The sequence below is a fragment of the Ruegeria sp. YTSC230 genome (assembly GCF_059609665.1).
Window position 1 is genome coordinate 1 of sequence record NZ_JBXWMC010000003.1, and the last position, 112,306, is coordinate 112,306.

112 protein-coding genes, 1 tRNA gene and 1 pseudogene (1 of these 114 cut by a window edge) are annotated in these 112,306 nt (G+C 58.4%); 65 read left to right on the top strand and 49 right to left on the bottom strand.

What is annotated here, in order from left to right:
• Together AC2FD9_RS07075 and AC2FD9_RS07080 are read left to right on the top strand one after the other, a co-directional pair.
• Positions 1-501 (top strand): annotated as a pseudogene (locus tag AC2FD9_RS07075) (glycine dehydrogenase (aminomethyl-transferring)); the annotation flags it as partial.
• A gap of 103 nt (positions 502-604) precedes the next feature.
• Complete coding sequence (locus tag AC2FD9_RS07080) at positions 605-1,600, top strand: helix-turn-helix domain-containing protein (RefSeq protein WP_282170256.1); 996 nt, start codon at positions 605-607, stop codon at positions 1,598-1,600.
• A gap of 235 nt (positions 1,601-1,835) precedes the next feature.
• On the opposite strand, the gene AC2FD9_RS07085 is transcribed toward AC2FD9_RS07080, so the two are convergent.
• A complete protein-coding gene (locus AC2FD9_RS07085; RefSeq protein WP_282121479.1) occupies positions 1,836-3,473 on the bottom strand; it encodes an adenylate/guanylate cyclase domain-containing protein in 1,638 nt (545 codons plus the stop codon).
• 120 nt (positions 3,474-3,593) lie between these two features.
• Positions 3,594-4,286, bottom strand: coding sequence for a Crp/Fnr family transcriptional regulator (locus tag AC2FD9_RS07090; protein ID WP_058274905.1), 693 nt, complete (start codon positions 4,284-4,286; stop codon positions 3,594-3,596).
• 181 nt (positions 4,287-4,467) lie between these two features.
• Between AC2FD9_RS07090 and hemA the strand changes: the two genes are divergently transcribed.
• Positions 4,468-5,691 (top strand): 5-aminolevulinate synthase, encoded by a 1,224-nt coding sequence (hemA, locus tag AC2FD9_RS07095; RefSeq protein WP_496836086.1) that lies wholly within the window; start codon positions 4,468-4,470, stop codon positions 5,689-5,691.
• Between the two features lie 58 nt (positions 5,692-5,749).
• Here hemA and AC2FD9_RS07100 read toward each other — a convergent pair whose 3' ends face one another.
• The 6 genes from AC2FD9_RS07100 to AC2FD9_RS07125 are packed head-to-tail and all read right to left on the bottom strand — an operon-like array spanning position 5,750 to position 11,168.
• A complete protein-coding gene (locus AC2FD9_RS07100; protein ID WP_496836087.1) occupies positions 5,750-6,082 on the bottom strand; it encodes a cytochrome C oxidase subunit IV family protein in 333 nt (110 codons plus the stop codon).
• Positions 6,043-6,591 carry a cytochrome c oxidase subunit 3 gene (locus AC2FD9_RS07105; protein ID WP_472722759.1) on the bottom strand — a complete coding sequence of 183 codons (549 nt, stop codon included), beginning with the start codon at positions 6,589-6,591 and terminating at the stop codon, positions 6,043-6,045. Before AC2FD9_RS07105 ends, AC2FD9_RS07100 begins: the two co-directional genes overlap by 40 nt.
• Complete coding sequence (locus AC2FD9_RS07110; protein WP_496836089.1) at positions 6,588-8,510, bottom strand: nitric oxide reductase activation protein NorD; 1,923 nt, start codon at positions 8,508-8,510, stop codon at positions 6,588-6,590. Before AC2FD9_RS07110 ends, AC2FD9_RS07105 begins: the two co-directional genes overlap by 4 nt.
• A gap of 9 nt (positions 8,511-8,519) precedes the next feature.
• Positions 8,520-9,329 (bottom strand): CbbQ/NirQ/NorQ/GpvN family protein, encoded by an 810-nt coding sequence (locus tag AC2FD9_RS07115; RefSeq protein WP_109313848.1) that lies wholly within the window; start codon positions 9,327-9,329, stop codon positions 8,520-8,522.
• Between the two features lie 5 nt (positions 9,330-9,334).
• Complete coding sequence (locus tag AC2FD9_RS07120; protein WP_058274912.1) at positions 9,335-10,702, bottom strand: cbb3-type cytochrome c oxidase subunit I; 1,368 nt, start codon at positions 10,700-10,702, stop codon at positions 9,335-9,337.
• Positions 10,703-10,718: 16 nt separating this feature from the next.
• Positions 10,719-11,168: a c-type cytochrome gene (locus tag AC2FD9_RS07125; protein WP_058275223.1), complete on the bottom strand. Its 450-nt coding sequence runs from the start codon at positions 11,166-11,168 to the stop codon at positions 10,719-10,721.
• A 306-nt stretch (positions 11,169-11,474) separates the two neighbouring features.
• Between AC2FD9_RS07125 and AC2FD9_RS07130 the strand changes: the two genes are divergently transcribed.
• Positions 11,475-12,524 carry a Hint domain-containing protein gene (locus AC2FD9_RS07130; RefSeq protein WP_282170250.1) on the top strand — a complete coding sequence of 350 codons (1,050 nt, stop codon included), beginning with the start codon at positions 11,475-11,477 and terminating at the stop codon, positions 12,522-12,524.
• Between the two features lie 27 nt (positions 12,525-12,551).
• Here AC2FD9_RS07130 and AC2FD9_RS07135 read toward each other — a convergent pair whose 3' ends face one another.
• Positions 12,552-13,730 (bottom strand): NnrS family protein, encoded by a 1,179-nt coding sequence (locus AC2FD9_RS07135; RefSeq protein WP_496836091.1) that lies wholly within the window; start codon positions 13,728-13,730, stop codon positions 12,552-12,554.
• Between the two features lie 234 nt (positions 13,731-13,964).
• On the opposite strand from AC2FD9_RS07135, the gene AC2FD9_RS07140 reads away from it, so the two are divergent.
• The 20 genes from AC2FD9_RS07140 (at position 13,965) to AC2FD9_RS07235 (ending at position 34,337) form a co-directional block, all read left to right on the top strand.
• A complete protein-coding gene (locus AC2FD9_RS07140) occupies positions 13,965-15,641 on the top strand; it encodes a cytochrome D1 domain-containing protein (RefSeq protein ID WP_058277288.1) in 1,677 nt (558 codons plus the stop codon).
• Between the two features lie 124 nt (positions 15,642-15,765).
• Entirely contained in the window at positions 15,766-17,553 is a 1,788-nt protein-coding gene (locus AC2FD9_RS07145; protein ID WP_496836092.1) for a NapC/NirT family cytochrome c, read from the top strand.
• A 55-nt stretch (positions 17,554-17,608) separates the two neighbouring features.
• Positions 17,609-18,010, top strand: a complete 402-nt coding sequence (locus AC2FD9_RS07150; protein ID WP_058274917.1) for a cupredoxin domain-containing protein — start codon at positions 17,609-17,611, stop codon at positions 18,008-18,010.
• 190 nt (positions 18,011-18,200) lie between these two features.
• Complete coding sequence (gene cobA / locus AC2FD9_RS07155; protein WP_496836094.1) at positions 18,201-18,962, top strand: uroporphyrinogen-III C-methyltransferase; 762 nt, start codon at positions 18,201-18,203, stop codon at positions 18,960-18,962.
• Complete coding sequence (locus AC2FD9_RS07160) at positions 18,955-19,305, top strand: c-type cytochrome (protein WP_496836095.1); 351 nt, start codon at positions 18,955-18,957, stop codon at positions 19,303-19,305. The genes cobA and AC2FD9_RS07160 overlap by 8 nt, the downstream gene beginning before the upstream one ends.
• The gene (locus tag AC2FD9_RS07165) at positions 19,302-20,447 is read left to right on the top strand and encodes a cytochrome D1 domain-containing protein (RefSeq protein WP_496836096.1); all 1,146 of its coding nucleotides are present in this window, start codon (positions 19,302-19,304) and stop codon (positions 20,445-20,447) included. The genes AC2FD9_RS07160 and AC2FD9_RS07165 overlap by 4 nt, the downstream gene beginning before the upstream one ends.
• Before the next feature lie 3 nt (positions 20,448-20,450).
• Complete coding sequence (ahbB, locus tag AC2FD9_RS07170; protein WP_496836098.1) at positions 20,451-21,440, top strand: siroheme decarboxylase subunit beta; 990 nt, start codon at positions 20,451-20,453, stop codon at positions 21,438-21,440.
• Positions 21,437-21,886, top strand: a complete 450-nt coding sequence (locus tag AC2FD9_RS07175) for an Lrp/AsnC family transcriptional regulator (protein ID WP_496705686.1) — start codon at positions 21,437-21,439, stop codon at positions 21,884-21,886. The genes ahbB (AC2FD9_RS07170) and AC2FD9_RS07175 overlap by 4 nt, the downstream gene beginning before the upstream one ends.
• On the top strand, positions 21,883-22,365 hold the full coding sequence (ahbB, locus tag AC2FD9_RS07180; RefSeq protein ID WP_496705684.1) for a siroheme decarboxylase subunit beta: 483 nt from the start codon (positions 21,883-21,885) through the stop codon (positions 22,363-22,365). Before AC2FD9_RS07175 ends, ahbB (AC2FD9_RS07180) begins: the two co-directional genes overlap by 4 nt.
• 3 nt (positions 22,366-22,368) lie before the next feature.
• The gene (gene nirJ / locus AC2FD9_RS07185; protein WP_496705682.1) at positions 22,369-23,583 is read left to right on the top strand and encodes a heme d1 biosynthesis radical SAM protein NirJ; all 1,215 of its coding nucleotides are present in this window, start codon (positions 22,369-22,371) and stop codon (positions 23,581-23,583) included.
• Positions 23,558-25,111, top strand: a complete 1,554-nt coding sequence (locus AC2FD9_RS07190) for a nitrite reductase (RefSeq protein WP_282121463.1) — start codon at positions 23,558-23,560, stop codon at positions 25,109-25,111. Before nirJ ends, AC2FD9_RS07190 begins: the two co-directional genes overlap by 26 nt.
• Positions 25,068-25,331 (top strand): hypothetical protein, encoded by a 264-nt coding sequence (locus tag AC2FD9_RS07195; RefSeq protein WP_058274926.1) that lies wholly within the window; start codon positions 25,068-25,070, stop codon positions 25,329-25,331. The genes AC2FD9_RS07190 and AC2FD9_RS07195 overlap by 44 nt, the downstream gene beginning before the upstream one ends.
• A gap of 89 nt (positions 25,332-25,420) precedes the next feature.
• Positions 25,421-25,885 (top strand): hypothetical protein, encoded by a 465-nt coding sequence (locus tag AC2FD9_RS07200; RefSeq protein ID WP_496836102.1) that lies wholly within the window; start codon positions 25,421-25,423, stop codon positions 25,883-25,885.
• A 44-nt stretch (positions 25,886-25,929) separates the two neighbouring features.
• The gene (locus tag AC2FD9_RS07205) at positions 25,930-28,053 is read left to right on the top strand and encodes a 4Fe-4S binding protein (RefSeq protein ID WP_496836464.1); all 2,124 of its coding nucleotides are present in this window, start codon (positions 25,930-25,932) and stop codon (positions 28,051-28,053) included.
• A 13-nt stretch (positions 28,054-28,066) separates the two neighbouring features.
• Positions 28,067-29,974: a TAT-dependent nitrous-oxide reductase gene (nosZ, locus tag AC2FD9_RS07210; RefSeq protein ID WP_496836103.1), complete on the top strand. Its 1,908-nt coding sequence runs from the start codon at positions 28,067-28,069 to the stop codon at positions 29,972-29,974.
• 3 nt (positions 29,975-29,977) lie between these two features.
• Positions 29,978-31,234 carry a nitrous oxide reductase family maturation protein NosD gene (locus AC2FD9_RS07215; RefSeq protein ID WP_496836104.1) on the top strand — a complete coding sequence of 419 codons (1,257 nt, stop codon included), beginning with the start codon at positions 29,978-29,980 and terminating at the stop codon, positions 31,232-31,234.
• Positions 31,224-32,117 carry an ABC transporter ATP-binding protein gene (locus AC2FD9_RS07220; RefSeq protein ID WP_496836106.1) on the top strand — a complete coding sequence of 298 codons (894 nt, stop codon included), beginning with the start codon at positions 31,224-31,226 and terminating at the stop codon, positions 32,115-32,117. The genes AC2FD9_RS07215 and AC2FD9_RS07220 overlap by 11 nt, the downstream gene beginning before the upstream one ends.
• Positions 32,114-32,935, top strand: coding sequence for an ABC transporter permease (locus tag AC2FD9_RS07225; RefSeq protein ID WP_282170237.1), 822 nt, complete (start codon positions 32,114-32,116; stop codon positions 32,933-32,935). Before AC2FD9_RS07220 ends, AC2FD9_RS07225 begins: the two co-directional genes overlap by 4 nt.
• Entirely contained in the window at positions 32,932-33,447 is a 516-nt protein-coding gene (locus AC2FD9_RS07230; protein ID WP_282170236.1) for a nitrous oxide reductase accessory protein NosL, read from the top strand. The genes AC2FD9_RS07225 and AC2FD9_RS07230 overlap by 4 nt, the downstream gene beginning before the upstream one ends.
• On the top strand, positions 33,444-34,337 hold the full coding sequence (locus AC2FD9_RS07235; protein ID WP_282170235.1) for an FAD:protein FMN transferase: 894 nt from the start codon (positions 33,444-33,446) through the stop codon (positions 34,335-34,337). Before AC2FD9_RS07230 ends, AC2FD9_RS07235 begins: the two co-directional genes overlap by 4 nt.
• An 82-nt stretch (positions 34,338-34,419) precedes the next feature.
• Here AC2FD9_RS07235 and AC2FD9_RS07240 read toward each other — a convergent pair.
• The 4 genes from AC2FD9_RS07240 to AC2FD9_RS07255 all read right to left on the bottom strand — a co-directional run bounded on the left by AC2FD9_RS07240 (position 34,420) and on the right by AC2FD9_RS07255 (position 37,068).
• A tRNA-Ser gene (locus AC2FD9_RS07240) sits at positions 34,420-34,509 on the bottom strand.
• 171 nt (positions 34,510-34,680) lie between these two features.
• Positions 34,681-35,712, bottom strand: coding sequence for a hypothetical protein (locus AC2FD9_RS07245; RefSeq protein WP_496836108.1), 1,032 nt, complete (start codon positions 35,710-35,712; stop codon positions 34,681-34,683).
• 177 nt (positions 35,713-35,889) lie between these two features.
• Positions 35,890-36,207, bottom strand: a complete 318-nt coding sequence (locus tag AC2FD9_RS07250) for a DUF3775 domain-containing protein (RefSeq protein WP_058275224.1) — start codon at positions 36,205-36,207, stop codon at positions 35,890-35,892.
• Positions 36,208-36,294: 87 nt separating this feature from the next.
• Positions 36,295-37,068: a DUF1365 domain-containing protein gene (locus AC2FD9_RS07255; RefSeq protein WP_496836109.1), complete on the bottom strand. Its 774-nt coding sequence runs from the start codon at positions 37,066-37,068 to the stop codon at positions 36,295-36,297.
• A gap of 148 nt (positions 37,069-37,216) precedes the next feature.
• Here AC2FD9_RS07255 and AC2FD9_RS07260 point away from each other — a divergent pair, with 148 nt between their 5' ends.
• The 3 genes from AC2FD9_RS07260 (at position 37,217) to AC2FD9_RS07270 (ending at position 38,997) form a co-directional block, all read left to right on the top strand.
• Entirely contained in the window at positions 37,217-37,873 is a 657-nt protein-coding gene (locus AC2FD9_RS07260; RefSeq protein ID WP_282119536.1) for a sigma-70 family RNA polymerase sigma factor, read from the top strand.
• Between the two features lie 10 nt (positions 37,874-37,883).
• A complete protein-coding gene (locus tag AC2FD9_RS07265) occupies positions 37,884-38,534 on the top strand; it encodes a ChrR family anti-sigma-E factor (RefSeq protein ID WP_496836110.1) in 651 nt (216 codons plus the stop codon).
• A 70-nt stretch (positions 38,535-38,604) separates the two neighbouring features.
• Positions 38,605-38,997, top strand: coding sequence for a hypothetical protein (locus tag AC2FD9_RS07270; protein WP_496836112.1), 393 nt, complete (start codon positions 38,605-38,607; stop codon positions 38,995-38,997).
• 3 nt (positions 38,998-39,000) lie between these two features.
• On the opposite strand, the gene AC2FD9_RS07275 is transcribed toward AC2FD9_RS07270, so the two are convergent.
• The 6 genes from AC2FD9_RS07275 to AC2FD9_RS07300 all read right to left on the bottom strand — a co-directional run bounded on the left by AC2FD9_RS07275 (position 39,001) and on the right by AC2FD9_RS07300 (position 46,311).
• Positions 39,001-40,230, bottom strand: a complete 1,230-nt coding sequence (locus tag AC2FD9_RS07275; protein ID WP_282119539.1) for a DNA recombination protein RmuC — start codon at positions 40,228-40,230, stop codon at positions 39,001-39,003.
• Positions 40,231-40,282: 52 nt separating this feature from the next.
• Positions 40,283-42,133, bottom strand: coding sequence for a DNA mismatch repair endonuclease MutL (gene mutL / locus AC2FD9_RS07280; protein ID WP_496836114.1), 1,851 nt, complete (start codon positions 42,131-42,133; stop codon positions 40,283-40,285).
• A gap of 282 nt (positions 42,134-42,415) precedes the next feature.
• Entirely contained in the window at positions 42,416-43,345 is a 930-nt protein-coding gene (locus AC2FD9_RS07285) for a metal ABC transporter permease (RefSeq protein WP_496836116.1), read from the bottom strand.
• Positions 43,342-44,547, bottom strand: a complete 1,206-nt coding sequence (locus AC2FD9_RS07290; protein ID WP_282152341.1) for a metal ABC transporter permease — start codon at positions 44,545-44,547, stop codon at positions 43,342-43,344. Before AC2FD9_RS07290 ends, AC2FD9_RS07285 begins: the two co-directional genes overlap by 4 nt.
• Positions 44,548-44,550: 3 nt before the next feature.
• Positions 44,551-45,354: a metal ABC transporter ATP-binding protein gene (locus tag AC2FD9_RS07295; RefSeq protein ID WP_058274943.1), complete on the bottom strand. Its 804-nt coding sequence runs from the start codon at positions 45,352-45,354 to the stop codon at positions 44,551-44,553.
• Positions 45,355-45,357: 3 nt separating this feature from the next.
• Positions 45,358-46,311: a metal ABC transporter solute-binding protein, Zn/Mn family gene (locus AC2FD9_RS07300; protein WP_472724640.1), complete on the bottom strand. Its 954-nt coding sequence runs from the start codon at positions 46,309-46,311 to the stop codon at positions 45,358-45,360.
• A 198-nt stretch (positions 46,312-46,509) separates the two neighbouring features.
• On the opposite strand from AC2FD9_RS07300, the gene deoC reads away from it, so the two are divergent.
• The 4 genes from deoC to AC2FD9_RS07320 all read left to right on the top strand — a co-directional run bounded on the left by deoC (position 46,510) and on the right by AC2FD9_RS07320 (position 51,512).
• The gene (deoC, locus tag AC2FD9_RS07305) at positions 46,510-47,508 is read left to right on the top strand and encodes a deoxyribose-phosphate aldolase (protein WP_496755334.1); all 999 of its coding nucleotides are present in this window, start codon (positions 46,510-46,512) and stop codon (positions 47,506-47,508) included.
• Between the two features lie 11 nt (positions 47,509-47,519).
• Complete coding sequence (locus AC2FD9_RS07310) at positions 47,520-49,853, top strand: aldehyde dehydrogenase family protein (RefSeq protein WP_496836117.1); 2,334 nt, start codon at positions 47,520-47,522, stop codon at positions 49,851-49,853.
• Between the two features lie 24 nt (positions 49,854-49,877).
• Positions 49,878-50,693 (top strand): SDR family oxidoreductase, encoded by an 816-nt coding sequence (locus AC2FD9_RS07315; protein ID WP_496836119.1) that lies wholly within the window; start codon positions 49,878-49,880, stop codon positions 50,691-50,693.
• Between the two features lie 87 nt (positions 50,694-50,780).
• Positions 50,781-51,512 (top strand): cyclic nucleotide-binding domain-containing protein, encoded by a 732-nt coding sequence (locus AC2FD9_RS07320; protein WP_496836121.1) that lies wholly within the window; start codon positions 50,781-50,783, stop codon positions 51,510-51,512.
• A gap of 6 nt (positions 51,513-51,518) precedes the next feature.
• On the opposite strand, the gene AC2FD9_RS07325 is transcribed toward AC2FD9_RS07320, so the two are convergent.
• From AC2FD9_RS07325 to AC2FD9_RS07355, 7 genes are all read right to left on the bottom strand, one after another.
• Positions 51,519-52,823: a M16 family metallopeptidase gene (locus tag AC2FD9_RS07325; RefSeq protein WP_282170222.1), complete on the bottom strand. Its 1,305-nt coding sequence runs from the start codon at positions 52,821-52,823 to the stop codon at positions 51,519-51,521.
• Positions 52,820-54,160 carry a M16 family metallopeptidase gene (locus AC2FD9_RS07330; RefSeq protein WP_282170221.1) on the bottom strand — a complete coding sequence of 447 codons (1,341 nt, stop codon included), beginning with the start codon at positions 54,158-54,160 and terminating at the stop codon, positions 52,820-52,822. The genes AC2FD9_RS07325 and AC2FD9_RS07330 overlap by 4 nt, the downstream gene beginning before the upstream one ends.
• An 81-nt stretch (positions 54,161-54,241) precedes the next feature.
• Positions 54,242-54,760 (bottom strand): DUF3035 domain-containing protein, encoded by a 519-nt coding sequence (locus tag AC2FD9_RS07335; RefSeq protein ID WP_109313574.1) that lies wholly within the window; start codon positions 54,758-54,760, stop codon positions 54,242-54,244.
• Positions 54,761-54,810: 50 nt separating this feature from the next.
• A complete protein-coding gene (lspA, locus tag AC2FD9_RS07340; RefSeq protein ID WP_282170220.1) occupies positions 54,811-55,281 on the bottom strand; it encodes a signal peptidase II in 471 nt (156 codons plus the stop codon).
• Positions 55,281-56,870, bottom strand: coding sequence for a bifunctional phosphoribosylaminoimidazolecarboxamide formyltransferase/IMP cyclohydrolase (gene purH / locus AC2FD9_RS07345; protein ID WP_496836125.1), 1,590 nt, complete (start codon positions 56,868-56,870; stop codon positions 55,281-55,283). Before purH ends, lspA begins: the two co-directional genes overlap by 1 nt.
• 22 nt (positions 56,871-56,892) lie before the next feature.
• Positions 56,893-58,632, bottom strand: coding sequence for a heparinase II/III family protein (locus tag AC2FD9_RS07350; protein WP_496836126.1), 1,740 nt, complete (start codon positions 58,630-58,632; stop codon positions 56,893-56,895).
• Positions 58,633-58,722: 90 nt separating this feature from the next.
• On the bottom strand, positions 58,723-59,979 hold the full coding sequence (locus AC2FD9_RS07355; RefSeq protein WP_496760675.1) for an RsmB/NOP family class I SAM-dependent RNA methyltransferase: 1,257 nt from the start codon (positions 59,977-59,979) through the stop codon (positions 58,723-58,725).
• A gap of 89 nt (positions 59,980-60,068) precedes the next feature.
• Between AC2FD9_RS07355 and AC2FD9_RS07360 the strand changes: the two genes are divergently transcribed.
• Positions 60,069-60,251: a DUF1674 domain-containing protein gene (locus AC2FD9_RS07360; RefSeq protein ID WP_058275228.1), complete on the top strand. Its 183-nt coding sequence runs from the start codon at positions 60,069-60,071 to the stop codon at positions 60,249-60,251.
• Between the two features lie 4 nt (positions 60,252-60,255).
• Here the strand turns inward: AC2FD9_RS07360 and AC2FD9_RS07365 are convergent, their stop codons facing one another.
• Complete coding sequence (locus tag AC2FD9_RS07365) at positions 60,256-61,110, bottom strand: LysR family transcriptional regulator (RefSeq protein ID WP_496705643.1); 855 nt, start codon at positions 61,108-61,110, stop codon at positions 60,256-60,258.
• Between the two features lie 99 nt (positions 61,111-61,209).
• Between AC2FD9_RS07365 and tmpA the strand changes: the two genes are divergently transcribed.
• The 4 genes from tmpA to AC2FD9_RS07385 all read left to right on the top strand — a co-directional run bounded on the left by tmpA (position 61,210) and on the right by AC2FD9_RS07385 (position 64,557).
• A complete protein-coding gene (gene tmpA / locus AC2FD9_RS07370; protein WP_496836128.1) occupies positions 61,210-62,346 on the top strand; it encodes a 2-trimethylaminoethylphosphonate dioxygenase in 1,137 nt (378 codons plus the stop codon).
• The gene (gene tmpB / locus AC2FD9_RS07375; protein ID WP_496836129.1) at positions 62,343-62,933 is read left to right on the top strand and encodes a (R)-1-hydroxy-2-trimethylaminoethylphosphonate oxygenase; all 591 of its coding nucleotides are present in this window, start codon (positions 62,343-62,345) and stop codon (positions 62,931-62,933) included. Before tmpA ends, tmpB begins: the two co-directional genes overlap by 4 nt.
• Positions 62,930-63,598 (top strand): ureidoglycolate lyase, encoded by a 669-nt coding sequence (locus AC2FD9_RS07380; protein WP_496836131.1) that lies wholly within the window; start codon positions 62,930-62,932, stop codon positions 63,596-63,598. Before tmpB ends, AC2FD9_RS07380 begins: the two co-directional genes overlap by 4 nt.
• Positions 63,599-63,696: 98 nt before the next feature.
• A complete protein-coding gene (locus AC2FD9_RS07385; protein ID WP_496836132.1) occupies positions 63,697-64,557 on the top strand; it encodes a hypothetical protein in 861 nt (286 codons plus the stop codon).
• A gap of 6 nt (positions 64,558-64,563) precedes the next feature.
• On the opposite strand, the gene dapB is transcribed toward AC2FD9_RS07385, so the two are convergent.
• A complete protein-coding gene (gene dapB, locus AC2FD9_RS07390) occupies positions 64,564-65,373 on the bottom strand; it encodes a 4-hydroxy-tetrahydrodipicolinate reductase (protein ID WP_496836134.1) in 810 nt (269 codons plus the stop codon).
• A 91-nt stretch (positions 65,374-65,464) separates the two neighbouring features.
• Between dapB and rbfA the strand changes: the two genes are divergently transcribed.
• From rbfA to AC2FD9_RS07425, 7 genes are all read left to right on the top strand, one after another.
• Positions 65,465-65,860: a 30S ribosome-binding factor RbfA gene (rbfA, locus tag AC2FD9_RS07395; RefSeq protein WP_058274960.1), complete on the top strand. Its 396-nt coding sequence runs from the start codon at positions 65,465-65,467 to the stop codon at positions 65,858-65,860.
• On the top strand, positions 65,857-66,594 hold the full coding sequence (locus AC2FD9_RS07400; protein WP_496836135.1) for a phosphodiester glycosidase family protein: 738 nt from the start codon (positions 65,857-65,859) through the stop codon (positions 66,592-66,594). Before rbfA ends, AC2FD9_RS07400 begins: the two co-directional genes overlap by 4 nt.
• A 60-nt stretch (positions 66,595-66,654) precedes the next feature.
• Positions 66,655-67,560, top strand: a complete 906-nt coding sequence (truB, locus tag AC2FD9_RS07405; RefSeq protein WP_496836136.1) for a tRNA pseudouridine(55) synthase TruB — start codon at positions 66,655-66,657, stop codon at positions 67,558-67,560.
• 21 nt (positions 67,561-67,581) lie between these two features.
• Positions 67,582-68,085: a DUF1643 domain-containing protein gene (locus tag AC2FD9_RS07410; protein WP_496836137.1), complete on the top strand. Its 504-nt coding sequence runs from the start codon at positions 67,582-67,584 to the stop codon at positions 68,083-68,085.
• Positions 68,086-68,180: 95 nt separating this feature from the next.
• On the top strand, positions 68,181-69,188 hold the full coding sequence (locus tag AC2FD9_RS07415) for a calcium-binding protein (protein WP_496836138.1): 1,008 nt from the start codon (positions 68,181-68,183) through the stop codon (positions 69,186-69,188).
• Positions 69,189-69,331: 143 nt separating this feature from the next.
• Positions 69,332-69,601 (top strand): 30S ribosomal protein S15, encoded by a 270-nt coding sequence (gene rpsO / locus AC2FD9_RS07420; protein WP_039543122.1) that lies wholly within the window; start codon positions 69,332-69,334, stop codon positions 69,599-69,601.
• Between the two features lie 224 nt (positions 69,602-69,825).
• Entirely contained in the window at positions 69,826-70,251 is a 426-nt protein-coding gene (locus AC2FD9_RS07425; RefSeq protein WP_282152321.1) for a VOC family protein, read from the top strand.
• Between the two features lie 45 nt (positions 70,252-70,296).
• Here AC2FD9_RS07425 and AC2FD9_RS07430 read toward each other — a convergent pair whose 3' ends face one another.
• A complete protein-coding gene (locus AC2FD9_RS07430) occupies positions 70,297-71,265 on the bottom strand; it encodes a LysR family transcriptional regulator (protein ID WP_496697204.1) in 969 nt (322 codons plus the stop codon).
• An 80-nt stretch (positions 71,266-71,345) separates the two neighbouring features.
• On the opposite strand from AC2FD9_RS07430, the gene AC2FD9_RS07435 reads away from it, so the two are divergent.
• From AC2FD9_RS07435 to AC2FD9_RS07450, 4 genes are read left to right on the top strand one after another with little or no spacing between them, the layout of a single operon-like run.
• Positions 71,346-72,875, top strand: coding sequence for a trimethylamine methyltransferase family protein (locus AC2FD9_RS07435; RefSeq protein WP_496836139.1), 1,530 nt, complete (start codon positions 71,346-71,348; stop codon positions 72,873-72,875).
• Complete coding sequence (locus AC2FD9_RS07440; RefSeq protein WP_496836140.1) at positions 72,875-75,241, top strand: GcvT family protein; 2,367 nt, start codon at positions 72,875-72,877, stop codon at positions 75,239-75,241. Before AC2FD9_RS07435 ends, AC2FD9_RS07440 begins: the two co-directional genes overlap by 1 nt.
• Positions 75,238-77,616, top strand: coding sequence for a GcvT family protein (locus tag AC2FD9_RS07445; protein ID WP_496836141.1), 2,379 nt, complete (start codon positions 75,238-75,240; stop codon positions 77,614-77,616). Before AC2FD9_RS07440 ends, AC2FD9_RS07445 begins: the two co-directional genes overlap by 4 nt.
• Positions 77,613-78,938: an aspartate aminotransferase family protein gene (locus AC2FD9_RS07450; protein WP_496836143.1), complete on the top strand. Its 1,326-nt coding sequence runs from the start codon at positions 77,613-77,615 to the stop codon at positions 78,936-78,938. Before AC2FD9_RS07445 ends, AC2FD9_RS07450 begins: the two co-directional genes overlap by 4 nt.
• A gap of 123 nt (positions 78,939-79,061) precedes the next feature.
• Here the strand turns inward: AC2FD9_RS07450 and AC2FD9_RS07455 are convergent, their stop codons facing one another.
• On the bottom strand, positions 79,062-80,663 hold the full coding sequence (locus tag AC2FD9_RS07455) for a BCCT family transporter (RefSeq protein ID WP_496705618.1): 1,602 nt from the start codon (positions 80,661-80,663) through the stop codon (positions 79,062-79,064).
• A gap of 255 nt (positions 80,664-80,918) precedes the next feature.
• Here AC2FD9_RS07455 and AC2FD9_RS07460 point away from each other — a divergent pair, with 255 nt between their 5' ends.
• The 3 genes from AC2FD9_RS07460 (at position 80,919) to AC2FD9_RS07470 (ending at position 85,395) form a co-directional block, all read left to right on the top strand.
• Positions 80,919-81,803 carry a hypothetical protein gene (locus tag AC2FD9_RS07460; RefSeq protein ID WP_496836145.1) on the top strand — a complete coding sequence of 295 codons (885 nt, stop codon included), beginning with the start codon at positions 80,919-80,921 and terminating at the stop codon, positions 81,801-81,803.
• A 193-nt stretch (positions 81,804-81,996) separates the two neighbouring features.
• On the top strand, positions 81,997-84,147 hold the full coding sequence (pnp, locus tag AC2FD9_RS07465; RefSeq protein WP_282119571.1) for a polyribonucleotide nucleotidyltransferase: 2,151 nt from the start codon (positions 81,997-81,999) through the stop codon (positions 84,145-84,147).
• A gap of 228 nt (positions 84,148-84,375) precedes the next feature.
• A complete protein-coding gene (locus tag AC2FD9_RS07470; protein WP_496755352.1) occupies positions 84,376-85,395 on the top strand; it encodes a Hint domain-containing protein in 1,020 nt (339 codons plus the stop codon).
• A gap of 70 nt (positions 85,396-85,465) precedes the next feature.
• Here AC2FD9_RS07470 and AC2FD9_RS07475 read toward each other — a convergent pair whose 3' ends face one another.
• Entirely contained in the window at positions 85,466-86,101 is a 636-nt protein-coding gene (locus AC2FD9_RS07475; protein ID WP_496836147.1) for a DUF1326 domain-containing protein, read from the bottom strand.
• Positions 86,102-86,337: 236 nt separating this feature from the next.
• On the opposite strand from AC2FD9_RS07475, the gene AC2FD9_RS07480 reads away from it, so the two are divergent.
• From AC2FD9_RS07480 to AC2FD9_RS07495, 4 genes are all read left to right on the top strand, one after another.
• Positions 86,338-86,610 (top strand): PepSY domain-containing protein, encoded by a 273-nt coding sequence (locus AC2FD9_RS07480; RefSeq protein WP_496836149.1) that lies wholly within the window; start codon positions 86,338-86,340, stop codon positions 86,608-86,610.
• Positions 86,611-86,633: 23 nt separating this feature from the next.
• A complete protein-coding gene (locus AC2FD9_RS07485; protein ID WP_496836150.1) occupies positions 86,634-87,155 on the top strand; it encodes a helix-turn-helix transcriptional regulator in 522 nt (173 codons plus the stop codon).
• Between the two features lie 150 nt (positions 87,156-87,305).
• A complete protein-coding gene (locus AC2FD9_RS07490) occupies positions 87,306-87,995 on the top strand; it encodes an outer membrane protein (protein WP_496836151.1) in 690 nt (229 codons plus the stop codon).
• 70 nt (positions 87,996-88,065) lie between these two features.
• Entirely contained in the window at positions 88,066-88,788 is a 723-nt protein-coding gene (locus AC2FD9_RS07495; protein WP_282152306.1) for a glycosyltransferase family 25 protein, read from the top strand.
• 56 nt (positions 88,789-88,844) lie between these two features.
• Here AC2FD9_RS07495 and AC2FD9_RS07500 read toward each other — a convergent pair whose 3' ends face one another.
• Positions 88,845-89,495, bottom strand: a complete 651-nt coding sequence (locus AC2FD9_RS07500; protein ID WP_058274981.1) for a peroxiredoxin — start codon at positions 89,493-89,495, stop codon at positions 88,845-88,847.
• A gap of 206 nt (positions 89,496-89,701) precedes the next feature.
• On the opposite strand from AC2FD9_RS07500, the gene AC2FD9_RS07505 reads away from it, so the two are divergent.
• Positions 89,702-91,141 (top strand): aldehyde dehydrogenase family protein, encoded by a 1,440-nt coding sequence (locus AC2FD9_RS07505; RefSeq protein ID WP_496836154.1) that lies wholly within the window; start codon positions 89,702-89,704, stop codon positions 91,139-91,141.
• Positions 91,142-91,199: 58 nt separating this feature from the next.
• On the opposite strand, the gene AC2FD9_RS07510 is transcribed toward AC2FD9_RS07505, so the two are convergent.
• From AC2FD9_RS07510 to AC2FD9_RS07520, 3 genes are all read right to left on the bottom strand, one after another.
• The gene (locus tag AC2FD9_RS07510) at positions 91,200-91,634 is read right to left on the bottom strand and encodes a glyoxalase superfamily protein (RefSeq protein ID WP_496755355.1); all 435 of its coding nucleotides are present in this window, start codon (positions 91,632-91,634) and stop codon (positions 91,200-91,202) included.
• A 178-nt stretch (positions 91,635-91,812) separates the two neighbouring features.
• Entirely contained in the window at positions 91,813-92,706 is an 894-nt protein-coding gene (locus AC2FD9_RS07515) for a cation diffusion facilitator family transporter (protein ID WP_058274984.1), read from the bottom strand.
• Between the two features lie 51 nt (positions 92,707-92,757).
• Entirely contained in the window at positions 92,758-93,609 is an 852-nt protein-coding gene (locus AC2FD9_RS07520) for a methylated-DNA--[protein]-cysteine S-methyltransferase (RefSeq protein WP_058275230.1), read from the bottom strand.
• A gap of 118 nt (positions 93,610-93,727) precedes the next feature.
• Between AC2FD9_RS07520 and nth the strand changes: the two genes are divergently transcribed.
• Complete coding sequence (nth, locus tag AC2FD9_RS07525; RefSeq protein WP_282170193.1) at positions 93,728-94,372, top strand: endonuclease III; 645 nt, start codon at positions 93,728-93,730, stop codon at positions 94,370-94,372.
• A complete protein-coding gene (locus AC2FD9_RS07530; RefSeq protein WP_496836157.1) occupies positions 94,369-95,358 on the top strand; it encodes an adenosine kinase in 990 nt (329 codons plus the stop codon). Before nth ends, AC2FD9_RS07530 begins: the two co-directional genes overlap by 4 nt.
• A gap of 8 nt (positions 95,359-95,366) precedes the next feature.
• Here AC2FD9_RS07530 and AC2FD9_RS07535 read toward each other — a convergent pair whose 3' ends face one another.
• From AC2FD9_RS07535 to sigZ, 4 genes are all read right to left on the bottom strand, one after another.
• A complete protein-coding gene (locus AC2FD9_RS07535) occupies positions 95,367-96,206 on the bottom strand; it encodes a DUF547 domain-containing protein (protein WP_496836159.1) in 840 nt (279 codons plus the stop codon).
• The gene (locus tag AC2FD9_RS07540) at positions 96,203-97,576 is read right to left on the bottom strand and encodes a radical SAM protein (protein WP_496836161.1); all 1,374 of its coding nucleotides are present in this window, start codon (positions 97,574-97,576) and stop codon (positions 96,203-96,205) included. The genes AC2FD9_RS07535 and AC2FD9_RS07540 overlap by 4 nt, the downstream gene beginning before the upstream one ends.
• A 72-nt stretch (positions 97,577-97,648) precedes the next feature.
• On the bottom strand, positions 97,649-98,359 hold the full coding sequence (locus AC2FD9_RS07545) for a glutathione S-transferase family protein (RefSeq protein ID WP_496836163.1): 711 nt from the start codon (positions 98,357-98,359) through the stop codon (positions 97,649-97,651).
• 64 nt (positions 98,360-98,423) lie between these two features.
• Positions 98,424-98,963: an RNA polymerase sigma factor SigZ gene (gene sigZ / locus AC2FD9_RS07550; RefSeq protein WP_496697236.1), complete on the bottom strand. Its 540-nt coding sequence runs from the start codon at positions 98,961-98,963 to the stop codon at positions 98,424-98,426.
• A 186-nt stretch (positions 98,964-99,149) separates the two neighbouring features.
• On the opposite strand from sigZ, the gene AC2FD9_RS07555 reads away from it, so the two are divergent.
• The gene (locus AC2FD9_RS07555; protein WP_109313614.1) at positions 99,150-99,794 is read left to right on the top strand and encodes an NYN domain-containing protein; all 645 of its coding nucleotides are present in this window, start codon (positions 99,150-99,152) and stop codon (positions 99,792-99,794) included.
• Here the strand turns inward: AC2FD9_RS07555 and AC2FD9_RS07560 are convergent.
• On the bottom strand, positions 99,791-100,285 hold the full coding sequence (locus AC2FD9_RS07560) for an RNA pyrophosphohydrolase (RefSeq protein WP_496836165.1): 495 nt from the start codon (positions 100,283-100,285) through the stop codon (positions 99,791-99,793). The genes AC2FD9_RS07555 and AC2FD9_RS07560 overlap by 4 nt on opposite strands.
• A 138-nt stretch (positions 100,286-100,423) precedes the next feature.
• On the opposite strand from AC2FD9_RS07560, the gene AC2FD9_RS07565 reads away from it, so the two are divergent.
• The 3 genes from AC2FD9_RS07565 to AC2FD9_RS07575 all read left to right on the top strand — a co-directional run bounded on the left by AC2FD9_RS07565 (position 100,424) and on the right by AC2FD9_RS07575 (position 103,174).
• Positions 100,424-102,451 (top strand): 2,4-dienoyl-CoA reductase FMN-binding domain-containing protein, encoded by a 2,028-nt coding sequence (locus AC2FD9_RS07565; protein ID WP_496836167.1) that lies wholly within the window; start codon positions 100,424-100,426, stop codon positions 102,449-102,451.
• A gap of 97 nt (positions 102,452-102,548) precedes the next feature.
• Positions 102,549-102,800, top strand: a complete 252-nt coding sequence (locus tag AC2FD9_RS07570; protein ID WP_496836169.1) for a hypothetical protein — start codon at positions 102,549-102,551, stop codon at positions 102,798-102,800.
• Positions 102,797-103,174 carry a hypothetical protein gene (locus AC2FD9_RS07575; RefSeq protein ID WP_496836171.1) on the top strand — a complete coding sequence of 126 codons (378 nt, stop codon included), beginning with the start codon at positions 102,797-102,799 and terminating at the stop codon, positions 103,172-103,174. Before AC2FD9_RS07570 ends, AC2FD9_RS07575 begins: the two co-directional genes overlap by 4 nt.
• A 26-nt stretch (positions 103,175-103,200) precedes the next feature.
• Here the strand turns inward: AC2FD9_RS07575 and AC2FD9_RS07580 are convergent, their stop codons facing one another.
• Positions 103,201-103,641: a DUF4399 domain-containing protein gene (locus AC2FD9_RS07580; RefSeq protein WP_496836173.1), complete on the bottom strand. Its 441-nt coding sequence runs from the start codon at positions 103,639-103,641 to the stop codon at positions 103,201-103,203.
• A 228-nt stretch (positions 103,642-103,869) separates the two neighbouring features.
• Between AC2FD9_RS07580 and AC2FD9_RS07585 the strand changes: the two genes are divergently transcribed.
• Entirely contained in the window at positions 103,870-104,775 is a 906-nt protein-coding gene (locus AC2FD9_RS07585; protein ID WP_058275233.1) for a LysR family transcriptional regulator, read from the top strand.
• 83 nt (positions 104,776-104,858) lie between these two features.
• Here AC2FD9_RS07585 and AC2FD9_RS07590 read toward each other — a convergent pair whose 3' ends face one another.
• The 5 genes from AC2FD9_RS07590 to AC2FD9_RS07610 all read right to left on the bottom strand — a co-directional run bounded on the left by AC2FD9_RS07590 (position 104,859) and on the right by AC2FD9_RS07610 (position 108,408).
• Positions 104,859-105,761, bottom strand: coding sequence for an OmpA family protein (locus tag AC2FD9_RS07590; RefSeq protein WP_282170181.1), 903 nt, complete (start codon positions 105,759-105,761; stop codon positions 104,859-104,861).
• On the bottom strand, positions 105,758-106,330 hold the full coding sequence (locus AC2FD9_RS07595) for a peroxidase-related enzyme (protein WP_496836175.1): 573 nt from the start codon (positions 106,328-106,330) through the stop codon (positions 105,758-105,760). Before AC2FD9_RS07595 ends, AC2FD9_RS07590 begins: the two co-directional genes overlap by 4 nt.
• A gap of 5 nt (positions 106,331-106,335) precedes the next feature.
• Positions 106,336-107,055 (bottom strand): GNAT family N-acetyltransferase, encoded by a 720-nt coding sequence (locus AC2FD9_RS07600; protein ID WP_496836176.1) that lies wholly within the window; start codon positions 107,053-107,055, stop codon positions 106,336-106,338.
• Positions 107,052-107,774: a competence/damage-inducible protein A gene (locus tag AC2FD9_RS07605; RefSeq protein WP_496836178.1), complete on the bottom strand. Its 723-nt coding sequence runs from the start codon at positions 107,772-107,774 to the stop codon at positions 107,052-107,054. The genes AC2FD9_RS07600 and AC2FD9_RS07605 overlap by 4 nt, the downstream gene beginning before the upstream one ends.
• A gap of 70 nt (positions 107,775-107,844) precedes the next feature.
• Entirely contained in the window at positions 107,845-108,408 is a 564-nt protein-coding gene (locus AC2FD9_RS07610) for a TetR/AcrR family transcriptional regulator (RefSeq protein WP_496836180.1), read from the bottom strand.
• A 99-nt stretch (positions 108,409-108,507) separates the two neighbouring features.
• On the opposite strand from AC2FD9_RS07610, the gene AC2FD9_RS07615 reads away from it, so the two are divergent.
• Together AC2FD9_RS07615 and sfsA are read left to right on the top strand one after the other, a co-directional pair.
• Positions 108,508-109,263, top strand: a complete 756-nt coding sequence (locus tag AC2FD9_RS07615) for an SDR family NAD(P)-dependent oxidoreductase (RefSeq protein WP_496836182.1) — start codon at positions 108,508-108,510, stop codon at positions 109,261-109,263.
• A 39-nt stretch (positions 109,264-109,302) separates the two neighbouring features.
• Positions 109,303-110,019, top strand: a complete 717-nt coding sequence (gene sfsA, locus AC2FD9_RS07620; RefSeq protein WP_496836184.1) for a DNA/RNA nuclease SfsA — start codon at positions 109,303-109,305, stop codon at positions 110,017-110,019.
• Positions 110,020-110,046: 27 nt separating this feature from the next.
• On the opposite strand, the gene AC2FD9_RS07625 is transcribed toward sfsA, so the two are convergent.
• On the bottom strand, positions 110,047-110,862 hold the full coding sequence (locus AC2FD9_RS07625; protein ID WP_496836185.1) for a class I SAM-dependent methyltransferase: 816 nt from the start codon (positions 110,860-110,862) through the stop codon (positions 110,047-110,049).
• A 200-nt stretch (positions 110,863-111,062) separates the two neighbouring features.
• Between AC2FD9_RS07625 and map the strand changes: the two genes are divergently transcribed.
• A complete protein-coding gene (gene map / locus AC2FD9_RS07630; protein ID WP_058274999.1) occupies positions 111,063-111,875 on the top strand; it encodes a type I methionyl aminopeptidase in 813 nt (270 codons plus the stop codon).
• Here map and AC2FD9_RS07635 read toward each other — a convergent pair.
• The gene (locus AC2FD9_RS07635; protein ID WP_058275000.1) at positions 111,863-112,042 is read right to left on the bottom strand and encodes a hypothetical protein; all 180 of its coding nucleotides are present in this window, start codon (positions 112,040-112,042) and stop codon (positions 111,863-111,865) included. The two genes, map and AC2FD9_RS07635, sit on opposite strands and share 13 nt — an antisense overlap.
• 23 nt (positions 112,043-112,065) lie before the next feature.
• On the bottom strand, positions 112,066-112,306 hold the end of the coding sequence (locus tag AC2FD9_RS07640; protein ID WP_496836188.1) for an HAD family hydrolase. Its footprint extends 395 nt past the window's final position; 241 of the gene's 636 nt are visible here — the last part of the coding sequence; its start codon lies off the right edge, out of view — the gene reads right to left on this strand; its stop codon occupies positions 112,066-112,068.

The window sequence follows — 112,306 nt, forward strand, 5'->3', positions numbered from 1 at the left end:
GATGCCTATCCGATCCTCTACACCTCGGACACGGGCCGTGTGGCGCATGAATGCATCCTGGATACCCGCCCGCTGGACGAGGCGGCCCAAGTCAGCGTCGACGACATCGCCAAGCGTCTGGTCGATAGCGGCTTCCACGCGCCGACCATGTCCTGGCCGGTCGCTGGCACCCTGATGGTGGAACCCACGGAATCTGAACCAAAGGACGAACTGGACCGCTTCTGCGACGCCATGCTGTCCATCCGGGCCGAGGCGCAGGACATCATCGACGGCAAGATCGACGCGGAGAACAACCCGCTGAAAAACGCCCCCCACACGGTGCGCGATCTGGTCGGCGACTGGGACCGGCCCTATAGCCGCGAACAGGCCTGCTTCCCCCCAGGCTCCATGGGCGTCGACAAATACTGGTCCCCCGTAAACCGCGTCGACAACGCATATGGCGACAGAAACCTAATCTGCACATGCCCCCCAATGGACGCATACGAAGAAGCCGCTGAGTAAGCGGGCTGAAACTCACGACCGACCCCCGAAATTATGGGGGTCGGCCATAAGAAATGGGCGGTGCCCCGAAGGGCAAAGCCAAAGACCATCAGGTGGAGGAACAATGAAACACTATGTCCTCAAAAATGCCCGTTCACGGCAAGCCTGCGTTGCCAGGCAAACACCCAACAGAAATCATCACGTCGATGTTGTCCTCTCTGGCGAGGACACCGAAGCATCTGCACAGATCGTCCTGGATTTCTTTGATGCCTTGAACAGGCTGGTCGAACATCATTCTTACATCATCAACATTCGCAGGTTGGCTAAAGATCCGGTCGAAGGGCCGCTGTACTGGTCTGGGCGAACGGCACTGTTTTGGGGGGATATCCACGAAAACTGGCGGTTGAATGACTCTGAGAAATCCTGGACCTCACAGGTTGTGAACCTGTCGTCGCGCACAATATTTGTCGGCAGCGCCGTTTTGCTGCTTGCTCAGATCGGGCGGGCAGAAAAAACAGTCGCCGCGGTGCACCCCAACTTCACGGCCGCAGCGCAGGAAATCGGACTGATCGAAGATGGATCGGGTATCCACATGGCCAATGATAACCGTTTGCACAGCGCATCGACCCGGTTAAGCGCATTACGGCTGTTGTCCAATTTCGTTTCGATCGATCACGGAGAGCACCTCGCAGACACTCTGCGCGGATACATCGGACTGTCCGAGCCTAAAAGGACCGCCAAAAGCCATCTTGCAATCCGGCTTTTCCAAAGGTCCGAGGCCGATCCACAAGTGCGACGAGCCATCGAAACGATGAGTGATAATCTTGAGGAGCCGTTGCGGATCTCGGATCTGGCGCAAATGCTGGGTACGTCTACCCGACAGTTGCAGCGTCGGTTCCTGAACAGAACCGGCACAAAGCTTTTGACAACGTACAGAGAGTTGCGTCTGGAACGGGCTGACACGTTACTTCGGACAACGGATCTGTCGCAGCGAGAGATTTCGGCGGCCACCGGGTTCTCTTCTGCCGTCGCTTTGGGGCGCGCCTTTCGCGCCCATTACAAGACATCCCCGGACGACATCCGAAATCAACGCTTTGCGGGACAGTTATCCGCCAGGTAGGACGAAAAGGACCGCGCCCCGGCAAACAGTCGGTTCGTCACTCTCACCTTAAGTCAAACACACTCGCTGACCCACGCGTCGGGTGAGTTGCCGTTCCCATTGGGCCGTCTTCAGAGTGCGCACTGAAGCCGTTTTGGTTGGCTCAGTCTTGTAGGTTGTAGGCGCGCTCATCGCTGGCACATGACCGCCGGACCCCGCCTTTTGAAGTTACGACGGGCTCAACTCCCTGCATTTGTCAGGGATAGGGGGCACAAACGTGAGGCGCCGCCCGGCTTTCGACCAGACGCGCCAATTCAAAGGCCGAAACGCGGGTTCCAATGCCTTTAAGATCGAACGGTCCCGCCGGGGTCATATCTATCCGGACCTGACGCGCAGTTGCATTTGAGACAAGCACCTGACCGTCCTTGGCGATTTCACACAGGCGTGCCGCCAGATTGGGCGCAGGCCCGATGGCCGAGTAATCCAGACGACCCTCAAAACCGATCCGACCCAAGGTCGCTGCGCCCGTTGCGATCCCAATGCCGAGGCCAAGACCATGCTGCGCTATACCCGCCCTGTATGGGACCATCGCCTTTCGAACATCCACTTGCATTTTCTGGGCCAGATCAACGGCTCTCTGCGCTGCATCATCCAGCGGCACCGGCGCGCCGAACAAAACCATCAAACCGTCGCCAAGAAACCGTTCCAATGTTCCCCCGCAGGCCTCAACAAGCGGCCCGCAAGTGCCGTGAAATGAGTTGAGCGCCGCGACAACCTGATCCGCATTGGCAACGGTGGCGAAGGCCGTGAACCCGCGCAGATCAGCAAAAAGAACCGTGATCTCGGCCTTACGGGTTCTCAAGACATCCGCCTCATCCGTCGCGCCGACAATCATCGCTGCCACCTGCGCCGGCAAGAAACGTTTCAGACGATTGGTGCGCTCGATCTCTTCTATCTGGTTGGCGACCCGAGTTTCCAGCGCTGCATTCAAATCAGCTAGTTGGGCTTTTTGCACTTCGACTTGCCCGTAAAGCGCACCCAGTTTTTCGCTGGTCTGGTTCACGTGGTTTGCCAGCTCGCCCAGTTCGTCCCGATTGGGAACCGTAATCCGGTTGTCGAACCCACCCCGGGACAGCTTGCTGAGCACCGCATGGATACGTTCGATCGGCCACAACAGGGACGACGAAATCGAATATCCCAACAAAAGGGCAATCCCAATCGCCGCGATCGCCGCAGCCGTGATGCTTAGGCGTGAAGTCAAATATGCTTGTTCTGTAGTCCGCGCCAGTTCGCGCACTTCCTGTTCGACATTCTGCGCCACGGTATACGCCTCGCGCTGCATGGCTTGGAGCGGCTCGAACATGTGGTCGATACCGTGTTGCGCTGCGGCTAACAGATTGCCTTCGCGGTTTAGACGGCGCAGTTCAGTGATTGCCGGTAAAATGTCCTGAAGGTCAGATCGAAGGTTCGCAATCGCCTGCGCATCCGGCATTCCGGGCTGCCCGAAACTGCGAAAACCAAGGGCAAGGTTACGCTCTAGTGCTGCCGAAACGTGAAGTATCGAACGCGTAGAAGCTCCCAGAAATCCGTTCTGACGAGGAAAGTCTTTCAGGTTTTGCGGAACGAACAAGGACAGTAGATGTGTGTTCAGGTTCGAGATCGTCGTGTGGGTGTCATTAAAAAACGCAATACGCTCCTGATCGCGCATCATCGTCTCGGACCGCAGATTGGCCTGATGCAAAGCATATAGACCAAACAACACCAAACAGACCAGCAGACCGGTTATTCCTAGAAAAGCCACCAGCAGCTTGGCCCGAACCGAAAGAGCGACCTTGGCGACGCTGAGCGCAACCAAGGGCGGCCTGTCAGGGCCACCGTTGCGGTCGTGTGTCATGCTGCACCCCCCGCCGAAATACGCGGCAGAACTGGCATCATTGTACACAAACATGCGAAAAAACGCTAGCAAATATGCCAAAATGTCTGCGCTAATAACCCTATCGAAGCGGAATGTGCGCTACTTCTCGGACGAGTCGCGTTCGGCATAGTCACGCAGGCTTTGGATATCCGCGATTTCGGCGTGATTGCGATTGATCTTCACACCCACCGGCTTGAGTCGCGAAAACGCCCGGCTCAGACTTTCGGGTTTCATGCCCAAGCGCCCGGCAATCAGCATTTTATCATAAGGCAGCTCAACCTCGCAGCCGCCGGACACCTTGTCGGACAGGTTCAGCAAAAACTCGGCCACTCTTTGCGCGCCGGTTTGGGCCTTGAGTTGCTCCAGCTGCGCGACCAGTGAATGCAAATGGGTAAAGGTCGAAGCCAGGATCGACACGCCAATCTCAGGGTCTTCGCGCATCAGGGACAAAAGAAGTGGGCTGGGAATATGCATGATTTCGCAGGCCGAAACTGCCTCGGCAGAGACTGGGTAAGGCACATTGCGCAGCGCGACCGCCTCACCAAAGCTTTCGCCACGGGTAAAGACGCTGACGACGGCCTCGGCCCCAGTCGGCGCCATGCGAAACAGCTTGACCCAACCCGCCAGAACAACGTGTACGGCCTTGGCTTCTTCCTCCTGCAGAAAGATCGTCTCACCCCGGTCGTAGCGCCGCCAGATCGCATGGCTGAGCAGTTTGTCGATATGGTGCTCTGGCAGGCTTTTCAGCAGTAACGACTGTCTGGCGATTGCCTTTTGTGTTTCATGGGCCAAGAAGTGCCCCCTTTTTCCCTGGCCAATCTCTCAGCCGGTACATTCGTTGCCTTATGGCTATGCCAAACCTGAATCCTCTGCACCAGCTTTTTCCTGCGCCACAACTTGACAATTGTCATGTCATCGCACCGCCACCATGCCTAACCTCAGGTCAAAGCCAGTATTCCCGGGAGTGTGTGAGATGGACTACCAGCGATTTTTCACCCAGAGCCTTGATGATTTGCGGGATGAAGGAAACTATCGCGTTTTCATAGATCTGCAACGGAACTGCGGGGCCTTCCCGAACGCGCGCCAGACTGATGGAGCGGTGCAGCGAGATGTGCGGATCTGGTGTTCCAACGACTATTTGGGCATGGGGCAGCATTCGGAGGTGATTGGTGCGATGCATGACGCACTGGATCGCTGCGGTGCAGGTGCGGGTGGCACGCGCAACATCTCGGGCACAACACATGACCACGTGCTGCTGGAAAATGAACTGGCCGATCTGCACGGGAAAGAGGCCGCGTTGCTGTTCACTTCGGGCTACGTCTCGAACTGGGCCGCGCTGGGAACTCTGGCGGCCAAAATCCCCGGCCTGATCGTTTTCTCTGATGCGTTGAATCACGCGTCGATGATCGAAGGCATCCGCCATTCGCGCGCGCAAAAGGTCATCTGGAAGCACAACGACCTTGAAGACCTCGAGGCGAAACTGGCCGCGACCGCCCCCAACGCGCCCAAGATGATCGCGTTTGAATCTGTCTATTCGATGGATGGCGACATCGCTCCGATCAAAGAAATCTGTGATCTGGCCGACAAATACGGCGCGATGACCTATCTGGATGAAGTTCACGCCGTTGGTCTTTACGGCCCCCGTGGCGGTGGCATTGCCGAGCGTGAGGGGCTGATGGACCGGCTGACCGTGATCGAAGGCACGCTGGGCAAAGCATTCGGCGTGGTTGGCGGTTACATCGCCGCTTCGGCTGCGCTGTGCGATTTCGTGCGCAGTTTTGCCAGCGGGTTCATCTTTACGACCGCCTTGCCCCCCGCGATTGCAGCTGGTGCTGCGGCCTCGATCCGGCATTTGAAACAGTCGAATGCCGAACGTGATCTTCAAAAAGCACGCGTGGGGCAGGTACGTGCCCGACTGGATGCCGAAGGGATTCCTCACCTTCCTAACCCCAGCCATATCATCCCCGTGATGGTAGGCGATCCGGTGAAATGCAAATTCATCTCGGATACGCTGTTGGAAGAGTTCGGTATCTATATCCAGCCGATCAACTACCCAACCGTGCCCAAAGGGGCCGAGCGTTTGCGGATCACCCCTTCGCCTGTGCATACGGACGAGGATATTGACCATCTGGTCGGCGCCCTGTCGGCCTTGTGGCACCGCTGCCAGATCGCGCGGATGCCGATGGCAGCTCAATAGCCATGGTGCCCAATCGCACCTGAGAACTTGCCGCTCTTGAAGGCGGCTTTTTCTTTGGTCACATGAGGTAGAGGGAAAAGATGACGAGCACAAAGCCGGTCAGCACCGCTGTGAACCCGCGCAGCCAGACCTGACTTTTTGCGAGGTCCAGATACAATGCAAGGATAACGCGGGCTTTGATCAGCGCGAGGATCAGGATACCGACACTCAGAAGTTCCGGCGGCACAGGCAACATGGTCAACAATGCGGAAACAACGCTTAGCACAAGCAATGTAAGCCAGGCGCGCGGGAGTGAGTTCGTGAGCCTCTGGCGGGCGCATTTGAAAAAAGATGAAGCCTGTGACACGGTGCCTATCCCAGAAGGTAAATCACGGGAAACAGCATGATCCATACCAGGTCGACCATGTGCCAGAACTGAGCGCCAGCCTCGATATTGCGTGCATCGTCGCGCCAGGCAACGAGCACCAGGATACCCACCCCTGCCAACACATGTGCTGCGTGAAACCCGGTCAGCAGGTAGTAGAACATGAAAAACGGGTGGGTCTCAAACGTAATCCCCTGCGCCGCTTTTCCCGTGTACTCAACACCTTTGATGATCAGGAACACTACTCCCAGCAGGGCAGCACCGATCAAGGCAAGACGCGCGGCACCACGGCGTGCCGCCTTGCGCCAGTTCAGCGCCTGCGCGGCGAGGTAACCTGACGTGACCAGCACTGCTGTATTGAAGGCCGCACCCGTGCGATAAAGATGCGACTGCGCCTCGGCAAAGCCCGCAGGGTCGGTCAGGCGAACGGCCATGAAGGCGATCAAGCCTGCCCCGAATACCAACAGCTCCGAGATGATGAGCACCCACATCAACAACTCACCTGGAAGCTCGTCGATCAGGGAGGTATCGCTCATGCGCCGACCAATTGGCGGTAGATCTGCGGCAGCGCCATGGTCAGGCGGTGCGGGTCGGGGATGACCGCAAACCCACCTTGTCCGAACATTCGCGGGAACCAGCTTTTGCCGGTTTTGTCGATGGTCACACCGAACACCGAATGCCCGGCGCGGCGCGCCTCGCGGACGGCCATGCAGGTATCTTCGATACCATGGCGCCCCTCGTAATGGTCCAGATCGTTAGGCTTGCCATCGGTGATGACCAACAGCAACCGCCGCTTTCGGCTTTGACCTGCTAGATCGGCCGAGCAATGGCGGATCGCGGCCCCAAGCCGCGTGTAATGGCCCGGCCGCAGCGACGCGATGCGCTGTTCGACAGTCGTACCCATCGGCTCATCAAAGCGCTTGCAGCGCTGGACGTAGACGCGTTGGCGTTTTAGCGAACTGAAGGCGTGGATGGCGAAATCGTCACCACAGGCGTTCAGGCCCCAGGCCAGCGCGGCCAGTGCCTCGCGCGCGATGTCGATCACGGCCCGTCCTGTGACGGCGCTTTCAGTGGAGCGGCTGACATCCAGCAGGATCGAGACGGCAAGGTCGCGCGCTTCGGGACGGGATTGCATCCAGATACGCTCGGTTCCTTCACCATTTGCGCAGCGATCAACCTGTGCCCGTACGGCGGCCTCGATATCCAGTTGGTCGCCATCCAGATGGCCGCGCGTCATGATACGACCGGGGCGCAACGCCTCGAACTGGCGCTTGACCGCGCGGATACGGCGGGCGGTGGCTGGGTCCTTGCCAAACTCCGCCGCGTCTTCGCGGATATCTGCATCCGAGAGCAGAACATTGACATGATCGGGCAGATACCGACCCGAACGCACATCCCATTCGGGATAGAGGATACGGCCCGACAAACGCTCTCGGTTCACATCCTCAGGGGCGAGGTCCAGATGCAGTTTCAGCTTGGTGGGCGGGGCTTTTGAGATTTGTCCAAGGCCAATCTCTTCTTGGTCGTCGGCAGCCTTTTTGGCGTTGTCGGGATCATCGTCATCGATACGGCGATTGATGTTAAGAAACTCAGCCCAGCTGAGGATGGCTTCGAACTTGTGCAGTATGAAACTGTCACTGCGGGATGCCTGATCCGATTTGCGGCGGCGGGCGCGATGGGTTTTCTCGCCAGATTCTTCGGGCGGGCCTTCAGTGTCTGGATTTTCGACCTCGTTGTGTTCGGAAAAGCCGACGGCGCGCAGTTCGGGCCACAAGGGTATCGGGCGCATCGGCTGATAGCCGCGTGGGGCGACCACGTCATCGTCCAGCTTCAGAAACTGTTCGGCTTTTTCCGACAACGGATGAAGTTCGCCCAGGTTATATCGGATCAGCTCTTCGACAGCCGCCTCGGCGGGTGGAAGGCTGGGAATGTCGCGTTGATGCAGCACCCCTCTGCAAAGCTCGGCGTAAAGTGGGCGCAAGCCGGGGGCGTCCTCCAGTGTCGCCTCGACCATGTGTCGAGCGGCGATCAGCGCAGTCAAGTCGGCGCGTAACGGATCATAGTCATCAATTCGGGTTCCGGCATGGGCGGCCGCAGCCGCCAGCCAGACGTACAGTGCGCCGTTGGCCGCGCGCACGGGAAACACCGCCAGACGATCTGGCAGGCGCAGAACCTCGCCATCAAATGAGGCGCGCGGCATCAATTCAGTCTCGGTAGCAAGCCGGCGACGCCAGCTCAAACGATGACGGGACACCTCGGGTGAGACCGGACGCAATTCAACGCCCGGACTACCTCCCAGCCCTCGGAAAAGGACTGCCAGCCGCCCCGCGACCTCAGAGAGGTCGACCGCGGCTCCTACGTGCACCTCAGGTGCATCAAGGCGGCTGGCGAGGGTGTGCCACAGTTTCCCGATCGTTTCTTCGGGTTCCCATGGCTCAAAGTCGATCTTGACCATCGGCCGGCCTCACCCAAAGACAGCCGTGACAAGATCGAGGAGCCCGCGTTTGATATCCTCGTCATCCGTCAGAGGTTCGATCATTGCGGCAAGGATGGCGCGGTCGGTGGACATGCCTTGTGCGATCAGCGTCGCGGCATAGACGACCAGACGGGTGGAAACGCCTTCCTCCAGATCCTGACCCTTGAGGCCCCGCAGCTTGCCTGCAAGGCGCACCAGTGGTTTGCAGCGCTCCAGCGGAAGACCGCTTTCCTGGGCGACAACTTCCGCCTCCATCTGGGGCGACGGGAAGTTGAACTCCAGCGAGATAAACCGCTGCCGGGTCGAAGGTTTCAGGGTTTTCAGGATATTCTGATAACCGGGGTTGTAAGACGCCACCAGCATGAAACCAGGCGCAGCCTCAAGCTCTTCACCTGTGCGGTCGATCGGCAGGATGCGCCGGTCGTCGGTCAACGGGTGCAGCACGACAGTCACGTCCTTGCGGGCCTCGACGACTTCATCGAGGTAACAGATTGCGCCTTCGCGCACCGCGCGGGTTAGCGGGCCATCGACCCAGACGGTTTCGCCACCTTTCAGTAGGTATCGCCCGATCAGGTCGGCCGCGGCCAGATCGTCGTGGCAAGCCACTGTGTAAAGCGGACGGCCAAGGCGCGCGGCCATATGAGCCACAAAGCGGGTTTTTCCGCAGCCTGTCGGACCTTTCAGCAGGACCGGCAAGTTGTTGGCATAGGCGGCGGTGAACACATCGCATTCATCGCTTTGGGGCAGGTAGAAGGGGGCGTCAGCCGCCCCCGTTCCCATTTGAATGGAGCCATCCATTTGCATCACTCCGCTGGGGTTTCAGCTGCGCCCGGCTCGATGATCTCTTTGCGAGGCACCCAGACCGAGTAGATGAACAACAGCGCACCAAGGACCACCACGACGCCAGAGCCAAAGCGCATCCAGTAGAAGATCGCGATCTGGTCTTGCACGTCCATGAAGTAGTCTCCGACCACGCGCTGCATGTGCGTCTGCACGGTTCCGCCGAAAGTCAGCACGAAGGTCATGAAGACCATGCCGCTGGTCATCAGCCAGAACGACCCCATGTTCATCACCTGATTGTACGGATCGCGGTTTTTGAGGATCGGCATGGCATAGCTGAAGATCGCCAGGTTTAGGCAGACATAGGCACCGTAAAAGGCCAGGTGACCGTGGGCTGCGGTGATCTGCGTACCGTGGGTATAGTAGTTCACCCCGTGCAGCGTGTGCAGGAAGCCCCATACCCCGGCGCCAAAGAAGGCCAGCGTGGCACAGCCAAGCGACCACAAAAGCGCGGCCTTGTTGGGATGGTCCCGACGGCCCTTCCAGACCATGACGAAAGCAAAGGCCATCATCGCGAAGAACGGGATCACTTCGAGGCTCGAGAAGATCGAACCGATCCACTGCCAGTACGCGGGTGTCCCGATCCAATAGTAGTGGTGCCCAGTTCCAAGGATGCCCGAGAACAACGCGGCCGCGACGATGACATAAAGCCATTTCTCGACCACCTCACGGTCAACACCGGTAAGCTTCAGCATCAGGTAGGCAAGGATCGAGGCCATGATCAGTTCCCACACACCTTCGACCCACAGGTGGACAACATACCACCAGTACTGCTTGTCCAAGGACAGGTTGCCAGGGTTGTAGAAGGCAAACAGGAACAGCAGCGCCAGCCCCCAAAGACCCAGCAGCAAGATGTTGGTGATCGCGGTCTTCTTGCCCTTCAGAACCGTCATCGACACGTTGTAAAGGAAGATCAGTGCGGCCACGACGATGCCGGCCTTGACCCATTTGGGTTGCTCAAGGAACTCGCGCCCCTCTTTGCCCAGCAGCCAGTTTCCTTCGAACAGGTTGAACGTATAGGTCAAAACCACGCCCAGTGTACCAACCACCAGAATGATCAGCTGCAGATATGCCAGCATGGGCGAATGAATCTCACGCTCGGCCTCTTCCGGGATCAGAAAATAGGCCGCGCCGAAGAAGCCCAGGATCAACCAGACGATCAGCGCATTTGTGTGCAGCATCCGCACAATGTTGAACGGCAAAAGCTCGCTCAGGAAATTGGGCGATACATAGATCCAGCCGGCGATCAGACCGCCGATCACCTGGATCGCGAACAAGCCCATCGCTACGGCAAAGTAGGCATAAGCAATTTTTTGGGATTCGTATTTCATTACTCTGTTCCCTTCCTCAGCCGGCCTCGTTGGGCGGCCAGTCCTGAGCGTCGATATTGTCCGTCCAGATCAAAAAGTTGGTCAGATCACGGATTTCTTCGTCGCTGAGGTTGAAATTGGGCATCTGCCGACGACCAGGAATGCCTGTGGGTTGTGCTTCCATCCATCCCTTGAGGGCATCAAAGGCCGATTCCGGATCATCCAGAACATCCCACCGGGTCATCACGTTGCCGACCTCTGGGGCAAAGTAAGCCCCTTCACCCAGAATCGTGTGACAATTGATACAGGCGTGTTTTTCCCAGACGTGTTTGCCCCGCACCACGCTGTCATCAAGATTCGCGGCATTCTCGGAATTCACGATGTACCAGTGGGAATGGGCCGACAAAGCCAGAAAGATAAGAATAAAGAACAGTGACCCGCCATAGAAAATATTGCGGGCCATGCTCTTGGTCATGACTTCTCGCATCGCGCTCTCCTTTGCGCAGATTAGCTTGTGAAGATCAGCATGCAGTTGGGGACCGTGCAGCGCCTTAACGAAAGTCAAGACTGGCAAACATCGCTGATGAAGCACTCAGAGCCCGCAACAAAAAGGCCAACCCGAGTGTGGCCTGCGGGAGACTATTGCACCTACAATTGGTCTAAATACCCCAAAAATGCCGTTTTAACGCCTTGAAAAACGTCGCCAGACTTAGCAACATTTTTTCGTGAGCACTCAGTAGCGACGCTTTTGCGCGGCCTCGCAGAAGCAAAGCACACCAAGGTCAGGGTAACGATGGCAATTGATATTTACGGTGCATTCCGTTCTGACTCGACGATGTCGACCAGTCAGGCGCAGCTTTACCAAGTCAATACTACATTCCAGATATCTCAATACAGCCAGATTACGATTTCCGACGGTGCCGATCCTACGATCATCGATGGGGATAACGTATCCAATGAAACTCCCAATGACCCAACCCAGACATATCTTGGGCGCGCGTTTGATTGGGATTACACCATCCGGGTCCGTGATGAAGATGGCAATACTTATGAAATCGGCGTCATGGATTGGGACATCAACAACAACGGGTCTATGAATACCAACTCCGCTGAGCAGGGTTACTTCCTTGGCTTTATTGGCGGCAGCGTCCCTCCTCTGAACACGACGCTCACTATTATCGAATTGACCGACAATGGCCCGGACATTCCGGTTGATACGGTTGTGCCGTGTTTCACAAAGGGTACGCTGATCGAGACGCCAGATGGCATGCGCCCTATCGAGGCGCTCGCGGTCGGGGATGAGGTGGTGACGATGGACAGGGGTCCGCAGCGTATTCGCTGGATCGGCGCACGCGCATTGACCGGCCAGGAGCTGTCAGAAAAGCCCAAACTTCGCCCGATCCGCATCGCGGCTGGAACATTGGGCAGCGGACTGCCGCAGCGCGACTTATTGGTATCGCCACAGCATCGGATGCTGGTGCGCTCGGCCATCGCGATCCGAATGTTCAACACCAGCGAAATTCTGGTGGCTGCTCGTGCGCTGGTTGGCGTTCCCGGCATAACGGTCGAGGAAAACGCAGAGTCGGTCGAGTATTTTCACATGCTGTTCGAACAGCATGAGATCGTCTTTGCCGAAGGCGCCCCATCAGAAAGCCTGTTCGCCGGAGCCGAAGCGCTCAGAACCGTGCCACTTGCAGCCCGGGCAGAAATGCTGGAGCTGTTTCCTGCCCTGACCACCGAGGATTTTGTGCCGCCATCCGCGCGTCCGATCCCGAGCAAAGGCAAACAGGTCCGACACATGGTGCAACGCCACATCAAAAACAGCCGTTCATTGATCGAATGATTTCGATCGTTTGAAACGATAAGGTACCTAGTCTTGCTTAGCGCGCGGTCCTGTCAATGCGGGCCACATCGCAACCAGATACAGCGCAAAAGCAGTGACCCACAGACCGTCCGACAACAGCATCGCAACCAGATAGCCTGAATCCAGCTCGGCCCCGATCCAACGCGACAGCGCCGCCGCCGCCATTAATCCATAGGCCACAACCATTGGTCCGGGTGCGACCAGCGCGCGACCACTATGTCCGAGCGCGGCGCGGCTCATGACCGCCAGTGTCATGCCACCTACGCAACCGATACCCAGGACATGCAGGGCGGCAACCTCATTGCCAAGACCCAGCACCGCCAAGCCCCACAGGATCAGACCCAGTGCCAGCATGCCCAACCCCAGATGCAGCGCCAGCAGGATCGGTTCACGCGCAGCCCAAATTGTCCGCCACCGAGCCATGCGCAGGATTTGCACAACGCCCAACGTTAGGGCAACAGCCCCGGCAATTTCCCAATCGCCTGATGCCAGAACGCTTAGCGGCAAGATAAGCGACAATCCCATACCGGCCTTGTTCAGCGCACCGACGGAAACGGGCCAGTCAGCCTCAGACGCCCCGGCGCGTTTCATGGCGTTGCGGGTAAAGGCCGGCGTGATCCGCCCGCCCAGAATGGCTATCATCGCGCAGAGCGTCAGCAAACCCATCCGCAACCCGGATTGTAACGTGTCATCCGTCAGCCCGATCCACTCAAAATGAGTCAGCAAGTCCGCGATCCAGATCAGGCTGAGTAACAGTAGGAAAATCATGTTCTGCGGTTTCGGCCGGCGGATCAACAGCGTCGCTATCTTGGCTGCAAGGATCGGAACAAACGCAAGGTCGATCACGGCAACCATAACCGGCGGTAGCATACCCGAAAACCACATTGCCATCCGGCCTGCCAGCCATACCCCTGCCGCAAGGGCGATGAACCGTGCGCGCGCGTCAGGTGCACCGGTCCAGTTTGGCACCGCCGTCAAGAAGAACCCGCCCAGCGCCGCAGTGGCATAGCCAAAGATCATCTCATGCGCATGCCACATAGGCGGCGTCATGCCGTAATCCGGCGCCATGTAAGGCACCGTCAGCCACAATCCCCAGACTAGTCCGACAAACAGGCCATACAGCCCGGCGGACAGAAAGAATACGCGGAACCCCTCACCAAAAATACGGGTGATGACTGCGGGCATGGCTGCTCTCCTAGGTCGTTTTTCCAAGCCCTAGCAGCCTGCTTAATCGCGGCACTTAACCAAAATCAAAACGGCGGAAAACATGTCTCTAAAACACAGATTTTCTGAGGTTTTTTTGGGTGAATTTTTGCATCTCTACCCCGGTTTACGCCCCATCCGTTGACTTTCGTCAAGGAGCCGAAGGCTGCGATGCGCCAACCTTAGCGCTGCCTCACCAGCAAATGGAGAGTGATCATGTCACTTGGAATCAGCTACAAAAAAACTGGCCGTGCCTTTGGGGTCGGTTTGGCGATGCTGCTGGGCAGCGTCGCTGCTCCGACACTCGCCGAAGAGCCAACCCTTGATAAGGACGCCTTTGAATCGTCAAAACAATTGTACTTTGAACGCTGCGCTGGCTGTCACGGCGTGTTGCGCAAAGGTGCGACGGGCAAAAGCCTTGAACCATTGGTGGAAACGAAAAACGCCGACGGCACCGTGACCGAATCCGGCACCCTCAAACTAGGACAGGAACGGCTCGAAAAAATTATCGCCTGGGGCACCGAAGGCGGGATGAACAACTTCTCGGACGTGATGTCCGAGGACGAGATCAGCAATATGGCGACCTACATCCAGATGGAGCCACCCAAGCCGCCGGAAATGTCGCTTGAGCAAATGATGGCGACCCGTAAGGTCTATGTCGAACCCGAAGATTACCCAAGCGAGCCGCTGCATGGCCGCAATTGGGAAAACTTCTTTGTGGTTATCGAACGTGACGTGGGCAAGGTGGCTGTGATCGACGGCGACACCAAAGAAGTGCTGGCGCATATTCCGACAGGCTATGCCGTGCACGTTCTGAAAGCGTCCGAGCACCATAAACTGGAAGAGCCGGAAAACCCTGGCCGCTTCTGGTACACCATGGGCCGCGACGGCAAGATGACCAAGATCGACCTGTGGCAGAACCCTGAGAATATGCTCGTGGCCGAGGTCACCATTGGCTATGACGCCCGCGACGTGGCCGTTTCTGGTGATGGTAAATACGTGATCGGTGGGGCTTATTGGCCGCCGCATTTCGCGATCGTCGATGCCGAAACAATGGAACCGAAGAAGGTTGTCTCGACCCGAGGCTACAACGTGGACGGGGACTATGTGGAAGAGGCGCGTGTTGCCGCGATCTACACCACTCCGAACGAGCCAACCTGGATCGTAGCTGTGAAAGAACTTGGCCAGCTGTGGCAGGTCGATTATTCCGATCTGGATAACCTGCGGATCGACAAGATCGACAGCGCCAAGTTCCTGCATGACGGGTTCTTTGATCCAACCGGCCGTTACTTCCAGATCGCCGCGAACGCGTCGAACAAGATGGTTGTGGTCGATACCGAAACCCACAAGTTGGAAGCCATGATCGACACGGCGCCGCTGCCGCACCCCGGCCCGGGCGCCAACTGGGAAGACCCGAATTGTGGCCCGGTTGCCGGTACGACCCACTTGGGCGAAGGCACTGTCACCGTGTGGGGCAACGACCCCGAAGGTCGTCCGGATGACGCCTGGAAAGTCTGCTACGAGGTGGAAACCGACGGACCCGGTCTGTTCATTCGGACACACCCGGAATCGGACTATATCTGGGCCGACCAGACCAAGCACCCTGAGCCTGAGGTTCAGCAATCGGTGCAGGTCATTGACAAGGCAACCGGTGAGATCGTGAAAACGATCCAGATCACAGAAGAGGAAGGCAACGTCGCAGTCCACTTCGAGTTCAACCAGGACGGTTCCGAGGTTTGGGTTTCCAAGTGGAACCGCTCGACCTCGAAGGAAGCGAACGGTGAGATCGTGATCTACGACGCCAAGACGCTGGAAGAGATTGGCCGCGTGAAGGGGCTGTTTGCACCGACCGGCAAATTCAACGTCTACAACCGGTCGAACCACGTAACCTGACGGATTCTCTACCAACTTCGGAAAGGGCGGGCCCCTCGCCCGCCCTTTCCTCGTTTGTTCACTTAGCCAAACTCACCGGCCTGCCATCCAAGGCCAGACAAGACAGCCAAAACGGAGCCCGGACATGACTTCCGAACCGGATAAGAAAAAACCGATCTGGCGCCGGTATTTCCTGTGGGGAATGCCTGTGGCTGGTATTGCCGCAGCCTTTGTCGGCGGCATCATCTTCTGGGGTGGTTTCAACACCGCCATGGAAGCCACCAACACCAAAGATTTCTGTATCTCTTGTCACGAGATGCGCGATTTTGTCTACGAAGAATACACCGGCACGATCCATGACGTGAACCGGTCCGGTGTCGGTGCGGTCTGTTCCGACTGTCACGTGCCCAAGGACTGGACCCACAAGATGATCCGCAAGATCAAGGCGTCCAAAGAGCTGTACGGCAAGGTGGTTGGCACCATCAACACGCGTGAGAAGTTCGAAGCCAAACGCGTGCATCTGGCGATGAATGAGTGGGAACGGATGAAGGCCACCGACTCACGTGAATGCCGCAACTGTCACGACTTTGAATCGATGATGCCTGAATTCCAGAAACCCCGCGCGCGTCAACAGCACCTGAACGCGATGACTGTGGGCCAGACCTGTATCGACTGTCACAAGGGGATTGCGCACTCGGACGCCCGCGACCGGGCCGACGAAGAGTATCTGGAAGAGCTTGAAGCGCCGAACCCCGACTTTATCCGTCAGATCCCGCCGGAATATATGGCGAGCCTTGAACGGATCGAAGCCAAGGAAGCCGCGGAAGCCGAGACCGAGAAAGCCGCCAAACAAGCGCAGCATGAAGCCGTGCAGGCTCAAATCGCTGCGGCGGTGGATGCGGCCGTGGCCGAAGAACGCGCCAAATCCAACGGTGAGGAAGCAGCAGCGCCCGCAAGCGGGGGTGGTGATGATGTCGGCGCGGATATCGACTGGAACGCGGTTGCCAGCGCCGATTTGAAACTGTTCTACCCCGGTCAGGCTTCGTTTGAATGGGTCCAGAACGGTAAATTCCACGGCGGCGCGCGTCCTCTGACCAAAGGTGGAGACCAGTGTACGACCTGCCACGCCAAAGAGCTGGACACGATCGGCAACAAGATTGTTGCAGGCGGCGAATTGGAACCGACACCGATCCCCGGCAAACGCGGCGTAATCGACGCAACCGTTCAGGCAGCACATGATGACGAAAACCTGTATGTCCGCCTGCAATGGCCGGATGCAGGCCACAACCCTGCACCCTTCGTGGATGGCGGCAAAATGGATCCCGACAACCAGATAAAGGTCGCCATGATGATCACCGGCACCGGAATCGAGTTGGGTGATCAGGTAGGCTGCTGGGCTTCGTGCCACGCCGACAACAGCTATATGCCCTTTGACCCCGGCGCGGATGCGATTGCCGCCAATGGCGACGTCGCAGGTCGCATGTCCGCGCAGGACACCGTGACCAAATACATCAGCGAAAGCCGCACGGATGTCGAAATCAAAGGCCGCCGTGGCAAAGCACTAGGCGGTTGGGACAAGCTGGAGGCCGAAGCACAGATCGAGCAGTACCTGGCAGACGGCACCTATCTAGACCTGATGCGCGTCTACGCCGATGGCAGCGCGACAAACGGCTATCTGCTGGAACAGCGCGTGGTCAATGACGGTGAAATCGCCGCCTCGGCGAACCTGTCCGGTGGCATGTGGACCGTGGTCTTTACCCGGCCGCTGAACTCGGGCGCGCCGGGTGACGTCCCGCTCGAGCCCGGCCAGACCTATACGGTTGGTTTTGCGATCCACGACGATTTCGCCGCCGCCCGGTTCCACCATGTCACGCTGGACACCAGCCTGGCATTGGACGACGACGCCGCCTTCATCAACGTGGTCAAACAATAACAGATCGGGGCCGGGCACTCCGGCCCCACCCCATTTTGGAAAGGAGACTTGGACGATGAAACCCCAACACCTTCTTCCTGCCCTGCTTTTTCTGTCCGCGCCAGTATGGGCTGAGGACACTGCCGAGCTGTGCGCCGAAGCCGAAGACCGTTATCTCACGCTTTTTGGCCAGCCAACCTCGGCGGTCGAGGATGCCGAGGTGGTGCTGATGTACAAGTACAACTTCTGCCCATCCGAACTGACCGTGAAGGCCGGCACCACAGTCCGTTGGGTCAATGTCGACAAGCGGACCAGCCACTCGGTCTTGCTGAAGGATGGCGGTAAGCCGGAAAGCGACCGGTTGTTCCCTGAAGAAACGGTCGAGATTACCTTCCTTACCCCGGGCCCGCAGGAATACCTGTGTGGCCCGCATTGGGAGACACAGAACATGATCGGAATGATCACAGTCGAACCCTGAGCCGAGGCAAAAATACAGGCAGAAAGAAAGGAGCGCGGGCGCAAATCCCGCGCTCCTTAACTTTAGTCAAGGAAACAGCGCAGTTAATGCGCAAACCTACCAGCATGACACGCCCGGTTGGCCCAGCGACGTCCTCAATTCGCCGAATGGACCCGGGTTTCGAAGACATTCAGACCAAGCGAGTTTGCACATGAGCGGTAAGGTTTTTCTGATTGGTGCCGGCCCCGGCGACCCCGAACTCATGACCCTGCGCGCACTGCGCATGCTGCAAGAGGCCGATGTGGTTGTGTATGACCGGCTGGTCTCGGCCGACATTCTGGACCTGCATGCCCCCGGCGCGCGGCTGATCCCGGTCGGCAAAGCGCCCAAGTGCCATACGGTGCCGCAGGATCGCATCAATGACATTCTGGTAAAAGAGGCCCGCGCTGGTCATACCGTAGCGCGTTTGAAGGGTGGCGACCCGATGATCTTTGGCCGCGGCTCTGAAGAGGCCGCGTATTTGATTGCGCACGGTATCGCCATTGAATACGCGCCAGGCATCACAGCGGCACAGGGGGCATCCAGTGCCACTGGCGTGCCGCTGACCCATCGCGGTCTGGCAACATCGGTTCAATATGTCACCGGTCACAGGCAGGCTGATAAGGTGCTGGACCTGGATTGGAAACGGCTGGCCGATCCTGACGCGACGCTAGTCATCTACATGGGTGTCGCAAATATCGGTCAGATCGCCATGGGCTTGATGACAGAAAACCTGCCGGGCTCGACGCCTGTTTTGGCCGTAGGCAAAGCGACAACGCCAGACGAGCGTCGACTTGTTTCAAGACTGGACAAATTGGCGGCGGATGTGCGCGAGGCGGATCTGAAGGCCCCGACGCTGTTTATCGTCGGGCAAGTGGTTACCCTTTATGCGGATCAAACCGTGACGAACCTGCTGGAGCAGGCCCATGGCTAGTGTTGTCCAATCGAATGGCGGGCTTCCGGCATGGGCCTCACGCGCTTTACTCACAACGGTCGTCCTCATCGCAACGTCGGCCCTTGCCGCCGATGTGCTTGATGGCAACGCGCTGAAACGGCTTGTGCATCAGGATTGCGGCTCTTGCCACGGGTTGTCTCTGAAAGGCGGTCTTGGGCCGGATCTGCGGCCCGAATCGTTGGAGCATTACGATGCAAGTGTTCTGACCGACGTCATCCTTGACGGTATCCCCGGCACTGCAATGCCCCCGTGGCGGCCCCTGATCAGCGAAGAAGAGGCCGAATGGATCGCCCATTACCTGCTGGAACAGGAGGAACAATGAAACACTTTTTCCTTGGCCTCGCGGCCATCCTGATGATGACAACGGCGCAAGCCGAACCCACCGCCACTGGCGACTTAGGCCTGGTGATCGAACGGGCCAAGGGCTCGGTCTTGCTGATTGATCAATCAGACCGTGTCGCGCTGGCGCGGATCGAAGGGCTTGGCGACCTGTCCCATGCCTCGCTAGTATACTCGCCTGATGAACGCTTTGCCTATGTTTTTGGCCGTGATGGGGGCCTGACCAAGGTCGATATCGTCACACGCCAGATCGTGAACAGAGTCGTGCAGGCCGGCAATGCTATTGGCGGCGCGATTTCGGATGACGGCCAATTGGTAGCCGTATCAAATTATGAACCCGGCGGTGTGCGGGTCTTTGATGCCGACACGCTTGAAATGGTTGCCGACATCCCCACCGATAGCAAAACCATCGGTCTGGTCGACGCACCAGGCCGCCGGTTCGTGTTCACCATGTGGGACACGGGCGAGACCTGGATTACCGATTTCTCGGCGGGCAAGCCAGAAATCACCAAGATCTTCGACATGGGCAAGAACCCCTATGACGCGCTTATCACAGCCAATGGTCGGACCTACATCACCGGGCTATTCGGCGAAGACGGGCTGACAGCGCTGGACCTCTGGGCCGACAACCCCGAACCGATCCGCGTGTTACCCGACTATGGTCGTGGTCAGGAAGAGATGCCCGTCTACAAGATGCCCCATCTGGAAGGCTGGGCACTAACCGGGCGCGAGTTTGTGCTGCCCGCCGTCGGCCATCACGAGGTGCTCTGGATCGACGCCGATACCCTGACGGAAACCGGGCGCACCCAAACCCATGGCCAGCCTGTCTTTGCCATGTCGCGACCGGACGGGCGAGAGGTCTGGGTGAACTTTGCCCACCCGCTGAACGACACGATCCAGGTGATCGACAGTGTCAGCAAAGAGATCATCCACGAGTTCAAACCGGGGCCTGCCGTGCTGCATATGGAGTTCACCCCGCGTGGGCATGAGGTCTGGATCAGCGTGCGCGATGCCAACAAGGTCATGGTTTACGACACGCACAACTTCGAAAAGCTGCGTGAGATAGAAGCGGACAGCCCATCTGGCATCTTCTTCACCGCCCGCGCGCACAAAACGGGGCTGTAGGCGATGGAACATATCACCGACCCGATCGATCGCCGCCTGCTGGATGAATTTCAACGCAATTTTCCGGTAACGGACCGCCCTTTCCAGGTTTTGGCTTTTACGTTGGGGCTGGACGAGATTGAAGTGTTGGATCGCCTAGCCCGAATGCGGGCGACCGGCCGGATTACGAGAGTCGGCGCGACCATTGCCCCTGGCGCGGTTTCTGCCAGCACTCTGGCCACCGTCGCTGCACCGGGTGAACGCCTGGAAGAAGTGGCCGCTATAATCGACGCCGAACCGGGTGTGAACCATAACTACCAGCGCGAGGACAAATGGAACCTCTGGTTCGTGGCAACCGGTCCAGACCGGGCGCATGTAAATGACACGCTGGCTCGGATCGTCCAGCGCACAGGGCTGCAGGTTCTCGACCTTCGGTTGGTTCGTCCGTTCAACGTGGATCTGGGGTTTCGCATGTCCGGCAAGACCCGAAACGTTCCAAGCCCGCGCAAGATAGATCGGTCGGTCTTGCAGAACGGCGATCGCGCGTTGCTTCAAGCCCTCAGTTCGGGTTTGCCGCTGGTCGCTGAACCCTATGCCGTAATGGCCCAGTCAATAGGTCGCGACGCTGCGGGTGTGATGGATCGGATCGAGGTACTGCACAGAGCCGGTATCATCTCGCGCCTGGGCGTGATCGTGCGCCACCGTGCGCTCGGATGGTCAGCCAATGCAATGGTTGTCTGGGACTTGCCATCCGAACAGATCGACGCCGCCGGTCCTGCCCTTGCAGCCCACCCCGGAGTGACCTTGTGCTATGAACGGTGTCCGGCCGAAGGGGTCTGGCCTTATCGCCTTTACTCAATGATCCACGCCCGCACCCGCAGCGAAGCGCTGGAGGTTCTGGCCAGTGCGCGCGCGCTGCCGGACCTGTTTGGCGCGCAGCACAAGGTTTTGTTCTCGACGCGCTGTTTCAAACAGACCGGCGCGCTGATCCAACCGAAAGAGGCCGCCGCATGAAACTGGATGGAACCGATCGCGCGATCCTGAACCGGATGCAGGACGATCTACCCTTGGTATCGCACCCTTATGCAGCCGTGGCAGAGGAGTTGGGCATTCCTGAAAGTGAAGTGCTTAACCGCCTGACCCGTATGAAAGACAGCCGAGTGATCACGCGCTTTGGTCCGTTCTTCGACGCCGCCGCCATGGGGGGCGCTTTTTGCCTGTGTGCAATGGCGGTGCCAACTGAAGAATTCGAAACCGTCCTGACCAAAGTCAATGCGCATGCAGAGGTTGCCCACAATTATGAACGTACGCACCGGCTGAACATGTGGTTCGTGCTGGCCACTGAAACTCCCGAGGGGATCGTGGGCACTGCTGATGCAATCGAACGGGAAACGGGGATCTGCGTTCTTCAATTCCCCAAACTACAGGAATTTTTCATCGGCTTTCGGGTGGCGGCATGATCGACGCAACAGATCGAGAGATTATCGAGGCGCTGCAAGGCGGGCTGCCCCTTGTGCCCGCGCCTTATGCGCAGGTGGCCGAGATACTTGGCATGGATGAAGATGCCCTTTTGTACCGCTTGGCCGAGTTGAAGTCGCGCGGTGTGATCCGTCGCATCGCTGCCGCGCCGAACCACTACAAATTGGGCATGACATCGAACGGGATGACCGTCTGGGATGTGGATGACGACCGGATCACCGAATTAGGTGCCCGGATCGGCGCGTTGCCCTTTGTCACCCATTGCTATGAACGCCCCCGCGCCCTGCCCGATTGGCCATACAATCTGTTCGCCATGGTACACGGCGCTGATCGTGACGAGGTCGAAGCAAAGCGCGCCGAAATTGCTGACATTCTAGGCGATGCCTGCCGGGCCAAGGACATCCTCTATTCCACGCGCATCCTGAAGAAAACCGGGTTGCGCCTGAAAACGAAAGGCTGAGACATGTTCCGCCTGACCGAATACATGCACCAACTCGTCAAACCGACACCAGTGCGTAAACGCCGGCCCGGCCCGGTGAAGCCGGTGGTGATCTGGAACCTGACGCGGCGCTGCAATTTGAAATGCCGCCATTGCTATACTGTTTCGGCGGATGTGGCCTTCCCGGGTGAGCTCAGCCATGAGCAAGCCATGGTAACCCTTGAGGATCTGGGCCAATTTCGCGTCCCGGCCCTGATCCTCTCGGGTGGAGAACCACTGGACCGGTTCGATTTCTTTGACATCGCCAAACGGGCCCGCGATCTGGTGCCGATGCTGGCATTGTCGACCAACGGCACGCGGATCTATGACGAAACCGCCGATATGATTGCCGATGTGGGGTTCAACTATGTGGGTATCTCGCTGGACGGTATCGGGGCCACAAATGACTGGTTCCGAGGGGTCGAAGGCGCCTTTGCCGACGCCCTGCGCGGCGTGCGTGAGTGTAAGAAACGCGGCATCAAGGTGGGACTTCGGTTTTGCCTGACTGAAGGTACTCAACACCATCTGCCCGATCTGCTGCAGCTGTGCGATGACGAGGGTGTCGACAAGTTCTACTTGTCCCATCTGGTCTATGCAGGTCGTGGAGACAAGAACCGAGGCGAAGATGCTGAACATCTGCGCACACGGAGCGGGCTGGACCTGCTGTTGGAGCGCGCATGGGAGGCTGCCTCGGGTGGTCGTCCTCTGGATATCGTGACCGGTAATAATGACGCTGACGCGGGGTATTTCCTGAACTGGGTCCGCGCGCGTTTCGATGCTGGAAAAACAGCTCATGTACGCGAGCATCTGGCGGCATGGGGTGGCAACTCCAGCGGCCTAGGCGTGGCCAATATCGACAATCTGGGCCGCGTACACCCCGACACTTACTGGTCGGACTACACTGTCGGCAATGTGAAGACCCGGTCGTTCTCAGAACTTTGGACCGGCGATGACCAAATGTTGGCCATGCTGCGCACACGTCCCCGCCCCTTGAAAGGGCGCTGCGGCGCCTGTCAGCTCAAGGATGTCTGTGGCGGCAACACCCGTATCCGGGCTTTGCAGGTGACCGGCGACCCGTGGGCGGAAGATCCAGCATGCTATCTGTCAAACCAAGAAATCGGCGTGGATGAGGCGGGCGATCGCCTGCAGGTCACGCCGTTCCGGGGGAAACGCCATGATCCGGCGCATCAGTTCTTCTAAGACACTCAAACTCGGCACTCTCTGCTCGCTGTTGTTGATCGGAACCGCGTGGGCTGACGCTCCTTCGGATTACGCTGAATTTTGTGCGTCCTGCCACGGCGAAAACCGCTTAGGCGGCGTGGGTCCGGCGCTTATCCCTGAAACGCTGAAGCGGATGCGCGGCCCCCGCGTTGCCGCGGTTATCGCCGAAGGGCGGACCGCGACCCAAATGCCTGCCTTCTCGCACGAGCTCGACGCTTTGCAGATTGAAGAACTGGCGGGTTGGTTGAAATCACCGCTGGAAAGCGATCCCGAGTGGGGTGAGGCCGACATAATGGCCAGCCGAATTCTGGACGAGAATTACGTCGCAGTTGAAGCACCCATCTGGGACAGCGACCCGATGAACATTACTCTGGCTGTTGAGACAGGGGACCATCATGTCAGCGTGCTGGACGGTGACACTTTCGAGGTTTTGGACCGGTTCGAGACACCCTTTGCCGTTCATGGCGGTCCAAAATTCAGCCCAGACGGGCGATATGTGTTCATCATGTCACGTGATGGCTGGGTCCAGAAGTATGACATCTGGGCCTTGGAACAGGTTGGCCGCGTGCGCGCTGGCCTGAACAGTCGCAACATCGCCATGTCGGGCGATGGCAAATGGGTGGCAGTGGCAAACTACCTGCCCAACAGCCTGACCTTGCTGTCGACCGAAGACCTGTCCGTGGTCAAGGTCATCGACATCAAAAGCAAGAAGGGCAAGCCCAGCCGCGTTTCGGCGGTCTATCAGGCCCCCCCACGCGAGAGCTTTGTTCTGGCCCTCAAGGATGTGCCCGAGATCTGGGAGGTCTTCTACGGGGCCAATCCTCCTCAATTTGGTATCGGTCATGATTTCCGCATCGAAGGACAATTCAAAAACCCTGACCCTTTCCCGGTGCGCAAGATCACCACGCCGGACTATCTGGATGATTTCTTTTTCGACCAGAGCTATGAATACGTCATGGGCGCATCCCGCGGCGGCGAGGGCGGTCAGGTGATTGATCTGGTCATCGGTCAGAAGGTCGCCGATCTGGATCTGCCGGGGATGCCGCACCTGGGCTCGGGGATCACGTGGAGGTATGGCGATACGACCGTGATGGCAACGCCGCACCTGACCGATGGCACCGTTTCCGTGATCGATATGGAGACCTGGAAAACTGTTAAGCAGATCAAAACCGAAGGGCCGGGGTTTTTCATGCGCAGCCATGAGAATTCTCCTTACGTCTGGGCCGATGTGTTCTTTGGACCCAACAAGGACGCTATGCATGTGATCGACAAGCAGAGTCTTGAAATCGTTAAGACTCTGCGCCCGGCCCCCGGTCAAACCGTGGCTCATGTGGAATTCACCAAAGATGGCAGCCACGCACTCGTGTCCATCTGGGAAGATGATGGCGCGGTTATTGTCTATGACGCGCAAACATTGGAAGAGGTCCGCCGCCTACCGATGCGCAAACCTTCAGGGAAATACAATGTCTGGAACAAAATCACCTTCTCGGAAGGCACCAGCCACTGAGGGCAATTGGCCGGTCTGGAAACTGGCCATCCTTTTGTATCCGGCCACGGCTTTGACCGTGGCCATCAACCTGTTTCTAGCGGGGCTGATCGCCAACAGCGCCGGGTTTGGCGTGATTACGCCTGTAGCCGCGATCCTGTGGTCAATTCCTCTGGGCGTACCCGCCGCGTGGTTGGCAGGGCGTTGGTTGCGCGGGCTGATGGATGAAGCGGACGAATAACGCGAAATTTCCTGCAGCCTAACCGAAGTCAAGTATCACCAAGCGAGAATCCCCTACGACTTAGGAACGATTTCCGAGTTGGATTCTCCATGCCCGCCCTTAGCCCTCTGCACAGCCTCCCTGTTCGCGCGTTACGTGCGACGTGTGCTTTGGCGGGTATCCTTATGCTGTTGTTGCAAACGATCGGTCCGGCGCTGGCGAGTCCCGGCCAAAGCATGTGGGTGGAAATCTGCTCGGAGGCAGGGGCGGTCTGGGTCCAGATAGACCTTGAGGAGGAAGACCTGGACCCAACCGCGCCCTGCCCCAAATGCGCCGATTGCGCCCTGTGTGCTGTCACCTCGGCTGCCCCGATGCCGAACTGGCCTTTCCTGGCACGGGACAACGCTATTCACACCGAACACTCTTCGCCCCGCGATCTGGTTCAGGTCTGCAGCTTGAAACGATTGTGGCCTGAAACCCGTGGCCCCCCGGCTGCGCATAAGAAATACCTCGAACGCGCCCAGCGCGCGTCCATAGCGTCAATCCAAGTATCCGGAGGTGCGCTGTGGCCGTAAGTCGCGCAATCCAATTCCTGCTGGCCCTTACCCTGTCCTGCCTGATGGCGATCAGTGCCCATGCTGACAGCCTCGCCAGCTTCCTGCCTGACATCACCCCTTCTGAGTTGGTCCCCGAAGCCGATGCCTTTGGTCCCGTGCGCGATGACGTGCCCGTTGCTCCGGTTCTAAAGGGCGGCGAGACCATCGCATGGGCTTTTCTGACCTCGGATTTCGTCGGCACCACCGGCTATTCCGGCAAGCCCATCCACGTGGTCGCCGCCATCGACGACGACGCAGTTCTGGCCGGAGTGAAACTAGTCAAACACTCGGAACCCATTGTTCTGATCGGCATCCCCAATTCGCGCATGGTCGAGTTGACCGAAGGTTATGCCGGGCTGGACCTAAAAGTCGAAGCTGAGACCGGTGGTGAGGGGCATGACCTCGATATCATTTCGGGCGCGACTGTGACGATCATGGTGATTGATGACAGCCTGGTTCGTGGCGGCATCAAGGTAGCCCGTGCGCTGGGTCTGGGTGGTCTGTCGCCGCTACAGGCCGATGGTCCCAAGCGCGAAATCGATATGGCTAAGAACTCAGTCTATGACTGGACCACTCTGTCCGGCGATGGCTCGGTCCGGCGCCTGACTTTGGATGTCGGTCAGGTCAATGCCGCCTTTGCAGCCACAGGCGATCAGCGCGCCATCAAACGCCCGGAACCGGGCGAGCCGAATGACACGTTCATCGACATGCATGTGGCGCTGGTCTCGGTCCCATCGGTCGGCAAGTCCCTGTTGGGCGAGGCCGAATATCAGAATCTGACCGAGTGGCTGGACGAAGGTGAACAGGCCATTCTGGTGCTGGGGCGTGGGGCTTACAGCTTCAAGGGTTCAGGCTATGTGCGCGGCGGAATTTTCGACCGGATTCAGCTTATTCAGGGCGACAATTCGGTGCGGTTCTTTGACAAGCAGCAAGAGCGTCTGGGCAAGGTTGCGGCCCCGGATGCGCCCAGCTTCACCGAACTGGATATCTTCAAGATCCCTGCCGAGGCCGAGTTTGACCCCGCCGAGCCGTTCCGCCTGCAATTGCTGGTGCAACGGGCCGTGGGCGCGGTTGAGAAGACGTTCCTGACCTTCGATCTGGGCTACAAGCTGCCCGAGCAATACCTGCTGCCCGTCACCGCCCCGGCGGTTGTTGACGATGCCACGGGCGAAGCCGCGGCCAAAGCCGCACTTTGGAAGCGCATCTGGAAGGACCGCACGGTCGAGATCGCCGTGCTTGGCGTCATGCTGCTGGTGCTGACCGCAACCTTCTTCTTCCAGTTTCACGCGACGATGAATGCACGGGTCTTCTACTGGTTTCGCATCGGGTATCTGACCATGACCCTGTTCTTTATCGGCTGGTACGCCAATGCGCAGCTGAGCGTGGTGAACCTGATGGCATTGGCAGGCAGTCTGCGGACCGGCTTCTCATGGGATGCGTTCCTGCTGGATCCACTGGTCTTCATCCAATGGTTTGCCGTCGCCGCCGCGTTGCTATTCTGGGGCCGTGGTGCCTACTGCGGCTGGCTGTGTCCATTCGGCGCACTGCAGGAGCTGACCAACAAGATCGCGCGGGCCTTACGCGTCCCGCAATGGACGCTGCCTTGGGGCCTGAACGAACGCCTCTGGCCCGCAAAATACATGATCTTCCTCGGATTGTTCGGCCTCAGCTTCGTCTCGATCCCGCTGGCCGAGAAATATGCCGAGGTAGAGCCGTTCAAAACCGCGATCATTCTGAAATTCATGCGCGACTGGCCATTCGTGGTCTTTGCGCTGACCTTGCTGGGGATCGGGCTGTTCATCGAACGGTTCTACTGCCGCTACCTCTGCCCGCTGGGCGGAGCGCTGGCGATCCCTGCCCGAATTCGCATGTTCGACTGGCTGCGCCGCTACAAGGATTGCGGCACTCCCTGTCAAACCTGCGCCAACGAATGCCCCGTTCAGGCCATCCACCCCACCGGTGAGATCAATCCGAACGAGTGCGTCACCTGCCTGCATTGTCAGGTGCTCTACCAGTCCGAGGACAAATGTCCCGTCGTTATCCGCCAGCTCAAGCGGCGGGCCAAGACAGGGTCGGTCGATCTCAAGACCCCACTCGGACAACCACCGGCGAACCATCCGAACGCCAAACCGAAAACCGTTTCCTAAAGGAGGAACGATCATGTCCGAACATGACAACAAACTGAACATCACACGTCGCGGGATGCTGGGCGCAACCGCAACCGGCGCCGTGCTGGCCGGGACCGGTCTGGGTTCGACCCTGATGACCGCAAAACAGGCCAGCGCCGCCGTCAATGCCAACCTGCAGCCCGGCGAACTGGACGAATATTACGGCTTCTGGTCCTCGGGTCAGACCGGTGAACTGCGTATCCTTGGCTTCCCTTCCATGCGCGAGCTGATGCGGGTGCCGGTCTTCAACCGCTGCTCGGCCACCGGTTGGGGCCAGACCAACGAGTCGCTGAAGATCATGACCGATGGTCTGCTGCCGGAAACCAAGGAATTTCTCGCCAAGCGCGGCCTGAAAACCTATGACAACGGCGACCTTCACCACCCGCATATGTCGTTCACCGATGGTACCTATGATGGCCGCTATCTGTTCATGAACGACAAGGCCAACACCCGCGTCGCCCGCGTGCGCTGCGATGTGATGAAATGCGACAAGATCACCGAGATTCCGAACGCCAAGGCGATCCACGGTCTGCGTCCGCAGAAGTTCCCACGTACCGGTTATGTCTTTGCCAATGGTGAGGATGAAACCCCGCTGGTCAACGATGGCACAGTGCTGGACGATCCGTCGCAATACGTGAACATCTTCACCGCGCTGGACGGCGACACCATGGAGGTCGCGTGGCAGGTGATCGTGTCGGGGAACCTCGATAACACGGACTGCGACTATCAGGGCAAATACGCCTATTCGACCTCGTACAACTCGGAAATGGGTATGAACCTGGCCGAGATGACCGAGAACGAGCTGGATCATGTCGTTGTCTTCAACCTCGCAGAAATCGAAGCAGGGATTGAGGCCGGTGACTATCAGGAACTGAAAGGCGTCAAGGTTCTGGACGGCCGTAAGGGTCAAAACAAGAAATACACCCGTTACATTCCGATCCCGAACTCGCCGCATGGCATCAACACCGCGCCTGACGGCAAGCACGTCTGCATCAATGGCAAGCTGTCGCCGACCGTTTCGATCATGGACGTTACCAAGCTGGACGCCCTGTTCGAAAGCGATGCCGATCCACGGTCCTGCATCGTGGGTGAGCCGCAGCTGGGTCTTGGCCCGCTTCACACCGCTTATGACGGTCAGGGCAACGCGTTCACCACGCTGTTCCTGGACAGCCAGATCGTGAAGTGGAACATCGACAAGGCAATCGAGGCTTACGGCGGTGCCGATGTGGACCCGATCATCTCGAAGGTCGACGTGCATTATCAGCCGGGTCACAACTCGACATCGATGGGTGAAACGAAGGACGCCGACGGCAAGTGGCTGATTTCGATGAACAAGTTCTCGAAGGACCGCTTCCTGAACGTCGGCCCTCTGAAGCCCGAGAACGAGCAGCTGATCGACATCTCAACCAACGAGATGAAGGTGGTTCACGACGGCCCGACCTTTGCGGAACCGCATGACTCGATCATCGTCCGCAGCGACATCGTCAATCCGGTCAACGTCTGGGATCGCGCCGACGTCACCTGGGAAGATGCCCGCAAACAGGCCGAGGCTGATGGCATCGATCTGGAAGAAGGTGCCGAGGAACCCATCCGCGATGGCAACAAGGTGCGGGTCTACATGACATCGCAGGCGCCGACCTTCAGCCTTGAGAAGTTCACCGTCAAACAGGGCGACGAGGTAACAATCTACGTCACCAATCTGGATGACGTGGACGACGTAACCCATGGCTTCTGCCTGGGTAACTACGGCATCGCCTTCGAGATCGGGCCAATGGCAACCGCGTCGATCACCTTCACTGCGGACCGTCCGGGCGTGCACTGGTTCTATTGCCAGTGGTTCTGCCACGCACTGCACATGGAAATGCGCGGCCGGATGCTAGTCGAGCCGCAGGGAGCGTAACCCATGCGTTGGCCCCTGCTCATACCGCTCCTGCTCGGCTCGCCCCTTTGGGCGGCGGACTGGGATGTGCCCAACCGGGCGCGGGCCATCAATGAAATATTGGCGCAGGCGGCGGATGGGGACACCCTCCGCCTGAGCCCCGGTATCTATACCGAAACCCTGGTTCTGGACCGGCCCGTCACCATTGACGGGCAAGGACAGGCCACCATTGACGGACAAGGCGAGGGCAGCGTCATCACCGTGACCGGGCCCGGTGTAACCGTGCGCGGTCTGACAGTGATTGGTTCCGGTTCAAGCCATGACGGGATCGACAGTGGCATCCAGCTGACCAAAACGGCTAAGGCGCCGGTGGTCGAGGATAACGTGCTGCTGGGCAATCTTTATGGCGTGGACATTCATGGTGCCAAGGACAGCATCGTTCGTGGTAATCGCATTGAAGGTCGCCAAGACCAGCGAATGAACGACCGTGGAAACGGAGTCTATGTCTGGAACGCGCCCGGTTCCGTGGTGGATAGCAATGACATCCGCTATGGCCGCGACGGGATCTTTGTGAACTCGTCGAAAAAGAACACCTTCACCGGCAACCTGTTCCGCGACCTGCGTTTTGCGGTGCATTACATGTATGCGGACGACTCAGTTGTCAGTGACAATGTCTCGATCGGTAACGATCTGGGTTATGCGGTGATGTTCACGACCAATGTGAAAGTCGCCGACAACGTCTCAATCGGTGACCGTGAACATGGCGTGATGCTGAACTACGCCAACAAGAGTCAGATCACCGGCAATGTCGTGATCGGTGCCAAGGAAAAATGCACCTTCCTCTATAACTCCAACAAGAACGAATTCACCGACAACTGGTTCCAAGGATGCGGCATCGGTATCCACTTTACTGCCGGGTCCGAGCGCAACCGGATCGTCGGAAACGCCTTTGTCGGCAACCGGACCCAAGTGAAATACGTTTCGACCAAATGGGTCGAGTGGTCCGAAGACGGGCGCGGCAATTACTGGTCCGATTTTGCGGCCTATGACGTGGACGGCGACGGCATCGCCGACGCCCCTTATCGCCCCAATGACAGTATGGACCATGTGCTGTGGACCCAACCCGCGGCCAAACTTTTGCTCGGCTCCCCCGCCGTGCAACTGGTGCGCTGGTCCCAATCGGCCTTCCCGGCGCTGTTGCCGGGCGGTGTGATGGACAGCAACCCACTGATGCAAGCCCCTGAACCCCCAGCAATGAAAAAGGTGCCTCATGACGGATAAGGCCCTGAGTATTACCCAAGTCAGCAAGGACCGAGGTAAAACCCGTGTTCTTGACGATATCACCCTGTCTCTTGCCCCTGGTCAGCGCGTGGCGCTGCTGGGCCATAACGGCGCGGGCAAGTCGACCCTGATCAAATCTATCCTCGGTCTGACATCGATCCATGTCGGAACCATCCGGATCGGAGATGCCACTCCCGGCAGTGCGCAGGCGCGGCGGGATACTGCCTATTTGCCTGAGGCAGTGTCGTTTCATCCTGCGCTGACGGGCCGCGAGCAGCTGACCTTATTTGCGCAACTTTCCGGGTCCAGGGCCGATGTCCCCAGCCTGCTGGACCGCGTGGGCCTTGGCAACGCTCTGGACCGCCGGGTCGGAACCTACTCTAAAGGCATGCGCCAACGTCTGGGTTTGGCGCAAGTGCTGCTGGGCCGGCCAAAAGTGGCGCTGTTGGATGAGCCAACAAGTGGTTTGGACCCGATCTCGCGGCAAGACCTATATGCCATCATCGATGAATTGGCCGGGCAAGGCACAGCGGTCCTGATTGCCTCCCACGCTCTCACCGAGGTCGAAGCCCGCACCGACCGCATCGCCATCATGCGCGAGGGCCGAATGGTTGCGGATGACACGCTCAACAATCTGTCGGCGCTGGCTGGCCTGCCGATCCGCCTCAAAGTGCGTGCCAGCGCGAACCCCGAAGCACTTGCCGCCGAACTGGGCGGCAACCGGATCAACGGAGCATCTGTGGAACTGCTCTGCTCGCCGGATGACAAGATGGAGGCCCTGCGCCGCATCGCCGGACTGGGCGACGCCGTGGCGGATGTGGAAATGACCCCGCCCAAACTTGAAGACCTCTACCGCCATTATGCACAGGAGGAGATGCAATGACCCGCTTCCTCGCCATCACCCGCACCGAGATGTTGATCCTGCGCCGCAACCGCTGGCTGTTGATGGCCACGCTGATCATGGTGCTGTTCGCCTTGGCCCTGACCTTTGCAGGCAGCGCGCCGACCGGCACGCTGGGCGTCGATATGCTGACGGTCTCGGTCGCTTCGATGACCACGCTTTCGGTCTATCTTGCGCCGCTGCTGGCGCTGATGATCGCTTTCGACGCCATCGCAGGCGACGTGGACCGGGGCAGTCTGTCGTTGCTGCTATCCTACCCCGCCGGACGCGGAGAAATTCTGCTGGGCAAATTCACCGCCCATCTAGCGGCATTGGCCTTTGCCATGACCATCGGTTTCGGCACCGCAGGCGCAGTGGCAGCGTGGTTCGGTGGCGCGGGCCCCGAAAGCCTGATGGCTCTGGCGCGCCTAATCCTTACCTCCATCTTGCTGGGCGCCGTTTTTCTGGCGCTGGGATACCTGCTGTCTGCTCTGGCAAGGGGCGCTACGGCGGCGGCAGGTCTGTCGGCCGGGCTCTGGCTGGTCTTTGTCGTCCTCTATGATCTTGGCTTGTTGGGAGCCGTGGTCATGGATGAGGGCGGCACATTCACCCAATCCGTCTTTCCATGGGTGATGGTGGCCAACCCGGCCGACGCATTTCGGCTGTGGAACATTTCCGCGACCGAAGGCGTCGCAATGGCGTCCGGCATGACCGGTGCGGCCCAAGCTCTGCCCGTCTGGGCCGCGCCCGCCTCGCTGCTGATCTGGCCGATACTGGGCTTTGCCCTCGCCCGCGCCGCCTTCCGGAGGGTTGAGCCATGAAACGTCTTGTGCTGATTGCGCTGATTGCCTTGGCGGCTTGCAAAGAGGAGGTCGCCGTTGCTCCCGACCCGGTTGATCTGACTCCCGATGCCCTGAGCTTCTTCTGCCAAATGAATATCGCCGAGCATGGTGGCCCCAAAGGGCAGATCCACCTGGAAGGATACCCCACGCCGCTGTTTTTTGCGCAGGTGCGGGACATGGTAGCCTATCTCAAAAGCCCCGAACGGGACGCTGATATCACCGCCGTCTATGTCAGCGATATGAGCGTTGCACTCAACTGGCGTCAGCCTGGCATCTCGAATTGGATCGACGCCGACGGCGCGACATTTGTTGTCGGCTCCAACGTGGCAGGCGGCATGGGTGCGCGTGAGGTGGTGCCATTTTCCAACCCAGCCGATGCCGCATCATTCATCGACCAGTATGGCGGTGCCGCTCTGCCCTTGTCCGAAATTCCTGATACCGAGGTGCTAGGCCCGGTCGATCTGGGCTTACTACTGGAGACACCCGCATGACCTTTCTGTCCCGCCGCCGGTTTCTGACCATCTCGGCTGCAAGCGCGGCCTGCCCTGCAATCGCTAGCCCTGCTACAGCAGCACGGTGGCGCGGTTCCGCATTGGGCGCACCCGCCAGCATGCAGTTGGTCGGGCTGACAGATACCCAAGCCCGCCCCGTTTTTGCCGCCGTCGAAGCCGAAGTCACACGGCTGGAAGATATCTTCAGCCTGTATCGCCCGAAATCCCAACTTTCGCGCCTGAACCGCGATGGGTTTCTTATGCAACCAGCGCCCGAGCTCTTGAGCCTGTTCAGCCTGTGCACAGTTTTGCACCAGAATTCAGGGGGCGCTTTTGACCCGACAATCCAGCCTCTCTGGGCTGCTCTGATCAACGGTGACGACGCCACAACCGCCCGCAAATCCATCGGGTGGGACAAGGTCACGGTTAATAACGATGTCATCCGCCTGCCCTACCCAGGGCAGTCGGCGCTGACTCTGAATGGAGTAGCGCAAGGGGCAATCACAGATCGCATTGCTGCGCTGCTCAGGTCAAAGGGGCTGCAAGACGTTTTGGTCGATATGGGGGAAGTCGTGGCCCTGGGACAAACTCACAATGGGCGCGATTGGCAAGTCGGTTTGGCAGGCGCCGAAGGTCAGATCACTAAGCGTATCTCTCTGCGCGACCGAGCTGTTGCGACCTCTGATGCCGGTAACCTGATGCTGACTGACGCTCACGGTCACATCCTCAGCCCCGCCGGTCAAACACCAGCGCGCCGGATTTTGTCGGTATCTGCAAACTCCGCAGCGCTCGCCGATGGGCTTTCAACAGCCCTGTGCGCACTGTCTGACGGAGATATACCGAGCGTTCTAAACCGTTTCCAAGATGCGCGACTAGAGATGAAAGTCTAACCCGGACCACACGAGTCGGACAAAAACGTCGCGCAATATCGGTAACAAATGAGTTCGCGATTACGTCCGATTCAGAGTGTAATGGCGGAGACGAAGGGATTCGAACCCTCGAGACCCTTCCGGGCCTACTCCCTTAGCAGGGGAGCGCCTTCGACCACTCGGCCACGTCTCCGCTGGCGGGTATATCCTTGCATGTCGACCAGATACAAGACGATTTTGATCGAGCGCGATATTTTTCTGAAATCGATTGCGCTGATGCTGTTGGGATGCATTTGCTTGGCGAAAGCGCTGCCCCATCTGTTCCCTAATGCGATTTGGAACTATGAGGAGCGTCACCGCGACGTTAGCCCGGTTCGTCAGCTTCGATTGCCGCTCGCATGAGAAACAGTGTCGCCGGGTCCAGATTATTTTGAGCCATAATAGCTTCGAAGTTGGGGTTCAGTGCGTTGGTGCCCCAAGGTCGTACGGCCAGGGCAATCCAAATCGCAACAGTGCTGTCTTTGTCCAACTGATGCCTAAACACATCCAAGATCCGGGGTCGCAACTTGGGATAGGTCGTTCCGCCATCGGCCAGACTGCGGATCAGGAATCGCTTTTCGTCAGCCGTGCGTCCAGACCGTTCCAGCGACTTTTCGATTTCAAGTATTGCCTGTTCCCCATCCACTGCGATACCCGCCAAACCCCAGTCGTACAGGTTGAGACCCCCACTGCGAAGCGCGCTTTGATAGCCAAGCCTTACACGTTCTTTGGCCTTTGGATCCGACTGAAGACCCAACAATCGGATAAGTGCCGGTGCGTAGGCTAAACGATTGGGATTGCGAAGATCCTGCAATAATTGTGCGGTTGGCACGGCATCGGTCAGGTGGGTCAAAAGCCAAAAGGGCGCGCGATGGATTTCGATCAGCGCCGTGTTGCGCAACAGGCGATCTTCATGTGTGAGATAGGCACTAAAAAAGGCAACCTGCGCCGCGCGATCCGGCGCGCCACTGGCCCAGCCCTGCCCTTCGGCACGCAGTGTTTCAAGGAAATGGGCCCGATCCGGTGTCATCAAGAACCCCTTGGTCCAACCGCTGGGCAGGCTGCGGCCGGCCTTGTCCTGATACCCCGTCCCGTAGACCATCAAAACCGTTCTGTCCGGATTCGCACGAAAGGCGGATCGCATGACACTGTCGACCAGGAAAGGTATTTCGGGCAAAGCCTCAACCTGTTCCGGCGTGCCTTTCAAAACCGAAACGGGGGTGAACCTGAAAGGGTTGTCTGGCGATGGTGCCGCCAGCACGATCACACGCGCCGAAAGAATCCGGTCCGCCAGAGAATACTCCGGAAGCTCAACGCAGACGCCGCAGGCTTGAGCCGGGCGAGGCTCGAAGCCCACGCAAAGCGCGAGTACCGCAAGCATTTGCAAGACGCGCCACATGGATCACGCTCCGTCTAAAAGCACCCCAGCCTGAATGCGGGCTTTCGGGTTTCCTGATCATGTTATCCAAAAACCGGCTATTCGGCGAATGGTTTGCAATTTGCAGGCTGCACCGGTTGCACATAGCCGGAGCACTTACATCAGGTCGTTTTCCACGTCCTCAGCCGAGATGCCCAGTGCATCCAAGCCATTTTCAAGGTGATCCGACAAGTGCGGCGTACCAATCAGGTAGTCCGCGCAAGGGGTCGAAGCCTCGGACTTGGCTGTTGCAATGGCCTCAGGCAAATCTTCGGCGAAAAAGCTTTCGCGCCCGACCCACATGACAGCCACCAGTTCGGCCTGTTCGTCCTCGCTCATCCGGTCGATGAAGGCGCGCAATTCGCCCTCGGCGCGACCCAACTCGCGCCCCATCATCGCAACCTGAGCGATTTTCCTTGGCGAAATTTCCATCATGACCCAGCTCCTCGTATTCGCGGTTTCAATAATACCACAACCATGAGGAGGGGGCTGAGTCTTTGATCTTAAGCAAAGACCTAAGCGCTAAGGCTTGCGACTGCGAGATATCGGCCGATCGGGCACAGGGGCGGTTCGGAACGGGACAAACCGGGCCTTTTTGATCTTAAGTTTGATCGCCTGCCAGATAATCAGGAAAAACGCACGCCGCGCACCGAAGGGGCGCCGCAGCAACGACCACACGATCGCCCGGTTGGACAGCGGTGCACGCGGTCCGGTCAGGGTGGCAATCAATCCACCCGCTTTTCGACCATAGTCAATCCAGACGCCGATACGCTCGGGGCGATGGTCGAACCGGAACTCATACGTCCCTTCGATCTTTTGAAACGGTGAGACATGCATCAGCTTGTCCGCAACGATGCGATCAGTCGGCTGGATCGGGGCAAACCCGGGATTGTTGCACAGATAGCTGTGGCGCGTGCCGTAAGTGTTCGTAACCTCTGCTACCACCGCATATAGTTGTTCATCGGCATCGAAACAGAACCAGAAGCTGACCGGATTGAAGACATGCCCCAGCACCCGTGGCTGCGTCAGCAACTCAAGTCTTGCAGGTTGCGTCACACCCATTTCGTTGAATTTGGCTCGCAACCACGCCGCACCCTTCCCATTGCCGGGTTCACCGCCATGGTCACGATCTCGCCAATACATCGCGTTTACGCGGTTCATCGAAAACAAAAGCGGTGTGTCAGGCCGGGCTTCGGGGTCCATCAAGATGTAATCGATGGAATACCGAAACGCATTCTCGATCCCGCCTTTTCGACCGTGGTAAGTATGGCCTGAAATATGGTCGATCCTGTTCATTCTCGTCAGTGTTCCAATTCGCCTGCAAGCCGTTCAAACGCGCAGTTTTCTTCGATATATAGATACTTATCATACGAAACCTGGTCCGGTTCGGATTAAAATCGCATCACAATGTGATCCAGCTTGGGGCTTACCGCGTAATGTTGTTATGTTTACCGAGATCGATACCGCGACCTTGGATGAACCGGTGGCCAGCAGGCCTTCACAGAAACCGTGGCGCGCAAAGAAACGCATCAAGGGAAAACCGGTGAACCGAGCGCAAGACAGTTGTGACAAACGAGCTGAGTGGGTGGACCACGTCAGACGCATAAGGGACGCACAGGATCAGGCAGCGTTTGCTGAGTTGTTTCAGCACTTCGCGCCGCGGATCAAGGCGTTCCTGATCAAGTCGGGCTCAGATGCGGCCATGGCCGAAGAGTGCGCTCAAGAGGTCATGGTCACGCTGTGGCACAAGTCACATTTGTTCGACCCCACGCGGGCAACCGTGGCCACATGGGTGTTCACGATCGCCCGGAACAAGCGAATCGACGTCCTGCGCAAACAACGCCGCCCCGAGCCCGAAGAACTGGGATGGGGACCCGAGGCTGAACCGGAGCAGGACGACATACTCGTGCTGCAACAGGAAACCGCGCAGCTGCGCAACGCGATGACCGCGCTGCCAGAGGCGCAAAGACAACTGATCGAGAAAGCCTATTTTGGCGATCTGAGCCATCGAGAAATCGCTTCTCAGACTGGATTGCCACTGGGAACGATCAAATCACGGATACGGCTGGCGCTGGACCGCTTGCGCCATGCGATGAATTGAGATGACGGATATGAGCAATAAAATCAAACATCACCTGACAGACGACCTGCTGATGGCTTACGCCGCAGGCACTCTGCCCGAGGCTTTCGACCTGATGGTCGCGACACATCTTTCCATGTGCAATCAATGTCGTGCTCAGGCCGAAAGCTTTGACGCCGTTGGCGGATATGTCCTGGAAGAACAGGACGAGACCGTTGCGATGAACGACAAGGCACTTGCGGAAACGATGGCTTTGATCGCAAACGGTGCGCCGATTGCCAAACCTAGGCGAGCCGGCTGCTCGGTTTTGCCAAGCCCGTTGCAGGATTACGTTGGCGGCGATGTGAACGACATCCGCTGGCGACCAATCGGCATGGGGGTCAAGCAGGCGATCCTGCCGACGACCGGTGATGCAACAGCTCGGTTGCTGTTCATTCCGGCGGGCACCGCAGTTCCGGATCACAGCCATAATGGTGTAGAGCTGACAATGGTTCTGCAGGGCGCGTTTTCGGATGAAGTCGACCATTTCGCCCGTGGCGATGTCGAAATTGCAGATGAAGACCTGCACCATACGCCGACAGCCGACATCACCGAGGATTGCATCTGCCTGGCGGTCACTGACGCGCCGCTGAAATTCAACAAGCTGATGCCGCGTCTGTTCCAACCGTTCCTGAAGATCTGACGCAATCAGCGCTCATGTGGTACCCTGCCCTGCAAGCTGATTGTTGGAGGCATTTGAAATGATCCGGACTATGTTCTTTATTCTTGCCCTTATGGGTTATTCATCTGTCGCTTCTGCCCAGTTGGTCGCTGACGTGAAGTTCGAACCGGGAAATTTCGGGACAATGGTCAATGGTACCGTCACTGGAAACGAGTACTTCGACTACAAGTTGGGTGCAAAGGCCGGGCAAGAGATGTTCGCCGACCTGAAGGTAAGCGACACAAATGGCTATGGCGTGATCTACTTCAACATCCTGCCGCCGGACAGTGATGGTTTCGCGATCTACAACGGCTCGATCGACGGGAATACCGCGCGCATCGAATTGCCTGAGGATGGAGACTACACGATCCGGGTCTACCTGATGGGCAATGACCGCGATACGGACAAGACGGTCGGCTACAATCTGGATCTGTCAATCCAGTAATGCCTAGCCTTCGGACTGGCCCAGAGGCACAACGTTGGTCTGATCGTCAGGCGCCAGTTCCTCGAAATCGAAGTTATCCAACCGCTGAGCCCGGCGGCCAGCCTTTTCCGCGCTGATCTTGATTTCCGAGATATCCTTGGCCGCCTGCCCGAAATGGCGGTCCAGATTGCCGACCCGATCACCCAAACGCTCAACATCCTTGTGCAGCAAACCCAGTTCTTTGCGGATCGCCCCAGCTTGTTCCCGCATCCGCGCGTCTTTGAGGATCGCACGCATCGTGTTTAGTGTCGCCATGCAGGTGGTGGGTGAGACGATCCACACGCGTTTGGTGAAACTCTCCTGCACCAGTTCAGGAAATTTGGCATGAAGTTCGGCATAGACCGCCTCGGACGGCAGGAACATCAGTGCTCCATCTGCCGTTTCACCGTCCAGAATGTACTTCTCGGAAATATCTGTAATGTGCTTGCGCACCGTGCTGCGGAACATCTGAACCGCCGCCTTCAACTCCATGTCATTGGTCGAACCGATCAGCGCCTCATAGGCCTCCAACGGGAACTTGCTGTCGATGACAATCGGTCCTGGAGGGTTCGGGAGGTTGATCAGGCAATCTGCGCGCCGTCCATTCGACAGGGTTGCCTGCAGCTGGAAACTATCCGAAGGCAGCGCCTTAGAGACGATATCATTCAGCTGAATCTCTCCGAAAGCACCACGCGTTTGCTTGTTCGACAGGATATCCTGCAAAGACAGCACGTCGCCCGACAGTTTTGTGATATTGTCCTGCGCCTTGTCGATGGCGGCCAAACGTTCCTGCAACTGCGTTAGCGATGTCGCGGTTTGTTTGGATGATCCATGCAGGGATTCCTTCATCCGCTCCTGCATCTCGGCCAAAGCACGCGCCGATTTCATCGCGTTATCCGCCAGCCGGTCATTCATCTGCTGCTGGACCGAGGACAGACGGGTTTCAACCGTTTGGATCACCTGCACCTGCGCATTGGCCTGCGTGTCCGAAACATGCTGCAATCCGCCGCGCAATTGTTCCTGCCCCTGCCCCAATTGCTGCACATGCTGGCCAAGATGCGCCATCTGGCGGGACAGAGGTTCCGCCATCCGGGCCGACCGGTTGGCTGCGCGCAGCGACAAAAACAGCAACAGCAGGATCAGCGTAACAACCCCGCCCACGGTCAGGATCACGGGGTCGTTCAACGCATATTGGGTTCCTGCAATCTCGATCATGTCGCCTCGGGTGTTCTTGTTTTATTCTCCATAGCCCAACCAAGCCAATGGATCAACTGCGGCCGAACAATCGCTCGATATCGCTCAGCTTCAATTCCACATAAGTCGGCCGCCCGTGGTTGCACTGACCGGAATGGGGCGTGGCCTCCATTTCCCGTAGAAGGGCGTTCATTTCTTCGGCCCGCATACGGCGACCCGACCGGACCGACCCATGACAGGCCACCCGGCTGAGAATCGCCTCAATCCGCGCCTGCACGGTCTGGCTTTCGCCCTGATCGGCCAGTTCGTCGAGGATATCGAGGATCATCGCCCGCGCGTCCACCTCTCCCAGAATGGCAGGAGTTTCACGCACCGCGATGGCACCGCCGCCGAAAGGTTCAATGGTCAGCCCCAGGTTCGTCAAATCATCAGCCACCTGCATCAAGCGCGCGCAATCGCTGTCGGACAGTTCAACAATTTCCGGGATCAAAAGCGCCTGCGCAGCAACCCCATTCTCGGCCATCTGTTTTTTGAGCTTTTCATAAACCAGCCGCTCATGTGCCGCATGTTGATCGACGATCACCATACCGTCTGCGGTTTGTGCGATGATGTAGTTTTCATGTACCTGCCCACGTGCCGCGCCCAAAGGCAGGTCTTCGACCGGAGCCTCGGCGGTTGGCACAGGGGCCGGCTCGACCACGTTGCCGCTGTAATCTTGTGACAGCTCGGCAAACCCCGGCGCCTGCGCTTGATACGCCGCCTGCCGTGCAGATGGCGAGGGTCGGTCCATCTGATAGACGCGTGCTGGCGCAGGTTGTTCGGGTTCCGGACGCATCGCGCCCAGTGTCGCATTGGCCACTGTGGAGGAGGCCCTGTGCCCTGCCTCGGCCAGCGCGTGCCTCAGGGCCGAGACGATCAACCCACGCGCGACGCCCGGATCGCGGAACCGGACCTCGGACTTTGCCGGATGCACATTCACGTCGACCAAAGTCGGATCGCAATCGATAAACAATGCTGCTGCCGGATGACGATCCCGGCTGAGAAAATCGAAATAGGCCGCCCGCAGCGCGCCCGTCAGCATCTTGTCGCGCACAGGACGACCATTGACGAACAGATACTGCGCCACCGCCGCACCGCGCGAATAGGTCGGCAAGGCGGCGTAACCGTACAACCGGATCCCCTCGCGCGTGGCATCGATCTGCAGGGCATTTTCAGCAAACTCGCGCCCGATCACGCGGGCCAGCCGGGCGTGAAGCGCGTCGAACAGATCACCATTTTCGCGGTCAGCGCGGAAGGTCACGCGCCCCTCTCCACCACCAGAGACGTCACGCAAAGTGAAAGTCACCGCAGGCTCGGCCATGGCCAGCCTTTTGACGGTGTCGGAGATTGCCTGGGCTTCGGCCCGGTCGGTGCGCATAAATTTCAATCGCGCAGGCGTTGCGAAAAAGAGATCGCGCAGTTCGACCACTGTGCCAGCACGTAAGGCGGCAGGTTTCACCGCCTCGATCCGACCACCCGCCACATGGACCGAAGCCGCCTCGCCCCCCAGCACCCGGCTGGTAATGGTCAGGCGCCCGACGGCGCCGAGCGATGGCAGCGCCTCACCCCGAAACCCGAAGGTGTGGATATTCAGCAGATCAGACCCGTCGATTTTCGAAGTCGCATGGCGCGACAAGGCCAATGGCAGATCCTCAGCAGCAATCCCACAGCCATCATCGGTGACGCGAATCAGCGTCTTACCCCCATCGGCAATGTCGATCGCGACGCGGGTTGCGCCTGCGTCGATGGCATTTTCCACCAATTCCTTGACTGCAGAAGCCGGACGTTCAACAACCTCGCCTGCCGCAATACGGTTGATCGCTGCGTCGTCAAGTTGCCGGATGACCGGTCGATTTTCGCTGATATTGGGGTGTGCCTGCGCCATACCACCAGACCTAGCACATTCGCGCACGATTCTGCCACAGCTTTGGCTTGCATTTAATGTGAGGAGGGGGCGTTCGAACAATCGCACCGTGCCAGCCTAGACTTGCGGCCAGTCTGGGCGCGATTGCTCGAACGATCCGGAGTGAGTGGTGGTCATCCAATAATCAATGGATCAATTCATACCACGAATACGGTTTCACGATGCGAAGACTCTCTGGGCCTCAAGTCGGGTGGCGAAGTTTGGCCGATACCGCACAAGGCCCAGCGGCGGGAAAATGCCGGGTCACGCGGTCCCGGGTGCACTCGCCCGGGTCCGGCATGGCCCCCACAAAGCCGCAAACGCAAGGATCAGACCAGACATCGTTGCGATCATGCCCGCTGCGCTGACTGCGTCCGCCGCCCCCAGCCAGAGCGGACCATATCCAGCCAGCACGTACCCGGAGACAGCCGACAGGATGGCAAAGACGATGCTCCACGCGATCTGGGTTTCGAGCCGGTTGGTCATCATGCGCGCCGCCGCCGGGGGACAGATAAACATGGCAATCACAATGATCGAACCCACGGCGTCAAATGCCGCCACGGCGGCAATAGCTGCCGTGATCACAAGGGCCATGCCCAGAACTCCGGTCCGGACACCAATGGTGCGCGCGAACCCTTCGTCAAAGGTGGAAATTTTCAGCGGCCGCCAGAACAGCCATACAAAGACAGATACCCCCAGCAAAGTCAGCGCAATCCGAGGCAATTCCGGCGGCAACCCCGCCAGCGCCACAGGATCCAACACCGAAGACCAGCCCACAGCGTCCAACCAGATCAGGCTTTCCAGATTGCCATACAGCGCATGTTCAACATCCAAGTGCACGGTCGAGGTATCGGTTTGTTCCAACAGCAGCACACCAGCAGCAAACATCGTGGTGAAAACCACCCCCATCGCGGCACCCGCCTCGATCTGCCCCAGCCGCCTGACGGCTTCGATCAGAACCACGGCCACCACCGCCGCACCCGCGGCGCCCAGCATCATTGGCCAGGTTGAAATCGTTCCGGTCAGCAGAAAGGCCACGACAATACCCGGCAGCACCACATGGCTGATCGCATCCCCGATCAGGGCCTGTTTGCGCAGGACCAGGAAGTTCCCGGGCAAAGCGCAAGCGATGGCGGCAAACGTGCCGATCAGCAAGGGTGTCAAAGACAGGGGTACGAATTCTTCACCGTTCATGCCGGAACCTCCTGCGGGCCGCCGATCTGGCGGTCGATCTCGGCGATCTGATCTTGGGTCAGGACGGTTTCGATGTCCCGCAACCCGTCATAGAGCGCTGCCGTTGCCTCATGCATCTGATCGGCCCTGACGATTTCCCAGCGCTTTTCATCCCGCAGCGCCTTGGCAGCCCGGGTTTTGCCGATTTCGGTGGCCACGCCATCTGCCCGCGCAAAACCGGCACGCCGCAACAGGCGCAAGGTCAACGGCTCATAGATCTTTTGCCCTTGCGCCAGTGCCAGCAGACCCTGCCGAATGTGAACCCGACGCTGGAACCGCAGTTGCCGCAGAACCGCTGCCAGAACACCCCGAACAGGCGCAAGTAACAGGGACAGTGCGAAAAAGCCAAAGCTGACCAGAACAATGATCGGGCCGGTGGGCAAATTGGGGGCCGAGGCCGACATCGCCGCCCCCAGATAGCCCGCCAACCCTCCGGCCAGGCCAGCCAGCAGCACCACGCGGTCCGAGCGGTCCGTCCAGAACCGCGCCGTGACAGGTGGGATGATCAGCAGCGCCACAATCAGGATTAGCCCGACAATTTTCAGGCCCACCACGGTAACCGCCATGACCAGCCCCATCATCGCCAGATCAATCCGGTGCACCGGCAGCCCCCGGGCAGCGGCGTATTCCGGGTCGAAAGCCACCATGGTCATAGGTCGGCGGATGATCATGACCAGCAACAGCGTCGCTGCCCCACCGATTGCGATGACCAGCGCATCGGCCCACAACATCCCTGCGGTCGAGCCAAGCAGGAACCCTTCCAGCCCGGCCTGACGACCGACGCCCATGGTCTGGATCACGGTCAACAGCACGATGCCAAGGCCGAAGAACACCGACAGGATGGCACCAATGGCGGCATCCTCGGCCAGTCGTGTGTGGCGTGTCAGCCAATTCATGCAAAGCAAACCGACCCAGGCCGACACGGCCGATCCGGCCAGCAGACCGATCAGATTGCGCCCATCGCCACCAAGGGCGACCAAAACCATGAACCCAAGACAGACGCCGGGCAGAGTTGCGTGGCTGATTGCGTCGCTGACCAGCGCGCGTTTGCGCAGGAAAAGAAACGTGCCAGTCACACCAGCGGATATACCCAGCAAGGTCGCACCAATCGCGACCAGCGTGGCGTTATAGCCCAGCTGCAGGGTCAGAGCATCCCAAAGCATGATTTACCCCAATGCGCGCGAAATCTGGTCGATCTGCGCAGTGGCCAAACGGCCGCCATACGCCGATTGCAGGGTTTCGGCGGTAAAGGCCTCGGCCACAGTTCCCTCGGCCACTTTGCGGGTATTGATCAAGAATACATGGTCGAAATAATCAGTCACGGTGGCCAGATCGTGATGCACGACCACGACGGTCTTGCCCGCCTCTTTCAGCGACTTCAGCACTGCGATGATTGCTTTTTCCGTCGCTGCATCGACACCTGCGAATGGCTCATCCAACAGGTAAAGATCAGCATCCTGCGCCAGAGCACGGGCAAGAAAAACGCGCTGTTGCTGGCCACCGGACAATTGACCAATCTGACGATCGGCAAAATCGCGCATCCCGACCCGGTTAAGACAGTCCATGGCCCGGGACATATGCCGGGCACGGACACGACCCAGCAAGCCCAGCTCGCGGGACAGACCCATCAACACAACATCAATCACGCGCGTCGGAAAATCCCAGTCGACGCTTGCGCGTTGCGGCACATAGGCAATTCGTGCACGCTGTTTCTCCAGCGGTTCACCAAAGACGGACACCTGCCCGGACAGGGGCGAAACGATGCCCAGCGCCGCCTTCAGAAGCGTAGACTTCCCCGCCCCGTTCGGGCCGATGATCGCCGTCATCGCGCCGGGTTGCACGGTCATATCCACCGAAAACACGGCAGGTTTCTGACCGTATGAGACAGTCAGGCCGCGAATGGCCAGCGGGCAGTCCTTTGTAATTTTTTCAGCAACCGAAGCACCCTGATGCGCAGCCAGCGACAGCATCGTTCAAGACCCCGCCGACAATTTGCCGTTCATGCCGCGTTCGGGCACGTCTGCGCCCAGCGCTCCGGCAATCACAGAGATGTTGTGATCCAGCATCCCGATATACGTGCCTTCATAGGTGCCCGGTTCACCCATTGCGTCGGAATACAGCTCTCCGCCGATGCCAACATCATGGCCTTTGGCCGCGGCCCCTTCGATCAGCGCGCGCATGGACCGATCAGAAACCGAGCTTTCCACGAAGACTGCCGTCAGCTGCTGATCCACCAAGGTATCGACCAGCTCGCCAATCCGGTTCAGACCGGCTTCGGACTGGGTCGAGATGCCCTGTATACCAAGCACCTCATAGCCGTATTCCTCACCGAAATAGCCAAAGGCGTCATGCGCCGTTACAAGCACACGGTTGTTTTCCGGTACGTCGGCCAGCACTTGTTTGCCGTAGGCTTCCAACTGATCAATCTCGGCCAGATGTGTCTGCGCGTTCGCGGCGAAAAAATCAGCAGCCTCGGGGCGGGCCTCTGTCAGGGCTTCTTGAACCTCGACCACCACATCGCGCCAAACTGCCGGGCTCATCCATACATGCGGGTCATACTTATCGGCATAGTCGTCATGCGCGCGCAGTTTGGACTTATCGACACCTTCGGCCACAGCCACGACTGGACGTTTACGTCCGAGATCATGGAAGAAGTCTTCCATCTGCGCTTCAAGGTAAAGACCGTGCCACAGGATCAGATCCGCCCGGGTCATAGCAACGATGTCGCTGCGGGTCTGACGATAGGCATGCGGGTCGACGCCCGGGCCCATCAAGCCCTTGACCTCAACCTGATCGCCACCGATCTGACGTGCCGCATCAGCGATCATGCCCGTGGTGGCAACAACCTTCAGCGGCGCCTCGGCCCATGCCGCGAGGGGCAAAGCGGCGGCAAAAGCCATAACCGCAAGAAAACTACGACGAATCATTTCTGACCCCATTTAGGTATCCTCTTGAGAATGAATATGCGAACCATTCGCAACTAAGTCAACGCTATTGCGAATTATTCGCAAGAAAACCTCAAATTTGTCCATTTGGTCAAAAAAATTGCACACGCAAGGCCGCTATGCCTTCCAATTAGCGCCAAGCCGTGCGAATTTGGCGCAAACCTCCCAAAGGATGTGAAGATGGAAACGCAGAGCTCAGAAAGCCCCGTGCGCACCGCGCATCTGCCGCAAGTGACCGAGCCCAGAAACCCCGGTATGGATCTTGATCTGGACTGGGTACGCGCCGTGCAGGTCAATACTTCGGCCATTGAACGCCGCGCCGCGACCCTGCCCGGTCGTCGGTCCGTCAAAAAAGAATATCAGGCCGCATGGCTGTTAAAGGCGGTCACGATGATCGACCTGACCACCCTGTCGGGTGACGACACGGTTGGTCGAGTCCGCCGTCTGTGTGCCAAGGCACGGCAACCCGTTGCACCTTCGGTTCTGAAGGCGCTGGATATGCCGCCTATCACAACCGGGGCCGTTTGCGTCTATCACGACATGATCGAAACGGCAGTGGATGCGCTGCTTGGCACCGGCATTCCGGTTGCGGCAGTTTCGACCGGCTTCCCTGCTGGCTTGTCGCCATTCCATCTGCGCGTGGCCGAGATCGAAGAAAGTGTGAAAGCCGGCGCCGAAGAGATCGACATCGTGATCTCGCGCCGTCACGTGCTGTCGGGCGACTGGCAAGCCTTGTATGACGAGATGAAGGCGTTCCGCGTGGCCTGCGGCGATGCACATGTCAAAGCCATCCTCGCCACCGGAGAGCTGGGCAGCCTGCGCAACGTCGCGCGTGCTTCGCTGGTTTGCATGATGGCCGGGGCGGATTTCATCAAGACCTCGACCGGCAAGGAGAGCGTCAACGCCACCTTGCCGGTTTCGCTGGTCATGATCCGCGCGATCCGCGACTATTATGACCGCACCGGATACCGGGTCGGCTATAAACCGGCAGGCGGCATTTCCAAGGCCAAGGACGCGCTGGTTTATTTGTCGCTGATCAAGGACGAACTGGGCGACCGCTGGCTGGAGCCGGACTTGTTCCGTTTTGGCGCGTCGTCCTTGTTGGGCGATATCGAGCGGCAGTTGGAACACTATGTAACTGGCGCATACTCCGCCGGTTACCGTCACTCCATGGGCTGAGGACAAAAGCAATGACAGTCAAAGAGATATTCGAAACCATGGATTACGGCCCTGCCCCCGAAAGTGCCGCCGAGGCTCTGGCCTGGCTGGTCGATCAGGGCGACAAGTTCGGTCACTATATCGATGGTGCGTTCACCAAACCCGGCAAAGGGTTCGACAGCCGCAACCCGGCGACCGGAGAGGTTTTGGCCAAGCTGACGCAGGCCAAACAGGCCGATGTGGATGCTGCCGTTTCTGCCGCCCGAAAGGCGCAACCGAAATGGGAGAAGCTGGGCGGTGCAGCCCGTGCGCGGTACCTCTATGCCATCGCCCGCCTGTTGCAGAAGCATTCGCGCCTGTTTGCAGTGCTTGAGAGCCTCGACAACGGCAAGCCGATCCGTGAATCACGCGACATCGACATCCCGTTGGCGCAGCGACATTTCTACTACCACGCGGGCATGGCGCAGCTGATGGAAAGCGAACTGCCCGATGCTGAGGCGTTGGGCGTCTGCGGGCAGATCATCCCGTGGAACTTCCCGTTGCTGATGCTGGCGTGGAAGATTGCGCCGGCACTTGCGATGGGCAACACCGTGGTTCTGAAGCCAGCCGAGTACACTTCGCTGACCGCACTTTTGTTTGCTGACATTTGCACACAGGCCGGGCTGCCCAAAGGCGTAGTCAACATCGTCACTGGTGACGGCGCCGTGGGCGAGATGATCGTGAACGCGGACGTGGACAAGATCGCCTTTACCGGCTCGACCGTTGTGGGCCGCCGTATCCGTGAAGCGACTGCAGGGTCGGGCAAGGAACTGACATTGGAACTGGGCGGCAAGTCGGCCTACGTCGTCTTTGATGATGCCGATATCGACAGTGCTATCGAAGGTCTGGTCGATGCGATCTGGTTCAATCAGGGTCAGGTCTGCTGCGCCGGTTCGCGCCTGTTGGTTCAAGAAGGAATCACCGACCGTTTCCACGAGAAGCTGCGCGCACGGATGGACTCGCTGCGTATTGGCGATCCGCTGGATAAGTGCATCGATGTGGGCGCGGTTGTTGACCCGGTCCAACTGCAAACCATCAAAAGCATGGTCGAAAGCAACACCGCTGGTCACGTGCACCAAGCCGCGTGCGATCTGCCTGCGAACGGATGTTATTACCCACCCACGCTGATCTCGGGCCTCGAAACTTCCGACCCGCTGATGCAGGAAGAAATCTTTGGCCCGGTGCTGGTGTCCTCAACCTTCCGCACGCCGGAAGAGGCGGTGGAGCTGGCCAACAACACCCGTTACGGGTTGGCTGCGACCGTGTGGACCGAGAATGTAAACCTTGCACTGGATATCGCGCCCAAGCTGGTTGCGGGTGTCGTCTGGGTTAATGCCACCAATCTGTTTGATGCGGCCGCTGGTTTCGGCGGCGTGCGCGAAAGCGGCTTTGGCCGTGAAGGCGGCTGGGAAGGGCTGACGGCCTATACCAGGCTCAAAGGCAAAGCTAAGCCGTTGGCGAAGGTCGAAGCGGCCATCGGCGAGGGCTCTCCGGTCGATCCGATTGACCGTACCGCCAAGATGTATGTCGGAGGCAAGCAGGCACGGCCCGATAGCGGCTATTCGAAACCCGTCTGGGGTAAATCCGGGCTGTTGGGCCACGTGGGCCTCGCCAATCGCAAGGACGTCCGCAATGCGGTTGAAGCTGCGGCAGGGGCCAATGGATGGTCCAAGACCACCGGCCATCTGCGGGCACAGATCCTGTATTACATCGGCGAAAACCTCTCGGCCCGCGCCGACGAGTTTGCCGCTCGCATCGACGCAATGATCGGCAAAAAGGACGGCGCGAAAGAGGTCGAGGCTTCAATCCAGCGCCTGTTCACCGCCGCCGCCTGGGCCGACAAGTATGACGGTCAGGTGCACGGCGTTCCGATCCGTGGCGTGGCAATTGCTATGAAAGAGTCCGTTGGTGTAATCGGTGCGCTTTGTGCGGACGAGGCGCCTCTGCTAGGTCTGGTCTCGGCTATGGCTCCGGCGATTGCGATGGGGAATCGGACAGTCCTGGTGGCTTCGGAGCCCTACCCGCTGGCAGCGACTGATTTCTACCAGATTCTCGAGACGTCGGACGTCCCCGCTGGCGCGGTCAACATCCTGACCGGCAGCCACGCGGAACTGGCGAAACCGCTGGCTTCGCACCTGAACGTCGATGCAGTCTGGTCCTTCTCGTCCACCGACCTGTCAAAAGAGATCGAGGTCGTCTCGGCCGGGAACCTGAAACGGACCTGGGTGAATAACGCGACGGCAATCGATTGGGGCGTGGACCATTCCCGCCGCTTCCTGCAGGCTGCGACCGAAGTCAAAAACATCTGGGTGCCCTACGGCGAGTAGGGCTCCCCGCCAAGGGAGGCCTACATGGACTTTTCAGAAAAAACCGTCGTCGTCATCGGCGGAACCAGCGGTATCAATCGCGGCATTGCCGAGGCCTTTGCGGCCTCGGGTGCCAAACTGGCGGTCGCCAGCCGGTCGCAGGACAAGGTCGATGACACCGTTGCTGCGCTGAAAGCTACGGGGGCCCAAGACGCCATCGGTGTGGCCTTCGATGTACGTGACCCGGAGGCAGTCGCTGAGGGCCTCAAACAGTTCTACGATGCATTCGGTGACTTCGACGTTTTGGTGTCGGGCGCAGCAGGTAATTTTCCGGCGCTCGCGGCAGAGATGTCGGTCAATGCGTTCAAGACCGTGATCGATATCGACCTGATGGGCACGATCCACGTGATGAAGGGGGCCTATCCTTTCCTCAAGCGTCCGGGTGCCAGCATCATCAACATCTCGGCCCCGCAATCCTACCTGCCTTACGAAGGCCAGGCCCATGTCTGTGCCGCCAAGGCGGGCGTTGATCAGATCACCCGCACCCTGTCGATGGAATGGGGTGTCGAGGGTATCCGCGTGAACTCGGTCGTGCCGGGCTTTATCGAAGGCACTGAAGGGGCCAAGCGTTTGGCCCCCACGCCGGATGCCGGAGAAGCATTGCGTAAGGACGTCCCCCTGGGCCGTTGGGGTCAGCCGCAGGACGTGGCGAACGCCTGTATGTTCCTAAGTTCTGATCTGGCTAGCTATATCAGCGGCACGGTTCTGGCCGTCGATGGCGCGTTGTACCAACGTGGTTCGGGCAAGTTCGGCCAGATGATGGGGCAAATGTTGCGCGCGCAGGCGAAAGCACGCTCATAAGACCCATTAACCTGTGAGGTTGTTCATTTACGGCTTCACGTAATTGGCACAGCGTAAGACCCATTCATTGCGAGGGTGGGTCCTTACATGCTGAATAGTCCATTTGAATTTACCGAGTTTGTCGAATTGGCCACCGTGATCGGCGTAGCCGGGGCTGGCCTTTACATTCTGAACTACTTTTTACTGCAAATCGGCATAGTCCGCGGCAATGGCGTGCTCTACCCGGTTCTAGTTATCGTTGCTGCAACCTGCGTTCTGATCAGCATGGTTGAAGAATTCAATCTTGCCGGTTCGATCATACAGATGGCCTATATCGCGATCTCGGTCATCGGATTGCTGCGCGGATACCTTTCGCGGCATCTCATTCGCTTTTCCGCAGCCGAGCGCCAGTTCATCTCACATCATCTTGGGTCACTGAAACCGCATCATGCCCGAAAGCTATTGAACACTGCGTCGGTTCAGGAGTTCGCCAAAGGCGACATTCTGATCGAAGAAGCTAGAACAACAGATTTCCTTGGCTATGTCCTGAGCGGGCGAACAACCATCCTTCAAAATGGTCAGGTCATCAATACTTGCGGCTCGGACGAGACACTAGGAGAGCTGACATTCGGCCTTGGCCTACCCGCAACGGCCACCGTCATCGCCTCAGAGCCGACAACCTGCCTGGTGTTCAACAATTTCCGTCTGTCCCGCCTGCTACGCCGCAACCGCTATATCGACGATGCGCTCAAAGCCGCGCATTTCAGGCATGCGCGGCAAAAGCTTCTGAACAGCAACAAGCATACGCTTCGGGCACAGAAACAGCCCGTCGCGGCCTGAACGGGTTTAGCCATCCAGACCCTCGGGCTTGCCGACAATGGTGAAGTGGAGCCCATCAGGGTCTAGCAATTCGCTGGCGACCCGGTTGATCTCTTCAAGCGTGATCGCATTCACCTTGTCGTTGCGGGTGGCGATATAGTCGATGGGCAGGTCTTCCATCTGCATCCCGACCATGATCCCCGCGATCTGGCCATTGCCATCAAACCTCAGCGGGTAAGCGCCCGTCAGATAGGTTTTGGCATCGTCCAGTTCTTTTTGGGTTACACCTTCGGACGCGGCACGAGCCCACTCGTCGCGGATCACCTCGACCGCTTCGGCAATGCGATCATTGCTGGACGACACGGACCCCAGATAGACCGAGGCCAGGTCCTTGGGCACCAGATAAGTGCCGATTCCGTAGGTCAAGCCACGCTTTTCTCTAACTTCCTGCATCAGGCGGCTTTCAAACCCGCCCCCGCCAAGGATGTGGTTCAGGACAAAGGCGGCAAAGAAATCGGGATCATCGCGGTCAATGCCGGCATGTCCGAACAGGGCCACAGATTGCGGCGTGTCGAACTCGACAACGCTAACACCACCGGGGATGGACACATCGGCACGTTCAGGGATCGGCTTTCCAGTTTTTGGCAGGTCGGCCAGCAGTTTATCCAGCAACGCGCCCAGCTCTTCGGGGGTGATGTCACCCACTGCGCCGACATACATCCGGTCTTGGACAAAGACATCCTGATAGGCGGTGACCACGTCATCGCGCGTCAGGGCGGTCACGCTTTCGATCGTACCCTTACCTTCGGTGCCGTAAGGGTGATCGCCGTAGGCCATTTGGGCAAAGTTACGACCCGCAATGTCATTCGGGTCGGTTTGATCGGATTTAAGGCCGGACAACACCTGCGCCTTTACCCGGTCCACTGCATCCTGATCAAAGCGCGGCTCGTGAATGGTGGTGCGCAGCAAGTCGATCACGTCGTCCCGGTTCTCGGTCAGGAACTGCGCGGTGATCGACACCGAGTCATCGGTTGCACCGTACCGGAACGAGGCCGCCAGCGATTCCAGCTCACGCGCATAGGTGCGGGCATCCATGTCACCTGCGCCTTCCTCAATCAGGCCGCTCATCAGGTAGACCGCACCGCGTTTGTCCGCGTCATCCAGCGATGTGCCGCCGCGAAAACGCAGCTCCAGCGCGGTGAAGGGGATCGAGTGATCCTCGACCAGCCAGGCGGTGATACCACCAGGAGAAGTAACCTCTTCGATCTCGATATCGGCCCACACGGGCAGAGCGACAACGAACGCGATCAGGGTTGCGAATATCCGTTTCATTGCGTCACCTCGTCATCGCGCATTAGCCAGCCGGTGACCGATGTTTCCGGTTGTATTACCTCGCGGGCAGCGGCGATGATCTCATCCCCAGTGACAGCTTGCAGAATATCGGGCCAGGCCTGCACGTCCTCAACTGTCAGGCCGCTGGTCAGTGCGCGGCCATAGCGGTTGCCAATCCCATCCACATTGTCGCGCGCATAGGTCTGCGACGCCCGCAGCTGCATCTTGATCCGGTCAAGGTCTTCTTCGTTCACACCCTCAGCAATGAAGTCGGCAACCACCTGATCCATTGCATCTTCGGCCTCTTGCAGGGAAACGCCTGCAGCCGGGACGACGATCAGGTCAAAGGTCGTATCATCCAGCGAGACACCCCGATAGAACGCCCCGGTGTAGACAACCTTCTGCTGCTCGAACTGCAGCTTTTCGTTCAGGTAGGATGTCGTGCTTCCGCCCAACAGTTCTGCCAACAAAAACAGAGCAGCCGCTTTTTCCTGTTCGCCCGGATCACGCTCGGGTGCCAGATAGCTGCGCTGCACATAGGGCTGCGACACGCGCGCGTCTTTGTATGTCAGACGGCGTTCTGCCGTTTGCGGCGGTTCCTGCGACCGGACCCGTTCTGGCAGGTCAGGGTTGGCGGGGATCACGCCGTAATACTGCTCGGCCAGCGATTTGACCTCGTCAGGTTCGACATCACCGGTGACGACCAGAATGGCGTTATTGGGCGCGTAGTGGGTCTGGTAGAAGGACAGCGCGTCCTCCATGTCCAGCGTTTCCATCTCGTGGCGCCAGCCGATGATTGGCACGCCGTAGCGATGGTTCAGATACTGCGACGCGCTCATCTGTTCACCGAACAGGGCGCGCGGGCTGTTGTCGGTGCGCTGGTTGCGTTCCTCAAGGATCACGTCGCGTTCGGTGACAATATCATTTTCGCTCAGGCGAATATTGCGCATCCGATCCGCTTCCATCCGCATCATCAATTCCAGCCGGTCGGCGGCAACCCTTTGGAAATATGCAGTGTAGTCGTACGACGTGAACGCGTTGTCGGTGCCGCCATTGGCCGCAACAGTGGCCGAAAATTCGCCCGGGGCCAAAGTGTCAGTGCCTTTAAACAGCAGGTGTTCCAGGAAATGCGCTACGCCCGATGATCCCACGGGCTCATCTGCTGACCCTGCGCGATACCAGACCATATGCTGCACAACAGGGGCGCGGTGATCCTCGATCACGACGACATCCATGCCGTTGTCCAACGTAAAGGTCGTGACCGCTTCGTGCCCCTCGCTTGCAGCAAGAGGGGTTGCGGCCATCAGGGCTGCCGACAATGCCAGGGCCCGAACCATAGGGCGTCCTCCGTTTGATTTATGCTGTTCAAACTACGGTGGCGCCACGCGGGTTCAAGGCCAATGACGAAAAGTTAAAGATTATTCATCTACCGGTGGCGCCGAAGGTGTTTCTATCCCGGCTTGGCGTGCTGCCTCATTCTGACGGTCGGGATTCAACGTTTCGCGGCGGTAGACCTGCGAATACCGATCCACGTTGAACAAGCGCAAGCGCGTCAGGCGGCTCTGCTTTCTGCGGAATTCTGCATCCTCGGCATCAACCACCTGCCGGGCATTTGCCGGAACCCCATACCGGCTGGAGGCCGTCACAAGGGCGGCGTCCGTGGACGGGATGGCCGTATTTGCATTCAGCGAAGATTCGTTCCCGCCAAGGGCAACGACAGCTTCGGCCTTAGGGTTCGGATCGGTCAGGTTCTCACCACCCAGAGTGGGCGCAGGCAGAAAAGCGTAATCCTTGGGCTGAGTCAGTGGTTTGACAGGCAGGACCGAGAATTCGTCCGGCCCCTGCCCGGGCGCTTCCAAGTGGCGCAATCCGATATCGGAACAGCCCGCAGCCGCAAAGGCCAATGTCAAAGCAAATATGGAACGCGGCAGCCGCATCAGAGTCTCCAGCCTGTTTCAGGCGCTTTTATCGCATTTCAAATGGCACGTCACGAGGCCTTTTTGCCTTCGAACAGCACCAGACCAATCGCTCCCGCAAAAATGAACACATCAGCAAGGTTGAACACGAAAGGGTTGTTGATGCCGCAACAGGACATGTTCAGGAAATCCAGAACATAACCATAAAGCAGGCGATCCACGACGTTGCCCAGCGCCCCTCCAATCAGCAACCCGCCGCAAACCAGCATCAGTTTCGACGGGGCTGTGCGCATAAGCCAGATCAGCACACCGATTGCGATGACCATGGAAACACCGATCAACGCCCATCGGGCAGCATCGGTATTGCCCTGAAACAAGCCGAAATTGATGCCCCGATTCTCACCGTATTTGAACACCAGCAGCGGCGGCAGAACATCAATGTTCCCATCAGCCACACGCATCACGTGAACGACCAGATACTTGCTGATCTGGTCGATCAGTAACGCAGCCAGTGCGGCCCAGAGAAGCAGACGAAAGCGCATCAGTGGCGGAAGTGGCGCATGCCGGTAAAGACCATGGCGAGACCGGCCTCATCCGCGGCTGCGATCACCTCGTCATCGCGCATCGAGCCACCCGGCTGGATAACACAGGTCGCGCCGGCCTCGGCCGCTTCCATCAGACCGTCCGGGAACGGGAAAAACGCATCCGACGCCACGGCGGAACCGATTGTCAGTGGTTGGGCCAAGCCCAGAGCATCAGCCATACGCTCGGCTTTCTTCGCTGCAATCATCGCCGAGTCCAGGCGGCTCATCTGCCCGGCACCAACACCCACGGTTGCTCCGTCTTTGACATAGACGATGGCATTGGATTTGACGTGTTTCGCCACTTTCCACGCAAACAGAAGATCGCGCATCTGTTCCTCGGTCGGGGATTTCTTAGTGACGACCTTCAGGTCATCCAGGCCGACAAATCCGTTGTCCTTGTCCTGCACCAGAAGGCCACCAGCTACCTGACGGACGGTTTTGCCACCTGCGGTCACGTCCGGCAGACCATCGGTTGTCAGCAGACGCAGGTTCTTTTTGGCGGCAAAGATTGCCTTGGCCTCATCTGACGCACCCGGAGCGATCACAACTTCGGTGAAAATTCCGGTGATTTCCTGCGCGGTTTCGGCATCCAGCGGCTGGTTCAGCGCAATGATCCCGCCAAAGGCCGAAGTGCGGTCACAATCAAACGCGGCCTTATAGGCCTCGATCAATGTCGCGCCCTTCGCAACACCGCAGGGGTTGGCATGCTTGATGATCGCGCAGGCTGCGCCTTGCGCCGGATCGAACTCGGCCACCAGTTCAAATGCCGCGTCTGTGTCGTTGATGTTGTTGTAGCTCAGTTCCTTGCCCTGATGCTGCACCGCTGTCGCCACACCGGGGCGGTTGGTGCCATCGGTGTAGAAAACCGCCTGTTGGTGGCTGTTTTCGCCATAACGCAAGGTCTGCTTCAATTCTCCGGCAAAGGCGCGACGGCGCGGGGCCTCGGCGGCCAGCGCATCGGCCATCCAATTCGACACGGCCGCGTCATAGGCGGCGGTACGAGCATAGGCTGTCTGCGCCAGGTTCTGACGGAACGCATAGGAAGTCTGCCCATCGTTAGCCGCCAGCTCAGCCAGCAGCGCGTCGTAATCCTGAACATCCACAACTACATTCACAAAAGCGTGGTTTTTCGAGGCCGCGCGGATCATCGCCGGGCCACCGATATCGATGTTTTCGATGCATTCGTCGTAACCCGCACCTTTGGCTACCGTGGCCTCGAACGGATAGAGGTTCACCACCAGCAGGTCGATCGCACCGATGCCGTGCTCATCCATCGCCGCTACATGACTTTCGTTGTCACGCAGTGCCAGCAGACCGCCATGCACCATGGGATGCAGTGTTTTAACACGGCCATCCATCATCTCGGGGAAGCCAGTGATCTCGCTGACATCCTTCACCTCAAGCCCTGCATCCCGCAGCGCCTTGGCGGTACCACCGGTCGACAACAACTCGACCCCGCGCTCGGCCAGTGCCTTGCCCAGCTCGATCAGCCCGGTCTTGTCGGAAACGGAAAGCAACGCGCGGCGCACGGGGTGAAGATCGGTCATGGGGTCAAAGGTCCTTTTGGCGTCAGTCAAACTCGGGCTCGTCCCGGTGTATATCCCGCACGGCATAGGCTGTGTCCTGGGCCTTGCTCAGCGTCCACCGGATGCGCGTCGCATACTCCATTGCGCGGCCAGATAGAACGATCTGTTTTGTCGCGCGTGGTTTTAAACGCCCGTTTTCCAAATAAACGCTTGGTTCTACAGACAATTTTCCGACGCCGTCATGGCGGAAAACCCAGATCTCACCACTTTTCAGCGCCATCGACACCGCAGCGCCCCCCAGATCCAGTGCCGCATCCACGTCCGGATGCAGGTGAAACCGGATGTCAAAGGCGATGCCCTTCAGGCCCGAGGCGTCCATCGCCTTGTCAAATTGGCGCTTCGCCTTGTCGGTGGCCGTCAGCAGAATATCCTCGCAGGCCAGCTCACGCCCATCAAAGCGCAGCTCAAAGGTACGCGCATGTGTCAATCCGAAGACCTTGGTATACCCGTCATGCCCGGCCATGAATCGCGTGCCTTCAAAGGCATCCTCGAAATCAATGGGAACCTCATGCGGCGCATCCACCAGTGCCTCGCGTTCGGCGCCCTGCGTCGGTGGCGCCAGCCGAGCGCTTGAATACCCATCTAGGCACAGTGTCGAATGCGACGGTGTCGCCCGACCCGCACGCCGCCATTCCATCCCAAAGCTTTCGCCCGACCCGCAATTGACCACCAGCGGTCTGCGGCCCGACGTCAGTTCGAACGCCAGGGTCGAAGCATGGGCGTTGTATGACGCCGCCCCCTTGGGTGGAGTGGCGGCATCCACAATCACGCTGGTTCTGGCCGCATAAAGTCGGGCAAATCCCATGGACAGCCCTGTGGCGCGATGTGGCCTGACACCGCTTTGCGCCAGTGCCTGATCCAGACGCCCTTCGACACCGCGCCCACCGCCGTGAAACCGAGCCAAAGCCCCGTCCGCATGGCGCAGGCTGCGCAAGGTGGGGGCCATGCGTTTGATGGCACTTGCCTGCGCCCCGGGCGTGCCCCGGCCCAACGCGCTGAGCGCGGCCGAGGTCCATGAAAGCAGCATAAAGACCTCAAGCAGCTCTTCGGGGTTGCGGGTTGGGATACCGCCCTGTTCGTCTACCTGACTGTCACACTCGCGTGCCAAAGCACGAAGGGCAGGATCAGCCATTTGCTCCAACCCCTCCAGCGCCAGACCAGCCTGCACCAGCCCGGCAAGCGCCTCAAACCGGGGAAGACCGGGAGTCGCTGCCTTCCAGCGCTTGGACAAAAACCATGTCTGTTGGGCCAATGAACGGAAAAACATCCTGCTTTGATGTTCATCTGCGCCGCGCAACAGGAAAATCGCATGGTTGATCCAGCGTATAACGCGCCGACCGGTCAGATCAGGTGCCCAGCCCGGCCCCTGACCGCGGCCATGCGCGTTAATCCAGCCCCAGACCCACCGCTGGGCCTTTTCACGCGCGCGCATATCGCCAACAGCCGCCAGATCGTCGAGCCAGGCAAAGCCGTGGCGTTCATTGTCAAACCCGGTACTGGGCGCGGTCACATCCCACAGCTCGGTATCCTGAGCTTCGACCAGATAGCCTGCGAACAGCAGATTTCCGGCGACCAACTGACGCCCGCGCGCAAATGAGCCGACCGTGCGTGGTTCCGGCTCGCCAACAAACCCCGAGACCGCTTTGCGACGCTGGCTGATGCGTGCATAGAGACGGTTCTGAAACCGTGTCCACTGATTGGTCATGGTATCTGTCTTCGACATGACGCTCGTTACTCTGCCCCTTGCGCTCTGCTGGCGCCTGAGACCCAACGATAGACCGGGGCGATCGTCAAGTCATCGAAAAGCGTGCTTCTACGCCGATTTGTTCAAGCGTGCGATGTAGAACCCATCCATTCCACCAAGATCAGCCCAGTAATCGGGCCGCAGACGCAGGCCGCCTTCCTCGGTGATCCATTCGGACTCGATTCCGGCAATGGTCAAAGCCGCCCGATCCACCGACATATCGGGGTGTTGGTCCAGCGCTTCTTCGACCTGCACCTCGCCCTCATCCGGCAGGAGAGAACAAGTGCAATAGACCAGCCGCCCGCCGGGTTTCAGCAAGCTCCAGGCGTGGGCCAGCATCCGGGCCTGCAGCTCGATCAGCTCACCGAATTCCGATCCGTCTTTGGCAAAAGGCAAGTCAGGGTGCCTGCGGATCGTTCCCGTGGCAGAACACGGCGCGTCCAAAAGGATGGCGTCATACTGGCCCTGATGTTCAAGCGCGTCGCCCGCGACGACAGTGGCTTTCAGCCCGGTGCGTTTGAGGTTCTCATGCACCCGCGCCAATCGCGTTTCCGAAACGTCGAGCGCCGTAACATCGGCCCCAGCCGCCGCTAGTTGCAGTGTTTTTCCACCCGGAGCGGCGCAAAGGTCGAGGATCTTTTCGCCCAATTTCGGGGCAAGTATGCACACTGGAATAGCGGCCGCCGCGTCCTGCACCCACCAATCACCTTTGCCATAGCCCGGAAGGGCAGTGACCTGACCGGCATCATGCAGCCGCGTCGAACCGGTCGGCAGGACTTCACCCGGTCCGCTGGCACCCGGCTTCACAGTCAGGTCAAGCGGTGCGCCGGCAAATTGCACCTTTTCCATTCCCGCGATTGCATCCTCCCCCCAGGCCATGATCAGCGGATCACGCAGCCATTCGGGCAAACGCGGCACGCGCATTTTGGGCCATGCTTCGGGCCCTTCGGCGGCCACTTTACGCAACACGGCATTCACCAGGCCTTTCAGCCGTCCGTGCTTGCGTGAACGCCCTACAATGTCGACCATTGAATTCACCACACCATGTGCCGCTTCACCGTGGCACAGCTCGACCGCGCCAAGGCGCAGGGCATTATGCACAGTCAAAGCGGGGGTACGGTTCAGGTGGTTTTCCAGCAGACGATCCGCACGCTCCAACCCGCGCAAGGTTTCCAGCGTCAGACGTTGCGCCCGCGCGCGATCTTCAGGGGCCAACCGGTCCAGCGCACCGGCGGCCAGACATTCGGACAGCAGGCGTCCTTCGCCCAGTATCTGATCCAGCAGATAGATTGCGCTGCGTCGGGCGGCTGTTGCGTTGTCGGACATGGAATCGCCTTTGAATAAATCCTCGCCCGCATTGCCAATGGCGGACGCGGGCGTATATCAAGCCCATGCACGGAAAGGAACCCGAAGTCATGAGTGACGACCGCAAAGACCTGCCGCCTGCCGCCCAGCGCGCCTTGGCCGAAGCCGAAGAGCGCCGTCGCAAGGCCGAGGCCAAAGCGAAAGAGATGCCAAGGGAACTGGGCGGTCGCGACGGTCCCGACCCGGCCCGCTATGGCGATTGGGAGAAGAAAGGCATCGCGATCGATTTCTGATCGCCTATCCTCGCAGAGCTTCCAGAAAATCCGCTATCAGAGCGCGCTGCTTCTTTGATTTCGCCCGTTCTTCCGGCCATGTCAGCCAATACCCATCCTTCGTTTTCAGCTCGGGCAGGTGCAACCGGCGCAACCGTCCGTCCTGTAGATCCGCCTTGGCCAGTGGCACCGACCCCAACGCTACGCCCATGCCCTGACGTGCCGCGGACAACGCGTGTTCCATTGAATCGAAGCTGATGGTCGACGTCGTCACATCGCCCTGCTCTGCCTTTCGCGCCCAATCTCGCCACCCCGGCCGTTCTCCGCGCAGATCAATCAAAGGCGCCCCCCATTCAACACCCGGAGCCGCCATCGGCACCAACACTTCGGCTGCGATCAATTCGGAATCCCGCCCGGGCCAGGCATCGCGACCATAGCGGATTTGCAGCCATGTCCGCTCTTCATCCAGCGATGACCGCCGCGCCACGGAATCGGTCAGGACACGCACCTTTGGCTGCACCTCCTGAAACCGGGAAAGACTTGGCACCACAAGCGCATGGATGTGCGATGACAAACCGGCCACCCGCAATTCGCGGGGGGATTTTCCAAACAGATCCTCGGTATTGCGTTCAAGCGCCTGCAAACTGTCTTGCACCAGTGGCAGATAGCTTTCCCCTTCGACAGTCAATGACACGCCACGTGCCTCACGCACAAACAACGTGCGCCCAAGCCAGGCCTCAAGGTTACCGATGCGCTGGCTTACCGCCGCTTGTGTCAGACCAAATTCCCTCGCCGCTGCCGAAAACCCGCCCAGACGCCCCGCCGCCTCGAAAACGCGCAGCCAGTCCAAGGGCGGCAACCCGATTTTTTTCTTAGCCATAAGTTTTTCCAAGCCTCAGCAGAAAGAAGGATTAATTGTCGTAATGCCACAAGAGGCGTATCTCCTCAACCAAAGCCCGCGCTGAACAGGAGACCCCCCATGCTGCGCTCTGCCACCCATGACGCCTCGGTTGTGACCGTAGAATTCGACACCGGCACAAAGGCTCGCTTTCACGCCATCTGGCTACGCGACAACGCGCTGGACCCCGAAACGCGCGCGCCCGGCAATGGCCAACGTCTGATCACCATCGGTGATATCCACTCAGACATTTCGGTTAGCGCCGCCGAAATCAGCAATGGTGATCTGACAGTCACCTTTCAGCCAGAAGGCAAGACCGTCACCTTTCCCGCCGGCTGGTTGGCCGAGCACAGCTATGACCGCGATCAAAACCGCCCCATGGGTCGGACGGCTCCCGACATCACCACCTGGGGACGCGGCATCGACGCGCCCAGCGCTGATTGGGATGAGGTCCACGCCAATCCCAGCGCCAAACGCGGATGGCTAGCTGCGGTGGCCGAATACGGCTTTGCCAAGCTGACCGGCGGCCCGACCGAACCGGAATCCCTGCTGAAAGTCGCCGATCTGTTCGGCTATGTGCGCGAAACCAACTATGGCCCCTATTTTGAGGTCCGAACCGAGGTGAACCCGACCAACCTCGCCTATACAGGCCTTGGTCTGCAGGCGCATACCGACAACCCCTATCGTGATCCGGTTCCGACGCTGCAAATTCTGTATTGCCTGGAAAACAGCGCCGAGGGTGGTGATTCCATCGTGGTTGACGGCTTCCGCGCTGCTGAAAAACTGCACGAACAGAACCCGGAAGGTTTTGCCTTGCTGGCATGCTACCCCGCCCGGTTCGAATACAAGGGCTCGGACGGTATCTGCCTACGGTCACGCCGCCCGATGATTGAGCTGTCACCGGATGGAGAATTGGTCGGTATCCGGTTCAACAACCGCTCATCCGCGCCGTTCGTCGACGTGCCGTTCGACCAGATGGAGGCCTATTACGCCGCCTATCGCCAATTGGGCGAGATCATCGACGACCCTGCCATGGGTGTGTCGTTCAAACTGGAACCAGGCGAGAGTTTCATCGTCGACAACACCCGCGTGCTGCACGCGCGTCTGGGCTATTCCGGTGCGGGGTCGCGCTGGTTGCAGGGCTGTTACGCCGACAAGGACGGGTTGCTGTCCACATTGGCCGCGATGGAAATGAGTCAACCGGAGGCCGCAGAATGAAGCCCGATTTCTCGACCCTGAGCCGGGACAATATCGTGGCTTTCATCGGCGATATCTTCGACCGCCGCGGCGGTGAGGAATATCTGGGTGAGCCCGTCACCATGGCTGAACACATGTTGCAAGGTGCAACGATCGCCGAGCAGAACGGCCAGCCCGAGGAAATCATCGTCGGCGCATTGCTGCACGATATCGGGCACTTCACATCCGAGTTCGGCACCTATCACCCGGATGACACCAAGGACCGTCATCACGAGGATGCAGGCGCTGAGGTGCTGGAACAGTTCTTCCCCTCGGTCATCACCGATTGCTGCCGCTATCACGTGGCAGCCAAGCGGTATCTCTGCGCCACCAAGCCTGAATATTACAACCGCTTGTCCACCGCTTCGGTCCATACGCTGGAATTGCAGGGCGGGCCGATGAGCGCTGAGGAGGTCGCAGAGTTCGAGAGTAATCCGAACCTGAAAGAGATCATTCAGGTGCGCTATCTGGACGAGGCAGGCAAGCGGGCTGACATGGAAACGCCGGATTTTACCCATTTCGCACCGATGGTACAGCGCATGGTCGACAGGCATCTGGGCACATCATGAGCGCGCCGGAATATATCTTCGAGGCCAGTTCAAAACCGTCCCTTCCCTGGCACGAGGTTCCGCTGATCCGGGCCACGGACACGTCGGTCAAAGGCTATGGCTGTCTGGTTGATGACCCCGATACCTTCGAGATTGAAATCGCTCGCTGGCCCCAACAGGGCTGGCGCCAGATTGACGAAGGCACCGGCGACGAGGGCGGCTGGGTCGAAGGCACGTTCAAATGCGATTGGCAGGGTGACGTGCTTTATGGTGAGAACGCGGCCGTCAAAGGCCACTATGTTCTGGGTTGGTCCGCTGATCCACAACAGGCGCAGACCGACCTGCAGACGGCACCGCGCGATCAGGTTCTACTGTGGCACATGAACTACCACCCCGATGGCGGGCAGATGTTCTGGCCGCTGGACAACAAGCCCTTCATCGTGCCTGTCGCCCTGCCCGGCGACAACCTGACGCCAGAAAAAGTGGTCGCATTCTGGTGTGACGGCACGCGTGGCCTCTATATTCATCCCGGCATCTGGCACGAAGGGATATTCCCCGTTGAAGACAACCAGCGCTTCCTTGATCGGCAGGGCCGAGTACACGCCCGGGTCAGCGCCGATATCGGCAAAGAGTTCGGCGTTTACCTTGCCTGCCCCTTGCGCGCGGACAAGATACGCGATCTGTAGCCCAACCTGTCGCTTCCGGGCGGCGCTTTTCAGATTCCCTTAACCTTTGCCGCAAACTTCTGCGATACTCTCCCTGTGTGCACACAAGGGAGGCGCAGATGGGATTGAACCGTCGGAAATTGGTACAACTAGGCACCGCAGCCACTGCGAGTGCGGCGTTGCCGCGATTTGCTGTCGGCGCAACTGGCCAGAATGAGGCGTTCGAGGCCGAGTTCGCCGAAACACTGGCTGGTCTCAAAGCCGCGTTCGCCAAGCTCGAGTTTTCCGAGTCACAACCTTTTTCTATTGTCACCGGGAACGTCGACTATAATGGCGGGCTGCGGCACGATTTCGAGCAAAAGAAATTGCAACCAAACGCTTTCGTCATACAACCGCTGGCTCGCGTCGCAGATGTGGAAGAAAAAAACCGCCCCGATGTCCTGCCCCTGTTTCACGAGGTTGGCTGCCATCCAGAAGACGCGGTCAGCGGGCGTGACACCACGGAACTTATGGTGCGTCTTCTGACTGAAGAGTTCAGCCTTGACCCATCCCGCATTGCTTTTGTCAGCGTGCCTCAGGCCGATGACGTGCGCCCGGTTCTGGATGGGATGAACTTGCCGTTCTCGCAAAAGGTCCTGCTGCGCGATGAGGCCGAGGCATTGGCCGCCCGCGACGCCTCAGGCTATTTCTTTCCAGATCCTTTTGGCGAGGATTATCTGGTCACGATGGGCGTTTATTACCGCGTCGGCAATCAAACTGAACCCGCACCCGAATCCTATCCACCATCTGCCAACTGGACCGAAATCGGAGAGATCATCATCGACGGCGCGGCCGCACCATTAGGCATATCAATCGGAGCTGAGCGTCTGACCTATGCGTTGACAGGTCAGTTCCCGACATGGGACCAGCGTTTGGATGCTCTCTTCGCGCATATCGACTTGGGACATGCAGAACCGCCGGGAATCGCCGCGTTCAGATAGGATCCCTTACAGCCCCAATACATCCACCATGTCATACTGACCGGGCGCTTTGCCCTGTCCCCACAGGGCCGCCTTCAAAGCGCCGCGGGCAAAGATGGCGCGGTCGGTGGCCAGATGGCGCAGGACGACGCGTTCTCCGGGGGCTGCGAACAGCACGTCGTGTTCGCCCACGATGTCACCACCGCGAATGGCATGGAACCCGATATCGCCCCGCTTGCGCGCGCCGGTGATTCCGTCGCGGCCCCGATCGGACACATCGGCCAGATCAACCCCGCGCCCTTCGGCGGCGGCCTCGCCCAGCATCAGTGCAGTACCCGAGGGCGCGTCGACTTTGTGGTGATGGTGCCCTTCGATGATCTCGATGTCGAAATCTTCATCCAGCGCTGCGGCGACCTTTTTGGTCAGCTGCACCAGCAGGTTGACGCCAAGGCTCATATTCCCTGCCCGCACGATGACCGCATGGCGAGAGGCCGGTTCCAGCGCTGCGATCTGCTCATCCGACATGCCGGTGGTACCAATCACGTGGACGCACCGTGCCTGCGCGGCCAGTGCCGCAAACTCCAGCGTCGCCTCGGGCGCCGTGAAATCGATCACCGCCTGCGCCTGCGAAAACGCCTCTAGCGGGTCGTCTGTGACGTTGACGCCCAGCGCCTGACCGCCCATCGCCTCGCCCACATCCTGACCGATCCAGTCATGGCCCGCCCGCTCAACAACACCAACCAAACGCGCCTGATCGCTGTCGGTGACGGTCTTGATCAGCATCTGCCCCATACGGCCCGAAGCCCCTGTGATGACGATCCCCGGAATATGGGTCATTGCGCTGGTCCTTTTGTTGAATTCGGCTCAAAGCCTCCTACCCCGTTCGCGCCCGCTTGGCAAAGCCCTGCTTTGGGCTTAGATCGGGGATATGGCAAAGAACAAATTCCACGATGGCCCCGGCCCGTCCCAACGACAGCTCCGTGTCGGCGAACTGATCCGCCGCACCCTGTCCGAGGTTCTGGCGCGCGGAGATGTCCACGACCCCGACCTGAACCGCATGTCAATCACCGTGGGTGAGGTGCGCACCTCGCCCGATCTGAAGATCGCCACCGCCTATGTGTTGCCCTTGGGCGGCAAGGGGCAGGAGGATGTGATCGCGCTGCTGGCCCGCAACAAGGGTGAATTGCGGCGGGCGGTCGGCAAGAAGGTCGGTCTGAAATTCTCACCCGATCTGCGGTTCCGGCTGGATGACACCTTTGACCGAATGGATGACACGCGCCGCATGTTCGATCAGGACGCGGTGCGCCGCGATCTGGACGAGTGATCCGCGCATTTGTCATTTTGGGCGCGGTCTTCTGGGCCGCGAAGGCCTCAGCGGTCACATGCGAGAAGGTGACCCATGAGGACAAGCGGTACACCATCTGCGAGGTGGATGCCGCCAGCGAAGAGTTGCGCCTCTTCCTCAATGATGAAGACGGTAAGGTGCTGGGCCATTTCTCATCGGTGAACGAGACCCTGGCCCTACAGGGAAAGCGTCTGGCATTTGCCATGAACGCGGGCATGTATCATGACGACCGCTCGCCCGTCGGGCATTATGTCGAAGGCGGCCAGGAACAGATGCGGGTGATCCCCAATGCCGGGCCGGGCAATTTCGGTTTGTTGCCGAACGGAGTGTTTTGCATCCGCGAAGGCCGCGCCGACGTGTTTGAGACATTGGATTATGTGGATCAGGCCCCGCAGTGCCGTTTCGCCACGCAATCCGGTCCTATGCTGGTCATCGACGGGGAATTGCACCCGCGATTCCTGCCCGATTCGACCTCGCGCTACGTGCGCAACGGCGTTGGTACAAGCGCGGATGGGGCACGGGCAGTATTCGCGATCTCGGATGACTATGTCACCTTTCACGAATTCGGCAGCCTGTTCCGCGATGGCCTTGAAACGCCGAATGCCCTGTTCTTCGACGGCAATATCTCTCGTATGTATGAACGCGCCGGAAATCGGTCGGATGTCGGGTTTTCGCTTGGCCCTATTGTAGGTGTGGTCGAAGATACGCCCTAAAATTGACAGTGGCAGAACGATCCGTTAGGTCGCGCGCCTCGGTAAGATTCAAGGTGTAGAATGGGACGCAAACGCAAGGGTCGCAACATTTCCGGTTGGCTGGTGGTGGACAAGCCCGCGGGCATGACCTCGACCGCTGTGGTCAACAAGGTTAGGTGGGCGATGGATGCCAAGAAAGCGGGTCATGCAGGCACGCTTGACCCCGAAGCAACCGGCGTTCTGGCCGTGGCTTTGGGCGAGGCGACCAAGACCGTTCCCTATATCACCGACGCGCTGAAGGCCTACACCTTCACGGTCCGTTTGGGTCAGGCGACCAACACCGACGATGCCGAGGGCGAAGTGATCGCACAAAGCGACGCGCGCCCTTCGGATGACGATATCAAAAAGGCGTTGACCCGGTTTCTGGGCGATATCATGCAGGTCCCGCCCAAATTCTCGGCCGTTAAGATTGACGGGCAACGGGCCTATAAATTGGCGCGAGACGGCGAAGACGTAGAGCTATCCGCCCGCCCGCTTTGGGTAGAAGAGTTGATTCTGGTCGACCGCCCCGACGAAGACCACGTCGTGCTAGAGATGACTTGCGGCAAGGGTGGCTATGTCCGCTCGATTGCCCGCGATCTGGGCGCGGCGCTGGGATGCCACGGCCACGTCAAAGTTCTTCGCCGCGTCTGGTCCGGCCCGTTCGAGGTTGAAGACGGGTTGAGCATCGAACAGATCGATGAAATGGCCAAGACAACCGCACTGGACGATTACCTGCACCCGCTGGAAACCGGCCTCGCCGATCTGCCTGAATTGAAATGCACACCCGAAGGTGCCACCCGCCTGCGCAACGGAAATCCGGGCATGGTTCTGGCCTCGGACGTGGAATACGGCGATGAAGCCTGGGCTTCGCTGGACGGCAAGGCCGTGGCGGTAGGGATCTACAAATCGGGCGAATTGCACCCCAGCCGGGTGTTCGTTACCTAAGCCACGTGCTAGGCGAAGGGCATGATTACCCGAACGCACACCAAGGGCGACGCGCCCTCAACCGCCATCTATTCCGACTGCGAGATGTATCGCTATAGCCTGACCCGTATCTGGGATCCTGCGGGGCGCAAAGCGCTGTTCGTGATGCTGAACCCGTCAACCGCGACCGAGGTTCAGAACGACCCGACGGTGGAACGCTGCGAGCGCCGCGCGCGGGCGCTGGGGTTCGGAGCGTTTCAGGTAACCAACATCTTCGCATGGCGCGACACCGACCCGCGCAAGATGCGCGCTGCTGCCGACCCGGTAGGACCCGAGAACGACGCGGCCATATTGGATGGTGTTCAATGGGCCGATCAGGTCATCGCCGCATGGGGCACCCATGGTGCACATCTGGACCGCGGCCCGGCGGTTGAGACGCTGCTGCGCGGCACCGGTCAGCAACTGTTTCATTTGGGGCTGACCAAGGCCGGACACCCCAAGCACCCGCTTTACATCGCCTATACCCAACAGCCCGAACCGTGGTGACCGACGGTTAACCACAAGTTCAGCTTGGCTTTGACCAACTGACTGATCACATGGGATATTTCGCCCTCGGAGCAGTGCGTTCTCGGAGGGTTGCCATGTTTCTGTTCGGATTGCTGAGCCTGGCCGCAATGGGCGGAGCAGCCTATGCGATGGGCGGTATTATCGAGGCTGACGACGACACCGAAGAAGACGAGATCATCGAAGATGAACCGCAAGAGGTCTCTGACGGCAGTTATCTTGAGATTGGTGAAAACATCGACGAAGTCGAAGAGTCCTCGACCGGGACCACAGTCTCGGAATTCGAAGGCGATTTGGTTGTGGCCGGGGACGACGACACAAACATTCTGGCCGGGCAAGATGGCGACGACCAGATCAACGGCTACGGCGGCGACGACACTGTGCTGGGGGGCATGGGCGATGACACCCTGCATGGCGGCGATGGCGTTGATACAATCCAGGGCGGCGAAGGCGATGATGTTTTGCATGGCGAAGGTAACGATGACGTCCTGTCCGGTGATGATGGCGACGACAAGCTTTTTGGTCATTTCGGCGACGACAGGCTGGACGGTGGCGATGGGGATGACGATTTGTACGGCGGTCAGGACAACGACACGCTGACCGGAGGCGCGGGCGCCGATGCGCTGCATGGGGGCTATGGCGACGATGAGCTTGCTGGTGGCGCAGGTGAAGACGTCTTGTTTGGCGGCGACGGTGACGACGTGCTGACCGGTGAGGATGGCGAAAACGAAGACTCCGTGGATTTTCTGAATGGCGGTGCCGGCGACGACATTATTGCTGTCCATAGCGGTGATATCGTGACCGGAGGCGAAGGCGCCGACAGCATCCACCTGAACCCCGAGGATGACGACGATGCCGTCAAGGTCATGGATTTTGAACCCGGGCAGGACAAGCTGTTGATCTCGTGGGAAGGCGAGGAATATCCGGAGATCAACATTGAAACAGACACTGAAAACGAAAACCTGACCCGTATCATGGTCGACGGACAAGACGTCGCCCAACTGCTGGGTGCCAAGGGGTTGACCCTGGACGATATCCAACTGATCAACGGTCAGGAACTGTCGCAGCTCAATGCGCTGAGTTGAAGCAATAGAATCTCTTTGCCATTTGCCTGAAATCCGCTTATACGCGCCCATCCGCATCGGAATCGGTGCGGTTTTCTCCATGGGCCTGTGCTGGACGACATCCCGGCCTGCGCCATCAACTCTAACCTTTAAAGGAGACCCCGATGTCGATTACTGCCGCTGAAAAAGCACGCGTCATGAAAGAATTCGGCACCAAGGACGGCGACACCGGTTCGCCAGAAGTCCAGGTTGCCATCCTGACCTCGCGCATCACCACCCTGACCGAGCACTTCAAGACCCACAAGAAAGACAACCACGGTCGTCGCGGTCTGCTGAAAATGGTCGCCCAGCGCCGTAAGCTGCTGGACTACCTGAAGGGCAAAGAAGAAGCGCGCTATCAGGACCTGATCAAAAAGTTGGGCATCCGTCGTTAATTTCGGATCTTACCGCTTTTGGATTTCGGACGCCCGCCCTAATTGGCGGGCGTTTTTTGTTGGATCAGGGAACGCGCGCTCGGAGTAGCGGTATGGTGGGGCTCAATCCGGCTTGCAGTTCACAAACTCTGTCGGCACTATCCCGGGACCTGATCAACAGCTGCTCAATACCTCAGTCCCCCAAGCACACATCCAATGTGTGACGACAAGTAAAATGGAACCAAATGAAGCTGGAATTTCATCATATTAACCTGGTGGCAGACGACGTTGACCGCCTACACGACTTTTATACAAACGTCTTGGGTTTGGGTGATATTCCGCAGCATAATTTCCCGCGCTCTGAAGCAACCGAAGACTCGGGTTATGACGGCCAAATCCGCTTTGCAACGGACGGCAGCATGCAGATGCACCTTGCGGAACGGGACTTTGACGTCGCTTTCAAAAATGATCAGGTCATCAATCCAGTGAGCCGCGGACACATTGCGTTCCGAACGGATGATCTTGCCGCGGTCTTGAGGATACTTGATGAAAACGCGGTTCCTTATTCGGACTATGGCACAGCCTTTTCGAAAGAGTGGCACCAAGTGTTCTTTCGCGACCCCGAAGGCAATGTTGTCGAAGTTCATCAACAGGTAGCGACTTTGGGCTAAAACTTAGCCCGAAGTTCCCCGCACTGTTCAGCTTGTGACGGCGCGCTAAACCATATCGTACTCTACGCTTTTGGCTCCGATGTCGCCCATGTGGCCGGTGATGCGCTGCACCAATTTCTGCCTGGACATGTCTGCAAGCGCCTCCGGAAAACTCTGAAGCTCTTCCTTTCTGGCGACAACTGTCAAAGTGCGTGAAAGGCCCGAGACCGGAAGATCTTTCAACTGCAGACTCATATTCTCGACCAAACCATCGATCAGCAATGTTGGCGTCAAAAGGCTGAACCCCTGACCTGCGGAAACACAGGACGTAACCATGCTGGAGCGGTCCGCCTGGATGACCTTGTCGGGCTCAAACCGCAATCGGCGCAGATGCTGCGCAATCTGGCGGCCCGCGTTGGTTGTATCTCCGAACCGCACCAGAGGAAGCCGCGTTTGGATCGCCTCCAGGCTGTCCGTCGGGCCGTCATATGTTTCTGGCAGGACCAGAAGGTATCGTTCGGTCAGAACGTGATGACGCTCCAGACCATCCATATCCAGAAACGGGTTAGATGTGATCGCGAGGTCCGCTTGTTTCGTCCGCAGCAGGTGTTCATGGTTACCGCTTTGACCGGCGTGCAAGGTGATATCTTCGACGTTGAACTCACGCTGCGCAAAATCGACCAAAGAGGGCGTCAGCGTTGTGGCGATTGAGGCTTGAATGCCGACTCGCAGCAGCGTCAGGGATTTCTGGCCAACGTGGCGCAGTTCCGTTTCCATGTCGGAAAGTGCATCCAGAATCTTCTGCGCTTTTCCATGCAAACGCGCACCCGCATAGGTCAGCCGTGCCGGACGTGTACTGCGATCCAGGAGCACAGTGCCGAAGGCCCTTTCCAACGCTGTGACGTGCTGGGACGCTGCTGGCTGCGACAGATTCAGAAGTTTTGCGCCCGCCCGCATCTGACCCGTTTCCGCAACGGCGACGAAAACCTCAAGTGAACGCATCAGACTTGGTGAGAGTTTACGATGATCCAGCATTGCTCATCCTTAGTATAAATAACTTTTATACTGTTGGAATTTTCTTGGTTTACGTCAAGCACTCGGTCAACGCTTTGACCATGACACGTTCGCGCTCATCTCGACGCCGCAGGGCCGCTGGATCTCGCACTCTTCCCGAGGCGCGCGCGCCGTTCATTCTGCGCAAACTTTCGACCTTCAATGTCCTCAGCGAGGCTGGCCTGCAACAGATCGAGGCCAATGCAGATACCATCCTTTCTGAAACCGGGATGGAGTTTCAGGACGACCCGGAAATCCTGAGCATTTTTGCCGATGAAGGCTGTGACGTCGACGGCTCTCGAGTTCGGTTCGCGCCGGGGTTCTGCCGCAAAACGATCATGGCAACCGCGCCAGCTCAGTTCGTTCAACATGCACGAAACCCGGCCAACAACGTTCAGCTGGGCGGCAACGCCAGCGTGCTATGCCCGGCCTGGGGTCCGCCCTTTGTGCACGATCTGGACCGCGGGCGGCGCTATGCCTCGCATCAGGACTTCGTCGATCTGGTCAAGCTGCATCACAGCCTGCCCTGGCTGCACCATTCGGGCGGCGTGGTCTGCGAACCGGTGGATTTACCGGCCAACAAACGCCATCTCGACATGCTTTATGGTCATATTCGCCACTCTGACCGCGCCTTTATGGGGGCCTTTATCGGGGCCGAACGCGCGGGCCACGCAATCGACATGGCACGGATTGTGTTCGGTGATGATTTCGTGGCGGAAAACGCCGTCCTGTATTGTGTCTCGAATACAAACGCGCCGTTGGTGATGGACAGTCACATGTCGGGCGCGTTGAAAACCTATGCCCGGGCCGGGCAACCGGTCGCTTGCACCCCCTGGGTTCTAACCGGGGCCATGTCGCCGTCCACCGTGGCAGGAACGTTGGCTCAGGTGTTGGCCGAGACCATGGCAGCGATGACGTTGACCCAACTGATAAACCCCGGGGCACCCTGCATGATGGGCAGTTTTGCCTCAACCATGTCGATGAAATCCGGTGCGCCCACTTTTGGTACGCCCGAAGCCGGGTTGATGGTTTTGGCGGCCGGACAGCTTGCCCGCAGGCTGGGGGTGCCACTGCACACGGTTGGCACGCTCAGCGCTTCAAAAGTTCCGGACGCTCAGAGCCAGCAAGAGGCTACATGGGGCCTGATGATGTCGATGTTCGCGGGTGCCAATCTGATCAACCATGCAACTGGATGGCTCGAAGGTGGGTTAGTGACCTCGTTCGAAAAAACGATCTTGGATCATGATCTGTGTGGCAAAGTCGGACGGTTCTTCGATGGAATCGACATGAGCGAGAATGCTCAGGCGATGGAGGCAATTGCCGCGACTGGACCGGGGCAGCACTTCCTAGGCTCTGAGCATACGCAGGCCAATTTCATGTCCGCATTGTTCCGGCCCTGGACCCCGGATGACAATTCATTCGAACAATGGCACGCGGCCGGAGAGTTGGATGCCGCAGCCCGCGCCAATGCAATCTGGAAAGAGCGGCTTGACGCATATCAAGATCCCGGCCTCAACTCCAACATCGACGCCGCGCTGCAGGACTATATCGCGCAGCGCAAGGCCGAGAAGCCAGATCAGGATTACTTCTGATGAGCCGTGTCTTGATCATCGGAGGTGGCGCTATTGGTCTGAGCCTGGCCTACCACCTGGCCAAACGCGGTTCGAATGACGTCACTGTTCTGGAGCGCAATCAGCTGACCTCGGGCACGTCCTGGCATGCGGCGGGGATTGTCGGCCCGCTGCGCGCAACGCCAAACATGACCCGATTGGCAATGGCCGCACTTGAGGTTTTTCCTACCCTTGAGGCCGAGACTGGCATGTCCACTGGATATCGCCAAACCTCTGGCTATTGGCTGGCCCGCGACCCTGCCCGCGTGGACGAGCTGCGCCGGATTGCGGATTTGGGCCAGACGCTGGGATTGACCCCACGCATGATCGAGGCCTCGGACGTGCCCCTGTCACACCTTGATCTGAGGAACCATGTCGGTGCGCTGCATGTGCCGCAAGACGCCAATGTGAATCCGGTCGATTTGTGCATGGCATACGCCAAAGGTGCACGGGATCGTGGCGTTTCAATCCGCGAACACACCGGGGTTCAGTCCCTGCGGAAAAAGGGTAAGCGGATCACGGGTGTAACTCTGACCGATGGGACGGAACTGGACGCCGATCAGGTCGTTCTTGCCACCGGCGCTTGGTCGCGTGAGCTGGCCGCCAATGTTGGCGTCGCGCTTCCATTACAGGCGGTCGAGCACATGTATGTTGTCACCGAACCCATGCCCGACCTGCCCAACCCGTTCCCGGTGATCCGAGATCTGGACCGGGGCATCTACATCAAGGGCGATGCGGGCAAGCTTGTGATCGGCGGCTTTGAACCCAACGCGAAATGCTGGGACGCCTACGGCCCCGAAGGCGACCGGCCCTTTCTTGAACTGGCTGAGGATTGGAATCAATTTGCCCCTTTCATGGAGGCCGCATTAGAGCTGTGCCCCAGCCTTGAAACGGTCGGCATTCAGCATTTCATGAATGGCCCGGAAAGCTTTACCGCGGACACAAGGCCGCTTGTTGGTGAAACCTCGGTCGATGGATTGTTTGTGGCTGCGGGTATGAACTCGGTCGGGGTCATGTCTTCGGCGGGGATTGGGCGGGCGCTGGCGGATTGGATGGTCGACGGCCACCCCACGATGGACATGTGGGAGGTCGATGTCGCCCGGGTCGATCCGAACACAGCCAGCACCGAACATATGACCGACCGAATGGAAGAGGCGGTTGCCGATCTCTTTGCCCTTCATTGGCCATATAAACAGCCCAAGTCGGGCCGAGGTCTGCGCACCACAGCGCTGCACGATTTCTGGGCTGAGGCTGGGGCGCATTTTGGCCTGACGGCCGGTTGGGAACGCGGGCTGTATTACGGACCGGCACAGCCCTATTCGACAACAGATCAGGGGTGGTGGCCGCTGGTTGAGGCCGAAGCGGCAGTCTTGGATCAGGGCACTGCGCTGATTGACCTAAGCCCGTTTACCAAACTGGAAATCACCGGGCCGGATGCTCTGAAGGCATTGAACCACCTGACAACCGCGCAGATGGACGTGCCCATTGGTCGGGCTGTCTATACGCAGATACTTAACGCGCGCGGTGGGATCGAAATGGATGTGACCATCACGCGGTTGGGTAGGGATGCGTTTCATCTAACCTCGGGCGCCGCCACGCGGATGCGCGATCGGGTGTTCCTGCGCAGGCATTTGAAGGGCGATGTGTCTGTAAAGGATTTGACCGAAGCATTCTGCACAATCGGTGTAATGGGAGGTGGCAGTCGGACGCTGCTACAGGGTCTTGGCAGCCTTCCAGAAATGGCATTTGGCCATGCCGCCACCGTCAAACTGGCAGGCATTACTTGCCGCGCCACGCGCGTAAGCTTTGTCGGAGAGTTGGGCTGGGAATTGACCATGCCCAACGCTCAGGCCGCTCAACTGTTCGCTGCACTGCACGGGGCAGGCGCGCGCCCGCTGGGCCACTATGCGGTGGATGCCTGCCGGTTGGAGAAGGGCTTCAAACACTGGGGGCATGAACTTGGCCCCAAGATCACTCCGCTGGAAGCCGGTCTGGGGTTCACCATCGACTGGTCCAAGGAGTTTCAGGGCAAAGCGGCGCTGGAACAGCAAAAGTCCAACGGCTTGCAACAGCGCCTGATCCTTCTGCAGGTTCACGGCAATGCCCTGATGTTGCATGACGAACCGGTGTTCGAGAACGGCATCCATGTCGGGCTCACAACCTCGGGCGGGCGCGGGCCGCGTACGGGGCTGAACCTGTGTTTTGCCATGGTCGCGGTCCAATCGGGCGAGACGTTGACCCAGATATGCGATCGAAATTTCGCGGTTCGGGTTGCTGGGCAGGACTATCTGGCGCAGCCCTTGCGACGTCCGCCCTTTGATCCCTCAGGCGAAAGGATGCGCGCATGATCAAGGCGCAGGTTGTCATCATCGGTGGCGGCGCGATGGGCGTGTCGCTGATGTATCATCTGATCAAGGCGGACTGGTCCGATGTCCTGCTGGTCGAGAAAAACGACCTGACCCATGGTTCGACATGGCACGCGGCGGGACTGTGCACCCATTTCGCGCATAATCCCACCATTCAGGAATTGCGCGCCACCTCTGTTCGGCTTTACCGCGATATACTTCCGCGGGAAACCGGACGCGATTGCGGCTTTCACCGCTCTGGCGCGATGCGGATTACCCGCAACCCCGACCGAATGGATGAGTTCCGCCATGTGGCCGGTCTGTCCGAATTCACCGGCTACCCGCTGGAGGTCCTGACGCCCGACCGGATCGCCGAGCTCTTCCCTCTGGCCAAACTGGATGGGCTGATCGGCGGGATCTATGAACCTGATGACGGCCATGTAGACCCTACGCTGGCGACCCACGCAATGGCTGAGGTTGCCCGGCGTGGCGGAGCTCGGATCATACGCAATTGCGCAGTCACCGCGATTGAGCGTCAGCAGGATCATTGGCGGATTGAGACTACGAAGGAGATCATAGAAACCACCCACGTGGTCAACGCCGCAGGCACCTGGGGCTGGGAAATCGGGCATATGATGGGACTCAACATCCCGTCTGTTCCGGTGCTGCACCAATACCTGGTGACGGACACGGTGGCGGCCGTATCGTCCCGGATCAAAGAGGGTCTGCCCGAACTGCCGATCATCCGCGACCCTGAAGAAAGCTGGTATGTACGGCAAGAGCGCGATGGGCTGATCCTGGGGCCTTATGAAACGGACGCCAAGGTCTGGTCCGTTGATGGTGTGCCGCCGGAGTTTGGCGCGGACCTGATGCCGCCGGATCTCGATAGTGTGGAACACATCATACTGGCCGCAATGGAGCGCATACCCGCGCTGGAGACCGGCGGCGTCAAGTCGGTGATCAACGGGCCGATTACCTTCACCCCGGATGGAAATCCATTGATCGGACCTGCACACGGGCTGGAAAACGCGTGGCTTTTGACTGGCTCGTCCATGGGGGTGATGGAAGGTGGTGGCGCAGGTTGGTTCCTGGCCCATTGGATGACCCACGGCGCGCCGCCGATGGATGCGCTGGCGGTGGACTCGCGCCGCTTTGGGTCCTGGGCAGATCGTGATTATCGGGTTGCCAAAGCCGTCGAGTGTTTCGGCCTGCAATTCGGCGTGCACTATCCGCATGAGGAACGGCCCGCAGGGCGCGGCCTGCGGCCGTCCCCGCTGCACGACCTGATGGTCAAACTTGGCGCGGTGATGGGAGCGGCTTATGGGTGGGAGCGTCCGAACTGGTTCTCAAACACGCCCGGAGCAATCGCTGATGAAACCTTCCGCCGCGCCAATTGGTTTGAACCCGTGGCGCAAGAGGTCGAGGCCGCGCACAACCGCGTCGCCATGGCGGACCTGTCGGTGTTTTCAAAATTCGACGTTACCGGCCCCGATGTTGCGGCCTTCCTGCAAGCATTAGGCGCAAACCGCGCGACCCCGCAGGGCCGGATCGGCCTGACCCATGCACTGACCCCTGCAGGTGGTGTGCTGTCGGAATTCACCGTCACCCGCTTGGCCGAGGGTCACGCCTATCTGACCAGCGCTGCCGCAGCCGAGCAGATCGACTATAATCTTCTGACGCAGGTTGCCAAAGGCTTTGACGTCACCGTTCGAAACGTCACCGAGGATCTGGCAGTTATCGGCGTCATGGGGCCCAAATCCGCCGATGTGTTGCCCGAGTTGAACCATATGCCATGGCTCACCGCGCAAGAGATCCATGTAGCGGGGTTTCCCCTGCGCGCCTTGCGAGTGTCCTATCTGGGCGAATGCGGTTGGGAACTGCACGTGGCTAAAGAACATGCCGTGCAACTTTTCATGACGCTTGAAGAGATCGCCAAACCTCATGGTCTGGGATTCTACGGGGCCTATGCCGCAAACTCCATGCGCCTCGAAAAGGGTTATCGCGGCTGGGGCAGTGACCTAACGACCGAACGCAGCCCGCTTGAGGCTGGCCTATCTTCATTTGTCAGAAAGGACCTGCGTGACAGGCTAGCCCGAGACAACCCGTGGGACATGGTGCTGCTTGAGGTCGAGGCCGGCGAGATAGATCCGTTCTACGCGCACACGATCTGGAAAGACGAACTGCCGGTGGGGATCGCCTCCTCGGGTGCATATGGCCACCGGACCGGGAAAGTTCTGACCTTGGCCTATCTGCGCGACCCGACCGCGCGCGAGAGGCTGACCATCTCAATACTGGGCCAGCATCGTCCGGCAACGATCCTGCCTGAGCCCCCCTTTGACCCCGATAACTCACGCCTGAAAACCGGAGGTTCCAAATGACCGACCACCCCCTTCACACCGACTGGAACTTCTCGAAAACAGCCGCGCGACGGGACCAGTATTATGCCGCCTCGCTGACGCGCTTTACCCCGTTTCGCGAACCGATCGTTTTCAAGAAAGGTCAGGGCCAATACCTTTGGGATACGGAGGGGCGGAAATACACTGATATGTTGGGCATGAATGTCTGTATCTCGGTCGGACATTCGCATCCGCGCGTGGTGGCAGCGGCGACCGCGCAAGCGCAAGAACTGACCCATTGCACGACAATGTTCTATCACCCGACACCTGCGCATCTGGCCGAAGAATTAGCCGCGACGATGCCCAAAGGACATGACTGGGTGGTACATCTGACCAACTCAGGGTCCGAGGCGGTTGATCTGGCGATGACCATGGCGCGCACTTATACCGGCAATCTGGATTTGCTTGCCTTGCGCACCGCTTATCACGGGCCAACGGCAGCAGCCCAGTCGATCACCGGTATCTCGGGCTGGCGTCACCCGGGCATGCCCGGCAATGTGGCGTTTGTGCCTGAACCCAACCAATACCGCGGTATCTTTGGGCCGGGCACGCAGCCCTATCTGGATGAGATCGATCGCACAATCGCCACAGCCACATCCGGCAATGTGGCGGGCATCTTTGTCGAAAGCGTGCAGGGCTATGGCGGCATCATCGAAATGCCGCCCGGTTATATGTCCGGCGCAGCCGAACGCGTGCGCGCGGCAGGAGGTCTCTATATCGCGGATGAGGTACAATCCGGCTTTGGCCGCACTGGCGAAAACTTCTGGGGGTTTGAAGCGGACGGCGTCGTGCCCGACATCGGCGTCATGGCAAAAGGTCTTGGAAATGGCTTCCCGATCGGGGCGGTTGTGGCCAAGAAGCATATCGCCGAACCCATGGCAGAGAGGTTTATGTTCCACACCTATGGTGCCAACCCGACCTCGGCTGCGGCAGCCCGTGCGGTTCTTGCGGTCATGCGGGACGAAGGGTTGCAGGAAAACGCCCGTGTTGTGGGGGCCGCCTTGCTGGAAAGGCTGCATGGCTTGAAAGACAAGTATCAGGTCATCGGCGATGTTCGCGGGAAGGGCCTTATGCTTGCGCTGGAATTCGTGAAAGACCGGGATAGCAAAACGCCGGACAAGGACATGACCACAGAGGTTTTCGAAGCCTGCCGCGCACAAGGAATTATCCTGTCAAAGTCCGGTCCGTTTCAACAATGCCTGCGGATGGTGCCACCGCTGTGTTTGTCGTTGGACGACGTGGATCAGGTGGCGAACAGTCTTGATCAAGCGCTCGAAACTGCAGTGAGTGTCGCGGAAGTCTAAGCTACAGGGCCTTTAGCCTTCGCCTTGCTTTTTGTCCGCGAAGTATCCGGGCTTTTTCGGTTGTCCGGCGACAAAAGAACGCCCGCCAAAAGGCGGGCGTCCGGAATGTATCAGATCAAGCCCCTACATCTTGGCTTTTTCTGATTTCAGCGCCAGCCACAAGCAGTAGCACATGATCAGAACCACCAAGGTGAACGGGATACCTGTGGAAACCGCAGCACCTTGCAGTGCAGAGAGGCCCCCGCCAAGCAACAGCGCAATGGCGACCAGACCTTCCAAAGTGCACCAGAACACCCGCTGAACCACCGGTGCGTCCATCTTGCCACCCGCAGTAATCGTATCGATCACCAGCGAACCAGAATCCGACGAGGTAACAAAGAACACCACAATCAGAACCAGGGCGATTGGCGCAACAATACCGTAAAGCGGCAGCTCCTTGAGGAATCCGAACAGCGCACCTTCAGGGGCGTAGCTGTCGATCACTGTGGCACGTACACCTTCCGCTCCACCTGCGTTCAACATGTCGATGGCGGCACCGCCAAAGGTCGACATCCACAAGGCACAAACAGCCGTCGGTGCCAGCAGGGCGCAAAGGATGAACTCGCGCACTGTGCGACCTTTTGAGATGCGGGCGATGAACATGCCCACAAAGGGCGACCATGCGATCCACCATGCCCAATAGAAGGTCGTCCAGCCGTGGAAGTAACTGGTGTCTTCGCGTCCGAACGGGTTCGACAGCGCCGGCAGGTGGTACACATAATCCACCATCACGTTGAAATACCGTGCGATGGCCGTGCCGACGCCAGTAACAACAATCACGAAGATAAACAGGCCCACGGCCATGATCATGTTGATTTCGCTCAACCGTTTGACGCCAGCATCCATCCCCATCAGGACCGAGCCCAACGCGATCAACGTGATGCCGATGATCAGAAGCACTGTGACGGTTGGACTGGGTTCGATACCAAACACTTCGTTCAGGCCCGCCGCAACCTGCTGCGCGCCAAGACCCAGCGAGGTGGTCAGGCCAAATAGCGTCGCAAACACCGCCAGAGTGTCGATGATATGGCCCCACCAACCCCAGACACGTTCGCCTAGGATCGGGTAGAAAGCCGATCGCAGGGTCAAGGGAAGATCAAGGTTATAGGCAAAGATGGCCAGGCTTAGACCAACAGCGGCATAGACCGCCCAGCCTTCCAGCCCCCAGTGATGGATTGTACCGACAACTCCAGCATATTCATTGCCCGGAACCGCGATGTCGATGCCCAGTGGCACCGCGTTGCCGTCTTCGGCAAAATTGTAATAGACGGGCTCCATCACTCCAAAGAACAACAGCCCGATGCCGATACCAGCCGCGAACATCATCGCAATCCATCCGGCATAGGAATAGTCGGGCTTTGCGTCCTTGCCACCGATCCGCACCTTGCCAACCGGCAACACGATCAGAACAAGACAGAACAGCGTGATTGCATCGACCGACAGGACCAGGAACCAGTCAAACGTGCTGGTGAGCCATGGTCGTAGCCAGCCAAACAGTGCCGCGGTACCTTCTTGGTTGGCCAAAGCGATCAGAACGAACGCAAAGATCAGGATGCTCGAGATCAAAAAGACCGGGTTGTGGATGTCCAAACCGAATGGCCGGACGTTGTCTTGCCCAAGCTCGTATTCGGTCTCGAAGTCATAAATCCGGGGGTCCGGATCCAGCATTTTCTTGGTTTGTGCCATTCGTCTGCCCTTCTGTTCGCTAAGTGCAAACGCCAAGGTATTCGACCAGCGGACGGAAACGAGATTTTGTCCCTTGGCGTTTCTCCGTCAATTCGACCGCGGGCTTCGTGATAACAGCTTACACTGACGACATAATTTCACCAAACGCATTCCTGTTAGTGAATGCAATTGCGTTGCACTCACCCCTTGAAAACTAATCGCCTTCAGGTAGTTTTCGCGCTTTGATACTTTCGCTCTATTAACAGGCCCTGCCCTATGACGCTTATCTTCAACTCTCTTCTACTGTCGATGCGCGTGATGCTGCACATGATCGTCCCCGTTCTTGTGATTAGCCTCGCCTCAGCTGTTGTTTGGACAGTTCTGGGTATTTTCACCCTCGGGATGGCCAATTACATTAGCGGACCGGTCACAACCGCTTTTTTCACCCTTTTCGGAATACGCACAGCGCTTGCGCTGAAAGGGGATAAGCGACACACGGATTACAGGGCCATGGCCTTGTATTCGGTAATGTACGGGTTGTTTTTTGCTGCTGTACTATGGGTTCTGAAACTGATTGTGGCTGTATCGGGCATTGCATATGCCCTGTGGCAGATCGGGGAACCGATATCTTGGGCCGCTTTCCAGAACGTTCCCAAGCCGGCTCTGGGCGCTTTTGGCCTGCTTGCCGGAGGTAGCAGTCTGATCGTGATGTGCTTTGTATGGGCTGCGTTCTACGCGATCATGGCCGTACCGATAGCCAGCGCCGCACAATCCGCCGGGCACCGCGCGCCGAGCCACGCCTTCTTCAATGGGCTGGGGCGTAGTTTCATACCGCTGTTCTGCGTCTTCTTCGTTTCGATCTTCCTGCAGCTCTATTTTGGCTTCTACACAGCTTTTTACGCCCTGCTTCCGATCCTTATGTCGGTAATCTCGATCCTGACGGTACAGAGTTTGCCAAATTTCGATCTTGAAATCATTCTTAGGGGAGCCGCCGCAGGTGGGGCTTTGCTATGGCTGAATTCGTGGCTCTGGTCGGTGTGTGCTCTGGCGTTTTTGAAATTCGAAGGGGATGACACAGTAGCCGTGGCTGCCCCGTCCCCGGATCTGGAAACAGCAACGGATTTGCGGGCATTGCGAAAGTCGCGCGAGCGTTCTTTCTGAATTCCGGCGGGAACCCTGCTGTAAGCGAGACCTCTTTCAATCCGCCCCAATCTCATGTATGCGCGCGGTATCTGAGACGTTGTGCCCTGATCCCGGCACTCAGACGAAAGCTAAAATGGGATCGGCGGCAATGGGGCCGCCATGCAAACGGGAGACCCGCAGGGGCGGGAGTGCTCCCATCTAGGATACGCATATGTTTGATGTAACGAAAAAATCTATGCAGTGGGGCGAAGAGACGCTCACACTGGAAACCGGCAAGGTTGCCCGTCAGGCTGACGGCAGCGTGATCGCGACACTGGGCGAAACCAGCGTAATGGCGAACGTGACCTTTGCGCGGGCGCAAAAACCGGGTCAGGACTTTTTCCCTCTGACCGTCCATTATCAGGAAAAATATTATGCCGCCGGCAAAGTTCCGGGTGGCTTCTTCAAGCGCGAGGCGCGCCCGACCGAAAAAGAGACGCTGACCGCGCGTCTGATCGACCGTCCGATCCGCCCGCTGTTCGTTGACGGCTTCAAAAACGAAGTTCTGGTGATGTGCACCGTGCTGTCCCACGATCTAGTCAACGACCCCGACATGGTTGCGATGATCGCTGCCTCGGCTGCGCTGACTATTTCCGGCGCGCCGTTCATGGGTCCGATCGCTGGTGCCCGCGTTGGTTTTGAGGACGGTGAATACGTTCTGAACCCGACTGTTGACGACATGCAGGACCTGCGCCTGAACCCTGAACAGCGTCTGGATCTGGTTGTTGCCGGCACCAAAGACGCCGTGATGATGGTTGAATCGGAAGCGTACGAGCTGTCCGAGGCCGAAATGCTGGGTGCGGTCAAATTCGCACATGAGCAGATTCAGCCGGTCATCGACCTGATCATCGCGCTGGCCGAAGACGCCGCGAAAGAGCCGTTCGACTTCCAGGCACCCGACTACTCGGAGCTGTCAGCCGCAGTCAAAGCTGCCGGTGAAGAGCAGATGCGCGCCGCTTTCGCGATCACCGACAAGCAAGAGCGCACCGCCGCTGTTGCCGCTGCGCGTGAAGCAATCAAAGCAGCGCTGACCGAAGAGCAGCTGGAAGACGGCAACCTCGGTTCCGCAATGAAGAAGCTGGAAGCTGGCATTCTGCGCGGCGACGTCGTCAAAGGCGGCAAGCGGATCGACGGTCGTTCGACCACCGATATCCGTGGAATCGTTGCAGAAACCTCGATGCTGCCCCGGACGCACGGTTCCGCCCTGTTCACCCGTGGCGAAACTCAGGCGCTGGCCGTAACCACGCTGGGCACCGGTGATGACGAACAGTTCATCGACGCGCTGCACGGCAACTTCAAATCGAATTTCCTGCTGCACTACAACTTCCCTCCGTATTCGGTTGGTGAAGTTGGCCGCGTGGGTGGCCCGGGCCGTCGTGAGATCGGCCACGGCAAGCTGGCATGGCGCGCGTTGCAGGCGGTTCTGCCTGCGGCGACCGACTTCCCCTACACGATCCGTATCGTGTCGGAGATTACCGAATCCAACGGCTCCAGCTCGATGGCGTCTGTTTGCGGCGGTTCGCTGTCGATGATGGATGCGGGTGTTCCGCTGAAAGCACCGGTTGCCGGTGTGGCCATGGGTCTGATCCTGGAAGATGACGGCGAATACGCCATCCTGTCGGACATTCTGGGTGACGAAGACCATCTGGGCGACATGGACTTCAAGGTTGCGGGTACCGAAAACGGCATCACCTCGCTGCAGATGGACATCAAGGTCGCAGGCATCACGCCTGAGATCATGGAGAAAGCCCTGGCGCAAGCCAAGGACGGCCGGATGCATATCCTGAGCGAGATGGGCAAAGCCCTGTCCGAGACCAACGATTTCTCGGTCCACGCCCCGCGCATCGAGACCATGAACATCCCGACCGACAAGATCCGTGAAGTGATCGGCTCGGGCGGTAAGGTTATCCGCGAGATCGTCGAAGTTTCGGGCGCCAAGGTCGACATCAACGACGACGGCGTCATCAAGATCGCCTCGCCTGATGGTGAATCGATCAAGAAGGCCTATGAGATGATTCACTCGATCGTCGCTGAGCCGGAAGAAGGTCAGGTTTACACCGGTAAGGTCGTGAAGATCGTCGACTTCGGAGCCTTCGTGAACTTCTTTGGCAAGCGCGACGGTCTGGTCCACGTGTCCCAGATCGAAAACCGCCGCCTGAACCATCCGTCGGACGTTCTGAAGGAAGGTCAGGAAGTAAAGGTCAAGCTGCTGGGCTTTGACGATCGCGGCAAGGTCCGTCTGTCGATGAAAGTGGTCGATCAGGAAACCGGCGAAGAGATCGTTCCCGAGAAGAAAGAAAAGAAAGAGGAAAGCGCAGAGTAATCTGCCCCTCTTTGAATGCAGAAAGGCCCCGGTGATTGACCGGGGCCTTTTTTTGTCTTTGCGCCTTCTGGTTAGGTCAGATGCTCTGGACTTACTTAACCCGCCTCACTCTGCCATTGGTGCCATAGGTCCCGAAAAAAGAAATCAGCACCTTATATAATACACGCATTGCGTGTATTATAGTGGGGATGAAGATGAGTGTTTCAATTTCAGGGGCATCGTTAATCCATGAATTTTTTTACACTATATCAAGTAAGCGCCGATCCGCTTGGTAATCCGAATGTCACCGTCACGAACGCCTTTCAGGTGGCAATTACCGACAATGACAACCAACTTGAAAACCCGGACGCCGATGGCAGCCAGCAATTTGATGTGAGCGGCATCGCTGGGTTGAATACTTCCGAAGATTTCCAGGTTTTTGAGAATTACACCGCCAATGTCGGCGGATCGCCAGTTACTTTTACTTTGCTGCAATGGCAAGGAACTCAGTACATCGTTGTCACATCCGGTCAGGTTGCAGTCAACGATGTTCTGTCAGGCAACACACTGACGCAAAACCCTGCGTCGCCTTCGGTCTACGATACACTTCCAACTTTCGTTTGCTTTACTTCCGGGTCCCTGATCCTTACGCCGTCAGGTCGACGCCTAATTGAAACACTGGAACCCGGAGACGAAGTGATCACGGCAGATGGCAGTGCGCAGCCGGTGCGCTGGATTGGCCGGCGCCAGCTATCTGCGCAAGAGTTGAAACGTGATCCGCACCTTTGCCCGGTTCGTATCCGCGCCGGCCGCTTTACCGAAGGTTGTCCCAGTCGGGATCTTCTGGTCTCTCCCCAGCATCGGATTGCTGTAACCTCTGCTGTTATGGAGCTGTATTACTTTGATACTGTAATGCTGGCCCCAGCCAAAGGCATGGTCGACGGTCAGGGCATCGAACAACTCCCTCCGGAACAAGGGGTCGAATACATCCATATATTGTTCGACAAACATGAGCTGGTGAATGTCGAAGGCGTCTGGTCCGAGTCCTTTTTCCCCGGCGACACCACAATGAGCGCAATGGCCACGGCCACCAAACGCGAGCTGTTTGAACTGTTCCCTGAACTTATGTGCAGCAAAACGGGTTATGGCGAGACCGCTCTGCCAGTCCTCAAACCCTACGAAGTCCGCCTTCTTCGGTCAGACCTGTCGGTCCCAATGATTTTTCCGAAAAAAGGTGACACCACCTACGCAGCGGAACACTCTGCCTAAGTCCACTTTCGGGTTTTCTATGAGCCTATAGGTTCAGGTTTGGTTTAGGCATGCCCGATTGTCGTATTTGTCAATTCGCCACGCCAGACGGCCCGTGTTTCATCACATGCCACTGCCCATAACTGTCGTTCAAATCCAGTTGGATCGCCGCATCTGCCTTGGTTGAGGCGCTGCCTATCTCGGCCAGGGTAAATTCGATACCACCGGGAATGTCGATCCGAACGCGATGCGGACCACCGCCATGTGGGGCCTCGATAGGACGGCCAGTTGAGCTCAGCACCTCACCGATTGAGACTTTGGCAGTGCGCCCCTCCATGTCCATCTCAAAATCAATCGGCACATACAGGGTCTCGTGAACGGTGTCGCACATCGTGCGGAAGACATGCCAATGGGTTGCCATTTCCTCGGTCTCTTCCCCGTGAAAGACCTTTTCCAATGCGGCCCGTTGCGCGTCCGAGGCGCTTGGGTCGATGATCACCTGCATCTGACCGCCGCCCTCAAAGATCGGGCCGGGCCAGGCATAAATCAGCGCAGCCTTTGTACCGGCAAGGTTGGTGTCGCCAAAATGCCCTTTCGAAACTTCTAGCACCTCAAAGCCGCGACAATTTCCGTGGGTTGGTAGCTCCTCAAACTGGCAAGGGCAGGCATAGCCGCAATTGCAGTTCCCGAATGCATCGCCTTCAACGTACCAATCTGTGAATGCCATCGTCTTCTCCTGTTTTACACAGCCTGAACGCCCGACGTCTTGGTTACATGCCTGTAGAATTCCCCCCTCTAAACCTAACACAATTCGGGCAAATGCAGAACCAGGCGGCCTGAAACCGCATTTTACCGGGATAAACCTTGGTCCAATTCCTTGCGTTTCAACCAAAAGCCAATCGCAGCGCACGCGCCCTGTTCCCAGTTTCACAACATCGCCACAACGCAAAAAGGAGATGCAAAATGGAAACCTTGAAACTGCTGACACTGACCGGATTGATTGCAACAGCGCCGGTTCTTGCACTGGCCAATGTCGGGCTGGGCGACAAACTGGGCACCACCGAGTCCGATATCCGCACGGCCCTGGAGGCGCAGGGATACGAGATCGAAGAGATCGAATTCGAAGATGGCCAGATCGAGGTTGAACTCATCAAAGATGGCGTAGAAACTGAATTGGTCTTGTCCGAGACGGACGGCATGGTAACTGCCATCGAACTCGAAGAGGACGACGATTGATCGGATAAAATCACAGGAGCCTCATGAAGCTTTCACAAACGTCATTGCTTTGGCTCCTTCTGGTGGTGCAGGCCGTCTGCGCCGCCTTTTTCGTGACGGACGCGATGCTGGACTGGACCGGCGGGGAAAGCGCGGGCTTTCGCCACCTGCATAGTTTCGAACTGGTTCTGGCCCTGGCATTGATCGGCGGTCTTGCCGCGACGATTGCATTGATCCGGTCCCAGAACAGGCGTGTGCGCGACATGCAGCGACAGCTGAGCGTCGCGCAGGGCGCGTTTGCTAAACTCATTGCCTCTCAATTCACTGAGTGGAACTTGAGTGATGCTGAGCGCGACGTTGCCCTGCTTTCTATCAAGGGTCTGCCAATCGCGGACATCGCGACATTGCGGCAAACCAAAGAAGGCACAGTCAAAGCGCAATGCGCAGCGGTGTATCGCAAGGCAGGAGTTACTGGACGCGTGCAATTGCTGAGCTACTTCATCGATGAGCTGCTTTCCGAACCTTTGCTGACAAACAATTCTGAAAGATCGAACTCGACCACATAGACCGTGAATCAAAGTATTAGCTCGGTACTGATCTTATTCACTCACACACGCCCAATATCCTGTGAATTGAAGTGAAGGGCTGGCGCCTTTCATTCCTGCCTCTACTGCCCACATGTGCGCCATACCAATTGTGGAACAAAGGACATGGTCATGGTTACGCGTCTTCTTCTCGCCTCGACAGCTTTGACGATCAGCGCGTCCGCGCTGGCCGCACAGAGCTTGTCCGAGGGTCTCTATCTTCAGGGCTTTGCCGGGTACAGCCAACTACAAGACAGCGACTTTAGCGGAACGATCAATGGATCGTCGCAGTCGGTGGATACCGATTTCGACGGCGGCTATGGGCTGGGTATCGCGGTCGGCAAAGAGATCCCGCAGTGGTCGAACGATCAGTTTGGCACCCGGATCGAGCTGGAACTGTCCTATCGTGACAACGATGTGGATGGCGTCAATTTTTCGGGCAACGGGCCCGGCGCAGAAGGCAACATTTCGGGTGACGTGTCGCAGACATCGCTATTCGCCAATGTGCTGGTTGATTTCAAACAGGCAGGTGCCTTCACACCCTATGTCGGTCTGGGTCTTGGTGCCACCTATTCTGATCTGGACTTTGTCTACGGACCGGGCGTCGAACTGAACGACACCGACACCACCTTTGCTGCGCAAATTATTGCCGGTGTAGCCTATGAGATCAGCCCAAATACCTCTCTGACCCTGGACACCCGATATGCCCGCGCATTCGACGTATCCTCGGCACGTTTGGCACCAAACGGTGCGTCCACGGGTACGGTCGAGGATGATATCGACGCCTTCAGCGTCAATGTCGGCCTGCGTTACGGTTTCTGATGGATCACGGGGAAGTGTTTCTTTCGGGTTTCTCTTCCCCCTTTCGTTATCGTGTTCTATGCACTGTGGCATGAGGACTTTTGTCATCCATATGACAGCAAGCACAGCGCGGCGACCCAATGCCGAACGGCTGTGTGCCAGTCTGCCCGATGCGGAACTGTTCGAGGCCGTCGATGGGAAGGACCCTGCTCAAATCGCGGATGTACAATTGTTTCCAGGCGATCTGTATCGCCCCAGATACCCTTTTCCGCTGCGCCCAGCGGAGATCGGAGTTTTCGCGAGCCATCGGCGAATCTGGCGCAAGCTCGTTGATGAGAAGATCGACCGCGCTATCATTACCGAGGATGATCTGCGCATAGACCCATGCCGCATGGCCAGTGCGTTAGAGATGCTGGATCCGCTTGCAACCCCGGATCACTATATCCGAATTCCCGTGAAACAACGCGAGGATGCGGCACGAACGCTTGTAAAGCAAAACGGATTGCGTCTGATCCTGCCAAAAGTCATTGGCCTGCAATGCGTCTGCCAGGTGGTCGGGCGGCGTGCGGCTGAGCGGTTGCTTGCCGTAACCGACCAGATTGACCGACCGGTTGACACGTTCCTGCAAATGCACTGGGTGACTGGGCAGCCGATCCTTTCCTTGCAAGGAAGCGGCAATCAGGAAGTCGCACAAGAAATCGGCGGTTCGACCATACAGGCAAGCCCGCCGCTGGCCGACAAGCTGACGCGTGAATTCAAGCGTGCTGCCTACCGTCGGAAACTGTATCAGCACCCTCAACGATCCGCAGCTTAGTCACCCCTAAAGGGGGATTGGAATCGGGCAGAGCTTAGCGCCCTGCCCGAGCTACTTTAGCTGGGCGCTTTGGTTTTACGCAGATACGGAAAGATGGTTTCGAACTCACCGAATTTTTCTTTTGCCTCGTCATTCGACACCGCAGGCGGAATGATCACGTCTTCGCCCGGCACCCAATTCGCTGGGGTGGCCACGCCCTTGGCGCTCATCTGCAGACCGTCCAGCGCGCGAAGGATTTCGGCAAAGTTGCGGCCCACGGTCATCGGGTAGGTCATCGACAATTTCAACTGTTTGTCCGGGCCGATGATAAAGACCGAACGCACAGTGGCGCTGTCGGCAGGGGTGCGGCCATCGGGCAGGTACGCCTCGGCGGGCAGCATGTCGAACGCCTTGGACACGGCCAGGCCGTCGTCGGCGATGATCGGAAAACCGGGGTTGGCGTTGCCATACGCCTCGATGTCCTTCTTCCACTTCTTGTGGTCCTCGACGCCATCGACTGAGACGCCCATCACCTTGGTGTTGCGGGCTGCCCATTCGTCGTTCAGCTGTGCAACGGCCGAAAACTCAGTGGTGCAGACCGGCGTGAAATCCTTGGGGTGCGAGAACAGGATCGCCCAGCTGTCACCGATCCAGTCATGGAACTGAACTGTGCCCTGATCCGTCTCTGCAGTGAAATTCGGAACGGTGTCATTGATGCGCAAACCCATGGGGCATCTCCTTTTCTGTGAAACAAACCGAGTCGGTTGCTGGAAACCTAATAACTCTGCGCCATAGTTAAACCATTCGCTGCTTGAAAGGGTATTCATTTTTGAGGGATTTAATTTGATCAAATTGCGCCTTGCCACACCGATATGCCGGTGCCAGAGTGGCGCAAATCCCCGCCATCCGGGCCACGGGATCAGGAGGAAACGTGATGATCGAGAAACGCAATTTCTACATTGACGGAACATGGGTCGCCCCATCTGCAGCGGATGATTTCGAGGTGATCAACCCCTCGACCGAGGAACCCTGCGCGGTGATCTCACTGGGCGCGCAAGCTGATACCGACGCCGCAGTTGCTGCCGCAAAGGCCGCCCTGCCCGGCTGGATGGCCACACCGGTCGAAGATCGCATCGCGCTGGTCGAGAAACTGATCGGGATTTACCAAGCCCGGTCTGAGGATTTGGCACAGGCGATGTCTCTTGAGATGGGCGCGCCAATCGACATGGCGCGCACCCAGCAATCTGGCGCGGGCATGTATCACCTGGCAAACTTTGTACGCGCGGCCAAAGCGTTCCAGTTCGACCGCCCTCTGGGCGATCACGCGCCCAATGACAGGATCATCTATGAGGCCGTCGGTGTTGCCGCCCTGATCACGCCATGGAACTGGCCGATGAACCAGGTCACGCTCAAGGTTGGCGCGGCGGCGATTGCAGGCTGCACCATGGTTCTGAAACCCTCCGAACAAAGCCCGCTGAACGCGATGATCTTTGCCGAGATGATGGATGAGGCCGGCTTCCCCGCCGGTGTATTCAATCTGGTGAACGGCGATGGCGTCGGCGTCGGCTCGCAACTGTCGGCGCATCCGGATGTGGATATGGTCAGCTTTACCGGCTCGACCCGCGCAGGCACAGAGATCTCAAAAAGTGCTGCAGACACCTTGAAGAAGGTACATCTGGAGCTGGGCGGTAAGGGCGCAAACGTGGTCTTTGCCGATGCCGATGAAAAGGCCGTCAAACGCGGCGTTCTGCATATGATGAACAACACCGGCCAAAGCTGTAATGCGCCCAGCCGCATGCTGGTGCAACGCCCGATCTACGATCAGGCCGTGGAAACCGCGGCCGAGGTGGCCAGCTTGGTTTCGGTGGGCAGCGCGCAGGAAGAAGGCCGCCATATTGGCCCTGTCGTGAACGAGGTGCAGTGGAACAAAATCCAGGACCTGATCCAGAAGGGCATCGACGAAGGCGCCCGACTGGTGACAGGCGGCACCGGTCGGCCCGAGGGGCTGAACAAGGGCTATTATGTACGTCCGACCGTCTTTGCCGACGCCAATAACCAGATGACCGTCGCGCGCGAAGAGATCTTTGGCCCGGTCCTGACCATGATCCCCTTCGACACCGAAGAAGAGGCGGTCGAGATTGCCAACGACACGCCATACGGCCTGACCAATTACGTTCAGACACAAGACGGCGCGCGGGCAAACCGAATGGCGCGGGTATTGCGTTCCGGCATGGTCGAAATGAATGGCCAGTCGCGCAGTGCAGGATCACCGTTTGGCGGCATGAAACAGTCCGGAAACGGGCGCGAAGGCGGCTTGTGGGGGTTGGAGGATTTCCTTGAGGTCAAAGCCGTCGGTGGCTGGGCGGCAGAGTGACGCCAGACCAGAACTTAAAAAAAGGGCGCGGCGGTGGTTACCCGCCGCGCCCTTTTCTTTACGTGGGTCGCACGATCAGTTGCGGTTGGCCGTCCGAGGTATGCCGCGTGGATCGACCATCCCAGCCAATCTCACCGGTTACGCGCTGACGATAGGCCGAGAAGCTGTTGAACTGAACGACATCCACGGGGGTGTCAAAATGTAACGTAACGCGCCGATGCGACCCGTCACCCAATAGGGTCATACCACGGATTTCCGCCCTGAAGGGCTGCCCTAAATAGAACCCTTCAACCCGGTCACCAACACGCAAATGCATGCGATTTCCGGCCATGGCGTGCAACGTATTCCAATCGCGCACCCCATGTTGATGCGCCAACAATTCCAGCGATTCACTATGCGAGAGCGTGACCCCCGCACCGCGCAGCCTATCGCGCAGTCGTTTTGCCTGAGCTTTTAGCTCCTCAAGTGGAGCAATACTGTTTGAACGTGTCATTTCTTGCCTCGTTTCCTTAAACGGGCGCTAAGTCAGGACGGGGTTCGCATTGCCATCCGCGCGCCAGGAAAGGGCAACAGATGTTCATCAACCGGGTTTCACCAATGCCAAATGGCTGCGAACGGCAGGGGACCCGAACCTGAGGGCGACATTTCGCACTGGCGGATGTGTCTGTCAATCAGGCTCTGGTACTTTTTAACTCGCTGTCCGGTTCCAGATGGATGACAAACACTGACCCCGGAAACTTCCTGTTCAGGGCCGCCTCGATATCGTCGCAGATGTCATGCGCGGCCGCGACCGACATGGCACCGTCAACAACAAGGTGAAACTCAACGAAAATCATGTTGGCTGACCTGCGACCGCGCAGATCATGATACTCCAACGCCGGGCCCAAATTGGCTTCGATTGTTTCGCGCACAGACGTCAATTCCCCATCGACCAGCGAAGCATCCATCAATCCGTCGACCGAGCTGCGGATGACCTTCCACCCCTCCCACAGAATGTTCAACGCCACCAGAATCGCGATGATCGGATCAAGGACCAACCAACCTGTCGCCATCGCAATCAGCAACCCGACAACAACACCGACCGAGGTCATAATGTCGGTTAATATGTGCTTTCCGCTCGCCTCCAACGCCGGTGAGGATTCTCGTCGCCCAACCCGCAACAGCAGAAACGCCCAGATACCATTCAGGCACGTCGCGCCCACATTTATGGCAATGCCCAGGAACGGTTCCCCGGCCAGATGCGGATCAGGTAATGCGAAAACAGCTTCACGAATGATCAGCAGTGCGGCCAGAACAATCAGCGTCCCTTCGACCACAGCCGACAGGTACTCGGCCTTCTTATGCCCGAACGGGTGCTTTTTGTCTGGCGGCATGCCAGATATCCGCACCGCGAAAAATGCAAGCAGAGCGGCCGCCACATTCACCACCGATTCTAAGGCGTCCGAGAGCAGGGCGACCGAGCCCGTCACCCACCAGGCCAGCAGTTTCAGCAGCAAAACCGCCACTGAAACCGGAATGGCCCACGCCGCGAATGTCTGTGTGATCTGCCTGCTGTCCTGCTTCATAGAATCTCACTATCACAGGATGCAGCAGCGCAAAGTTTGTTTTTGACGTGACTATGCGTCGGCCTGAGCGGCCTCGAATGCCAGCATTGCGCGTTTGACCGGCAAGCCCCAGTGATAGCCACCCAGCCCACCGGATTTGCGGAGCGCCCGGTGGCAAGGGATCAGCCAGCTGACCGGGTTGCGGCCAACCGCAGTACCCACGGCGCGCACTGCTTGTGGCGATCCCACACGTTGCGCAATCTCAGAATAGGTGGTGACCTGACCCGACGGGATGTGCATCAGCGCCTCCCAAACCTTGATTTGCAGGGGCGAGCCAATGAGGTACAGCGGCGTAGGTTCCAACCGGTCGCTTGCCGCGCCAAAAGCACTTAGAACCCAAGGGCGCAGACGCATCGGATCTTCTATGAACTCGGCCTTGGGCCAGCGTGAGATCATATCCTCCATCGCGGCCTCTTCGCCAGTTTCGGCCCCGAAGGCAATGCCGCAGATACCCTTATCGGTTCCCATGACCAGTGCCGGGCCAAAGGGGCATTCGAACCAGCCCCAATAGATCGTCAGCCCCACGCCTCTGCGCGCGTATTCGCCGGGGCTCATGGATTCCCATTTCAGGAACAAATCGTGCAGACGGCCACTGCCGGACAGGCCGACGTTGTGTGCGGTTTCCAACGTGGTGAACCGTTCCCGCAACAATGCCTTGGCGTGGCCCAAGGTCAGATATTGCTGGTAGCGTTTCGGCGACACCCCCGTCCAACGCGAGAACAGGCGCTGGAAATGCGCCGGGCTCATATCCATCTGGCGGGCTAGCTCTTCCAGGCTCAGGCCTTCTCCGCCTCGATCAATCAGGTCGATCGCGCGGCGCATGACGTTGTAGTGGTATCCGCTTTCCGGTGTCTGGACGTTCATGGCTATTACCTCATATTCTTGACCAAACCATAGCGCGCAGGTTACGCCCTCGCGACCCGGAACTTGCGCATTGGCTTTGGACTTGTATCGACGCGCCCCGAACGGCATTAAGACGCGGATGGCAAAACAACTCGGATATCACCGGATCCGCGAGATCTTTACGCGCTTTCAGGAAGCCGACCCCGAACCCAAGGGAGAGCTTGAGCATGTCAACGTCTATACTCTGGTCGTTGCTGTGGCGCTGTCTGCGCAAGCCACCGATGTAGGCGTGAACAAGGCCACCCGTGCGTTGTTCAAGATCGCCGACACACCGCAAAAGATGCTGGATCTGGGCGAAGAAGGTCTGATTGAACACATCAAGACCATTGGCCTGTTTCGGCAAAAGGCGAAAAACGTCATTAAGCTCAGCCGTATTCTGGTCGACGAGTATGGCGGCGAGGTGCCCAATTCCCGCGCCGCGCTGCAATCGCTGCCGGGTGTGGGCCGCAAGACGGCCAATGTGGTGTTGAACATGTGGTGGCGGTATCCGGCGCAGGCGGTGGACACGCATATCTTCCGTGTAGGCAACCGCTCGGGCATCTGCCCAGGTAAAAACGTTGACGCCGTCGAGCGCGCCATCGAGGACAATATCCCCACAGACTTTCAGCTGCACGCGCATCACTGGCTGATCCTGCATGGCCGCTATCATTGCAAGGCGCGCAAACCCATGTGCGGCACCTGCATCATCCGCGATCTCTGCGAATTTGAGGACAAGAACCTATGAAAACCTACCAACTGACCGGCATCGGAAACGCAGTTGTGGACGTGATTTCCCAAGCCGACGACAGTTTCCTAGAGCTGATGGGCATTGAAAAAGGCATCATGCAGCTGATCGAGCAGGAGCGTGGCGAGGTCCTCTATGCCTCGATGGAAGGTCGGGTTCAGACGCCGGGTGGCTCGGTCGCCAACACCATCGCCGGCGTAGGTGCGCTGGGGCTGGATTCAGCGTTTATCGGGCGGGTTCATGATGACGCTCTGGGCCGGTTTTACGCGGATGCGATGAACGAGGACGGCGTTGATTTCGTGAACCCTCCGGTTCCGGGTGGCGAACTGCCGACCTCGCGCTCGATGATTTTTGTCTCGCCCGATGGGGAACGGTCAATGAATACCTATCTGGGGATTTCCTCGGAACTGTCGTCGCAGGACGTATCGGATGACGTCGCAGGCAACAGCCAGATCATGTTCCTTGAGGGGTATCTGTTCGACAAGGAAAAGGGCAAAGCTGCGTTTCTAGAGGCCGCGCGCGCGTGCCACAAAGGTGGCGGCAAGGCGGGTATCGCCATTTCCGACCCCTTCTGTGTGGAACGCCACCGTGTCGATTTCCTGCTGCTGATAGAAAACGAACTTGATTTCGTCATCGGCAACGAGGCCGAAATCAAATCCCTGTTCGAAACCGGCGATCTGGAAGAGGCGCTGGCCAAAACCGCCGCGATCTGCCCGCTTGTCGTATGCACCCGCTCCGGCGACGGCGTGACTGTCCTAAGCGACGGGCAACGCGTCGACGTACCGGTCGAGAAAGTCGTGCCCGTGGACGCAACCGGGGCGGGCGATCAGTTTGCCGCCGGCTTCCTGTTTGGCATGGCCACAGGCCGCGATCACGAAGCCTGCGCCAAGATCGGCAATATCTGCGCCCGCGAGGTCATCAGCCACATCGGCCCGCGCCCCGAGGCGAACATGCAGGACCTGCTGCGCGCCGAAGGGTTGCTGTAATCCGCTGATTAAGATCCAGCCGCCGCGTCGTTCAAAGCCCAGTCATACTGATACGCTTTGACGCGCGGCGTCTGCTGAAGACGGGCGCGCAGCTCGGGTTCCGCTGCGGTCGCGATGTAGGCCAGCACGGATTTTTCATTCGGTCCGAAATCCTCGCGGAACCAGATAAAGATCTTTGACAGGATCAATCCGCCGCGTTGGTCGAACTGCACGCCACGCGGGTCGTTGATATAGGCGTGCTCGGCAGCAGCGAAATCGCGCTCCAATGTCTCGGCCTGCCAGGCGCGATCCATCAGGTTAGGGCAGCCCACAGCGGCGCAGTTCAGCGCATAGTGGATGCGCGGTTCGCCGAATGTGGGCCGAATAATGCGGTGTTCGATGTCATTGAGGGTCAACTCCTGCCCGGCCACCCGCGCCAAAGGTTGATTCCACGGCCCAATCGATAATGGCCCATCCTTGATGTCGCGGATCGAAGCAACGGGATAGTTTTCGAGAACCACATCCGCCGTCAGCGCATTGTACAAGTTTATCCAATACGCCAGTTGCTGATCACGTGTCAGCCGCGCCGGGTCAATGGCTTGCAGATCGACCAGATATTCGTCCAGGCGCGCGCGATCTGCCTGTGTCACCTGCCCGTAAGTTACCCGGTTCACGCCCTTCCCGTCGGCTACGACATAACGGTGCAGGAAAGCTGTCCAGTCGCGGTGATCAACCTTTTCGCCCGGCGGGGACGCAAATCTGGTCAGGGTCTGTCCTGGCAATGCCTCGGGGGCGGGCAAGACCAGACGCTCGACACTTGCGCAAGCGGTCAAAACCGGAAGCAGAAGCAGGATCAGAAGTTTTCTCATGAGACGTCCTTTTGGTTCCGGCGCGTGGCGCGCATCTGCCCCTTGAGCCGCTTGAGCGGGGCCAGACCCGGATCGCTCAGGTCCGGCAGATCGGGTCCAGCGGACAGGTGGGGGACGGCGGCGTTCCACCACCTTGGGCCAGATGACCCGTCGACCCGATCCGGTTCGGCCAGATGCATGTCACGCTGCGCGTTGTGAACGCACATGGACAACGGCCCGTTTGCGGTTGCGACCATAAAGACGCAAGAGGCACAGCGATCATCCTCCAACGCGTCGGCGGCCATGAAGTTATGAATGAAGACCGATTGCCGGCGGACAGGTCCCCGCAACAAGCCGCGGCCCAAACGCAGCACGCATTTCAGCAGATGCAACCCGGCCCGCAGCGCCAAAAACGGGTTGCGCCGCGCCATACGCCGGACGCTGTCACGGGTGTCGATATGGCCGTCGGTTGATTGGTCGGCCCGGCTTAGCGCGGCGATCACCTTCTGCGTCAGGCGTTTGGCGGACAGAACCGAAACCGCACGCCCGCCGGCAGTCACAACACTTGCGTAGCGATTGCATTTTGCATGGCCCACGGCGGCCGTGTCAAAATGCAGGGGCGTTTCATATCCGACCTCGACGGCACGCATGACACTGTCCTGCGTGATCGCGTCGGGACGTCCGCGCAAGACCCCGCGCCCGGTATCCGCTTGCATCTGGAAGGACACAAAAGCCACCTCGGGGCGGTCTCGCATGAATCGTGCCAGCGCAGACAGTTCAGCAATATTGCCGCCGAAGACCGTCGTGTTGAACAATACCCGCAGGCCCAGTCCGCGCGTGTGGCGGATATAGGCGCGGCGCACCACATTTAACTCAGTCTCGCTGTTGAACCCCTTGCGCTCCTGCGTCATGTCGACGTGAAAGGCCACGTCATCCAACCCCGCCGCCGCAAGCCGCGTCAGAAACGCCCGGCTGGCGCGAATGCCGTTGGTCATCAGGCACGACCGCATGCCCAGGCGGCGAATTTCACGGCACAGTGCCTCTAGGTCTTCCACCTTGCACAGGGTCGGATCACCCCCCGTCAGCTGGACCGAAACACCGGGGCCATAATGGCTGTGAATTGTGGCAAGACGCGCAAACAGAACCGACAGCGGTGGGTCATAGGTCATCTCGGCTCGGTCCGAGAGGTAACACAGTCTGCAATCCAGATTACAGCGTTGGGTGACCTCAAGCGCGACGCAGGCGATGGGGTAGAACCGGCCTGCCGTCTGCCCTGCGCCATATTCCCCGCACCCTTGCAGACCGCCGCGCAAAGGCGCGCGACGGTCGGTGCCGGTAAACTTGCGTCCGGCGGGTTTTACAGAAGAGAGAGTTGGGGCCGTGTCCTTCATACCCGTCAAGCTAGACAGGTCGATCAGATGCGGCCACGCCCCCTCACGCCAACGTGCGGCTTAGTGAGTGAATCACCCACAGCACCCGCCGGATTGTTTCACCTGAGCGGTTGCAGGCGCTTCGTTCAGGTTCGCACCCCGCCCCAACCACGTCCGGTCTGCGAGATAGAAATCGGTGAACCGGGTCACAAAATCCTCGGAAACGGTTTTCTGCGGAATGCCGGTCGCCATCAAAGCCTGCTGCCACGCCTTCACCTTAGGATAGTCAGCCAACATATCGTGCCCGCTGTGATCGGCCACGATTGCAGCCCGGTGAAGCAACGGCAACCAAGCCATATCGACATTGCCCAGCGCCTCACCCGCAAAGAATGGGCCACAGCTAAGCTGCTTCTCGGCTTTCGCGAACGAGGCGTTCAACTTGGTCGTCCGATCCGCAAAGATCACCAGATCCGCGCTTTGCATTGCGCTGCACTGAACAAGGTAGTGCTTGCTGGCCTGATAGCTCCACGCGCGGTTCAGAGCGCGCTGTTCGGGTGTCAGATCGGGTTGCAGCGGGGCGGCCACCTCATCGAGGTATTCGGCAATCGCGTCCGACTCAAACAGCGCTATACCGCCTTCGGTCACCAGAACCGGCACCTGACCTGTCGGCGACAGCTCCAGAAACCAATCCGGCTTGTCGCTGAGGCTTATGTAGTCGATCTGATAGGGTACCTGCTTGGCTTCCAACAGCGCAGTGACGCGCTGAACGAAGGGACAGATTTTGAAACTGATGATACGGATCATTTGTCTTTCCTTTTGCTGGTTTCATCTGTCAGACGAAGCCCGCATCAAAAAGACGACGATCAGATCAACATTTTTTGCAGGATTTCGGTTTTTTCTGCACGTCCGCGATATTGCCTCGCACATCCATTGAGATATTGCAGCAATCCACGAACGCTTTTCGCAGCTCTGCCCGGCCCTTTTGAACCCGGGATTTAAGCGTTGAATACGCCAGCCCCTGCGCCTGTGCATAATCCTGTTGGGACATGCCATTGATGTCGATCTCCATCAGCATGTCTGCGGTTTCCTGCGGCAACCCGCGAATGAAGGGTTCGACGCATCCCTCAAGGTCCTGACGCGTTTCCGGATCATCCCGGTGATACCAAAGATCATCCGGATGCGCCTCGACACGGCCGGATTTTCGGTAATGGTCGATGATCGTGCGGTCGGCCGTTTGAAACAACCACGGTTGCAGTTTGGCAGGGTCTTTCAGGTTGGACAGACCGGTGAAGACCTTGACCGAGATCTCTTGCAACAGGTCTTCCACATCCGCGGGGTTGGACACACGCGAGTGCAAGAACGCCTTCAGGCGCGCGCGGTACTTGGGCCAGATGTCTTCAATCTGCATGCCGCTTTATGACAGGTGATCGGCAAAGGCGGCAACCACCTGCTCGTACTCCGCACGTTTGTAGGAACCGATTTTGCAGGTCTGCCGGCGCGATTTTTGGCAAGGCGAGGTTGCCAGCTACAACGCCAAAAATTTGCCTCAGTGTCGATGTATCTCATCGCCAATTAGATTAATTCCGGATTTTTTATGACACTTCGCGTAGCTGTTTTGGTGGACGGCGACAATATCAGCGCCACTTACAAAAAATACGTTGGCCGGATCGCTCAGAAATATGGGCGTATCGACGTCGCACGGGTTTATATGAATGCTCAGGTTTCTTCGGCGTGGCATGAGGCCAGCGAATATCACCTGATCCATAGCGGCACGGGCAAGAACGCCTCAGATATTCTATTGTGTATCGACGCAATCGAGTTCGCCTTGAACCGGGGCATCGATGCCATGGTGATCGTCAGCTCGGACGGCGACTTTACGCACCTGCATCGGCGGCTACGCGAATTCGGCGTCAGGACAGTCGGCGTTGGCGAAGCCAAAGCACCACAGCACGTTCGGGATAATTGCACTGTGTTTGTTGAGCTTCAGCAAAGCCGAGCCTCCGAGGCGTCCGACCTCGACAGAAAAATCCAGACTGTAATTTCTCAGGGCAGCCAGAATGGGCAAGGCATACCCATCGCCGATCTAAACGTGCGTATGCGTCGGTTACACGATATCAAGATCAGTACGTATCCCGAAAAGAACTGGCGCGGATACCTGACCGCGCGCGACGATTTGTTCGAACTGGACCCCAAAGGACCTGCCGCACGCGTTCGCTTCAAGCCCCAAGGCTTTGGTTAGCGCCCAAAGCCCAAGTAATCGGCAAAGGCGGCAACCACCTGTCGGTAAACCTCACGTTTGAACGGCACGATCTCGTCAATCAGCTGACCGGGCTCCTGCCATTTCCACTTGATGAATTCCGGGTGCTCGGTCTGGATGTCGATCTGATCGTCGCGGCCGGTGAACCGCAGAAAGAACCATTTCTGTTCCTGCCCGCGATAACGGCCCTTCCAGATTTTCGGCACGATGTCGTGTGGCAGATCATAAGGCAGCCAGCCGTCCGTCTCAGCCACGATCTCGACCAAGTCCGAGGTTACGCCGGTTTCCTCCCACAGCTCACGCAGAGCTGCGTCCCGTGGGTCTTCGCCCTTGTCGACGCCACCCTGAGGCATTTGCCATGCCTCCTTGTGGCGATCATTGCGCTGACCGACGAAAATCTTGCCCTCGGTATTCATCAGCATAAGCCCCACGCAAGGGCGATAGGGCAGTTTGGCGATCTCTTCGGGGGTCATGTGCAGCCTCATAAACATGCTTTGCAGGTTCTGTAGCAAGCAGCGGAGTGAAGGCAAAGGGTGTGACGTTAGGTTTCGCGTGACAACGTTGACGCGAAGGTCAATCTAGCGTCGACAAATCGGGAGGGAGAGTTCGCCATGACTGCGTACCCAAATATGCTGGCCCCGCTGGATCTGGGCTTTACGACTTTGAAGAACCGCGTCCTGATGGGGTCGATGCACACAGGGCTTGAGGAAACCGGCGACTGGAACCGTGTGGCCGAATTCTATGCCGACCGCGCCCGTGGCGGTGTCGCATTGATGGTGACAGGCGGGATTGGCCCGAACTTTGAAGGATCGGTGCTGCCCGGCGCGTCGATGATGACCAATGACAAAGAGGTCGCGAACCACTCCATCGTGACACAGCGGGTGCACGACGCGGGCGGCAAGATCGCGATGCAGATCCTACATGCGGGTCGCTATGCCTATGGTCCGAAATGTGTGGCCCCCAGCCCGGTGAAATCCCCGATCTCGCCCTTCCCGCCGAATGAGCTGGACGAGGAAGGTATCGAGAAACAGATCAGCGACATCGTGAACGCTGCCGTTCTGGCCCGGAAAGCGGGTTATGACGGGGTCGAGATCATGGGGTCCGAGGGATATTTCCTCAACCAGTTCATTGTGAAACACACCAACAAGCGCACCGACCGTTGGGGCGGGTCCTATGAGAACCGCATGCGCCTGCCGATCGAGGTCGTTCGCCGCACGCGCGAGGCCGTGGGCACCGATTTCATCATCATCTATCGCCTGTCGATGATTGACCTGATCCCCAATGGCTCGACCCATGAAGAGGTCGTTGAACTGGCCCAGCGTATCGAAGAGGCCGGTGCCACGATCATCAATACCGGCATCGGCTGGCACGAAGCACGCATTCCGACCATCGCCACCAGCGTTCCGCGCGCGGCCTTTGCCTGGGTAACGAAAAAACTGATGGGTAAGGTGTCGATTCCGGTCATCACTTCGAACCGGATCAACACACCCGAGGTCGCCGAAGAGGTCCTGTCGACGGGTTGCGCCGACATGGTGTCTCTGGCCCGTCCGATGCTCGCCGATGCGGATTTCGTCAACAAGGCAATTGCAGGTGAAGCGGCACAGATTGCGCCTTGCATCGCCTGCAACCAGGCGTGTCTGGACCACACCTTTAGCGGCAAGTTGACCTCGTGCCTTGTGAATCCGCGCGCCTGCCATGAGACCGAATTGGAAATCACCACAGCTGAAGCGCCAAAGACGATTGCCATTGTCGGCGCCGGCCCCGCGGGATTATCCACCGCGATGACTGCAGCGCAGCGCGGACACGACGTAACCCTGTTCGATCGCGCCTCGGAGATTGGCGGCCAATTGAACATGGCCAAGCAGATTCCGGGCAAAGAAGAGTTCTGGGGACTGGTCGATTGGTACCGCACCATGATGACCGATCTGGGTGTGAAGGTAGAGCTGAACCGCGAAGTCAGCGCTGACGACCTGACCGGCTTTGACGAGGTGGTTATCGCTACTGGTGTCATTCCGCGCGATCCGCAAATCCCGGGTCAGGATCGGGACAACGTCATCAATTATATCGACGTGCTGCGTGAAAAGGCAGACGTGGGTAAGTCTGTCGCCGTGATCGGTGCAGGCGGCATCGGGTTTGATGTATCCGAGTTCCTGTTGGAAGACGGCCACAGCATCACCACCGACCTGCCCGCATGGATGAAGGAGTGGGGCGTGACGGATCCGGCGAAGCATCGCTCGGGCCTGGCACCAGAAGGCCCTCAGCCTGCGGCACCTGCGCGTGATGTCACCTTGCTGCAGCGTAAGAAGCAAGCGCATGGCAAGGGCCTGGGAAAGACAACCGGGTGGATTCACCGCGCTACGCTCAAGATGAAGGACGTCAACTTTGTGGGCGGCGTGAACTACGAGCGTATCGATGAGGACGGCCTGCATGTCAGCTTTGGCGAAGAACGTGCTGATCCGACCGTGATCGCGGCGGACACAATCGTTCTGTGTTCCGGTCAGCTGTCCGAGCGCAGCCTGGCAGATGCGCTGATCGAACGCGGCATCACTCCGCACGTGATCGGCGGGGCAGATGTGGCGGCAGAGCTGGACGCCAAACGGGCGATCAATCAGGGGACGCGACTGGCGGCTACGTTCTGACGCCATTGTCACAATTGCTCTGACGAAAGCCGCTTCTAAGGAGGCGGCTTTTTTTGTGCCACTTGACTCTATTGGTACTTATATACACATATACCTCATGAGTCAAAAAATTGAACGCACCCAAACGGGAATTCGTATCGAAAAACGCCTGCTGAAAGTCCTCAAGGGGCTGGCAGAGTCGCTGGACATGACCCTTGGCGATCTGATCGAGGGGATTACCCTGCATAGCTTTGAGAACAAGCCAGCATTTTCCGAGGAAACGCTGGAGAAGATCAAACAGCTCAAAAATGTCTACGACCTCGACTGGACAGCCGAGGACAGCCACCGTTTCAAGGAGGACGGAGAATGAGCACCGACATCACCAGCGCGTTTGAGGCACACGCCATCGACAACACAACGTTCGGACATGCCGAACATGTACAGGTCGCATATGACCTGCTGCGAAAGTACGATTTTATCGATGCTGCAGCGATCTACGCCAAAGGGATCCGAACACTTGCGGTCAAAGCCGGTGCCCCGGATAAGTTCAACCTGACGATCACTTACGCATTCATGAGTCTGATCGCAGAGCGTCTTGCCAGTTCACAATCCAGCACTTTCGAGGCATTCATTGCGGAAAACCCCGATTTGATGGCCAAGACAGCCCTCAGCCAATGGTATCCACAAGAACGGCTGAATTCGGCGCTGGCGCGCCGTATTTTCCTATTGCCCGACGTGGCATAGTTGCCTGCGCCGCGAAGGCACGTCGGCTACTCGACCGTTATCGTGATCACCTGGGACACAATAGGAGGGGAGTGTGGCACATGCCCGGCATCGCCCAGCACCAGTTGCAGCGTGTGTGCACCAGGGGCCAATTCCGTTGTCACCTCGGTCTGTCCCCCGCCGAAATGCAGATGGTTGTCGTCCGCAGGCAGACCATAGGCCAGCTCGTCCACACCGTCCCCGCCCTCACCCAATGGCGGGCGGTCGATCAGCAAATGGTGGTGCCCGGTGTTTTCCACCTCGGTTCCGGCGGGGGCCACGCCCATCCCGCTTAGCCCAAAGACCACGGTCACCGGCGATGAAACCGTGTCGCCGTCCAACAGGTTTACAAAATAGACCCGTGCGTCTGGGTTCGACGGCGTCTCGCCACCCGCCCATACAAGGGTCGCGGACAGACATATGGCTGCGATGGTATAAATGGCTTTCATGATCTCCTCCGTGGTCACAAATTTGCCATTGTCACCCTAGCATATCTGGCCGAAATCACCCAAAACCCTTGGCTTACAGGCTTTGTGGCCATCTAGGAAACCATCGTTTCCGCGTTTCCCATATGCAAACGATCCGAATTGAAACCCTGATATTATCCCATGTCCGCCCTGTTTCCGCCTAGATTGGACGTCAGGTTGGAAAAAAGGACTAAGACCTGGGGAATGAGAATGGACCGACTGACCGAAATGGAAGCCTTTGCCAATGTGGTGGACCAAGGTGGCTTCACCGATGCGGCCAAGAAAATGGGCATCTCCAAATCGGCCGTGTCAAAGCATGTTTCCAGCCTTGAGGCCCGTCTGGGCGCACGGCTGCTGAACCGCACGACCCGGCGCGTGTCGCCGACGGAAATTGGCCTGGCATATTACGATCGCGCAAGGCGCGTTCTAAATGATGCGGGCGAAGCTGATGCGCTTGTGACCTCGATGCAATCCGCCCCCTCGGGTCTGCTTCGGATCAGCGTTGCAACAGATTTCGGCGTCAATCATCTGTCTCCGGTTCTGTCGGATTTTCTGGCGGCCTATCCTGATATCACAGTGAATATGGTTCTGAACAACCGCTACGTCGAGTTGATTTCAGAAGGGTTCGATGTGGCCGTCCGGATTGGTGAACTGGAAGACAGCACCCTGCGCGCCCGTAAACTGACAGAAACTGTCAAACGGATGGTCGCGGCGCCCAGCTATGTCGAGAAATTCGGCCGACCGCAGAAAATTGACGATCTGAACGAACACAAGTTGCTGCATTACTCCAGCCAGTCTTCTGGCAACGTGTGGAGGCTGACCGCGCCGTCGGGTGAAAAAAGACAGGTTCGCACCGCAGGGTGGCTGAGCGTGAACGATGGGCAATCCCTTTTGAACGCCGCCATCTCTGGTCTGGGGATCGCATATCTGCCCAGCTATCTGTACGCAGAAGCGCTGAAATCCGGTGCCGTTGTGGATGCGATGCCATCGCTTCCGGACGAGGTGCAGGGCGTCTACGCCGTTTACCCGCCCGGACGCTTTACACAGCCCAAGGTGCGGGCATTCATAGATTTTCTCGTCGATGCCTTTCACGAAAAAGGCCCGATGGACTGGTGAATTAACCTCGGTAAACTGTACGGCCCGCGCCAATTGCGTGGGCCCTTTTTTTGTAGATCATGATTTGGTCTGCACCGCAGGCTTTAGTTGATCAGCAAGACCGCCTCGACCCGGCGATTCAAGTCGCGGCCTTCCGGCGTGGCATTCGAGGTGAGCGGGGCCAGATAGCCGATCCCGCGCGCTTCGACCCGGTCTGCCGCGATCCCATGCGCCTCGATCAACCGGGCACGCACGGCCTGCGCACGGCCGGTACTGACCGAGATATTGGCATCCAGCGCGCCCGTGTCATCGGTGTGACCCACAAGTGCCAGCCGGATGTTTGGGTTTTTGTCCAGAAACTCCGCAACCAATTTCAGCGACGCAAAAGGCCCTTCGCCCAACGTCATCTCTCCGGTACGGAAATGAAGATCTTCCAATATTGCATGGCCGTTTTGCTCCAATTCGGCCAACAGGTCGCTGGACGACGTGACTGGCTCGTCGATCACAAGCGGCGGCGGAGCCTCTGCACCCACCGGTGTGACGCGGATCATCTGCACATACCCGTCAGGCGGATTGCGGCTGACCAGCAGGCTGACCACATTGCCCCCCCGAATGGCGGACAAAAAGCGATAGTCCTGAATGGCCACATACATGTCCGGTGTGGGCACGACTTCGGTGCCAAATCGAAAATCGAACCCGCCACACGTTTTGGCCTGACACTCAAGCAGGATCTCGTACCCCTGCGCGGCGATCTGATCCCGCAGCGGGGCCAGTAATTGCAGCGTGGTGCTGGAGCCCGATTGCAGCCGCCAGGTTAACCGCTCGACCTTTCCTTCAACCTCTCTTGCGGGCACTGCACCGTCAGCAAAAGGACCGATTGGCAGCTCATAGCTGTCCAATTCACTCGTCCGGTCGCTGACCAGCCGTGCGCCAGAGGGCAACGTCAGGTTCTGTGCAAGACCCTGACTGGCCATCATCATCAGAAAAAGGGCTGCGGTTCGTATCATCGGGCCTGCGTATGGTATTCGTCGTTCGGGGCCATCGCTGTTGCGCTAGCCACCCGGTTCGACATGTTGAAAAAGCCGGTCACATTGGCAATGTCCCAAATGTCCCGGTCGCTGAAACCAACATCGCGCAGACGTTGGCGATCAGGTTCTTCGATCTCGGTACTGGCGGTCGTCATCTTGGCGGCAAAATCCAGCATGGCGCGTTGACGATCGACCAGAGGGGCCACGCGGTAGTTCATAACCAGCATCTCGCCCAATTGCGGATTGCCCGACAATTGCCGAACAGCTGCACCATGGGCCACCAGACAGTAAAAGCATTTGTTGATCGCGGACACGACCACCGCAATCATTTCGCGTTCCAGTTTTGACAACCCGCTGTCACCCAACATCAGGTCGTTATAATTCGCCGTAAACGCGTTCAGCTTCTCGATGTCGAACGCATAAGCCTTTAAAACATTGGGCACAAAGCCCAGTTTTTCGACACAGATATCAAAGTATTTCTGCGTCTCAGGCGGCAGCGGGTCCACCATCGGCAGGTCCAGCGCGGTGGGCAGGGTTTGATCGGTCACGGTGGTCACTCTCCTTGGACAAGCTGACGGTAATGGTATTCGCCGGTTATCTCCATCCCGAGCGCATGGTAGAGACCATTTGCCCCGTCATTGGCCTTGGTGCAGATCACACTTAGCGTTTTTGCACCGTTCTTCTGCGCCCAGATTGCAGCCGCGCGCATGGCCCACTTTCCCAAGCCCTGACGGCGATAGGCCGGTAACATTTCTAGCGCATGAACCATGGCGACGTCGTCGTGAATGGCGACAAAACCGGTCCCCGCCGGGTGATCGGAATGACGTAGGAATATCCCCGTTTTCGGCCCCTCGGCGCGGTCCATGATAGCCAGCCGCTCTGGCCCGATCCCGCCCTGCGCCCAGATCTCGTTCATGATCGCCAGTGGACTCCAGATGGTAAAGGCGGTGACCCGAGGAATGGGCGTATCGGTCAGGTGCTCGACCGGGCATTGGTAGATGTTGACGGGATCAAGAATGTCATAGCCACGATCCGCAAGCTGCTGATCCAGCCGTTCGTCGCCCGGTCGCAGGCAGAATATGGGCCGCTGACCCATCGCGCGCATTGCCTGTTCGGCGGCTTCAATATCCGCGTCGGTCGCCGATGCCATAGCGCTACCTGCGGAAACGCGTGAGCCACCACCCAACCCTTGCCGCAGGCGAAAAGGGCCAATTGTCTCGAACCGAGCCGCCGGCCATGTGCCGTCGACAACGTCGGCCCAGTTCGGGCTCAAAGCTCCAGCTCTTTCGCCAACCGGGTCGTGGCCGCATCGACCTGTGACCCATTCGTGCCCCGAACCACCACGTTAGAGCCGAATACACCATTTACCTGAAACGGATAGCTGCCGATGGCGAGATCAGGGTAATCCTCAGCCAAAGCCGACAGGGTCGAGGCTATATCACCTTCACCCCGGTTGACCCGCAGCGTTTGCGACAACAGGGGATCGCCGCCGGTCAGCTTAGGCAAAACACTGGCGACCATAGCCTGAAAAATTGTGGGGATTCCCGCCATGACGTGCACATTGCCAAGGGTGAATCCCGGCGCAGTTGAGACCGGGTTGTCTATCAATTTCGCACCTTCCGGAATACGTGCCATCCGCAGGCGCGCGGCGTTCAGTTCTAGCCCTGAATTCTCATAGTGTCGCTCCAGCAGTGCGCGGGCGTCGGCGCGCACGTCAATCGATGCACCAAAGGCGCGGGCAATGCAGTCGGCCGTGATATCGTCATGGGTCGGGCCTATTCCGCCACTGGTGAACACATGATCAAAGTGGTCCGACAGGGCGCGCACGGCCTGTTCGATGGCAGTGACGTCATCGCTGACCATACGAACCTCTTTAAGATCAATGCCCTGCTTGGTCAGTTCCTGCGCAAGGTAATGCATGTTCGCATCCCGGGTGCGTCCCGACAGGATTTCATCCCCGATCACAAGCATTGCTGCGGTTGGGTTCGGCATGACCTGTCCTTTCCTGATATGGCACAGGCCGCAAGATATCGTTCCTGCTGAACCTCGCAAGGCCCGTTTGTCATTCTCGCAGCGCTTGGGCAGGCAAATCGGCAGTGACGCGTTGGAACAGGTCCATATCGTTCATCGACCGCGCCAGAATCATCGCCCCTTCCAGGCGGGCAATCGTTTCCCCTGCTCGGGCTTCGGGATTCGCGGCCCCTGCGGCCCGGAAAACCGTTTCCAGCCATACGAGATTGCGTTCGAAAAACTCACGCGTTCTTCTGGCGACCGGGTCCGGCAACCTTGCGATTTCAGCACCGAACATACCGCACAGGCACATCAGGTCCTGTTCGATCAATGCTTGTCGATATGCCGCCACATATTGTTCAAGAGATTCCAATGGCGTGGCTTCGTCCAACCGTCCCAACGCCCCCAGGAACCGATCAGTGTACCGGGTAACCAGCGCCTCACCCAAAGCTTCCTTGGTGGGAAAATGGTAGTGAATGCTGGCCGATTTGATGCCGATTTCTGCTGCGATGTCGCGAAAACTGAAGGCATAATACCCGCCTTGTCGCGCCATACGCTCGGCCACATCCAAAATATGGCTGGCAGTTTCTGACAGGGGTTTTTCCGTTTTGGGCATCTGCTCATCAATCTAAAAATTACCTACCACTAGATAGGGGGTTGTATTTCAGTTTCCAAGCTCAATATATCTACCTATCAGTAGATAGGGAATCTGATCATGACACAGACAACAACACTTATCGTCGGCGGATCCAGCGGAATGGGTCTGGCCACAGCGCGCCAAATCATAGCAAGCGGCGGGCACGTGACCCTTGTCGGGTCATCCGCTGGCAAGTTGGACGCGGCGAAAGCGGAACTTGGCGACAACGCGGACATATACCGCGCGAACCTGCGTGACACGGCAGACATCGAAAGACTGATCAACCAGATCAAATCGGACACGCGTCACATTCAGGGATTGGTGAATGCAGCCGGGACATTCGCGCCAAAACCGTTCATGGAACACACGGCCGAGGATTACGACAGCTATCTGGACCTGAACCGCGCGACCTTTTTCATCACGCAGGCCGTGGTCGAAAACATGATAACCAACGGAGGCGGAAATATCGTCAACATAGGCTCTATGTGGGCAAAACAGGCAGTTCGCGCCACACCGTCCTCGGCCTATTCGATGGCTAAAGCCGGGCTTCATTCCCTGACGCAGCATCTGGCAATGGAACTGGCGGAACATAAGATCCGAGTGAACGCCGTTTCTCCGGCAGTGGTGGTGACCCCCATCTATGGTGCCTTTATCTCGCCGGACCAGATCGAGGCGACCTTGACTGATGCTTTCGACGCTTTCCACCCGATCGGTCGCGTCGGTCGGCCCGAGGATGTGGCGCATACCGTCACCCATCTTCTGTCCGATGATGCGGGTTGGGTCACTGGGGCAGTCTGGGATGTTGATGGTGGCGTAATGGCGGGCCTCGTCTGACACTTCCCATACGGGCGGGCGCGCGTTAAGCCGGGTGGCATGAAGTTTGCCACCCCATTGATCCCCGCCCGCCTGATCCGACGCTACAAACGTTTTCTGGCCGATTGCCAGTTGGAAGACGGGCGCGAAGTAACCGCACATTGCGCCAATCCGGGTTCCATGCTGGGTTTGGCCGAACCGGGTGAGAAGATCTGGCTGGAGCCCAATGACGACCCGAAGAAAAAGCTGAAATATGGCTGGCGTCTGGTCGATCATGAGAATGGGCATTTTACCGGTGTTGACACCTCGGTGCCCAACAAAGCCCTGCGCGCGGCCCTTCGGGCCGGTGAAATACCTGAGCTTGCAGCCTATGAAACCGTCCGTCCCGAGGTGAAGTACGGCGAAAACAGCCGTATTGATTTTCTGCTGACGCAACCTGGCCTGCCCGACGCCTATGTCGAGGTCAAAAGCGTGACCCTGTCCCGTGAACCAAGTCTGGCAGAGTTCCCCGACAGCGTCACCGCACGCGGTACCAAACATCTAGGAGAGCTGACGGCCATGGTGACCCAAGGACATCGCGCGATCATGCTGTATCTGGTGCAGCGCACGGATTGCGATCGGTTTGGTTTGGCGGCGGATATAGACGCGGCCTATGCGGCGGCATTTGAGACGGCACAGGCGAAGGGTGTCGAGCGATTGGTGTATGGTACGCAAATTTCGCCCGAGGGTGTTTGGGTGGATACCACACGGTTCGGGGACTTTAACCTGCCCGGATAATGTCACCCGCCCACCGTCAGGTCCGGTTCACCCCTTGTTTCGGCATTCGAACTGGGTTGCTGACAGGGGCATCACCATATCACTGGCCACAAATCTGGACCGCAGCGCCGACAGCATTTCGGCCACAACCGCATCCGGATCGACGCCTCCGCGCGCTCTGATTTCGTCAATCAACGGATTTCCATACACCAGGGCTGTCGCAAATTTCTCAAGGTCGGCGATTGGTTTGTTCAGCCTGATGGTTTCGTGCGTAACGGTTCCCCAACCTGCGGCCCCAAGGTCCGCGTGTACGATGTCGGGGTCGCCATAGTGGAACGGGACCTTGTAGAATCCCGGTGGGTTTTCGGGAAAGAACGTCATCGCCGCTTTGTGAGCTGTCTCGGAAAACGGGTTTTCGGACATATCGCTCCAGACGTTGAAAACGTACCGGCCACCTGGCTTCAGAACACGGGCAGCTTCGCGATATGACGCAGTTTTGTCTGGAAAGAACATCACGCCAAACTGGCAAACGATCAGGTCAAAACTGTTGTCTTCGAAGGGCAGTTCCATTGCGTTCGCTTGGACAAACTCGACATTCTCACTGCCGGAGAACTTTGCTTTTGCAATCTCCAACATGGGCGGATTAAGGTCCGAAACCGTCAGCGAAACAGACGGGTTTAACGTGTTGCGCAGCTTACGGCTGACAATTCCCGTTCCTGCGGCAAGCTCCAGAACGCGACCCGTTTCAAGGCCGCCACACAGCCCGGTTAACCTGTCGGCATAGTCTACGAAAATGTTCGGTCCCAGACCCTGATCGTAATGGTGTGGAATTTCACCGATAAAACTGGCAGAATTGCTGGACATTTTGACCCTCCAAAACGATCTCACTGGGAAAGAACAACATTCTATCTGAAATTATGATTTTGAGCGAATTTGATAGACTTTGCAGCCTTGATCCGGGGGCGTTCCGCGCCATCTAACACTCGCAAACGCGCACCCTCTGGAACTTTCTGCACAAGCAGCGTAAAAGGCAGGCTGCGCGCAACATTTGGAGCTTAGCGTCGATGAAAGAACATCGTGGCCGTCTGACCAAGGACGGCATCCGCATTTACGAACAGGGTGACTTTGCCGGCATGCATGCGGCAGGGGCCTTGGCCGCGCGGATACTCGACGATATTGCAGAACATGTCTTTCCGGGCCAGACCACTGGCGCGATTGATGGCATGATCACGCAGATGGTCGAGGATGCAGGCGCGACATCGGCAACAATTGGCTACAAGGGCTATCAGCATGCCAGCTGTATCAGCGTGAATCACGTGGTCTGCCACGGCATTCCCGGCGACAAGAAGCTGAAGGATGGCGACATTCTGAACATCGACGTTACGGTCATCGTAGACGGCTGGTTCGGCGATACTTCGCGCATGTATGTTGCGGGCAAACTGCCCCGCAAGGCTGAGCGTCTGGTCCAAGTGACACATGATGCCCTGTTCAAAGGCATCGAGGCGGTCAAGCCGGGCAACACCTTCGGTGATATCGGCCACGCCATTCAGGCATATGTCGAGGCGCATCGGATGAGCGTCGTGCGCGATTTCTGTGGTCACGGCCTGGGCCGGGTATTCCACGCGCCGCCAAACGTGCTGCACTATGGCCGTCCGGGCACTGGCGCGGTTCTGGAAGAGGGCATGTTCTTTACCATCGAACCGATGGTGAACCTTGGCCGTCCTGAGACGAAAACACTGGCCGATGACTGGACTGCGGTGACCCGCGACAAGTCGCTGTCTGCGCAGTTCGAACACTCGGTGGGTGTGACGGCTGATGGTGTCGATATCTTTACCCTGTCACCGGGCAATAAATTCCATCCGACCTATTCGTCCTGATCGGCGGCCTGCTCGCGCAACAGTTTCAGCAGCAATGTCTCCGTGCCCCACGGCGTAATCGCGTCGTGGATGAACACAGGCGCGCGCAAAGGCTTGGGCGCGGGTCCGGTGTGGGTTTCAGCGGCGTCGGAAGGGGTCCAGAGCGGTGGAGTTAAAGCGCGGTCCATAAGCCGAGCTTACCACGGTCAAGTCAAATTCCCAAAAGGGCTGGAACCTCGGCCATGTCGGTGAAAACCTCTGCTCCGAGGTCCGCCAGAAATGCACCTTTTCCATCAGGCACATAGCCCAGGCAGCGCATATTGGCACGGATTGCTGCGGTAACGCCGCTGGCACTGTCTTCAATTACAACTGGCGCGGTGGCCTCAAATTGACGGGCTGCTGTAAGGAACATGGTGGGGTCGGGCTTACCGACTCCCAAAGTGTAGGCTGAA

Coding starts and splice junctions, on each gene's coding strand:
- AC2FD9_RS07285 (WP_496836116.1), bottom strand. CDS start 43,345: ATGAACGGTGAAGAATTCGTACCCCTGTCTTTGACACCCTTGCTGATC.
- AC2FD9_RS07260 (WP_282119536.1), top strand. CDS start 37,217: ATGTTTACCGAGATCGATACCGCGACCTTGGATGAACCGGTGGCCAGC.
- AC2FD9_RS07515 (WP_058274984.1), bottom strand. CDS start 92,706: ATGAAGCAGGACAGCAGGCAGATCACACAGACATTCGCGGCGTGGGCC.
- AC2FD9_RS07250 (WP_058275224.1), bottom strand. CDS start 36,207: ATGATGGAAATTTCGCCAAGGAAAATCGCTCAGGTTGCGATGATGGGG.
- nosZ (WP_496836103.1), top strand. CDS start 28,067: ATGTCCGAACATGACAACAAACTGAACATCACACGTCGCGGGATGCTG.
- AC2FD9_RS07220 (WP_496836106.1), top strand. CDS start 31,224: ATGACGGATAAGGCCCTGAGTATTACCCAAGTCAGCAAGGACCGAGGT.
- AC2FD9_RS07415 (WP_496836138.1), top strand. CDS start 68,181: ATGTTTCTGTTCGGATTGCTGAGCCTGGCCGCAATGGGCGGAGCAGCC.
- AC2FD9_RS07100 (WP_496836087.1), bottom strand. CDS start 6,082: ATGGATCATGCTGTTTCCCGTGATTTACCTTCTGGGATAGGCACCGTG.
- deoC (WP_496755334.1), top strand. CDS start 46,510: ATGGAAACGCAGAGCTCAGAAAGCCCCGTGCGCACCGCGCATCTGCCG.
- AC2FD9_RS07175 (WP_496705686.1), top strand. CDS start 21,437: ATGAAACTGGATGGAACCGATCGCGCGATCCTGAACCGGATGCAGGAC.
- AC2FD9_RS07470 (WP_496755352.1), top strand. CDS start 84,376: ATGAATTTTTTTACACTATATCAAGTAAGCGCCGATCCGCTTGGTAAT.
- AC2FD9_RS07500 (WP_058274981.1), bottom strand. CDS start 89,495: ATGGGTTTGCGCATCAATGACACCGTTCCGAATTTCACTGCAGAGACG.
- AC2FD9_RS07225 (WP_282170237.1), top strand. CDS start 32,114: ATGACCCGCTTCCTCGCCATCACCCGCACCGAGATGTTGATCCTGCGC.
- AC2FD9_RS07535 (WP_496836159.1), bottom strand. CDS start 96,206: ATGAGAAAACTTCTGATCCTGCTTCTGCTTCCGGTTTTGACCGCTTGC.
- AC2FD9_RS07510 (WP_496755355.1), bottom strand. CDS start 91,634: ATGACACGTTCAAACAGTATTGCTCCACTTGAGGAGCTAAAAGCTCAG.
- AC2FD9_RS07455 (WP_496705618.1), bottom strand. CDS start 80,663: ATGGCACAAACCAAGAAAATGCTGGATCCGGACCCCCGGATTTATGAC.
- AC2FD9_RS07110 (WP_496836089.1), bottom strand. CDS start 8,510: ATGGTCAAGATCGACTTTGAGCCATGGGAACCCGAAGAAACGATCGGG.
- AC2FD9_RS07150 (WP_058274917.1), top strand. CDS start 17,609: ATGAAACCCCAACACCTTCTTCCTGCCCTGCTTTTTCTGTCCGCGCCA.
- AC2FD9_RS07290 (WP_282152341.1), bottom strand. CDS start 44,547: ATGCTTTGGGATGCTCTGACCCTGCAGCTGGGCTATAACGCCACGCTG.
- AC2FD9_RS07380 (WP_496836131.1), top strand. CDS start 62,930: ATGAGCGCGCCGGAATATATCTTCGAGGCCAGTTCAAAACCGTCCCTT.
- AC2FD9_RS07325 (WP_282170222.1), bottom strand. CDS start 52,823: ATGAAACGGATATTCGCAACCCTGATCGCGTTCGTTGTCGCTCTGCCC.
- AC2FD9_RS07410 (WP_496836137.1), top strand. CDS start 67,582: ATGATTACCCGAACGCACACCAAGGGCGACGCGCCCTCAACCGCCATC.
- AC2FD9_RS07200 (WP_496836102.1), top strand. CDS start 25,421: ATGCCCGCCCTTAGCCCTCTGCACAGCCTCCCTGTTCGCGCGTTACGT.
- AC2FD9_RS07145 (WP_496836092.1), top strand. CDS start 15,766: ATGACTTCCGAACCGGATAAGAAAAAACCGATCTGGCGCCGGTATTTC.
- pnp (WP_282119571.1), top strand. CDS start 81,997: ATGTTTGATGTAACGAAAAAATCTATGCAGTGGGGCGAAGAGACGCTC.
- sfsA (WP_496836184.1), top strand. CDS start 109,303: ATGAAGTTTGCCACCCCATTGATCCCCGCCCGCCTGATCCGACGCTAC.
- AC2FD9_RS07440 (WP_496836140.1), top strand. CDS start 72,875: ATGAGCCGTGTCTTGATCATCGGAGGTGGCGCTATTGGTCTGAGCCTG.
- AC2FD9_RS07615 (WP_496836182.1), top strand. CDS start 108,508: ATGACACAGACAACAACACTTATCGTCGGCGGATCCAGCGGAATGGGT.
- AC2FD9_RS07505 (WP_496836154.1), top strand. CDS start 89,702: ATGATCGAGAAACGCAATTTCTACATTGACGGAACATGGGTCGCCCCA.
- AC2FD9_RS07215 (WP_496836104.1), top strand. CDS start 29,978: ATGCGTTGGCCCCTGCTCATACCGCTCCTGCTCGGCTCGCCCCTTTGG.
- tmpB (WP_496836129.1), top strand. CDS start 62,343: ATGAAGCCCGATTTCTCGACCCTGAGCCGGGACAATATCGTGGCTTTC.
- AC2FD9_RS07275 (WP_282119539.1), bottom strand. CDS start 40,230: ATGATCGAGATTGCAGGAACCCAATATGCGTTGAACGACCCCGTGATC.
- AC2FD9_RS07530 (WP_496836157.1), top strand. CDS start 94,369: ATGAAAACCTACCAACTGACCGGCATCGGAAACGCAGTTGTGGACGTG.
- AC2FD9_RS07365 (WP_496705643.1), bottom strand. CDS start 61,110: ATGGCTAAGAAAAAAATCGGGTTGCCGCCCTTGGACTGGCTGCGCGTT.
- ahbB (WP_496705684.1), top strand. CDS start 21,883: ATGATCGACGCAACAGATCGAGAGATTATCGAGGCGCTGCAAGGCGGG.
- AC2FD9_RS07320 (WP_496836121.1), top strand. CDS start 50,781: ATGCTGAATAGTCCATTTGAATTTACCGAGTTTGTCGAATTGGCCACC.
- AC2FD9_RS07625 (WP_496836185.1), bottom strand. CDS start 110,862: ATGTCCAGCAATTCTGCCAGTTTTATCGGTGAAATTCCACACCATTAC.
- mutL (WP_496836114.1), bottom strand. CDS start 42,133: ATGGCGCAGGCACACCCCAATATCAGCGAAAATCGACCGGTCATCCGG.
- AC2FD9_RS07355 (WP_496760675.1), bottom strand. CDS start 59,979: ATGTCCGACAACGCAACAGCCGCCCGACGCAGCGCAATCTATCTGCTG.
- AC2FD9_RS07315 (WP_496836119.1), top strand. CDS start 49,878: ATGGACTTTTCAGAAAAAACCGTCGTCGTCATCGGCGGAACCAGCGGT.
- AC2FD9_RS07115 (WP_109313848.1), bottom strand. CDS start 9,329: ATGGATGGCTCCATTCAAATGGGAACGGGGGCGGCTGACGCCCCCTTC.
- AC2FD9_RS07330 (WP_282170221.1), bottom strand. CDS start 54,160: ATGGTTCGGGCCCTGGCATTGTCGGCAGCCCTGATGGCCGCAACCCCT.
- truB (WP_496836136.1), top strand. CDS start 66,655: ATGGGACGCAAACGCAAGGGTCGCAACATTTCCGGTTGGCTGGTGGTG.
- rpsO (WP_039543122.1), top strand. CDS start 69,332: ATGTCGATTACTGCCGCTGAAAAAGCACGCGTCATGAAAGAATTCGGC.
- AC2FD9_RS07560 (WP_496836165.1), bottom strand. CDS start 100,285: ATGACCCCCGAAGAGATCGCCAAACTGCCCTATCGCCCTTGCGTGGGG.
- tmpA (WP_496836128.1), top strand. CDS start 61,210: ATGCTGCGCTCTGCCACCCATGACGCCTCGGTTGTGACCGTAGAATTC.
- AC2FD9_RS07590 (WP_282170181.1), bottom strand. CDS start 105,761: ATGATACGAACCGCAGCCCTTTTTCTGATGATGATGGCCAGTCAGGGT.
- AC2FD9_RS07475 (WP_496836147.1), bottom strand. CDS start 86,101: ATGGCATTCACAGATTGGTACGTTGAAGGCGATGCATTCGGGAACTGC.
- AC2FD9_RS07520 (WP_058275230.1), bottom strand. CDS start 93,609: ATGAACGTCCAGACACCGGAAAGCGGATACCACTACAACGTCATGCGC.
- AC2FD9_RS07255 (WP_496836109.1), bottom strand. CDS start 37,068: ATGAACAGGATCGACCATATTTCAGGCCATACTTACCACGGTCGAAAA.
- AC2FD9_RS07085 (WP_282121479.1), bottom strand. CDS start 3,473: ATGACACACGACCGCAACGGTGGCCCTGACAGGCCGCCCTTGGTTGCG.
- AC2FD9_RS07120 (WP_058274912.1), bottom strand. CDS start 10,702: ATGAAATACGAATCCCAAAAAATTGCTTATGCCTACTTTGCCGTAGCG.
- AC2FD9_RS07480 (WP_496836149.1), top strand. CDS start 86,338: ATGGAAACCTTGAAACTGCTGACACTGACCGGATTGATTGCAACAGCG.
- AC2FD9_RS07555 (WP_109313614.1), top strand. CDS start 99,150: ATGACACTTCGCGTAGCTGTTTTGGTGGACGGCGACAATATCAGCGCC.
- AC2FD9_RS07540 (WP_496836161.1), bottom strand. CDS start 97,576: ATGAAGGACACGGCCCCAACTCTCTCTTCTGTAAAACCCGCCGGACGC.
- AC2FD9_RS07140 (WP_058277288.1), top strand. CDS start 13,965: ATGTCACTTGGAATCAGCTACAAAAAAACTGGCCGTGCCTTTGGGGTC.
- AC2FD9_RS07575 (WP_496836171.1), top strand. CDS start 102,797: ATGAGCACCGACATCACCAGCGCGTTTGAGGCACACGCCATCGACAAC.
- AC2FD9_RS07350 (WP_496836126.1), bottom strand. CDS start 58,632: ATGTCGAAGACAGATACCATGACCAATCAGTGGACACGGTTTCAGAAC.
- AC2FD9_RS07580 (WP_496836173.1), bottom strand. CDS start 103,641: ATGAAAGCCATTTATACCATCGCAGCCATATGTCTGTCCGCGACCCTT.
- AC2FD9_RS07435 (WP_496836139.1), top strand. CDS start 71,346: ATGACACGTTCGCGCTCATCTCGACGCCGCAGGGCCGCTGGATCTCGC.
- AC2FD9_RS07295 (WP_058274943.1), bottom strand. CDS start 45,354: ATGCTGTCGCTGGCTGCGCATCAGGGTGCTTCGGTTGCTGAAAAAATT.
- AC2FD9_RS07160 (WP_496836095.1), top strand. CDS start 18,955: ATGGCTAGTGTTGTCCAATCGAATGGCGGGCTTCCGGCATGGGCCTCA.
- AC2FD9_RS07545 (WP_496836163.1), bottom strand. CDS start 98,359: ATGATCCGTATCATCAGTTTCAAAATCTGTCCCTTCGTTCAGCGCGTC.
- dapB (WP_496836134.1), bottom strand. CDS start 65,373: ATGACCCATATTCCGGGGATCGTCATCACAGGGGCTTCGGGCCGTATG.
- AC2FD9_RS07570 (WP_496836169.1), top strand. CDS start 102,549: ATGAGTCAAAAAATTGAACGCACCCAAACGGGAATTCGTATCGAAAAA.
- AC2FD9_RS07610 (WP_496836180.1), bottom strand. CDS start 108,408: ATGCCCAAAACGGAAAAACCCCTGTCAGAAACTGCCAGCCATATTTTG.
- nirJ (WP_496705682.1), top strand. CDS start 22,369: ATGTTCCGCCTGACCGAATACATGCACCAACTCGTCAAACCGACACCA.
- AC2FD9_RS07565 (WP_496836167.1), top strand. CDS start 100,424: ATGACTGCGTACCCAAATATGCTGGCCCCGCTGGATCTGGGCTTTACG.
- AC2FD9_RS07450 (WP_496836143.1), top strand. CDS start 77,613: ATGACCGACCACCCCCTTCACACCGACTGGAACTTCTCGAAAACAGCC.
- AC2FD9_RS07585 (WP_058275233.1), top strand. CDS start 103,870: ATGGACCGACTGACCGAAATGGAAGCCTTTGCCAATGTGGTGGACCAA.
- AC2FD9_RS07605 (WP_496836178.1), bottom strand. CDS start 107,774: ATGCCGAACCCAACCGCAGCAATGCTTGTGATCGGGGATGAAATCCTG.
- AC2FD9_RS07360 (WP_058275228.1), top strand. CDS start 60,069: ATGAGTGACGACCGCAAAGACCTGCCGCCTGCCGCCCAGCGCGCCTTG.
- AC2FD9_RS07105 (WP_472722759.1), bottom strand. CDS start 6,591: ATGAGCGATACCTCCCTGATCGACGAGCTTCCAGGTGAGTTGTTGATG.
- AC2FD9_RS07635 (WP_058275000.1), bottom strand. CDS start 112,042: ATGGACCGCGCTTTAACTCCACCGCTCTGGACCCCTTCCGACGCCGCT.
- AC2FD9_RS07130 (WP_282170250.1), top strand. CDS start 11,475: ATGGCAATTGATATTTACGGTGCATTCCGTTCTGACTCGACGATGTCG.
- AC2FD9_RS07205 (WP_496836464.1), top strand. CDS start 25,930: ATGGCGATCAGTGCCCATGCTGACAGCCTCGCCAGCTTCCTGCCTGAC.
- AC2FD9_RS07265 (WP_496836110.1), top strand. CDS start 37,884: ATGAGCAATAAAATCAAACATCACCTGACAGACGACCTGCTGATGGCT.
- AC2FD9_RS07230 (WP_282170236.1), top strand. CDS start 32,932: ATGAAACGTCTTGTGCTGATTGCGCTGATTGCCTTGGCGGCTTGCAAA.
- sigZ (WP_496697236.1), bottom strand. CDS start 98,963: ATGCAGATTGAAGACATCTGGCCCAAGTACCGCGCGCGCCTGAAGGCG.
- ahbB (WP_496836098.1), top strand. CDS start 20,451: ATGGAACATATCACCGACCCGATCGATCGCCGCCTGCTGGATGAATTT.
- AC2FD9_RS07430 (WP_496697204.1), bottom strand. CDS start 71,265: ATGCTGGATCATCGTAAACTCTCACCAAGTCTGATGCGTTCACTTGAG.
- AC2FD9_RS07335 (WP_109313574.1), bottom strand. CDS start 54,760: ATGCGGCTGCCGCGTTCCATATTTGCTTTGACATTGGCCTTTGCGGCT.
- AC2FD9_RS07235 (WP_282170235.1), top strand. CDS start 33,444: ATGACCTTTCTGTCCCGCCGCCGGTTTCTGACCATCTCGGCTGCAAGC.
- cobA (WP_496836094.1), top strand. CDS start 18,201: ATGAGCGGTAAGGTTTTTCTGATTGGTGCCGGCCCCGGCGACCCCGAA.
- rbfA (WP_058274960.1), top strand. CDS start 65,465: ATGGCAAAGAACAAATTCCACGATGGCCCCGGCCCGTCCCAACGACAG.
- nth (WP_282170193.1), top strand. CDS start 93,728: ATGGCAAAACAACTCGGATATCACCGGATCCGCGAGATCTTTACGCGC.
- AC2FD9_RS07460 (WP_496836145.1), top strand. CDS start 80,919: ATGACGCTTATCTTCAACTCTCTTCTACTGTCGATGCGCGTGATGCTG.
- AC2FD9_RS07490 (WP_496836151.1), top strand. CDS start 87,306: ATGGTTACGCGTCTTCTTCTCGCCTCGACAGCTTTGACGATCAGCGCG.
- AC2FD9_RS07195 (WP_058274926.1), top strand. CDS start 25,068: ATGTCTGGAACAAAATCACCTTCTCGGAAGGCACCAGCCACTGAGGGC.
- AC2FD9_RS07165 (WP_496836096.1), top strand. CDS start 19,302: ATGAAACACTTTTTCCTTGGCCTCGCGGCCATCCTGATGATGACAACG.
- AC2FD9_RS07080 (WP_282170256.1), top strand. CDS start 605: ATGAAACACTATGTCCTCAAAAATGCCCGTTCACGGCAAGCCTGCGTT.
- AC2FD9_RS07125 (WP_058275223.1), bottom strand. CDS start 11,168: ATGCGAGAAGTCATGACCAAGAGCATGGCCCGCAATATTTTCTATGGC.
- AC2FD9_RS07310 (WP_496836117.1), top strand. CDS start 47,520: ATGACAGTCAAAGAGATATTCGAAACCATGGATTACGGCCCTGCCCCC.
- AC2FD9_RS07300 (WP_472724640.1), bottom strand. CDS start 46,311: ATGATTCGTCGTAGTTTTCTTGCGGTTATGGCTTTTGCCGCCGCTTTG.
- map (WP_058274999.1), top strand. CDS start 111,063: ATGAAAGAACATCGTGGCCGTCTGACCAAGGACGGCATCCGCATTTAC.
- AC2FD9_RS07270 (WP_496836112.1), top strand. CDS start 38,605: ATGTTCTTTATTCTTGCCCTTATGGGTTATTCATCTGTCGCTTCTGCC.
- AC2FD9_RS07425 (WP_282152321.1), top strand. CDS start 69,826: ATGAAGCTGGAATTTCATCATATTAACCTGGTGGCAGACGACGTTGAC.
- lspA (WP_282170220.1), bottom strand. CDS start 55,281: ATGCGCTTTCGTCTGCTTCTCTGGGCCGCACTGGCTGCGTTACTGATC.
- AC2FD9_RS07385 (WP_496836132.1), top strand. CDS start 63,697: ATGGGATTGAACCGTCGGAAATTGGTACAACTAGGCACCGCAGCCACT.
- AC2FD9_RS07190 (WP_282121463.1), top strand. CDS start 23,558: ATGATCCGGCGCATCAGTTCTTCTAAGACACTCAAACTCGGCACTCTC.
- purH (WP_496836125.1), bottom strand. CDS start 56,870: ATGACCGATCTTCACCCCGTGCGCCGCGCGTTGCTTTCCGTTTCCGAC.
- AC2FD9_RS07485 (WP_496836150.1), top strand. CDS start 86,634: ATGAAGCTTTCACAAACGTCATTGCTTTGGCTCCTTCTGGTGGTGCAG.
- AC2FD9_RS07135 (WP_496836091.1), bottom strand. CDS start 13,730: ATGCCCGCAGTCATCACCCGTATTTTTGGTGAGGGGTTCCGCGTATTC.
- AC2FD9_RS07445 (WP_496836141.1), top strand. CDS start 75,238: ATGATCAAGGCGCAGGTTGTCATCATCGGTGGCGGCGCGATGGGCGTG.
- AC2FD9_RS07495 (WP_282152306.1), top strand. CDS start 88,066: ATGAGGACTTTTGTCATCCATATGACAGCAAGCACAGCGCGGCGACCC.
- hemA (WP_496836086.1), top strand. CDS start 4,468: ATGGACTACCAGCGATTTTTCACCCAGAGCCTTGATGATTTGCGGGAT.